Source organism: Shinella sp. G-2 (genome assembly GCF_050172695.1).
Taxonomy (GTDB): Bacteria; Pseudomonadota; Alphaproteobacteria; order Rhizobiales; family Rhizobiaceae; genus Shinella.
The window spans coordinates 1-91,515 of sequence record NZ_JBBEYH010000023.1; the positions used below are offsets into that span (position 1 = coordinate 1).

83 protein-coding genes, 1 tRNA gene and 1 pseudogene are annotated in these 91,515 nt (G+C 64.7%); 50 read left to right on the plus strand and 35 right to left on the minus strand.

Annotation, left to right across the window (positions count from 1 at the left end; translation table 11 throughout):
- The 6 genes from V8U06_RS23435 to V8U06_RS23460 all read left to right on the plus strand — a co-directional run.
- The coding region (locus V8U06_RS23435; RefSeq protein WP_427142739.1) for an electron transfer flavoprotein subunit alpha/FixB family protein at nt 1-532 on the plus strand (532 nt) is incomplete at its 5' end.
- Nucleotides 533-679: 147 nt separating this feature from the next.
- Nucleotides 680-1,552, plus strand: coding sequence for a 3-hydroxybutyryl-CoA dehydrogenase (locus tag V8U06_RS23440; RefSeq protein WP_226917576.1), 873 nt, complete (start codon nt 680-682; stop codon nt 1,550-1,552).
- A 139-nt stretch (nt 1,553-1,691) separates the two neighbouring features.
- Entirely contained in the window at nt 1,692-2,675 is a 984-nt protein-coding gene (locus tag V8U06_RS23445) for a sulfate ABC transporter substrate-binding protein (RefSeq protein ID WP_226917577.1), read from the plus strand.
- Nucleotides 2,676-2,751: 76 nt separating this feature from the next.
- Entirely contained in the window at nt 2,752-3,573 is an 822-nt protein-coding gene (gene cysT / locus V8U06_RS23450) for a sulfate ABC transporter permease subunit CysT (RefSeq protein ID WP_427142740.1), read from the plus strand.
- A gap of 3 nt (nt 3,574-3,576) precedes the next feature.
- Nucleotides 3,577-4,473, plus strand: coding sequence for a sulfate ABC transporter permease subunit CysW (gene cysW, locus V8U06_RS23455; RefSeq protein WP_427142741.1), 897 nt, complete (start codon nt 3,577-3,579; stop codon nt 4,471-4,473).
- The gene (locus V8U06_RS23460) at nt 4,470-5,492 is read left to right on the plus strand and encodes a sulfate/molybdate ABC transporter ATP-binding protein (RefSeq protein ID WP_427142742.1); all 1,023 of its coding nucleotides are present in this window, start codon (nt 4,470-4,472) and stop codon (nt 5,490-5,492) included. The genes cysW and V8U06_RS23460 overlap by 4 nt, the downstream gene beginning before the upstream one ends.
- A 4-nt stretch (nt 5,493-5,496) precedes the next feature.
- On the opposite strand, the gene tlpA is transcribed toward V8U06_RS23460, so the two are convergent.
- The gene (gene tlpA / locus V8U06_RS23465; protein ID WP_427142743.1) at nt 5,497-6,171 is read right to left on the minus strand and encodes a thiol:disulfide interchange protein TlpA; all 675 of its coding nucleotides are present in this window, start codon (nt 6,169-6,171) and stop codon (nt 5,497-5,499) included.
- A gap of 23 nt (nt 6,172-6,194) precedes the next feature.
- Between tlpA and argH the strand changes: the two genes are divergently transcribed.
- The 4 genes from argH (at nt 6,195) to V8U06_RS23485 (ending at nt 11,870) form a co-directional block, all read left to right on the plus strand.
- A complete protein-coding gene (gene argH, locus V8U06_RS23470; RefSeq protein ID WP_427142744.1) occupies nt 6,195-7,598 on the plus strand; it encodes an argininosuccinate lyase in 1,404 nt (467 codons plus the stop codon).
- A gap of 103 nt (nt 7,599-7,701) precedes the next feature.
- Entirely contained in the window at nt 7,702-7,887 is a 186-nt protein-coding gene (lptM, locus tag V8U06_RS23475; protein WP_226917583.1) for an LPS translocon maturation chaperone LptM, read from the plus strand.
- 12 nt (nt 7,888-7,899) lie between these two features.
- A complete protein-coding gene (gene lysA, locus V8U06_RS23480; protein WP_427142745.1) occupies nt 7,900-9,168 on the plus strand; it encodes a diaminopimelate decarboxylase in 1,269 nt (422 codons plus the stop codon).
- A gap of 89 nt (nt 9,169-9,257) precedes the next feature.
- Nucleotides 9,258-11,870, plus strand: coding sequence for a TIGR02302 family protein (locus tag V8U06_RS23485; RefSeq protein ID WP_427142746.1), 2,613 nt, complete (start codon nt 9,258-9,260; stop codon nt 11,868-11,870).
- Here V8U06_RS23485 and V8U06_RS23490 read toward each other — a convergent pair whose 3' ends face one another.
- From V8U06_RS23490 to V8U06_RS23500, 3 genes are all read right to left on the minus strand, one after another.
- Nucleotides 11,871-12,230, minus strand: a complete 360-nt coding sequence (locus tag V8U06_RS23490; protein ID WP_427142747.1) for a response regulator — start codon at nt 12,228-12,230, stop codon at nt 11,871-11,873.
- Nucleotides 12,231-12,329: 99 nt separating this feature from the next.
- A complete protein-coding gene (gene hpt / locus V8U06_RS23495; RefSeq protein WP_226917587.1) occupies nt 12,330-12,875 on the minus strand; it encodes a hypoxanthine phosphoribosyltransferase in 546 nt (181 codons plus the stop codon).
- A 49-nt stretch (nt 12,876-12,924) separates the two neighbouring features.
- The gene (locus V8U06_RS23500) at nt 12,925-13,599 is read right to left on the minus strand and encodes a hypothetical protein (protein ID WP_427142748.1); all 675 of its coding nucleotides are present in this window, start codon (nt 13,597-13,599) and stop codon (nt 12,925-12,927) included.
- Nucleotides 13,600-13,786: 187 nt separating this feature from the next.
- Here V8U06_RS23500 and ftsE point away from each other — a divergent pair, with 187 nt between their 5' ends.
- The 4 genes from ftsE (at nt 13,787) to V8U06_RS23520 (ending at nt 17,072) form a co-directional block, all read left to right on the plus strand.
- Nucleotides 13,787-14,446, plus strand: coding sequence for a cell division ATP-binding protein FtsE (gene ftsE / locus V8U06_RS23505; RefSeq protein WP_226917589.1), 660 nt, complete (start codon nt 13,787-13,789; stop codon nt 14,444-14,446).
- Nucleotides 14,439-15,446: a cell division protein FtsX gene (locus tag V8U06_RS23510; RefSeq protein WP_427142749.1), complete on the plus strand. Its 1,008-nt coding sequence runs from the start codon at nt 14,439-14,441 to the stop codon at nt 15,444-15,446. The genes ftsE and V8U06_RS23510 overlap by 8 nt, the downstream gene beginning before the upstream one ends.
- Before the next feature lie 79 nt (nt 15,447-15,525).
- On the plus strand, nt 15,526-16,221 hold the full coding sequence (locus V8U06_RS23515; protein ID WP_427142798.1) for a YdcF family protein: 696 nt from the start codon (nt 15,526-15,528) through the stop codon (nt 16,219-16,221).
- 62 nt (nt 16,222-16,283) lie between these two features.
- The gene (locus V8U06_RS23520) at nt 16,284-17,072 is read left to right on the plus strand and encodes a lysophospholipid acyltransferase family protein (protein WP_427142750.1); all 789 of its coding nucleotides are present in this window, start codon (nt 16,284-16,286) and stop codon (nt 17,070-17,072) included.
- Here V8U06_RS23520 and V8U06_RS23525 read toward each other — a convergent pair whose 3' ends face one another.
- Complete coding sequence (locus V8U06_RS23525; protein WP_427142751.1) at nt 17,073-17,624, minus strand: gamma-glutamylcyclotransferase; 552 nt, start codon at nt 17,622-17,624, stop codon at nt 17,073-17,075.
- Between the two features lie 183 nt (nt 17,625-17,807).
- Between V8U06_RS23525 and V8U06_RS23530 the strand changes: the two genes are divergently transcribed.
- Nucleotides 17,808-18,815 carry a DUF2125 domain-containing protein gene (locus V8U06_RS23530; RefSeq protein ID WP_427142752.1) on the plus strand — a complete coding sequence of 336 codons (1,008 nt, stop codon included), beginning with the start codon at nt 17,808-17,810 and terminating at the stop codon, nt 18,813-18,815.
- Here the strand turns inward: V8U06_RS23530 and V8U06_RS23535 are convergent, their stop codons facing one another.
- Both V8U06_RS23535 and V8U06_RS23540 read right to left on the minus strand, forming a co-directional pair.
- The gene (locus V8U06_RS23535; RefSeq protein ID WP_226917595.1) at nt 18,816-19,742 is read right to left on the minus strand and encodes a prephenate/arogenate dehydrogenase family protein; all 927 of its coding nucleotides are present in this window, start codon (nt 19,740-19,742) and stop codon (nt 18,816-18,818) included.
- A gap of 57 nt (nt 19,743-19,799) precedes the next feature.
- Complete coding sequence (locus tag V8U06_RS23540; protein WP_226917596.1) at nt 19,800-20,549, minus strand: class I SAM-dependent methyltransferase; 750 nt, start codon at nt 20,547-20,549, stop codon at nt 19,800-19,802.
- 91 nt (nt 20,550-20,640) lie between these two features.
- Here V8U06_RS23540 and gloB point away from each other — a divergent pair, with 91 nt between their 5' ends.
- Complete coding sequence (gloB, locus tag V8U06_RS23545) at nt 20,641-21,405, plus strand: hydroxyacylglutathione hydrolase (protein WP_427142753.1); 765 nt, start codon at nt 20,641-20,643, stop codon at nt 21,403-21,405.
- Between the two features lie 3 nt (nt 21,406-21,408).
- On the opposite strand, the gene yddG is transcribed toward gloB, so the two are convergent.
- Complete coding sequence (yddG, locus tag V8U06_RS23550; RefSeq protein WP_427142754.1) at nt 21,409-22,290, minus strand: aromatic amino acid exporter YddG; 882 nt, start codon at nt 22,288-22,290, stop codon at nt 21,409-21,411.
- Between the two features lie 33 nt (nt 22,291-22,323).
- Nucleotides 22,324-23,106 (minus strand): DUF3108 domain-containing protein, encoded by a 783-nt coding sequence (locus V8U06_RS23555; protein ID WP_427142799.1) that lies wholly within the window; start codon nt 23,104-23,106, stop codon nt 22,324-22,326.
- 249 nt (nt 23,107-23,355) lie between these two features.
- Here V8U06_RS23555 and rpmB point away from each other — a divergent pair, with 249 nt between their 5' ends.
- A complete protein-coding gene (gene rpmB / locus V8U06_RS23560; protein ID WP_064331573.1) occupies nt 23,356-23,646 on the plus strand; it encodes a 50S ribosomal protein L28 in 291 nt (96 codons plus the stop codon).
- Nucleotides 23,647-23,761: 115 nt separating this feature from the next.
- Entirely contained in the window at nt 23,762-24,400 is a 639-nt protein-coding gene (locus V8U06_RS23565) for a VUT family protein (RefSeq protein WP_427142755.1), read from the plus strand.
- Between the two features lie 31 nt (nt 24,401-24,431).
- Here the strand turns inward: V8U06_RS23565 and V8U06_RS23570 are convergent, their stop codons facing one another.
- The 4 genes from V8U06_RS23570 to V8U06_RS23585 form a co-directional block, all read right to left on the minus strand.
- On the minus strand, nt 24,432-25,361 hold the full coding sequence (locus V8U06_RS23570; protein WP_427142800.1) for an esterase-like activity of phytase family protein: 930 nt from the start codon (nt 25,359-25,361) through the stop codon (nt 24,432-24,434).
- Nucleotides 25,362-25,437: 76 nt separating this feature from the next.
- A complete protein-coding gene (cobT, locus tag V8U06_RS23575; protein WP_427142756.1) occupies nt 25,438-27,339 on the minus strand; it encodes a cobaltochelatase subunit CobT in 1,902 nt (633 codons plus the stop codon).
- A 16-nt stretch (nt 27,340-27,355) separates the two neighbouring features.
- Nucleotides 27,356-28,354, minus strand: coding sequence for a cobaltochelatase subunit CobS (gene cobS / locus V8U06_RS23580; protein ID WP_427142757.1), 999 nt, complete (start codon nt 28,352-28,354; stop codon nt 27,356-27,358).
- A gap of 62 nt (nt 28,355-28,416) precedes the next feature.
- A complete protein-coding gene (locus V8U06_RS23585) occupies nt 28,417-29,049 on the minus strand; it encodes a J domain-containing protein (RefSeq protein ID WP_427142758.1) in 633 nt (210 codons plus the stop codon).
- A 114-nt stretch (nt 29,050-29,163) separates the two neighbouring features.
- Between V8U06_RS23585 and V8U06_RS23590 the strand changes: the two genes are divergently transcribed.
- Entirely contained in the window at nt 29,164-29,445 is a 282-nt protein-coding gene (locus V8U06_RS23590; protein WP_427142759.1) for a BolA family protein, read from the plus strand.
- Here the strand turns inward: V8U06_RS23590 and V8U06_RS23595 are convergent, their stop codons facing one another.
- Genes V8U06_RS23595 through V8U06_RS23605 form a run of 3 tightly spaced genes read right to left on the minus strand, consistent with a single transcriptional unit; the run spans nt 29,446 to nt 32,086 of the window.
- Nucleotides 29,446-30,363 carry a transporter associated domain-containing protein gene (locus V8U06_RS23595; protein WP_427142760.1) on the minus strand — a complete coding sequence of 306 codons (918 nt, stop codon included), beginning with the start codon at nt 30,361-30,363 and terminating at the stop codon, nt 29,446-29,448.
- A complete protein-coding gene (gene aroB / locus V8U06_RS23600; RefSeq protein WP_427142761.1) occupies nt 30,360-31,493 on the minus strand; it encodes a 3-dehydroquinate synthase in 1,134 nt (377 codons plus the stop codon). Before aroB ends, V8U06_RS23595 begins: the two co-directional genes overlap by 4 nt.
- Entirely contained in the window at nt 31,490-32,086 is a 597-nt protein-coding gene (locus V8U06_RS23605) for a shikimate kinase (RefSeq protein WP_226917607.1), read from the minus strand. Before V8U06_RS23605 ends, aroB begins: the two co-directional genes overlap by 4 nt.
- A gap of 129 nt (nt 32,087-32,215) precedes the next feature.
- Here V8U06_RS23605 and V8U06_RS23610 point away from each other — a divergent pair, with 129 nt between their 5' ends.
- The 5 genes from V8U06_RS23610 (at nt 32,216) to V8U06_RS23630 (ending at nt 36,295) form a co-directional block, all read left to right on the plus strand.
- Nucleotides 32,216-32,365, plus strand: coding sequence for a hypothetical protein (locus tag V8U06_RS23610; protein WP_226917608.1), 150 nt, complete (start codon nt 32,216-32,218; stop codon nt 32,363-32,365).
- Nucleotides 32,362-33,309: a site-specific tyrosine recombinase XerD gene (gene xerD / locus V8U06_RS23615; protein ID WP_427142762.1), complete on the plus strand. Its 948-nt coding sequence runs from the start codon at nt 32,362-32,364 to the stop codon at nt 33,307-33,309. The genes V8U06_RS23610 and xerD overlap by 4 nt, the downstream gene beginning before the upstream one ends.
- 77 nt (nt 33,310-33,386) lie before the next feature.
- The gene (locus V8U06_RS23620; RefSeq protein WP_427142763.1) at nt 33,387-34,340 is read left to right on the plus strand and encodes an acetyl-CoA carboxylase carboxyltransferase subunit alpha; all 954 of its coding nucleotides are present in this window, start codon (nt 33,387-33,389) and stop codon (nt 34,338-34,340) included.
- Between the two features lie 201 nt (nt 34,341-34,541).
- Complete coding sequence (locus tag V8U06_RS23625; protein ID WP_427142764.1) at nt 34,542-36,056, plus strand: L,D-transpeptidase family protein; 1,515 nt, start codon at nt 34,542-34,544, stop codon at nt 36,054-36,056.
- Nucleotides 36,053-36,295 carry a sulfurtransferase TusA family protein gene (locus V8U06_RS23630; RefSeq protein ID WP_427142765.1) on the plus strand — a complete coding sequence of 81 codons (243 nt, stop codon included), beginning with the start codon at nt 36,053-36,055 and terminating at the stop codon, nt 36,293-36,295. Before V8U06_RS23625 ends, V8U06_RS23630 begins: the two co-directional genes overlap by 4 nt.
- Before the next feature lie 169 nt (nt 36,296-36,464).
- Here the strand turns inward: V8U06_RS23630 and V8U06_RS23635 are convergent, their stop codons facing one another.
- Entirely contained in the window at nt 36,465-37,655 is a 1,191-nt protein-coding gene (locus tag V8U06_RS23635; RefSeq protein WP_427142766.1) for a CobW family GTP-binding protein, read from the minus strand.
- 11 nt (nt 37,656-37,666) lie between these two features.
- Nucleotides 37,667-38,779 carry a D-alanyl-D-alanine carboxypeptidase family protein gene (locus V8U06_RS23640; RefSeq protein ID WP_427142767.1) on the minus strand — a complete coding sequence of 371 codons (1,113 nt, stop codon included), beginning with the start codon at nt 38,777-38,779 and terminating at the stop codon, nt 37,667-37,669.
- Nucleotides 38,780-38,910: 131 nt separating this feature from the next.
- On the opposite strand from V8U06_RS23640, the gene V8U06_RS23645 reads away from it, so the two are divergent.
- Nucleotides 38,911-40,071 (plus strand): M20 aminoacylase family protein, encoded by a 1,161-nt coding sequence (locus tag V8U06_RS23645; RefSeq protein WP_427142768.1) that lies wholly within the window; start codon nt 38,911-38,913, stop codon nt 40,069-40,071.
- A gap of 66 nt (nt 40,072-40,137) precedes the next feature.
- Here V8U06_RS23645 and V8U06_RS23650 read toward each other — a convergent pair whose 3' ends face one another.
- A complete protein-coding gene (locus tag V8U06_RS23650) occupies nt 40,138-40,392 on the minus strand; it encodes a hypothetical protein (protein ID WP_226917616.1) in 255 nt (84 codons plus the stop codon).
- 159 nt (nt 40,393-40,551) lie between these two features.
- Here V8U06_RS23650 and V8U06_RS23655 point away from each other — a divergent pair.
- Nucleotides 40,552-40,628 (plus strand) — tRNA-Arg (locus V8U06_RS23655).
- Nucleotides 40,629-40,639: 11 nt separating this feature from the next.
- Here the strand turns inward: V8U06_RS23655 and V8U06_RS23660 are convergent.
- Both V8U06_RS23660 and V8U06_RS23665 read right to left on the minus strand, forming a co-directional pair.
- Nucleotides 40,640-41,026, minus strand: a complete 387-nt coding sequence (locus tag V8U06_RS23660; RefSeq protein WP_427142769.1) for a CAP-Gly domain protein — start codon at nt 41,024-41,026, stop codon at nt 40,640-40,642.
- Between the two features lie 29 nt (nt 41,027-41,055).
- Nucleotides 41,056-41,772 (minus strand): META domain-containing protein, encoded by a 717-nt coding sequence (locus tag V8U06_RS23665; RefSeq protein WP_427142770.1) that lies wholly within the window; start codon nt 41,770-41,772, stop codon nt 41,056-41,058.
- 190 nt (nt 41,773-41,962) lie between these two features.
- On the opposite strand from V8U06_RS23665, the gene dxr reads away from it, so the two are divergent.
- Nucleotides 41,963-43,138 (plus strand): 1-deoxy-D-xylulose-5-phosphate reductoisomerase, encoded by a 1,176-nt coding sequence (gene dxr / locus V8U06_RS23670; RefSeq protein ID WP_427142771.1) that lies wholly within the window; start codon nt 41,963-41,965, stop codon nt 43,136-43,138.
- An 18-nt stretch (nt 43,139-43,156) separates the two neighbouring features.
- Here the strand turns inward: dxr and hemA are convergent, their stop codons facing one another.
- The 4 genes from hemA to V8U06_RS23690 form a co-directional block, all read right to left on the minus strand.
- Nucleotides 43,157-44,371 (minus strand): 5-aminolevulinate synthase, encoded by a 1,215-nt coding sequence (gene hemA, locus V8U06_RS23675; RefSeq protein WP_427142772.1) that lies wholly within the window; start codon nt 44,369-44,371, stop codon nt 43,157-43,159.
- Nucleotides 44,372-44,613: 242 nt separating this feature from the next.
- Complete coding sequence (locus tag V8U06_RS23680; RefSeq protein ID WP_427142773.1) at nt 44,614-45,411, minus strand: FAD binding domain-containing protein; 798 nt, start codon at nt 45,409-45,411, stop codon at nt 44,614-44,616.
- 12 nt (nt 45,412-45,423) lie between these two features.
- Nucleotides 45,424-47,775 (minus strand): xanthine dehydrogenase family protein molybdopterin-binding subunit, encoded by a 2,352-nt coding sequence (locus tag V8U06_RS23685; RefSeq protein ID WP_427142774.1) that lies wholly within the window; start codon nt 47,773-47,775, stop codon nt 45,424-45,426.
- A gap of 108 nt (nt 47,776-47,883) precedes the next feature.
- On the minus strand, nt 47,884-48,375 hold the full coding sequence (locus V8U06_RS23690; RefSeq protein WP_427142775.1) for a (2Fe-2S)-binding protein: 492 nt from the start codon (nt 48,373-48,375) through the stop codon (nt 47,884-47,886).
- A 479-nt stretch (nt 48,376-48,854) separates the two neighbouring features.
- Here V8U06_RS23690 and V8U06_RS23695 point away from each other — a divergent pair, with 479 nt between their 5' ends.
- The 5 genes and pseudogenes from V8U06_RS23695 (at nt 48,855) to V8U06_RS23715 (ending at nt 58,324) form a co-directional block, all read left to right on the plus strand.
- Nucleotides 48,855-49,118, plus strand: a complete 264-nt coding sequence (locus V8U06_RS23695) for a YMGG-like glycine zipper-containing protein (protein WP_226917624.1) — start codon at nt 48,855-48,857, stop codon at nt 49,116-49,118.
- A 264-nt stretch (nt 49,119-49,382) separates the two neighbouring features.
- Nucleotides 49,383-51,308 carry an autotransporter assembly complex protein TamA gene (locus tag V8U06_RS23700; RefSeq protein ID WP_427142776.1) on the plus strand — a complete coding sequence of 642 codons (1,926 nt, stop codon included), beginning with the start codon at nt 49,383-49,385 and terminating at the stop codon, nt 51,306-51,308.
- 2,597 nt (nt 51,309-53,905) lie between these two features.
- Nucleotides 53,906-55,579: pseudogene (locus V8U06_RS23705) on the plus strand (translocation/assembly module TamB domain-containing protein); the annotation flags it as partial.
- A 114-nt stretch (nt 55,580-55,693) separates the two neighbouring features.
- Nucleotides 55,694-56,170: a chemotaxis protein CheW gene (locus V8U06_RS23710; RefSeq protein WP_226917627.1), complete on the plus strand. Its 477-nt coding sequence runs from the start codon at nt 55,694-55,696 to the stop codon at nt 56,168-56,170.
- A gap of 387 nt (nt 56,171-56,557) precedes the next feature.
- The gene (locus tag V8U06_RS23715; RefSeq protein ID WP_427142777.1) at nt 56,558-58,324 is read left to right on the plus strand and encodes a methyl-accepting chemotaxis protein; all 1,767 of its coding nucleotides are present in this window, start codon (nt 56,558-56,560) and stop codon (nt 58,322-58,324) included.
- A 60-nt stretch (nt 58,325-58,384) separates the two neighbouring features.
- On the opposite strand, the gene V8U06_RS23720 is transcribed toward V8U06_RS23715, so the two are convergent.
- The 7 genes from V8U06_RS23720 to V8U06_RS23750 all read right to left on the minus strand — a co-directional run bounded on the left by V8U06_RS23720 (nt 58,385) and on the right by V8U06_RS23750 (nt 65,740).
- Complete coding sequence (locus tag V8U06_RS23720; protein WP_226917628.1) at nt 58,385-58,633, minus strand: formate dehydrogenase subunit delta; 249 nt, start codon at nt 58,631-58,633, stop codon at nt 58,385-58,387.
- Nucleotides 58,634-58,642: 9 nt separating this feature from the next.
- A complete protein-coding gene (fdhD, locus tag V8U06_RS23725) occupies nt 58,643-59,476 on the minus strand; it encodes a formate dehydrogenase accessory sulfurtransferase FdhD (RefSeq protein ID WP_427142778.1) in 834 nt (277 codons plus the stop codon).
- A gap of 9 nt (nt 59,477-59,485) precedes the next feature.
- On the minus strand, nt 59,486-62,365 hold the full coding sequence (gene fdhF, locus V8U06_RS23730; RefSeq protein ID WP_427142779.1) for a formate dehydrogenase subunit alpha: 2,880 nt from the start codon (nt 62,363-62,365) through the stop codon (nt 59,486-59,488).
- A 54-nt stretch (nt 62,366-62,419) separates the two neighbouring features.
- Nucleotides 62,420-62,635, minus strand: a complete 216-nt coding sequence (locus tag V8U06_RS23735) for a DUF4287 domain-containing protein (protein WP_427142780.1) — start codon at nt 62,633-62,635, stop codon at nt 62,420-62,422.
- Complete coding sequence (locus V8U06_RS23740) at nt 62,632-64,188, minus strand: formate dehydrogenase beta subunit (protein WP_427142781.1); 1,557 nt, start codon at nt 64,186-64,188, stop codon at nt 62,632-62,634. The genes V8U06_RS23735 and V8U06_RS23740 overlap by 4 nt, the downstream gene beginning before the upstream one ends.
- Nucleotides 64,185-64,664 carry a formate dehydrogenase subunit gamma gene (locus V8U06_RS23745; RefSeq protein ID WP_226917632.1) on the minus strand — a complete coding sequence of 160 codons (480 nt, stop codon included), beginning with the start codon at nt 64,662-64,664 and terminating at the stop codon, nt 64,185-64,187. Before V8U06_RS23745 ends, V8U06_RS23740 begins: the two co-directional genes overlap by 4 nt.
- Nucleotides 64,665-64,846: 182 nt before the next feature.
- Nucleotides 64,847-65,740 (minus strand): LysR family transcriptional regulator, encoded by an 894-nt coding sequence (locus tag V8U06_RS23750; protein ID WP_226917633.1) that lies wholly within the window; start codon nt 65,738-65,740, stop codon nt 64,847-64,849.
- Between the two features lie 124 nt (nt 65,741-65,864).
- Here V8U06_RS23750 and V8U06_RS23755 point away from each other — a divergent pair, with 124 nt between their 5' ends.
- The gene (locus tag V8U06_RS23755; protein WP_427142782.1) at nt 65,865-66,860 is read left to right on the plus strand and encodes an MDR family oxidoreductase; all 996 of its coding nucleotides are present in this window, start codon (nt 65,865-65,867) and stop codon (nt 66,858-66,860) included.
- 12 nt (nt 66,861-66,872) lie between these two features.
- Here the strand turns inward: V8U06_RS23755 and V8U06_RS23760 are convergent, their stop codons facing one another.
- Nucleotides 66,873-67,643: an SDR family NAD(P)-dependent oxidoreductase gene (locus V8U06_RS23760; RefSeq protein ID WP_427142783.1), complete on the minus strand. Its 771-nt coding sequence runs from the start codon at nt 67,641-67,643 to the stop codon at nt 66,873-66,875.
- Between the two features lie 137 nt (nt 67,644-67,780).
- Here V8U06_RS23760 and V8U06_RS23765 point away from each other — a divergent pair, with 137 nt between their 5' ends.
- From V8U06_RS23765 to V8U06_RS23805, 9 genes are all read left to right on the plus strand, one after another.
- Complete coding sequence (locus V8U06_RS23765) at nt 67,781-68,551, plus strand: DeoR/GlpR family DNA-binding transcription regulator (RefSeq protein ID WP_226917636.1); 771 nt, start codon at nt 67,781-67,783, stop codon at nt 68,549-68,551.
- Nucleotides 68,552-68,664: 113 nt separating this feature from the next.
- Complete coding sequence (gene glpD / locus V8U06_RS23770; RefSeq protein WP_427142784.1) at nt 68,665-70,182, plus strand: glycerol-3-phosphate dehydrogenase; 1,518 nt, start codon at nt 68,665-68,667, stop codon at nt 70,180-70,182.
- Nucleotides 70,183-70,224: 42 nt separating this feature from the next.
- Nucleotides 70,225-71,307, plus strand: a complete 1,083-nt coding sequence (locus V8U06_RS23775) for an ABC transporter ATP-binding protein (RefSeq protein WP_226917638.1) — start codon at nt 70,225-70,227, stop codon at nt 71,305-71,307.
- 10 nt (nt 71,308-71,317) lie between these two features.
- Complete coding sequence (locus V8U06_RS23780) at nt 71,318-72,388, plus strand: ABC transporter ATP-binding protein (protein ID WP_427142785.1); 1,071 nt, start codon at nt 71,318-71,320, stop codon at nt 72,386-72,388.
- A 2-nt stretch (nt 72,389-72,390) separates the two neighbouring features.
- Nucleotides 72,391-73,257, plus strand: coding sequence for a carbohydrate ABC transporter permease (locus V8U06_RS23785; protein WP_427142786.1), 867 nt, complete (start codon nt 72,391-72,393; stop codon nt 73,255-73,257).
- Between the two features lie 11 nt (nt 73,258-73,268).
- Nucleotides 73,269-74,144, plus strand: coding sequence for a carbohydrate ABC transporter permease (locus V8U06_RS23790; RefSeq protein WP_427142787.1), 876 nt, complete (start codon nt 73,269-73,271; stop codon nt 74,142-74,144).
- On the plus strand, nt 74,144-74,563 hold the full coding sequence (locus V8U06_RS23795; protein WP_427142788.1) for a DUF2160 domain-containing protein: 420 nt from the start codon (nt 74,144-74,146) through the stop codon (nt 74,561-74,563). Before V8U06_RS23790 ends, V8U06_RS23795 begins: the two co-directional genes overlap by 1 nt.
- A gap of 78 nt (nt 74,564-74,641) precedes the next feature.
- Nucleotides 74,642-76,363 (plus strand): ABC transporter substrate-binding protein, encoded by a 1,722-nt coding sequence (locus tag V8U06_RS23800; protein ID WP_427142789.1) that lies wholly within the window; start codon nt 74,642-74,644, stop codon nt 76,361-76,363.
- A gap of 153 nt (nt 76,364-76,516) precedes the next feature.
- Nucleotides 76,517-77,275: an SDR family oxidoreductase gene (locus V8U06_RS23805; RefSeq protein ID WP_427142790.1), complete on the plus strand. Its 759-nt coding sequence runs from the start codon at nt 76,517-76,519 to the stop codon at nt 77,273-77,275.
- Nucleotides 77,276-77,322: 47 nt separating this feature from the next.
- On the opposite strand, the gene V8U06_RS23810 is transcribed toward V8U06_RS23805, so the two are convergent.
- Complete coding sequence (locus V8U06_RS23810; protein WP_427142791.1) at nt 77,323-77,952, minus strand: TetR/AcrR family transcriptional regulator; 630 nt, start codon at nt 77,950-77,952, stop codon at nt 77,323-77,325.
- A gap of 105 nt (nt 77,953-78,057) precedes the next feature.
- Here V8U06_RS23810 and V8U06_RS23815 point away from each other — a divergent pair, with 105 nt between their 5' ends.
- The 8 genes from V8U06_RS23815 (at nt 78,058) to clpB (ending at nt 89,155) form a co-directional block, all read left to right on the plus strand.
- The gene (locus V8U06_RS23815) at nt 78,058-79,017 is read left to right on the plus strand and encodes an oxidoreductase (protein ID WP_427142801.1); all 960 of its coding nucleotides are present in this window, start codon (nt 78,058-78,060) and stop codon (nt 79,015-79,017) included.
- Nucleotides 79,014-79,586, plus strand: coding sequence for a class I SAM-dependent methyltransferase (locus V8U06_RS23820; RefSeq protein WP_427142792.1), 573 nt, complete (start codon nt 79,014-79,016; stop codon nt 79,584-79,586). Before V8U06_RS23815 ends, V8U06_RS23820 begins: the two co-directional genes overlap by 4 nt.
- A gap of 120 nt (nt 79,587-79,706) precedes the next feature.
- The gene (locus V8U06_RS23825) at nt 79,707-80,981 is read left to right on the plus strand and encodes an aspartate kinase (protein ID WP_226917647.1); all 1,275 of its coding nucleotides are present in this window, start codon (nt 79,707-79,709) and stop codon (nt 80,979-80,981) included.
- Between the two features lie 86 nt (nt 80,982-81,067).
- Nucleotides 81,068-83,335 carry a phosphoenolpyruvate--protein phosphotransferase gene (gene ptsP, locus V8U06_RS23830; RefSeq protein WP_226917648.1) on the plus strand — a complete coding sequence of 756 codons (2,268 nt, stop codon included), beginning with the start codon at nt 81,068-81,070 and terminating at the stop codon, nt 83,333-83,335.
- 21 nt (nt 83,336-83,356) lie between these two features.
- Nucleotides 83,357-84,439: a peptide chain release factor 1 gene (gene prfA, locus V8U06_RS23835; protein WP_427142793.1), complete on the plus strand. Its 1,083-nt coding sequence runs from the start codon at nt 83,357-83,359 to the stop codon at nt 84,437-84,439.
- Nucleotides 84,436-85,308 (plus strand): peptide chain release factor N(5)-glutamine methyltransferase, encoded by an 873-nt coding sequence (gene prmC / locus V8U06_RS23840; RefSeq protein WP_427142794.1) that lies wholly within the window; start codon nt 84,436-84,438, stop codon nt 85,306-85,308. The genes prfA and prmC overlap by 4 nt, the downstream gene beginning before the upstream one ends.
- A 330-nt stretch (nt 85,309-85,638) precedes the next feature.
- Nucleotides 85,639-86,295 (plus strand): DUF4167 domain-containing protein, encoded by a 657-nt coding sequence (locus V8U06_RS23845; RefSeq protein ID WP_427142795.1) that lies wholly within the window; start codon nt 85,639-85,641, stop codon nt 86,293-86,295.
- A 253-nt stretch (nt 86,296-86,548) separates the two neighbouring features.
- Entirely contained in the window at nt 86,549-89,155 is a 2,607-nt protein-coding gene (clpB, locus tag V8U06_RS23850) for an ATP-dependent chaperone ClpB (RefSeq protein ID WP_427142796.1), read from the plus strand.
- 93 nt (nt 89,156-89,248) lie between these two features.
- On the opposite strand, the gene V8U06_RS23855 is transcribed toward clpB, so the two are convergent.
- A complete protein-coding gene (locus tag V8U06_RS23855) occupies nt 89,249-91,204 on the minus strand; it encodes a M23 family metallopeptidase (RefSeq protein ID WP_427142797.1) in 1,956 nt (651 codons plus the stop codon).
- Nucleotides 91,205-91,515: the final 311 nt, after the last annotated feature.

The window sequence follows — 91,515 nt, forward strand, 5'->3', positions numbered from 1 at the left end:
CCAGACGGTTCAGTCGACCGATGCGAAGAAGGTGATCACCGTGCGCACGGCGTCCTTCGCCGCCGCCGGCGAGGGCGGCAGCGCCGCGGTCGAGACCATCCCGGCTGCAGCGAACCCGGGCCTTTCCAGCCACGTCAAGGATGCACTCTCCTCGTCCGACCGTCCGGAACTGACGTCTGCGAAGATCATCATCTCGGGCGGCCGTGCGCTCGGCTCTTCGGAGAAGTTCCAGGAGGTGATCCTTCCGGTCGCAGACAAGCTGGGTGCGGCCGTCGGCGCAAGCCGCGCTGCCGTCGATGCGGGCTATGCGCCGAACGACTGGCAGGTCGGGCAGACGGGCAAGGTGGTCGCACCGCAGCTCTACATCGCCTGCGGCATCTCGGGCGCCATCCAGCATCTTGCCGGCATGAAGGACTCGAAGGTCATCGTCGCCATCAACAAGGACGAGGAAGCGCCGATCTTCCAGGTCGCAGACTATGGCCTCGTCGGCGATCTCTTCGAGATCCTGCCGGAGCTCGAAAAGGCACTCTGATCCGGTTTCACGACCGGGCTTTGCGACGATGATTTCACTGGAAATATGCGTCGCGTCCCTTTATCACTTCACCGGGCCGGCTCGACCGGCCCGGTGTTTTTTTGCCTGCGCCGAGGGCGCGGACCGAATAACGAGGCGATAGGCGCTATGATCAAGAACGTCGGTATTGTGGGTGCAGGCCAGATGGGGTGCGGTATCGCGCATGTCGCGGCCATGGCTGGTTACAAGGTCCATATCTACGACCTGTCCGCCGAGCGCGCCGAAACCGGCCTGGCCACGATCAACGGCAACCTCGCCCGCCAGGTCTCCTCCGGCAAGATGAGCGACGAGGACCGCAAGAAGGCGCTCGCGCTGATCAAGGGGTCCTCCGACATCAACGACCTCTCCGATGCCGACCTCGTCATCGAGGCCGCCACCGAAGACGAGACCGTCAAGCGCAAGATCTATGGCCAGGTCTGTGCCGTGCTGAAGCCGGAAGCGATCCTCGCCACCAACACGTCCTCGCTGTCGATCACCCGCCTTGCCTCGGCCACCGACCGGCCGGAGCGCTTCATGGGCATCCACTTCATGAACCCGGTTCCGGTGATGAAGCTGGTCGAGCTCGTGCGCGGTATCGCCACCGAGGAAGAGACCTTCTCGGCCGCCAAGGAATTCGTCGCCAAGCTCGACAAGACGATCACGGTCGCGGAGGATTTCCCGGCCTTCATCGTCAACCGCATCCTGCTGCCGATGATCAACGAGGCGATCTATACGCTGTATGAAGGCGTCGGCTCGGTCGAGGCCATCGACACCGCCATGAAGCTCGGTGCAAATCATCCGATGGGCCCGCTGCAGCTGGCCGATTTCATCGGTCTCGATACCTGCCTTTCGATCATGCAGGTGCTGCATGACGGGCTCGCCGATTCCAAGTACCGCCCGTGCCCGCTGCTGGTGAAGTATGTCGAGGCGGGCTGGCTCGGCCGCAAGTCCGGCCGCGGCTTCTACGACTATCGCGGTGAGGTCCCGGTTCCGACCCGCTAAGCGGCGGAAGAATCCTGAACATTCCCCTTTGGGGGAAAAATGTTTCGCCTGTCATCGAAGCTATGACAGGCCATGCCTCGGATGCCCTTCGGCCCGCCGCTATTGTCTGCCCCGATTGTTCTTGCATTGGGGATTTCAGATGAAACGTTTGCTCCTTCTCGGCGTGGCCCTTCTCGGTCTCGCCGCTCCGCTCTCCGCCAACGCCGCAGACAAGCTGCTGAACGCCTCCTACGACGTGGCGCGCGAGCTTTTCGCTGCCGAGAACGAGGCCTTCGTGAAGGAGCATCCGGGCGTCAGCATCGACCAGTCGCATGGCGGCACCTCCAAGCAGGCCCGCGCCATCGTGGAAGGCCTTGAAGCGGATGTCGTGACCTTCAACCAGGTGACGGACATCGACTTCCTCGTGAAGAACGGCTTCGTCGCCGAAGGCTGGCAGCAGAAGTTCCCGAACAATGCCTCGCCGTTCTATTCCTTCCCGTCCTTCCTCGTTCGCGCCGGCAATCCGAAGAACATCAAGGACTGGTCCGACCTTGCCCGCGACGACGTGAAGGTCATCTTCCCCAATCCGAAGACCTCGGGCAATGCGCGCTACACCTATCTGGCCGCCACCGCCTATGCCAAGGAAGCCTTCAACAACGATCCGGCGAAGGTCGAGGAGTTCGTCACCAAGATCTTCGACAACGTGCCGGTCTTCGACACGGGTGGCCGCGCGGCGACGACGACCTTCGTCGAGCGCGAGATCGGCGATGTCATCATCACCTTCGAGGCGGAAACCAAGTCGATCGCCAAGCAGTATGGCGAAGACAAGTTCCAGAGCGTCGTGCCCTCGGTCTCGCTGCTGGCCGAATTCCCGGTCGCCATCGTCGACAAGGTGGCGGATGCCAAGGGCAGCCGGGACCTCGCAAAGTCCTATCTCGACTTCCTCTATGCGCCCGAAGGGCAGAAGATCGCCGCCGAGTTCGGCCACCGCGTCCATGACGAGAAGGTTGCCGCCGAATTCAAGGACCAGTTCCCGGCCATCCGCCTCGTGAATGTCGACGACGTCTTCGGCGGCTGGAAGAAGATCTCGGAAGAGCACTTCGCCGAAGGCGGCACGCTGGACAAGATCTACGGCAGCCGCTGATCCATCGATCTTCATCGTCAAGGGCAACCGGCGGGCGCAAAACCCGCCGGTTGTGGTATGAGAAAGGAAGCGCGTCTTGAGACGGCGTGTACTGCCCGGATTGCCGCTCGCGCTCGGCATCACCCTCGTTTACGTGGCCATCATCGTGGTGCTGCCGCTGGCCGCGCTCATCTTCAAGGCGGCGAGCCTCGGGCCGGCGGATTACTGGCGCATCGTCTCCTCCGACCGCGCCTTCGCGAGCTACCGCGTGACGGTGCTCTGTGCGCTGGCGGCGACGGTCTTCAACCTTCTCTTCGGCATGGCGCTCGCGTGGGTGCTGGTGCGATATCGTTTCCCCGGCCGGCGGCTCGTCGATGCGCTGGTGGACCTGCCCTTCGCCCTGCCGACCGCGGTTGCGGGCATCGCGCTCACCACGCTCTTCGCCACCAACGGCTGGTTCGGCGGCCCGCTTTCCCATCTCGGCATCAAGGTCGCCTATACGCCGCTCGGCATCATCGTCGCCATGAGCTTCACCAGCATTCCCTTCATCGTGCGCACGGTGCAGCCGGTGCTGGAAGAACTCGATCCGGCGCTGGAGGAGGCGGGGCAGACACTCGGGGCGAGCGATCTGTCCATCTTCGTCGGCGTCATCCTGCCGCTTCTGACGCCGGCGCTGCTTGCCGGCGTCTCGCTTTCCTTCGCGCGCAGCCTGGGCGAGTTCGGCGCCATCATCTTCATCGCCGGCAACCAGCCGTTCTCGACGGAGATCACCGCGTTGCTCGCCTTCATCCGGCTCGAGGAATACGACTATCCGGCCTCCGCCGCGATTGCCTCCGTCATGCTGCTGACGGCCTTCGTCATGCTGGCGTTCACCAATCTCATGCAGGCGCGCGCCCTGCGCTATACGGCGAGGGGCTGACCCATGACCCATCATGGCAAGGGCAAGCCGCCCCGCGTCGGTGACAACAGGATTTTCCGCCGGAGCCTGCTGGCCGTCGTGCTCCTGTTCGTCGCTCTGATGATCGTCGCGCCGCTCGCCGTCATCGCGGTCGAGGCCTTTTCGCGCGGCATTGCCTATTTCGGGGCATCCATCGCCGATCCGGATACGCGGCACGCCATCCTGCTGACTGTCGTCACGGCGCTGATCGCCGTGCCGATCAACACGGCCTTCGGCGTCGCTGCGGCCTGGGCGATCACCAAACACGATTTTCCGGGCAAGCGGCTGCTCACCGTCATCATCGAGATTCCCTTCTCGGTCTCGCCCATCGTGGCGGGCGTGTCCTATCTCTTCGTCTATGGCCTTCAGGGCCTCTTCGGCCATCTCCTGCAGACGGCGGAGATCAAGATCCTCTTCGCGCTGCCGGGTATCGTGCTCGCCAGCATGTTCGTCACCGCGCCCTTCGTGGCGCGTGAACTGATCCCGCTGATGCAGGCGCAGGGCCGTGATCTTGAGGAAGCAGCGACCTCGCTCGGGGCGAGCGGCTGGCGGACGTTCTTCTCCGTCACGCTGCCCAATATCAAATGGGCGATGCTCTATGGCGTGGTGCTCTGCAATTCGCGCGTCATGGGCGAATTCGGGGCGGTCTCGGTCGTCTCGGGCAATATTCGCGGCCAGACCAACACGCTGCCGCTGCATATCGAACTGCTCTATCACGATTACAACGCGGCCGGCTCCTTTGCCGCCGCATCCATTCTCGCGGGCCTTGCCATCGTCACGCTCGTCGCCAAGGTGGCGCTGGAGCGGCAGGGTGCGGGCCGCGTGCAGCGCCCCTCGGCCCTTGCGGGCGCAGACAGCATCACTCCGGAGGTCAAGCCGTGAAAATCCGTCTCGATAACGTGGTCAAGGAATTCGAGACCTTCCGCGCCGTGCACGGCGTCTCGCTCGATATCGAGAGCGGGGAGCTGGTCGCGCTGCTCGGCCCCTCCGGTTCCGGCAAGACGACGATCCTGCGCATGGTCGCGGGCCTCGAATATGCCGATGCGGGTGCGATCTATTTCGGCGAGGAGAACGCGACGGACATTCCGGTGCGCGACCGCGGCGTCGGCTTCGTCTTCCAGCACTATGCGCTCTTCCCGCATATGACGCTCGGCGAAAATATCGCCTTCGGCATGAAGGTCTCCAAGGTCAAGCGCACGCCGCAGGCGATCGAAGCGCGCGTCAGGGAACTGCTCGATCTCGTGCAGCTCGGCGGGTTGAAGGACCGCTTCCCCGGCCAGATCTCCGGTGGCCAGCGTCAGCGCGTGGCGCTTGCAAGGGCGCTTGCCGTCGATCCGCGCGTCCTCCTGCTCGACGAACCCTTCGGCGCGCTCGATGCCAATGTGCGGCGGGACCTGCGCCGCTGGCTGCGCAAGATCCATGACGAGCTCGGCATCACCACCCTCTTCGTCACGCACGACCAGGAAGAGGCGCTGGACCTTGCCGACCGCGTCGTCATCCTCAACAAGGGCCGGATCGTCCAGGAAGGCACGCCGGAAGCGGTCTGCCGTAATCCGGCCGATGCCTTCGTGATGAATTTCCTTGGCGACGCCAACCGGCTCGATGCGGATATCCGCGGCGGCAAGGCCTATGTCGAGGACGTCGCTTTCGAGGCGGAGGGCATGGCAGATGGCGGCGGGCAGATCCTCTTCCGTCCGGCCGACGTCACCTGGCGCGAGGATGGGCAAGGCATCGCCGCGAAGATCGTCCGCGTCATCGACCGGCCGGATTCGCGTCGCGTGCTGGCGCTGACCGGCAGCGGCCAGCCCATCGAGTTCGATACGGCGCCGGAATTCCCGCACCGCAAGGGCGAGGCAGGCTTCATCGAGATCCGCCGGCCGCGTGTCTACGCGGCGGCGTAAGACCTCAGCTCTTCGGCGCCGCCAGCGCTGCGTTGATGAGCGCCTTGGCGTCGTCGCTGTCCCAGGCGGCAGGCCCGTTCATGGCGGAGATCAGGCAGCCCTTGTCGTCCATCAGCAGCGTGACGGGCAGGCCGAAAGCGAGGCCTTCCTTCTTCAGCGTGTTGAAGACGCCCATCGAGGCATCGCGGTAGTAGCCGAGGTCGTGGACCTTGGTTTCATCGAGGAAGGCCTTCGGCTTCTCGTCGTCGCCGGTGTCGATGTTGATCGCCACGACCTCGAACTTTTCGCTGCCGAGATCCTTCTGAAGCGCGTTGAGCGCCGGCATTTCCTCGCGGCAGGGCACGCACCAGGTGGCCCAGAGATTGACCAGCAGCGTCTTGCCTGCAAAGTCCGCCATGGTCTTCTTCTTGCCGTCCGGGCCGTCGAAGACGAGGTCGGGCAGGGGGCGATGTTCGTCGACGGTGCGCATGGCGGCGACCTGACCCTTGGAGAAGGGGGTGATCGCGGCGGCTTTTTCCGCGGCCAGCGCGCAGGCGGCCGGATCGGCGGAGGCGACCGCGCCATTGCCAGACAGGCTTTCCTTCACGTATATCGCAGCACCACCGGCGAGAAGGCCGGCAAGCCCGGCAATGGCGACCAGCTTGCCCGCGGGCAGGCCGAGTTTCTTCTTCACTGACATTTCATTCTCCAGGATAGGCACCCATGGCAGACGGCACTTCCGAGACGAAATCCTCGAACCAGATGTGGGGCGGCCGTTTCGCCTCGGGACCGGATGCGATCATGGAGGAGATAAATGCCTCCATCGGCTTCGACAAGAAGCTTTACGCCCAGGACATCCGCGGCTCAAAGGCGCATGCGGAAATGCTCGCCCATCAGGGCATCATTTCGGCGGACGATAAGGAAAAGATCGTTCACGGTCTCGACACGATCCTGTCAGAGATCGAAAGCGGCGCCTTCGAGTTCTCGCGCAAGCTGGAAGACATCCACATGAACGTGGAAGCCCGACTGGCGACGCTGATCGGCCCCGCCGCCGGACGCCTGCACACCGCCCGCTCGCGCAACGACCAGGTGGCACTCGACTTCCGCCTCTGGGTTAAGGAAGAGCTGCAGAAGACCGAGAGGATGCTGACCGGCCTCATCGCCGCCTTCCTCGACCGCGCGGAAGAGCACGCCGAGACCGTGATGCCCGGCTTCACCCACCTTCAGACCGCGCAGCCCGTGACCTTCGGTCACCATTGCATGGCCTATGTGGAAATGTTCGGCCGCGACCGCCAGCGCGTACGCCACGCCATCGAGCATCTCGACGAAAGCCCCATCGGCGCGGCCGCGCTTGCCGGCACAGGCTATGCCATCGACCGCCACATGACGGCCAAGGCCCTCGGCTTCCGTGAGCCGACGCGCAACTCCATCGACACCGTGTCCGACCGCGACTTCGCGCTGGAATTCCTCTCCATCGCCGCCATCGCGTCGGTCCATCTGTCGCGTCTTGCCGAAGAGATCGTCATCTGGTCGACGCCGCAGTTCGGCTTCATCCGCCTGTCGGACGCCTTCTCGACCGGCTCCTCCATCATGCCGCAGAAGAAGAACCCCGATGCCGCCGAACTGGTGCGCGCCAAGACGGGCCGCATCAACGGCTCGCTGATCGCGCTCTTGACGGTCATGAAGGGCCTGCCGCTCGCCTATTCCAAGGACATGCAGGAAGACAAGGAACAGGTCTTCGACGCCGCCGAGAGCCTGGAGCTCGCCATCGCCGCGATGACCGGCATGGTGCGCGACATGACGATCCGCACCGACCGGATGAAGGCGGCGGCCGGTTCCGGCTATTCCACCGCGACGGACCTTGCCGACTGGCTGGTGCGCGAGGCGGGCCTGCCGTTCCGCGACGCTCACCATGTCACCGGCCGCGCCGTGGCGCTTGCCGAAAGCAAGGGTTGCGACCTTTCGGACCTGGCGCTGGACGACCTGCAGGCGATCCATGCCTCGATCACCGCCGACGTCTACAGCGTGCTGACGGTGGAGGCCTCGGTCGCCAGCCGCAAGAGCTATGGCGGCACCGCGCCGTCGGAAGTCAGGAAGCAGATCGCCTGGTGGCGGCAGCGAAACTGATCAGGACACTTGCAGGACTCATCGTTAGATTAAGGGTGCACAAGGGCGGGCGAATTCGCTAAGGATGATGCCCACCCGACACCGGCAATTCCAGGGAACGCTTATGACACGCATCGACATCGGCAGGCTGGCTCTCGTGCTTTGCCTTTCCGCGGCGGTTCTGACCGCCTGTGGCCGCAAGGGCGATCTCGACCTGCCGGGCGGCGGAAAGCCGGTTTACAAGACCATCAAGGGCAAGAAGGTCGAGCAGGTCGAAGACAAGCCCTTCATCCTTGATCCCCTTCTCTGACGGACAACGCGCGTGAACCATTTCGAGCATCGTGACGGCGTCCTCCATGCGGAGGATGTGCCGGTTCCGGAAATCGCCAAGGCGGTCGGTACCCCCTTCTACGTCTATTCGACGGCAACGCTGGAGCGGCACTACAAGGTGTTCTCCAAGGCCTTCGACGGCGTGGATGCGCTGGTGTGCTACGCCATGAAGGCGAATTCCAACCAGGCGGTGCTGCGCACGCTCGCCCGGCTCGGCGCGGGCATCGACGTGGTCTCGGAAGGCGAACTGCGCCGGGCGCTCGCCGCCGGCGTTCCCGCCTCGCGCATCATGTTCTCGGGCGTCGGCAAGACGCCGCGCGAGATGGACCTGGCGCTCGAAGCCGGCATCTACTGCTTCAACGTCGAATCCGAACCGGAGCTGGAGGTGCTGAATGCGCGCGCCGTGAAGGCCGGCAAGGTGGCGCACGTTTCCTTCCGCATCAATCCTGACGTCGATGCCCGCACCCATGCGAAGATTTCGACGGGCAAGAAGGAAAACAAGTTCGGCATCTCCTGGGAGCGCGCCCGCGCCGTCTATGCCCGCGCGGCCAGCCTGCCGGGCATCAAGGTGACCGGCATCGACATGCATATCGGTAGCCAGATCACCGAGCTGCAGCCTTTCGACGATGCCTTCCGGCTGCTGCGCGAGCTCGTCGAGACGCTGCGCGCCGACGGCCATGTCATCGACCACGTCGATGTCGGCGGCGGCCTCGGCATTCCCTACAAGACGGACAACGCGCCGCCGCCGTTGCCGGATGCCTATGCGGAGATCGTCAAGAACCAGCTCAAGGGGCTGAACTGCAAGATCGTCACGGAGCCCGGCCGCCTGATCGTCGGCAATGCCGGCATCCTCGTGACCGAAGTCATCTATGTGAAGGATGGCGGCGAGAAGACCTTCGTCATCGTCGATGCGGCGATGAACGACCTCATTCGCCCGACGCTCTACGAGGCCTGGCACGAGATCCAGCCGGTCGTCATTTCCGCCGCCAATGCGCCGCGCATCCGCGCCGATGTCGTCGGCCCGGTCTGCGAGACGGGCGACTATCTGGCGCAGGACCGCGAGATGGCGCAGCCGAAGCCCGGCGACCTCATCGCCGTCGGTTCGGCCGGCGCCTATGGCGCGGTACAGGCCGGCACCTACAACAGCCGCCTGCTGATTCCGGAGGTGCTGGTCAACGGGTCGCAGTTCCATGTCATCCGCCCCAGGCTCTCCTACGACGACCTGATCGGGCTCGATTCCATGCCGGACTGGCTCGCCTGACCCGTTCACGATTTTGCGCGTGCCCTCGTCTTCGCCACAAAGCATGTTATCTTCCGGGCAAGGCAACGAGCGGCGAAGAGCGATGAACCATGGCGATTGAAACGCAGCGCAAGGGGGACGTGCCCGGCAATTCGCTGGCGCGCCGGCTTGCGGGCAAGCGCCTCGCCGCGCGGATCGTCCTTTTCCTCGAGGCTCTGGCGCCGCGCCTGCTGCCGATTCTTCTGCTGGTGGCGGGGTTCCTGGCGCTCACCTGGTTCGGCTATTTCCGCCATGTGCCGGCCTGGCTGCATATCGCGACGCTGGCCGCCTTCGCCCTCGGTCTCATCGGTCTTCTCCTGCGCCTTCGCGGCATGGCGTGGCCCTCGCTCGACAGCGCGGACCGCATGCTGGAGGCGCGCAATGCGCTCGCCCATCAGGCGATCCGCGTGCAGGACGACCGACCGGCGGCGGGCGATGCCTTTGCCGAAGCGCTCTGGCGCGAACACCAGGCCCGCATGGCGCGCCAGATCGGGGCCTTGAGAACCGGCGCGCCCGAACCCGATATCGCCCGGCATGACCGTCACGCGTTGCGCGCCGTCCCGGTGCTGCTCCTCGCCATCGCCTTTGCCTTCTCCTATTCCAACCGCGCCGGCATGCTGGCCGATATCGTCTCCCTGCGGACGCCAGCCGAGGCGGCGGCGGATGTGCGCATCGACGCCTGGGTGACGCCGCCTGCACACACGGCGCGCGCACCCGTCTTCCTCACCGGCAACGGGCAGGGCGAGCCCGCCGAAGCGGCGAGGGGCGAGATCCGCATTCCGCAATTCAGCGAACTCACGGTGCGCGTGACCGGCGGCAGCGGCGACGAAAAGGTCAGCTATCAGGCGGCCGGCGAAAGCGCGGCCGTCGCCATCCGTCCCGAGGAGGAAAAGCCGAAGGACGAGAAGGCCGAAGCGGCGAAAAGCGCGGCGAAAGTCCCTGCCACGGGGGTCACCGGCGCCAAGACCATGCGCTACAAGATTTTGAAGGACGGTATTCTGACGGTCGATGGCCGTACCTGGACCTTCTCCGTCATTCCCGATCGCGTACCGGAAATCGCCTTCGACGGCATTCCGAAGCCGACGGTCGCATCCGCACTGGAGATTTCGTTCCTCGCCAAGGACGACTACGGGCTTCAGGAAGCCCATGCCGAGATCGTGCCTGTCGATACGCCGAAGGACGCCCGCCCGCTCTATCCGCTGCCGGAATACAGGCTCGACCTGCCGCGCCGCGCCGCGCGCGAGGCCAAGGGCACGACGAGCCGTAACCTGTCCGAACATCCGCTCTCCGGCAAGCGCGTGAAGATCACGCTCGTCGCGACGGATGCGGCGGGACAGGAAGGGCGCAGCCAGCCCGTGGAAATGGTGCTGCCGGCCCGCGCCTTCTTCGAGCCGCTGGCCGGCGCCGTCGCCGAGCAGCGGCAGGTTTTCGCGCTCGACGCGAACCAGTTGCCCTATGCCATCGCGCTCAACGAGGCGCTGACGATCCGGCCGGAGGAGACGATCCCCAATCTCACGCATTTCCTGCTGCTGCAGTCGGCCAATGCGCGCATGAAGCTCTCCCGCACGGAGGACCAGATGCGCGAGACGGCGGATTACCTCTGGGAGATCGCGCTCGGCATCGAGGATGGCAACCTGTCGCTTGCCGATCGCCGCCTGCGCGAGGCGCAGAAGGCGCTGTCCGAGGCGCTGGAACGCAATGCCTCCGATGAGGAAATTGCCAAGCTGATGAAGGAACTGCGGGACGCGATGCAGGCCTATATGGAGGAGCTTGCCCGGCAGGCCGCCAAGAACGGCCAGATGCAGCAGAATGCCCAGCAGCAGGGCCAGATCCTGCGTCAGCAGGACTTGCAGCGCATGATGGACCAGATCGAGAATCTGGCGCGGTCCGGCGCACGGGATCAGGCGCAGCAGATGCTGTCCGATCTCCAGCGCATGATGAACAACCTGCAGGCCGGCCGTCCGCAGCAGGGACAAGGCCAACAGAACGACGCCATGCGCCAGCAGATGGACAAGCTCGGCGCACTGGTGCAGCAGCAGCAGAAGCTGATGGAAGAGACGTTCAAGCTCGACCAGGCGCTGCGCGACCGCCAGCAGCGCGGCGACCCCATGCCGGGCGAAGAGGGCGAGCCGCAGCCGGGCGACGACGGCGCCGGCCAGCAGCAGACCGATCAGATGACCGCCGATCAGCTCCGCGATGCGTTGAAGAAGCTGCAGGAGCAGCAGGACGGCATCGGCAAGCAGCTCGGCGAGTTGCAGGAAGCGCTGAAGGGTATGGGCCTCGAGCCCGGTGAAGGGTTTGGCCAGGCCGGCCGCGAGATGAAGGGCGCCTCCGAGGCCCTCGGCGAGGGGCAGGGCGAATCGGCCGTCGGCAGCCAGGGCCGCGCGCTGGAGGCGCTGCGTCAGGGCGCGCAGAACATGATGAGCCAGATGCAGGCGATGGGCCAGGGTCAGGGGCCGGGCGAAGGCATGCCACAGGCGGGCCGCAACGGGCGCGATCCGCTCGGCCGCGAGCGCACCGTCAACGGCCAGGGACCGGATTTCGGCGGGCCGACGAAGATCCCGGAAGAGATCGACATCCAGCGGGCGCGGGAAATTCTCGACGAGATCAGGCGCCGGCTCGGCACGGGCGCCGCGCCGGGGCTGGAGCGGGATTATCTCGAACGGCTGCTCGGGATTCGTTGATCAGGCGGCGAGCGCCTGCGCGACGGCGCGGCGGATATCCGGCAGGCTGAAGGGTTTGCTGACGACGTCGATGATCTTCGAGGCAAGGTCGTCGGCCCGCTCGCGCTGGTCGGCATAGCCGGTCATCAGCAGGATTTTCAGCGCGGGATGGGCGGCGGCGGCCTTGTGGGCAAGCTCGATGCCATCCATGACCGGCATGCGGATATCGGAGAGCAACAGATCGAAGCCGCCGTCCGTCAAGGCATCGAGCCCGGCGGCGCCATCCGGCGCCTCGACGGTTTCATGGCCATCCAGCCTGAGGGCGCGTGCGACGAAGATGCGGAGCGAATCCTCGTCCTCGGTGATCAGAATCTTCGCCATGGGGTATCCCTATCCGGTTGTCCGCCCTTGAAAAGACCAGACTTTCCTTGTCGATCCGTAAACGGCCGATGGGGGAATTTGGAGGGGAACCCGATATGCCTATTCCGCGTCGCCCGTGACGACGCCGACAAAGGGCAGCTCGCGGAAGGCATAGGCGACGTCCATGCCGTAGCCGACGACGAAATGGTCCGGGCATTCGAAGCCGACATAATCGGCCTCGAGGTCCGTCTTGCGCTTCTCGCGCTTGTCGAGCAGCACGGCGATGGTGACGTTGCGCGCGCCGCGCGCATACATCAGCTCCTTGGCATAGCTGAGGGTACGGCCGGATTCAAGAATGTCGTCGATCAGCAGGATGTCGCGGCCATGCACGTCACTGTCGATGTCCTTGATGACCTTGACGCCCTGCGAGACCGTGCCGGCGCCATAGCTCGACAGGGTGATGAACTCGACTTCCGGCGCAAGCCCCGCCGCGTGCAGGGCGCGCGTCAGGTCGGCGGCGAAGATGAAGGAGCCCTTGAGAACGGCGATGACGAGCAGGTCCTGCGTCGGGCCGGCCGCGATCTGGGCCGCCAGCTCCTCGTTGCGCTGGGCGATCTGCCCGGCATCGTAGAGCGTTTCGATCTTCTTTCCGCGGACAATCTGCATCGCGAGGCGGCTCCCTGATGGCGAGGAACAAAGGAGCCGATTAGCACAGTCAGTTGGCGCGCGCACCCTCGCGGACAAAGGAAACCGAGACTTTCGGCACTTTTCCGCCGCCATGGGGGATGTGCAAGGCGAAGTGTTCGCTGCCGCCGGGGGCGAGCGTCGCGGCATCCAGCGCGACACGGCGCTGGAGCATGGCGCCCGTGCCTTCGACGCGGATTTCCAGCGGCGGCAGGGTTTGGGTATCGCCGCCCCTGTTGTCGACCTTGCCGTAGACGGAGAGCACCTTCATGCCGTTGCGGTCGCTGAGCGCGGCGGTGACATCCGATACCTGCAGCACATCGCGCGACGTGTCGGCGGCAAAAGCCTCCCGCAGCGCCGAAAGACCGCCAGCATAGGCGAAGACGAAGAGGAACGCGCCCGCGACGAGACCGGCAAAGGCGCGGCCGGGAAGGCATTGCAGGCCGCGCTCGAAGAGCCGGGCACCGGCAGCCGCGAGGCGGAACAGCGGATGCTGCGAAAGCGGGCGCGCCCTAGCGGAGCCGGCAGGGCGACGGTTGTCGTTGGAGGTGCGGGCCGTGCCGCTGCGAATCACCACGAAATCGGCGTCGACCGTTTCGAGACGGGCCGGGAAGGGGCGGGCGTGTTTCTGCGCCGGGGCCTTCGGCTCCGGCGGCAGAAGGTCGATGCTGCCTTTCGCCTGCTGTTTCGCTTTGAAGGCGTTCATCGCGAACTCCTCGCTTGCCGGCTTTCGCGCAAAATCATCGGCGAAAAGTCGGGCATTGAATGAAATCCTTACGAAACGTAAACCATACTGGTTAATGCTTCGGAAACCCGACCGTGAAAGAGCCGCTTTCCTATGCGACGTCAGCCGCGGTGCCCTCGGGTGCCCGTCTCTAGAACCGGATTGACCATTGATTCACTTCGAGAATGTCGGACTGCGCTACGGGATGGGGCCGGAGATCCTCCGTGATCTCACCTTCGATATTCCGCGCCGATCCTTCCAGTTCCTGACGGGGCCGTCCGGCGCCGGCAAGACGACGCTGCTGCGCCTCCTGTTCCTGTCGCTCCAGCCGACGCGCGGCATCATCCGCACCTTCGACCGGGAGATATCGACGATCCCGCGCGATGAACTGCCCATGCTGCGTCGGCGCATCGGCATCGTCTTTCAGGATTTCCGCCTGCTCGACCATCTGACGACCTATGAGAATGTCGCCCTGCCGCTGCGTGTGCGCGGCAAGGAAGAATCGAGCTATCGCGCCGACGTGCTCGAGCTGCTGAAATGGGTCGGGCTCGGCGAGCGCATCAATGTATTGCCGCCGGTGCTGTCGGGCGGGGAGAAGCAGCGCGCGGCCATCGCCCGCGCCCTCATCGACCGGCCGGAACTGCTTCTGGCGGACGAGCCGACAGGCAATGTCGATCCGCCGATGGCGCGCCGGCTGCTCAGCCTGTTCCTGGAGCTCAACCGGCTCGGCACCGCCGTGGTGATCGCCACGCACGACCTGTCGCTGATGGACCAGGTGGAGGCGCGGCGCATGATCCTCTCGCAGGGGCGGCTCGATATCTATGACTGACGCGCCCCGCGATACCGCCGAAAATGCCGCGGCCGCCCGCCGGCCGGAAATGCGCGTGCGCCCGACGGCGCCCATCGTGCCGCAGGCGAATGTCTCCGGCCGCGCGCTGATGTTCGTCATCGCCATCATGGCGTTTCTCGCCTGCCTCACCTTCGGCGCCGTCAGTATGGTGCGGGCGACTGCGGCGAGCTGGCAGAGCCAGATCTCCCGTGAGATCACCATCCAGATCAAGCCGGACGACGATCTCGACATGGAGAAGGCGCTGACGGATGCGCGCGACCTCGCGCTCACCTTCGCCGGCACGCGCGACGGCACCATCGTCGACAAGACGGCGACGGCGCGCCTCCTCGAACCCTGGCTTGGCGAGGGGCTGAACATCGACGAACTGCCGGTGCCGCGCCTCGTCATCGTCACCATCGACGAGCAGAGCCCACCGGACTTTACCGCCATGCGCGCGGCGCTGGCGGAGAAAATCCCACAGGCCTTCCTCGACGACCATCGCACCTGGGTCGACCGGCTCGTCGCCATGGCTCGTACCACCGCCTTCATCGGCACGGGCGTGCTGGTGCTCGTCTTTTCCGCGATGGTGCTGACGGTGGTCTTCGCGACGCGCGGTGCGCTTTCCGGCAACAGGCACATCGTCGAGGTGCTGCATTTCGTCGGCGCCGAGGCGAGCTTCGTCGCCTCCGAGTTCCAGAAGCATTTTCTGCTGATCAGCCTGAAGGGCTCCTTTGCCGGCGGGTTCCTGGCGGCGCTGTTCTTCGCCATTGCCGGCTTCTGGCAGGGCCGTGCCATCGCGACGCCCCAGAGCGACCAGGCGACAGCCCTTTTCGGCACCTTTTCCATGGGGCTGACGGGCTATCTCGGCATTGCCGCCACCATCGTCGTCATCGCGCTTTTGACGACGCTGACGGCGCGTTTCACCGTGATGCGGACGATCCATGAAATCGACCTTATCCGATCCGATCCGTCGCGCACCGACCAGCTGCCCGACCCATGACACGGGCGGGGTGGGCCATTGCCGTAAAACGGACTATCCGTTGCCGCAATCGGGTTCTAAGGACGGAATCATGAGCGCGATGGAACGGGCGAAAGCGGTGCTGCCGGAAGGCAGCCGGCCGCGTGAAGGGCGATGGCGCCGCATGCGGCCCGTCCGGCGCTTCGTGCGCGTTCTCCTGGCGCTTATCCTCATCGCCGCCTTTGCCGGCTTCGTCGGCTTCCTGCAATTCGCCGAGACGGTGGCGGAGATGGAGGCGCCGCGCGATCCGAAGGCCGACGCCATCGTCGTCCTGACCGGTGGTTACCAGCGCATCGACCGCGCCATAGGCCTGCTCAAGAAGGGGGCCGGCGGGCGGCTGCTGATCTCGGGCGTCAACCCCACGACCAGCGGCAACCAGATCCGCAAGCTCACGCAAAGCTCCTCCGCGCTCTTCGAGTGCTGCGTCGACATGGGCTACGAGGCCGTCGATACGATCGGCAACGCCAACGAAACGGCGCGCTGGATCAGCGATCACCAGTTCCGCCGCGTGCTCGTCGTCACCAACAATTACCACATGCCGCGCAGCCTGCTGGAATTGAAGGTCAGCGATCCCCAGACCGACTTCATCGCCTATCCGGTCGTCAATTCGGACCTGAGGAACGGCAACTGGCTGCACCAGCCCGATGTCATGAAGGCCATGCTGTCGGAATATCTCAAATATTGCCTCGCGCGCGTGCGCGCTTTCGCCGGCGCACGCACCTGGTCCGGCCTTCGCGGCGACATGAGCGGCGGCTGAGGAGTTTCGCAGCGCGACAATATCGTGTAGGGCGAAAGAACGTTCCGCTGACAGGCTGCCCGATGATCGTTCTCCGCTCCATTCTCTTCAATGCCGTCTTCTACCTGAACCTCATCGCGCAGATGATCGTGTTCACGCCGGTCTACTTCCTGCTGCCACGCAAGAAGGCCTATGCGATCCCCAAGAACTGGGCGCGCAGCAACCATTGGCTCTTCGAGAAGATCGTCGGCGCGACCTTCGAGATCGAGGGGCTGGAGAACATTCCCAAGGGCGGCTACATCTTCGCGCCGAAGCACCAGTCCTTCTGGGACGCCTATGCGCTGCTGCCCTGGCTGGACGATCCGCTCTATATTCTCAAGCGCGAGCTGACCTGGATCCCGCTCTTCGGCTGGTACATCAAGAAGCAGCGCATGGTTCCGGTCAACCGCAGTGCGCGCGGCAAGGTCATGGCGGCCGTCATGCAGCGCACCAAGGCGGAGATGGATACCGGCCGCCAGCTGATCATCTATCCCGAGGGTACGCGCCGTCCGCCGGGCGCGCCGCCGGAATACAAATACGGCATCGCCCGTCTCTACCGCGATCTTTCGGCGCCGGTCGTGCCCGTCGTGATGCATCCGGGTCTGTTCTGGCCGCGGCGCAAGTTCATCCGCCAGCCCGGCCATTTCAAGGTGCGCATCCTGCCGGCGATTGCGCCCGGCATGGAGCCCGATGCCTTCCTCGCCCACCTCATCGATGTGATGGAAACGGCGAGCGACAAGCTGCTGGTCGAGACGGTGGAGGCCAATCCGCATCTTGAGCTGCCGCCGACGGCGCGTCAGCGACTGGCCGAATTGAAAGGCCGTGCTGCCTGATCAGACCGGGGTGTGGGCGTGGAGGCTTTCTGCCCTGCGCCCCACATCCTCCAGCCAATGGTCGCGGATGCCCATTTCGCGCAGATGCGTCAGCGTGTTGCGCACATAGTCCATGTTATGGCCGGACTTGCCGATGGCGGAGCTGACCGTCACGGCGGCCTCGTCGACCGAAAGCGCACCGGCATATTGGTGGTGGGCACGGTCGATGATGTAGGCGAGCGCCGTGACGCGGCCGCCCTTGCCGAGCGTGGCGGGCAGGCTGCGCTCCTTGTAGACATGGGTCACCAGCTCGCGCTCGCGCAGATAATCGACCACCGCGTCCCGATTTCCCGGTGCGATGCGGAAGGCGACGCCGCGGCAGGAGCCGCCGCGGTCGAGGCCCAGCACGAGACCCGGCTTTTCCTCGGTGCCGCGATGAACCCAGGAGCGCACGCAGAGCGAACGGCGGAAGCCGAAAAGCCGGGCGGGCTGCCGCTCCTCGAACTCGAAGCCCGGATTCCACATCAGCGATCCGTAGCCAAAGACCCAGAATTCGTTCATATCCACCGTCACCGGGCCCATCTCCCCAAAAGCCGCCGCAATTGCCGGCTTTGTCGCAAGTCCGTTCCAGCAGAAGCGCGAAGCGGTTTTGCGGCCGGACTTGCATAAAGGCAAACAGATAAAGCGTTTTTGCGATTCGGTGAAAAGCGGAATTGCGTCTGCGGGCCTATCTGCCCGCCACCATTGGAGAACACTATGGCATCCTCAAGCCAGACCGGCGCTTCCGGGGTCTCGCGTAAATACGTCCGGCTCGCCGTCGCCGTGGTTCTCGCCATCGCACTCTATACGGGCGGGTGGTTCTATGCGGCAAGCTGGCTCAAGGACCGGCTGACGCAGGAACTGGCGGCCTCGGGGCAGGGCCTGCATTCGGCCTCCTGCGGCAATCTCGATGTGCGCGGCTTCCCGTTCCGCATCGGCGTCTTCTGCGATTCGCTCGCCATCGACGACCATCCCTCGGGCCTTTCGGCGACCTTCGGCGCGCTGCGCTCGGCCGCGCAGGTCTATCGTCCCGGTCATGCCGTCATCGAGCTCGACGGGCCGGCGCAGCTGCGCGTGACGCCGGATCTCGTCTTCGACGTGGACTGGGACCTGCTGCGCGCCAGTGCCGTCGCCTGGACGGACGGGCTCGACCGCGCGTCGGTCGCCTATGACGGGTTGAAGGGCAAGCTCAACGTGCCCTCGCAGGCGCTTTCCATCGGCATCGCCGCCACCCATGGCGAAAAGCACATCCGCCGGTCCGGCGAGGCGCTCGACGTGGCGGCATCGCTCGACGCGCTTGCGCTCGATGTCGGCGGAAAGGTGCTGCCGCCCGTCAATGTCGCAGCCGATCTGACGATTGCCGATGCCGCCCGCTGGCTTTCCAGCGAAGGCCCGCCGCCGACCCTGCCGCTCGGCACGAGCGCGGAATTGCGCAGCCTGTCGGTCGATCTCGGCGAGGGCAGGACGATGCGCCTTTCCGGTCCGGTGCGGGTGGGTGAGGACGGCTACGTCTCGGGCGCGCTCGACCTCACCATCGACGGCATCACCGCGTGGCGGGACCGTATTTCCGAGGTGTTCCCGGATGCGGCGGAGACGGTGCAGAAGGTCGCCGGTGCGATCAAGGGCCTGTCGGGTGGCAAGGAGCGAGCGGTCGTGAAGCTCACCGTACAGCAGGGCACGGTCTATCTCGGCCTCTTCCCGATCGGCGAAATCCCGCCCTTCTGATCAATCCTTCTTGTCGACCGGGCGGCCGAAGTTCGGCGCGGACGTATCCTGGCCGGCATGGATGATCGAGCGGCGGATGGCGCGGGTGCGGGTGAAGAGATCGAAGAGTTTTTCGCCGTCGCCCCAGCGGATGGCGCGCTGGAGATAGGCAAGGTCCTCGGAAAAGCGCGCCAGCATCTCGAGGATCGCGTCCTTGTTGTGCAGGCACACGTCGCGCCACATGGTCGGGTCCGAGGCGGCAAGGCGGGTGAAATCGCGGAAGCCGGAGGCGGAATATTTGATGACTTCCGATTCCGTCACCGTCTCCAGGTCGTCGGCGGTGCCGACGATGTTGTAGGCGATGATGTGCGGCAGGTGCGAGACGATGGCCAGCACCTTGTCGTGGTGTTCCGTGTCCATCTCGTCGACCTTGGAGCCGAGCGCCTCCCAGAAGGCAGCGAGCTTGCGCTTGGCGTCCTTGTCGGTGCCGTGCACGGGCGTGAGAATGCACCAGCGGCCCTCGAAGAGTTCGGCGAAACCGGCGTCGGGGCCGGAATGCTCGGTGCCGGCCAGCGGGTGGCCGGGAATGAAATGCACGGTCTTCGGCATGTGCGGCAGCATCTGCGCGACGACCGAGGCCTTGGTGGAGCCAACATCGGTGACGATGGCGCCGGGTTTCAGGTGCGGGGCGATCTCTTCCGCGACCTTGCCCGAGGCGCCGACGGGCACCGAGACGATGACGAGGTCGGCATCTTCCACCGCCTTGCCGGCGTCGCGGACATAGTCGGTTCCAAGTTCCAGTTCCCGCGCGCGGTCCAGTGTCTCCTGGCTGCGGCTGGAAATGGTGACGGTCTTGGCAAGGCTCTTGGCCTTGACGGCACGGGCGATGGAGGAGCCGATGAGGCCGATGCCGATCAGCGCGATCTTGTCGAAATGTCCGTCCGTCATGTCCGTTCCCCTGCGTTCGTCCCGCTCTAGCGGGCGGCCCGGCATTTGTCGAGAGGATCAGCGCCGGGCGCGGTCGCGGGTGGTCGGCACGCCCTGCGGGGCGAGCACCGGCACGAAGACGCGGCGCGAGGCGCGCGCGGCGACGGGCAGGCCCTGGTAGAGCCGTTTCTGGGCCTCGACGACGATGACGCCGGAGAACATCGGCCAGAGCGTGCGCCCCAGCCGCTCGAACGCACCACGCAGCTTCTGCACGCTGCGCAGCTTGGAGGGCGGGAAGAACAGCGCCTCGGCGCTGGCGCCGGGTGTGAAGTTCGTCGCGCGCAGGAGCGCGGTCAACTGGCCGCGCGAATAGGGGCGGCCGGAGCCGAAGGGCGTATGCTCCATGCGCGCCCAGACGCCGCGCCGGTTCGGCACGACGATGACGAGCCGGCCGCCGGGCGCCAGGACCCGCCAGAGTTCCTTCATCGTCTCGCGCGGATTTTCGGCGAATTCCAGCGAATGCACCATCAGCACCCGGTCCACCGAGGCGTCGGGCAGGGGCAGTTCCTCGTCGAAGATCAGGGCCGTGGAGGAGAGTTCGCTCGGCGGCCAGTTCACCGCGCCCTGGCCCGCGGGCATGAAGGCAAAGGTGCGCTCGGTATCCGTGCGGAAGCGGTCGAGATAGGGCACGGCATAGCCGAGCCCGACAAGCCGCTCGTCCGGCAGGCGCGCCCAGAGCGAAGCGAGCGCCATGGAGATGGACTGATCGGCGAGGCGGCCGAGCGGGGAATGATAGAATTCGCGGAGGTCGACGATATCGGCATGCATGGCATGAATGTGCGCGATGGCCCGGTGGACTTCAAGACCGATTGCCTTACATTCGCCCCCGAATGCCCGACTGACATGACGAGGATGCCCCATGAGCCCGCTGGAAATCGACCTCTTTGCCTGCCGCAGCGACAATTTCGGGGTGCTGCTGCACGACCCGGTGAGGGGTCTCACGGCCAGCATCGATGCGCCGGAGGAAAAGCCGATCCTCGATGCGCTCGCCCGCCGGGGCTGGACGCTCAGCCATATCTTCACCACCCATCATCACCACGATCACATCGAGGCGAACCTCGCACTGAAGACGCGGTTCGGGGCCGATATCACCGGGCCGGCGCGGGAATCCATCCCCGGCATCGACCGCAAGGTGGACGGCGGCGACAGTTTCGATTTCGCCGGGCGACGGGTCGAGGTGATTTCGACGCCGGGCCATACGCTGGGACATATCTGCTTCCACCTGCCGGAGGAAAAGCTGCTCTTTGCCGCCGATACGCTCTTTGCGCTCGGCTGCGGCCGGCTTTTCGAGGGGACGCCCGCGCAGATGTGGCAGTCGCTGCAAAAGCTCGCTGCCCTGCCGGACGAGACGACCGTCTATTTCGGCCACGAATACACGCTGTCCAATGCGCGCTTCGCAAGGACGGTGGACCCCGACAATGCAGCCCTTCTCGACCGCGTCGCGGGGATCGAGGACGTGCGGGCGAAGGGCGGCTTCACCGCGCCGACGACCATCGGGCTGGAAAAGGCGACCAACCCGTTCCTGCGCGCGGCCGATCCGGCCATCCGCCGTCATCTCGGCATGGAACGCGCGAGCGATTCCGAGGTCTTCGCGGAAATCCGGGCGCGAAAGGATCGCTTCTGAGCGTCAGGCTGCGGCAGGCGCACGCTTGCGCAAGATCATGTCCTTGGCGGCAAGCACCGCGCCGCCCGTGACCAGCAGGCAGGCGAGTGCGATGCTCCAGGACGGTTCGGCGAAGCCGGAGAGGATGAGCACGAGCGTCGAGAGCAGCGGCGCGGCATAGCTTGCCGCGCCGAGGATCTGGATGTCGCCGTTCTTCACGCCGAAATCCCAGACATAGAAGGCGGCGCCGACCGGCAGCAGGCCGAGGCCGGCGACGGCGAGCCATTCAAGGCTCGTCTGCGGCCAGACGGTGGTTTCCAGCATCAGGTGGCAGACAAGCGACAGGATAGCCGTCGCAAGGCAGAAGCCCGTCACCACATCCGTCGAGACGGCCTCGAAGCTGCGCGTCGCCAGCGAGTAGCCGGCCCAGGTGAAGGCGCAGAGGAAGGCCGCGCCGTAGCCGAGGAGATAGGCGCTGTCGAAGGCGACGCCATTGCGGCCGACGATCAGGGCCGTGCCGCCAAGGCCCAGCAGCGTGCCGACCACGTGGTTCCATTTCAGCGTCTCGCCCGGCAGCAGCGCCGAGCCGGTGACGATGAGCAGCGGCCAGAGATAGGCGATCAGGCTCGCCTCGACGGCCGGCGCATTGCGCAAAGCCGTGAAGTAGAGGAAGTGGTAGCCGAAGAGGCCGAGAATGCCGGTGATCCAGACCTTTGCCGGCTGCTTCAGGAGACGCGCGCGCTCCGGACGGGCGATCAGCACGGCAATGCCGGGCAGGCTGCCGATCAGGAAGCAGATGGCGGAGAGCTGGAAGGGCGGCATCTTGCCGGAGGCGGCGGTGAAGAGCGCCAGCAGCGCCCACATGAGGATCGCCGTAAAGCCGATAAGGGTCGCACGCGTCTTCAAGGTCGTCGCTCCGGTCTGCCGACCGGGGACGCGTCAACCGCCGAAGCGCGTGGCCGAGACGGTGACAGGGCCGAGCTTGGTCGGAATCTGCACATAGACCGGAGCATATACATTCGCCCCTTCGGCCTTGGCAAACCAGATTTCCATCGTCTTCAGCCTGCGCAGATATTCCACGTCGTCACGACCCTTCCTGTAGCCGGACTTCGGAACGAAGCGGATGCCGCAGACGACGGCCTCGCCCTGGAAGCCCTTGGTCGTGAAGGGCTTGGTGCCCTTGGAGGTCAGGCGGAGATCGAGGCGGGACTCGCCGTCGAAGATCGGCAGCGTCTTGGGGCAGACGCGGCTGCCGGCGGGAATGATGAGGCCGGAGATCGGATCAAGCACCGAACGCATGTCGGCATTGGAGACGGGCACCCAGTTGTCCGGCTTCTTGCGCGCCGGCACCATGCTGGAATGCACGACATTGCCGTTGCGGAAGGTGACGTCGATGGCCCGGCCGCGCTTGCCGCTGCGATAGGTCACGGAATAGGAGGTGGCGCGCAGCCTGTCGCGGCTGACGATGCCGGAAACGTTGGTCGTGCCGCGCGTGCTGGCGAAGATGTCGGCAAGGCCGGCCGAATGCAGGCTGCCGGAAATGGAGTAGCGGTTGCCGTTGAATTCCGAGCGGAAGCTGGCGGTCGCGACCGGCAGGCCGGAAAGGCGGATGCTGTAATCCGTGCGGTGCTGGATCTCGGCGGACGAAAGCGTGCCCGCGCTTGCGACAAGCGCGAGCGATGCGACAGCACCGGCAATCAAACCCCGTCCGTTCATCTTCACGACTCTCATGGAGACGCTCCGCTAGCCTGCCATTGCGGCGATTCTACGCCGTGGAAAATTCGAGATTGTCCTGCTATTGCCTGCAAATCATGACGTTTGGCAACTGAATTCCCGCTGAACGGCAGGTTTGGCTTGACGCCGCCGACGAGTGTGACTATAGAACCGCGACTTTCCTAAAAGGCCAGACGGACTGCGGCCGGTTTCGGTACCGGAAACGTATTGTCCTGAACTAAGAAAAATAGGTGTACCATGTCCCGTAGTTGCGAATTGACCGGCAAGGGCGTCCAGTCGGGCAACAATGTGAGCCACGCAAACAACAAGACGAAGCGCAAGTTCCTTCCGAACCTGTGCAATGTCACGCTGATTTCCGACGCCCTCGGCCAGCGTTTCCGTCTTCGCGTTTCCGCTGCTGCTCTTCGTTCCGTCGAGCACCGCGGTGGCCTCGATGCCTTCCTCCTGAAGGCTGAAGAGAACGAACTGTCGATGCGCGCTCGTCTGCTGCGTCGCCAGATCGCCAAGAAGACCGCAGCAGCTGCCTGATTTCAGGCTTTAAGCTGAAGCATTTTCATTGAGGCTTGACCGGGACTCCGGGCAGGCCTCAATGCTGTGCGTACATTGTTGAACTCCAACTGGTGGCATCACCCAGGATAAAAAAATGCTGACGAACCGCGTTACCCTTTTCTATGTCCTCCTAATGACGGCCGTGGTCGTCGCCTCCAACGTGCTGGTGCAGTATCCGCTTTCGGGCGAGCTGTTCGGCATCGCGCTTGGCGATCTCCTCACCTATGGTGCCTTCACCTATCCCGTCGCCTTCCTCATCACCGACCTTACCAACCGCCAGTTCGGCCCGCGCGTTGCGCGCCGCGTCGTGGCGGCCGGTTTCCTCGTGGCGGTGGTCATCTCCTTCGCATTGTCCACGCCGCGGATCGCCATCGCTTCCGGTTCGGCATTCCTTGCCGGCCAGCTGCTCGACATCTCGGTGTTCAACCGGCTTCGCCGGCAGAGCTGGTGGCGCGCGCCGTTGATCGCGTCGCTGATCGGCTCGGTGCTCGACACGATGATCTTCTTCTCCTTCGCCTTCGCGCCCGCCTTCTCGGTCTTCGGTCCGAACGATGCCTTCGCCATCGAATGGGCGCCGGTGCTCGGCGTCTTGACCACGGAAGCGCCGCGCTGGATCTCCTGGGCGCTCGGCGACTTCTGCGTGAAGGTGATGGTCGGCATCGTCATGCTGCTGCCCTACGGCGCGCTGATGAGCAAGCTGAAGCCCATGCCTGATGTCGAGAAGCTGGCCTGATTGAAAGAGCCGTCCACCCTGGTGGACGGCTTTATTTCAGACGGAATTCCAGCATCAGATTGCGCTGAAGGATGGAATGGTTGTCGTCGGAAACGACGATGATGCGGATGTCGTTTTCTCCCATCACCACCACGTCCAGACCTTCCATATTGTCGATCTGGTGGCTGAGATCGGTGTCGATCAGCACTTCACCGTCGACGGTCGCGCCGGGACGGATCGTGTCGCCGGCGATACGGCGAATGCGCATGCCGACGCCATCCGACAGACGATAGCGGCGCTCCAGCAGCAGGAGATCGCCGTTGGGCAGGAAGGCGCCGTCGGTGATGTCCCAGGGATCGGCGCGCTTGACGGCGAAGAGGCCCTTGCGCGGCCCTTCCAGTACCGCGGCGAAGACATTGCCATCGGCGTTGAGGCTGCGCTCCGTCACGGCCACGGGCGTCACGCCGAGCGGTCCCGTCGCCGGCGACATGGCAAGCGTCTCCATGCCGCGGTTCATGCGCATTTCACCGGGATCAAAGGGGAAGGGCAGGCGCCGCTTGGGCTTCGCCTCCATGAAACCCGGATCGGGATAGACGTCGATACGGTGGAACACCTCGAAGCTGACGAGGGCTTCGCCCGGGCGCAGCGCAAGGCCCTCGGCATCCATCTTGAACTTGATATTCTCGTCCTGTCCGTCCCGGTCGAACATCGAGCGGACCTTGACGTCCGCAAGGCCGCTCAGCCGTCCTTCCGTATCCCGCTCGATGCGGCCGGTCAGCCAGTGACCGGTGTCGAGCACGGCGACGAAACTCTGCCGGTCCTCACGGAAACGGATCGCGGACACGGCGCCGAGCAGGGCATTACCGGAGGCATAGGTGATGCCGCCGAGGAATTCGAGCTTGCCGAAATCGTGCTGGTCGGAGCCGGAGACGAATTGCGAGAAAGCGCGATTGGTGACCGGCACGTCGGCGATTTCGGCCATGGCCGGTCGGACGAGCGGCAGGGCCAGCAGCGCGGACAGCGCGAGGACGCAAAGCCCTCGCGCCAGAGGCGCCGGTTCAGCCCGCACGGCGTCGGCCGGCGGGGCGGCGGGCGGTGGATTCGTCGGCGAAGAGCGAGGCAAGCTGCTCGGTCATGGCGCCGGCCAGTTCGTCCGCATCGACGATGGTGACGGCGCGGCGATAGTAGCGCGTCACGTCATGGCCGATGCCGATGGCCAGGAGCTCGACCGGCGAGCGCGTCTCGATCTGCTCGATGACGGCGCGCAGGTGCCGTTCCAGATAGTTGCCGGGGTTCACCGAAAGCGTCGAGTCGTCGACCGGCGCACCGTCCGAGATCATCATCAGGATGCGGCGCTGTTCGGGACGGGCGAGCAGGCGGTCATGCGCCCAGATCAGCGCTTCGCCGTCGATGTTTTCCTTCAGGAGACCTTCGCGCATCATCAGGCCGAGATTGCGCCGGGCGCGCCGCCACGGGGCGTCTGCGCCCTTGTAGATGATGTGGCGCAGGTCGTTGAGGCGGCCGGGGGACTGCGGCTTGCCACTGGCGAGCCACTTCTCGCGCGACTGGCCACCCTTCCACGCCTTGGTGGTGAAGCCGAGGATTTCCACCTTCACGCCGCAGCGCTCCAGCGTGCGGGCAAGAATGTCGGCGCAGGTGGCGGCGACGGTGATCGGCCGGCCGCGCATGGAGCCGGAATTGTCGATCAGCAGCGTCACCACCGTATCGCGGAAGGTGGTGTCCTTCTCGCGCTTGAAGGAGAGCGGCTGCATCGGATCGATGATGATGCGCTGCAGGCGCGCGCTGTCGAGATATCCCTCTTCGAGGTCGAACTCCCAGGCGCGGTTCTGCTGCGCCATCAGGCGGCGCTGCAGGCGGTTGGCCAGGCGGCCGACGGCGCCCTGCAGGTGGGCGAGCTGCTTGTCGAGGAAGGCGCGCAGCCGGTCCAGCTCCGCCTCGTCGCACAGTTCTTCCGCGGTGATGGTCTCGTCGAATTCCTGCGTGAAGACGGCGTAGTCGACCTTCTCGTTGAAATCGGAGAAGGGCTGGTTGGGGCGGCGGACCTCGCCGGGCTTCTCCGTCTCGTCGCCGTCGTCCTCGACGAGGTCGTCGTCGGAGATTTCCGCGCCGTCCATCTCGCCTTCGTCCATCTGCTCGTCGGACGTCTCGTTCTCGTCGGCGGGGGCGGAATCGTCCCCGGCGTCTTCCTGGCTGTTGTTTTCTTCCTGCTCGTCGCTGCGCGGCTGGTTCTCGTCCTCGGGCGTTTCCGAATCGTCCGGCTCGGTCTCGTCCTCGCCGTATTGCTCGGCGACGTTCATGGAGGCGAGCATGTTGCGCACGACGCGCGAGAAGGCCTGCTGGTCGTTGATGGCGGCCGAAAGGCCCTCCATGTCCCCGCCGGCCTTGTCTTCGATGAAATCGCGCCAGAGATCGAGCACCTGGCCTGCGGATGCCGGCGGGGCCTGCCCGGTCAGCTTCTCGCGCACGATGAGCGCCACGGCCTCTTCGAGCGGCGCATCGGCCTGACGGGTGATCGCGCCGAAATTCGCCTTGGCGTATTTCTCGGTCAGCATGGTGGTGAGGTTCTGCGCCATGCCCTGCATGCGGTTGGAGCCGATCGCCTCGACGCGCGCCTGTTCGACGGCGTCGAAGATCGCCCGGGCGTCCGCGCCCTGCGGCGACATGGTCGCGTGGATGCGGGCGTCGTGGCAGGCCTTGCGCAGCGCCATCGAATCGCCAAGGCCGCGGGTGATCGCGACTTCGGCCGGCGAGGGACGCTTGGACAGTTCCGGCAGGCGGATGCGTTCGCCGGTCATGCCGGGGCGCTCGTTGGCGAAGGAAACCTCCACCTCCGCGTCGCCCGAGACCGCGCGCACGCAGCCCGTCACCGCGCGGCGGAACGGTTCCATGTCGACCACGCCGCCGGGCCTCGGCTTGGAATTGTCTCCGCGAGCTGCCATGCGCTTCACCTTGCCGTCAGGCAGTCGCTTCCAGGACGATATTGGCGGCGCTTTCCTTCAGCTCCACGCCGAAGGCGCGCTGGTAAAGCTCGGCCACCAGCGTGCGCTCGAGTTCGTCGCACTTGTTGAGGAAGGTCACGCGGAAGGCAAAGGCGACATCGCCGAAGATTTCCGCATTTTCCGCCCAGGTGATGACCGTACGCGGGCTCATCACGGTCGAAAGGTCACCGTTGATGAAGGCGGCGCGGGTGAGATCGGCCACGCGCACCATGCGCGAGATCGTCTCGCGGCCGTCCTTGCCGGAGGCAAGGCGCTTCACCTTGGCGGCGACGATGTTCACTTCGTTGTCGTGCGGCAGGTAGTTCAGCGTGGTGACGATCGACCAGCGGTCCATCTGCGCCTGGTTGATCTGCTGCGTGCCGTGATAGAGGCCGGTCGTGTCGCCGAGGCCGACCGTGTTGGCGGTGGCGAACAGGCGGAAGGCGGGATGCGGGCGGATGACGCGGCTCTGGTCGAGCAGGGTCAGGCGGCCGGAGGATTCCAGCACGCGCTGGATGACGAACATCACGTCCGGGCGGCCGGCATCGTATTCGTCGAAGACGAGTGCGACATTGTGCTGGTAGGCCCAGGGCAGGATGCCGTCCTTGAATTCGGTGACCTGCAGGCCGTCCTTGACGACGATGGCGTCCTTGCCGACGAGGTCGATACGGCTGACATGGCTGTCGAGGTTGACGCGCACGCAGGGCCAGTTGAGGCGGGCGGCGACCTGTTCGATGTGGGTCGACTTGCCGGTGCCGTGATAGCCGGAGACCATGACGCGGCGGTTGTGGGCGAAGCCTGCAAGGATGGCGAGCGTCGTTTCGCGGTCGAACAGGTAGTCCGGGTCGAGATCCGGAACATAGGCGTCCGCCTTGGAATAGGCCGGGACCCGCAGGTCCGTATCAATGCCGAAAACCTCCCGAACGGATACCGTGGTATCGGGGAGGTTGGAAATATCGAGATCCATCTTGCTCATCACGTCTCCGCGGCAGCCGCCACCCGCGCGCCCGCCCAATATCCTGTTGTCCGGCGTCTGCTCTAGCAGAAGCCGGCCTGCTTTAACAATTGATATGCTTGGATGACCGCGCGAAAACGCTCTTCCGAGCCTCTATCTCCGCCATTTGCATCCGGGTGATGCTTTTTGACAAGCGTTTTGTAGGCGGTCTTGATGTCCTCGGTCGTGGCATTGGCAGAGAGACCGAGCGTATCGAAGGCTTTTGCCTCGAGGGTTTTCAGCTTTCGCGCGCGCGGCTCCATGCGCGGGCCGCGTCCCTTGCCCTGCTCGAAGAAGCCGAAGGGATCGCGGATGCGCTGATTTGCCCCGGCCGTGCCGGAGCGGGCGCTGCCCTGGGTCGGGCCGTTCTTGGCGGCCTTGTTGACGCCGATCGTCCAGGTCGGGCGGTGGCCGGTGATGGCCTCCTTCTGATAGCGGGCGATCTCGTTGTCGGAGAGGCCGGAGAAGTAGTTGTAGCCCTTGTTGTATTCCTTGACGTGCTCGAAGCAGAACATGAAATACTGCCCTTCGGCATTGCGGCCGACGGGCGCGCGATGCACGGCATTTTCCTCGCAGCCATCCCACTGACAGGTCGGCGCGGAGCGTTCGGGACGCTCCACGCGCCGCTTCGTGCGGATGCGGTCGAAGTATTTGGAATCGAGTTTCATGGCGCACATTATGGGGTTGCGGAGGGCCCGCAACAAGAATTGACAAAGCGGATTGTTGCTGGCTTTGTGGGACCCTTTTCCTGCGTCGCGGCCAGGTCTTTCCCGGTCGCTGAAGAGGCCGCAATGTCCATGAAATCCTCCATCGCCGGTAAGCTCGATACCGCCTTTGCGCCCGAGCGCCTCGAGGTCATCAACGAGAGCCACCTGCATGCCGGCCATCAGCCGGGTTATGACGGGGAGGGCGAGACGCATCTGCGCGTGCGCATCGTTTCGGCCGCCTTTGCCGGCATGAGCCGGGTGGCGCGGCATCGGGCGATCAACGATCTGGTGAAGGCGGAATTCGATGCCGGGCTGCATGCGCTTGCCGTCGAGGCGGCTGCGCCGGGCGAACCGACGCGCTGGTGATCAGCCGGCCCGCGGTTCCGGCTCCACGGGGCGGATGCGCAGTTTTGTGATGCGGTTCTTCACCCGCTTCATGACGATGAAGCGTTTGCCATGGAAGGTGAAGGCTTGGCGCTCCTCGGGGATCGATTTGGATTCGTGAATGACGAGGCCGGCGATGGTCGTCGCCTCCTCGTCCGGCAGGCTCCAGTTGAAAGCGCGGTTGAGGTCGCGGATCGAGACGCTGCCGTCGACGACGAGCGAGCCGTCCGCTTCCTGCCGCACGCCCTGCACGTCGACCGCCTTCTCGTCGGAGATGTCGCCGACGATTTCCTTCAGGATGTCCTGAAGCGTCACGAGGCCCTGCACCTCGCCATATTCGTCCACCACGGTCGCGAAATGTTCCTTGCGGCGCAGAAAGGCGGCAAGCTGTTCCTTCAGCGTCGTCGTATCAGGCACGAACCACGGCTTCTGCGCCACCTTGGTGATATCGAGGTTCTTCGGCTCGATGCCGGGTTCGGCCAGCGCGCGCAGCAGATCCTTGGCATGGACCACGCCGACGATGTTGTCGACCGAGCCGGCCCAGAGCGGCATGCGCGTATAGGGGCTTTCCAGCACGGCCTTGACGACTTCCTCCGGCGGATCGCCGGCATTGAGCGCCCGCATGGTCGTGCGGTGGATCATGATGTCGGAAACCTCGAGGGCATCGAGGTCGAGCCCGTTGCCGATCCGGTCCCGCTCGGGCTTCACGGCCGCGCCGTCGCGGGGCGGCTGGCCCGGCCGGCGCTCGGCCTCCGCCTCGCGGATGTCCCGGTGCGCGCGCCACCGCGCGGCGATCGACGCTCGCCAGCCGAAGGCGAGGGCGAGAACGGCGACGCCGAGCGCGAAAAATATCCAGGTCCAGATGTGCGGAGCGAGCGCGGCGGGCGTTTCGCTGTTCATTTCGGCAGCTTTTCCTTGAGGAAAGCGATGACCTCGGATTGCGGTACGTCGTCGGCGACGAAGGACTGGCCGACGCCCCGGGTCAGGATGAAGGTCAGTTTGCCGGCCTTGACCTTCTTGTCCTGCGCGATGGCGTCCATCAGCACCTCCGCCGGCGGCAGGCCGCCCGGAATCTGATCCATGGAGGTCGGAAGGCCGACCTCGCGCAGATGCGCCTCTACGCGCTTGCCATCGTCTGGGCTGCAAAGGTTCAGGCGGGTGGAGAACTGATGGGCGAGCGTCATGCCGATGGCGACGCCCTCGCCGTGCACGAGGCGGGCGCTGTCGTAATGCGTGGCCGCCTCCAGCGCATGGCCGAAGGTGTGGCCGAGATTGAGCAGGGCGCGTTGGCCGTTCTCGCGCTCGTCGGCAGCCACGACGTCGGCCTTCGCCTGACAACTCGTGGCGATGGCCTCGATGCGCGCGTCGCCGCCGGCAAAGACGTCGCGCCAGTTCGTCTCCAGCCAGGCGAAGAAGTCCGGCTTGTCGATAAGGCCGTATTTGGCGACTTCGGCATAGCCGGCGCGGAACTCGCGGAGGGAGAGGGTGTCGAGCACGTCCGTGTCGGCGAGCACGAGGTCGGGCTGGTGGAAGACGCCGATGAGGTTCTTGCCGTGAGCCGAATTGATGCCGGTCTTGCCGCCGACGGAAGAATCGACCTGCGCCAGCAGCGAGGTCGGCACCTGGATGAAGCGCGAGCCGCGGCGCACGATGCCGGCGGCAAAGCCGGTGAGGTCGCCGATGACGCCCCCGCCGAGCGCCACCACCGCGTCGTTGCGCTCGATACGGGCCGCGAGCACGCTGTCGCAGGCGCTGATCAGGTGCTCGAAGCTCTTGGTCTTCTCGCCGGCCGGCAGCACCAGAGAGACGGCGTCGATGCCTTCTGCTCCAAGGGCGCTCATGAAGCCGTCGAGATAGAGCGGGGCGACATGCGCGTCCGTGATGACGGCGATCTTGCGGCCCTTGAGGCGGCTGGCGATCTCGCGGCCGGCGGCAGCGATGAGGCCGGGGCCGATCAGGATGTCGTAGGAGCGGTCGCCGAGGTCGACCCGCACGGTGCGGCGGGCAGTGGCACTGGCAGTCATGGTCATCTCGTCGGGTTTCTCGGGCCGGCGGCGGTGATCGCGGCGAGCACCTCCTCCACCATGGTTTCCTTTTTCACGTCGCGCGACATCACGGTCAGATCGGCTTCCGCGTAGATCGGGTAACGGGCATTCATGAGGTTTTCGAGCGTCTGGCGCGGATTTTCCGTCTTCAGCAGCGGGCGCGTGTCGCGCTTGTTGACGCGCTCCCAGAGCACGTCGAGATCGGCGTTCAGCCAGACAGTGAGGCCGCCGCGCCGGATGTGCTTGCGTGTGTTCTCGTTGATATAGGCCCCGCCGCCGGTCGAGACGACGCGCGGGCCGGAGCGGAGCAGGCGCTTGATGACACGGGTTTCGAGCGCCCGGAACTCCGCCTCGCCATAGGCGGCGAAGAGGTCGGTGATGGACATGCGCGAGACGCGCTCGATCTCGTGGTCGGAATCGATGAAGGGAATGCCGAGCGCCTGCGCGGTCATGCGCCCGATCGCCGATTTGCCGGCACCCATGAGGCCGATCAGCACGAGGTTGCGCTTGCCAAGCGCTGCTCGGGCCTGTTCGGCGAGCGTGGGGGCGGGAGGGGCCTGGTCGGTCGGCTCGATCATTCGCATTTCCGGGGTTTCGTCCCTTTCCGTATCGATAAAGCGCGGGAAGCGTCAAGCCTGCCGCGCCGTCCATCCCTTGCGCTCGATGGATGGCGAGGCGATATAAAGGGCATCGTCCCGGAGAGCGCCATGCCCACCCTGTTCCGATTCCTGTTCTTCTGCGCCGTGATCGCCGGGTCGATCTACGGCACGATGGTGGCGCTGGTGACCTTCGTGCAGCCGACGGAGCGCGAGGTGACGATCCGCATTCCCTCCGAACGGGTCAACCCGCAGCCATGAGGGATCCATCCGCCCTAAAGGTCGAGTCCTTTCTCGAAATGATGAGCGCCGAGCGCGGCGCGGCGACGAACACGCTGCAATCCTACGAGCGGGACCTGGAGGATGCGCAGTCCTTTCTCAACGAGCGCGGCATACGCCTGACTGAAGCGACGCCGGACGACCTGCGCGCCTATCTCGGTCATCTCGCCCGGCAGGGTTTTGCCGCCTCCTCGCAGGCACGGCGGCTTTCGGCGCTGCGGCAGTTCTTCAAGTTTCTCTATGGCGAGGGCCTGCGTGGCGACGATCCCACCGGCATTCTCGATGCGCCGAAGAAGGGTCGCGCCCTGCCCAAGACGCTGAGCGTCGACGATGTGACGCGTCTCATCGCGCGGGCGGAGGCCGAGGCGGCCGAGCCCGGCGGCAACCTCCTCCTCAAGCGGCGCATGCATGCGCTCGTCGAACTGCTCTATGCGACGGGCATGCGCGTGAGCGAGCTCGTTTCTCTGCCGGCGAGTGTGCTGGCACAGACCGGGCGGTTCCTCGTGGTCAAAGGCAAGGGCAACAAGGAGCGCATGGTGCCGCTGTCGCGCGCCGCCGTTGTCGCGCTCACGGCCTATGGCGAGGCGCTGGCGGCCGAGATGGGCGAGGATCCCGCGACGGGGGCCTTCCTCTTTCCTGCGCAGAGCAAGGAAGGGTACCTGCCGCGCCAGGTTTTTGCACGCGACCTGAAGGCACTGGCCGGGCGGGCGGGGATCCGGGCCGCGACGCTTTCGCCGCACGTCCTTCGCCATGCTTTCGCCAGCCATCTCCTGCAGAACGGGGCGGACCTGCGCGCAGTGCAGGAACTGCTGGGCCATCAGGACATTTCGACGACACAAATCTATACGCATGTGCTGGAAGAACGGCTGCATCAGCTCGTTCAAACCCATCACCCCCTTGCCAAACAGGCAAAAAAACCGGATTAGGACCCTTCGCCCGCGACTGGCCTCCCTGGCTGACGGCCGTCTGGCGTGGTTTGAGCAAACGATCGGAAACGCATCTCATGCACAACTACCTCGATTTCGAAAAGCCCATCTCGGATCTGGAAGGCAAGATCCACGAGCTGCGCAAGCTCGCCGAAGAAGATGAGAGCGTCGACACGACGGACGAGGTCGGACGGCTGGAAATCCGCGCCCGCGAGGCGATGGCGGACATCTATTCCAAGCTGACGCCCTGGCAGAAGACGCAGGTCGCGCGCCACCCGCAGCGCCCGCATTTCGTCGATTACGCCAGCCAGCTTTTCGAGGAATTCACCCCGCTTGCCGGCGACCGCAAGTTCGCCGAGGACGAGGCCATCCAGGCCGGCCTCGGCCGCTTCCGCGGCGAGGCCGTCGCCATCATCGGCCAGGAAAAGGGCAACGACACCAAGTCGCGCCTCAAGCACAATTTCGGCAGCGCCCGGCCGGAAGGCTACCGCAAGGCGATCCGCGTCATGGAAATGGCCGACCGTTTCGGCCTGCCCGTCATCACGCTGATCGACACGGCCGGCGCTTATCCCGGCATCGGCGCGGAAGAGCGCGGCCAGGCGGAAGCCATCGCCCGTTCCACGGAAATGTGCCTCAACATCCGCGTGCCGATCGTCTCGATCGTGCTCGGCGAAGGCGGCTCGGGCGGCGCGATCGCGATCGCCACGGGCGACCGCGTCTACATGCTGGAGCATGCCATCTACAGCGTGATCTCGCCGGAAGGCGCCGCCTCGATCCTCTGGCGCGATTCTACCCGCGCCAAGGAAGCGGCGAGCAACATGAAGATCACCGCAGAGGACCTGAAGGCCTTCGGCATCATCGACGGCATTATCCAGGAGCCGGTCGGCGGTGCGCACCGCGATCCGGCCGCCGTGATCGGCCGTGCGGGCGACGTCATCGCCGCGGCGTTGAAGGATCTCGGCGCCAAGCCCGGCGACCAGCTTCGCAAGGAGCGCCGCCAGCGCTACCTCAATATCGGTCGCCAGCTCTGACAGGCGGCTTTTGGCGGCGCGTGACGCCGCCAATGCCCAATCTCGGCCACAATCCTTGTGTCTGAACAGGTGCGGTCTTCCGGCGACCTCGCGAAAGAATTTCCGGTTAAGAATTTATGAAGTATAAGCCGGTTACGACTGCGCGTCCCGCCCCGCCGGCGCGACGGCTCGCGATCTGACGATTGTTCACGGACTTCTGGAATGCGCCTGACTGTTCTTGCCGCCGTATCGCTTCTTGCTGTGGCAGCCGCCGGCTGCACGAACGAGACGCTCGACTCCTTCGACAAGGTCGATGTCGACCTGAAGAAGGTCTCGAGCAAGACAAGCTATCAGCTGTCGTCCTCCGTCATCGGCAAGCTTGCATCGATGAACATCGACCGCTCCTCGCCGATGATGCTGCGCATCTTCAAGGAAGAGGGGCGGCTGGAGCTTTGGAAGGCCGACCGCGCGAACCGCTTCCAATTGGTGCGCAACTACAAGATCTGCGCCTGGTCCGGCAAGCTCGGCCCGAAGACGAAGGAAGGCGACCGTCAGGCGCCGGAAGGCTTCTATCCGCTCGCGCGCGCCAACCTGAACCCGAATTCGAGCTATTACCTGGCGATCAATACGGGCTTCCCGAACAATTATGACCGCGCCAACAAGGCAAGCGGCACGCATCTGATGATCCACGGCGCCTGTTCGTCGTCGGGCTGCTACTCGATGACCGACGAGCAGATGGTGGAGATCTTCGCCTTCGCGCGCGACGCCTTCGACGGCGGCCAGAAGACGATCCAGCTCCAGGCCTTCCCCTTCCGCATGACCGCGGAGAACATGGCGCGCCACCGCGACAATCCGAATATCGAATTCTGGAAGATGCTGAAGGTCGGCTACGACCATTTCGAGCTGACGAAGCGTCCGCCCGAGGTCAATGTCTGCGAGAAGAAGTATGTCTTCAACCAGCAGGCCGACAAGCCTTTCACGCCGGCCGGCGCCTGCCCGGCGATGACGACACCGGCGGCGCTGGACGTCGCGCTGTCGAGCTACAACAAGACCTATGCCGCGGCCTATGCCAAGGCGATGAGCAAGTATGAAGGCACTGTCTGGGTGGAGCCGTCCGAAGCCCAGCGCAAGGCCATCGTTGCCGATCAGCGCAAGGGCCGGGAACTCGCCTATGCGCCGACGGGCAATTCGCTCGACGCCGGCAAGCTGATGACCGAACGCGAGATCGAGGCGCAGAAGCGTAAGGTCGAAGAGGCCGAACAGCGCAAGATCGAGGCCGCCGAGCGCGCCAAGCAGGCGGAAGAACAGGCCAAGCTCGACGCCGAGCAGCAGAAGATCAAGGAAGCGCAGGATTTTGCCGCCGACGTCGCCGCCGAAAAGGCGGAGAAGCGGGCGCGCGGCGAAGGCGCCCTGCCGGTGCCGGAAGAAAACCCCGGTGTCGCCGTTGTCGAGACGCCGGAAAAGAAGCCTTTCTGGAAACTCTGGGCTGCCAAGGACACCGAGCCGCGCAAGGCGGAGCCGGCGGCCGGCGTGACAGAGGGCACGGAGCAGGCAACGCTCGATGCCGGTCAGCCGGTGCGCAAGGAGGCAAAGGCGGCGACCGCCGAGGCCTCCGCCCAGACGATGGAAAAGCCGGTGGATGGCGGAACCGTCCTGCCTGTGCCGGAAGCAAATCCAGATAGCCAGGTCGTCGAGCAGACCCAGAAAAAGCCGTTCTGGAAGTTCTGGCAGAAATGACGACCGCTTTTTCCGAAGCCGAGGTCTATGACCTGCGCGGGCTGAAATGCCCGTTGCCGGTGATGAAGGCGCGCAAGCGCCTTTCCACCATGGCGGCCGGCGCCAGCCTCTGGGTCGAGACCACCGATCCCCTTGCGGTCATCGACATTCCCCATTTCTGCCATGAGGACGGCCACGCGCTCGAAGCGAGCGAGCGCGTCGAGGCAGGACACCGCTTCCTGATCCGCAAGAAAGCCTGATCTTCAGAGCAATTCCGGTTTGTCGGTCCAACCGGCGCCGAAGCGATGCCGCGTCGGCCGGATAGCCCCTAGAGTTTGTCAGGGAAAAGTGGGAACCGGTTTTCCCGAAAAGACAAACGAAAACAAAAGAATTTAGAGCATGTCTGGTTCAATCTGAACCTGACAAACTCTAGAACTTGAAACCCGGTACGGCTAGCGGGTTGTCGGCAAGGGCCGCGCGGTCCGGGCGGTCGATCTTCGGCGTGCCGGTGAAGGCGTCGAAGAGGTCGCGCACGAAGGCCTCCGGCAGGTCCTTGGTGATGAGCACCAGCCGCGTGCGGCGATCTTCGGGGTCCGGCCAGGCGGGAAGGCGCTCTGGCGGGTGGAAGACGCTCTGCACGCCGTGCAGCACCAGCGGCCGCTCGGGATTGCTCGACATCTGCACGATGCCCTTCATGCGCAGCAGCTTCTCTCCATGTGCCGAGCGCAGGAGATCGATGAACATATCCAGCGCCATCGGATCGACGGGACGGTCATGCACGATGCTGAAGGAGCGGATCGTCGCGTCGTGGCGCGTGACGTCATGGGCGTGCGCGTGGCCATGATGGTCGTGATCGTGGTGATGATGGTCATGCCCATGACCATGCCCATGCCCGTGCCCGTGACCATGATCGTGCCCGTGACCATGGTCGTGTTGGTGATCGTGCGCTCCCTCGTGCAGCCAGCGGCGCACGTCGGCGGTCTTGCTGCCGGGATCGTAGAGGCCGTTCGAGAGAAGGGCCGAACCGGCAAGGCCGGGGGCATCGACATCCGAAACGCTGGCGCGCGGATTGAGCGCGGCGATCTCGCGCGTCACCGCCTCCAGGGCCGCGGCGTCGGCGAGCGAAGCCTTGCTGATCAGGACGCGATCGGCGACAGCGACCTGCTTGACGGCTTCGGGGTGGTTGGCAAGCGTCGAGAGACCGTTGACGGCATCGACCACGGTGATGACGCCATCCAGGCTGAAGGAATGGGCCAGCACCGGATTGCCCATCACCGCCTGCAGCACGGGCGCGGGATCGGCAAGGCCGGTCGTTTCGATCACCACGCGCTTCAGCGGCTGGATCTTGCCGGACTGCATGCGGTCCATCAGGTCGGCGAGCGTATCGACCAGCTCGCCGCGGATCGTGCAGCAGAGGCACCCGTCGGACAGTTCAATGATGCCGTCGCCGGACTGTTCGACCAGCAGGTGGTCGATGCCCACCTCGCCGAACTCGTTGATGATGACGGCCGTGTCCGTCAGCGTCGGATCCTTCAGGAGCCGGTTGAGCAGGGTCGTCTTGCCCGCGCCCAGAAATCCGGTCAGCACGGAAACCGGCACGCGCCGCTCGGCGAGGGTCATGGCTTTTCCTGTCAGAATGTGGGCCGCGGGATCGGGATCGGCACGTTGGCGATGTCGCCCATGTCGCCGGCCGCGACCTTGTCGTCGCCGGCGGTCTTGGCCGCATCGCCGCCGAGAAGGCCGGCATAGACCAGCTTCAGCGGGCGGTTCAGCTCATGGATATAGGGAGACGCGAGCTTTTGACGCCCGGCCTCGTCGCGGCCCTCGCTGCGCACCTTGGCGGCATGCTTCGAGCAGATGTCTTCCGAGATATCGGCGACGATGTCGCGCGTCTCGCCATAGGGGCGAAGCTGGCCGAGCTTCGTGCCGGTGCCGCCCCGCATGGTCAGGCCCTTTTCCAGCATGCCGGCGGAAATGTCCGCCCGCGCGCCAAGGCTGTCGGAGCCGAGAACGACGGAAACGACGCTGCGGCCGTTGCGGGTGGCCGAAGAAACCTGGTTGAAGCCGGAGGCGCAGATGAAGCCCGTCTTCATGCCGTCCGCGCCGTCGAAGCGGCCGATCAGCATGTTGAAGTTGGGATACTGCTTCTTGCCGGTGGTGAAGCCTTCCAGCGCGAAATAGGGCGCATATTGCGGGAACTCGCGCTTCAGCGTCACGGCGAGCACGGCAAGGTCGCGCGCCGTCGTGTACTGGCCCTTGCCGGGCAGGCCATGCGGATTGATGAAATGCGAGGAGCTCATGCCGATGCGGGCGGCTTCCGCATTCATGCGGTTCACGAAGCCCTGCTCGGAACCGCCGACCGATTCGGCGATGGCGACGGCCACGTCATTGGCCGACTTGACGAGGACGATCTTCAGCGCGCTGTCGAGTGTCATCTTCTGGCCGGGCTTGAAGTACATCTTGCTCGGCGGTTCGGCGGCGGCGTTCTTGGTCATGATGACCGGGCTTTCCAGCGTCAGTTCGCCGGCCTTGATGGCGCGAAACACCGTATACGCCGTCATCAGCTTGGTCAGGGAGGCGGGATACCAGCGCTGGAATGCATCCTCGTGCTCGATGACCTGCAGCGTGTTGATGTCCACCAGCATGCGCGGGTTGGCCGCAGCGCCATTGGCCGTCAGGCTGGCCGTGAGCAACAGGGCGGAGCCCAAAAACCATGCGCTCCGGCGCGTCGTTCGTCCGTTCATCTGCAAGGGTCTGTCCTCGAAATCGGGAGTTGTCTCGAACCGTCGCCCTATTTAACCTATATGGCACCGTGATGGCAAAGCCATCGAACAGCGATGGCCAAATTTCCGGCCGAAATGACAGGACGTGTTGCATGCCCATTCTCAACCGCGCCGCCGAACTGCAGGACGAAATCGCCGGATGGCGCCGGCAGCTGCACCGGGAACCGGAGCTGCTTTTCGCCGTGGAAAAGACGGCGGCGTTCGTGGCGGAGAAGCTGCGCGAGTTCGGCGTCGACGAGGTGGTGACGGGTATCGGCCGCACGGGCGTCGTCGGGCTCATCCGCGGCAAGGACGAGGGGCGCACCATCGGCCTTCGCGCCGACATGGACGCGCTGCCGATCGAGGAGACGAGCGGCAAGCCCTGGGCGTCCATCACCAAGGGCAAGATGCATGCCTGCGGCCATGACGGCCATACGGCCATGCTGCTCGGTGCGGCGAAGTATCTCACCGAAACGCGCAATTTTTCGGGCAATGTCGCCGTCATCTTCCAGCCGGCCGAAGAGGGCGGCGGCGGCGGCAACGAGATGGTCAAGGACGGCATGATGGAACGCTTCGGCATTGCCGAGGTCTACGGCATGCACAATCTGCCCGGCCTGCCGGTCGGGTCCTTCGGCACGCGACCCGGCCCGATCATGGCGGCGACCGATGAATTCAACATCACCGTCAGGGGGCGCGGCGGACATGCGGCCTTGCCGCACAAGACGATCGATCCCATTGTCATCGGCGCGCAGGTCGTCACAGCGCTGCAGACCATCGTCTCGCGCGTTGCCGACCCCATCGCCTCGCTCGTCGTGTCCGTCACCAAGTTCAATGCGGGCTTTGCCCACAATGTCATCCCCGAGGAAGCAAAGCTTGCCGGTACGGTGCGCACGCTGAGCCCCGACATGCGCGAGGAGGCCGAGGCCCGCATCCGCCAGATTTGCGCCGGTCTTGCCAGCGCCCATGGCGCCGAGATCACGGTGACCTATCACCGCAACTATCCCGTTACGGTCAACCATGCGGACGAGACCGGCCATGCCGTGTCCGTCGCGCGTGGGATATCGGGCGCGACGGCGGTCGATGACGCGCTCAATCCGATGATGGGCGGCGAGGATTTTTCCTACATGCTGCAGTCGCGGCCCGGCGCCTTTATCTTCCTCGGCAATGGCGATACGGCGGGGCTGCACCACCCGGCCTACGATTTCAACGACGAGGCCATTCCCCATGGGGTGACCTACTGGGTGAAGCTGGCCGAAAGCCGCCTCGCCGCCTGACAAAAAGAGCCCGGCTGCAGGGACGAACAGCCGGGCAAGTCGGGGAGGATCGAGGGGACGAAACGGTCAGTTGCAGATGCGGACCTTCTTGATGACCACGTTGCCCCACTTGTCGTGGAACTTCTTCTTCTTCCAGAAGCAGTCATAGCCGTAGTCGTCGTCATAGAAGGTCACGTTGGCGCTGTGGCCCCAGCCGTGATGACCATGGCCCCAGCCATTGCCGAAGCCGAAACCGATGGAAAAGTCGCCAGCCTTGGACGGAGCGGCGAAGGAAAGCGCTGCGACGGTTGCAACGACAGCGGAAAGCACGATCTTGCGCATGAGACATTCTCCTCTGGGTTCTCTTGGATGGAGCCATCTCCATCCCATGAACCGAATGTCTCATGATCCCGCCCGCCGGGCTGTTCCTCAGGGAACGCGGCTGCAAGGTCCGAAAACCACTTGGCTTCACGCCCCGGCTTTTGTATGGGTGCAGTCAGTGGTCCCGTAGCTCAGCAGGATAGAGCACCAGATTCCTAATCTGGGGGTCCCGCGTTCGAATCGCGGCGGGATCACCACTTCCTGAAAATCAGACGTCCTCCGTCTCGCGCTCCGGCGTGACGACGCGCGGCTTGGTGCGCACGGACGGCAGGATCGACGGCTGCTTCGTGACGACCTTCTTCGGCGTCGGGGCCTTGAGGCCGAGCATGGAGCGGATACGGTCGGAGACGAGGGGGCGGAAGCGGCTGGCGCGGAAGGGCATGTCGACGGCGCCGTAGCCTTCCGGTCCGTCGTCCTGGCCGCGGTAGAGTTCCATCAGCTTGATGCCGTAGAAGTCGCCGTCGACATAGTGGCGGTAGTGGCCGGTCCAGCGCACGGTATAGATCTGGCCCTTGCGGATGCCCTGGTCGATGGAGACGTTCTTGAAGCGGTCGTTGATGCAGACGACCTTCTGGCCGACCTGGAACGTTGGCATTGGCGTCTCCCCTTTCTCGGTCCCTTCCGTCAGCCGGTCTTGCGGCAGTTGACGCCGGGGGCGTTCTCGCCCTTCATCAGGTCGTAAAGCGTCGCTTCGTCGCCCTTGGTCCACCATTCGTATTTGCCGCCGGCATATTTGGCGCCGGAGGCCGCCATGACGTTGGCGGCGATGACCGTCTCTTCGCCGATGCGCAGGACCGCCAGAGAATTGGCGCCGACATTGATATATTCGACGACGACGCGCTGCTCGGAGTCGCACTGGTAGTTCAGCGTCTCGCGTACCACGCTCTGCTCGGGCCCCGGCAGGCGGATGACGACGTCGGTGTTGTTCTTCAGGCCGGCGAGACGGATCGCCGGCGCGCCTTCCTTGCCCGTCAGGTGCAGGATGCCGTTTTCGAGCTTCCAGGACGTGACCGTGCCGAGCGCGTCGAAGAACTTCTGTTCCTGGTCCATGATGGCGGGCGCGCACATCTTGCGCGTCGCGGCGGCCGGCGCGAAGGCGATGTTGCCGTTCTGCACCTTCAGCTTGCCACGATAGGTGTTGCAGCCGCCATTGCCGCCATAGGAGCCGTCCGGCTTGATCTCCAGCGTCGTCTGCAGATCGTCGATGACGCCATTGCCGCCGATGTCCTCGGCAAGCCATGTGCCGCCCAGCCCGCCCGGGACCGGCTCGTCGGCATAGGCCGGAGCCGCCGCCCAGAGGGCGAGGCAGGCAAGGGTCCATACTCTCAGGCGTCGGTACACAGATTTCTCCAATCGCGTCGGGGCGGAAGACCGCTTTGCGGGGACGTTATGGCCGTCCGGGCGAAAAGGTCAAGCCAAGGGTTCCAGAAGAGGCCCCCGGCCTCCGCTTTACAGCATTTCGACGACTTGTTGCAGGCGTCTTTCGCCTGTAGAGCCTTGGGCGGATAACAAGAAAACCGCGGACAACATCATGGCTCCCGACGCTCGGCAAAAGCGCCGTATCACCATTCTCGGCTCGACAGGCTCCATCGGCACCAGCACGCTCGACGTGGTACGCCAGCTCGGCGGACGTGAGCGTTACGAGGTGCTGGCGCTGACCGGCAACGGTAATGTCGACCTGCTCGCCGCGCAGGCGAAGGATTGCGGCGCGCGCCTGGCCGTGACGGCGGACGAGAGCCGCTACGGCGCGCTGAAGGAAGCGCTTGCCGGCAGCGGCATTGAAGCGGCAGCGGGACGCGCCGCGCTGCTGGAGGCCGCGTCTGACGAAGCGGACTGGGTGATGGCGGCAATCGTCGGCACGGCCGGTCTTGCGCCGACGCTGGCCGCCGCGAAGAAGGGCGCCGATATCGCGCTTGCCAACAAGGAATGCCTTGTCTCCGCCGGCGATCTCTTCGTTCAGGCGGTGGCCGAAGGCGGCGGACGGCTGATCCCCGTCGACAGCGAACACAGCGCGATCTTCCAGGCGCTGGAGGACGACCAGCGCCATGCCGTCGAACGCATCGTGCTGACGGCGTCCGGCGGGCCGTTCCGCACCTGGAGCCGCGAGCAGATGGCCGGCGTGACGGCGGATATCGCGCGCGCTCATCCCAACTGGTCGATGGGGCTGAAGATTTCCATCGGCAGCGCCTCAATGTTCAACAAGGCGCTGGAGATGATCGAGGCCAAGCACCTCTTCGACGTGCGGCCGGAGCAGATCGAGGTGGTGGTACACCCGCAGTCGATCATCCATTCCATGGTCGGCTATGTCGACGGTTCGGTGCTGGCGCAGCTCGGCGCACCGGATATGCGCACGGCCATCGGCTATGCGCTGACCTATCCCGAGCGCTCGCCGCTCAATGTCGACCGGCTGGATTTTGCAAAACTTTCGCGGCTCGATTTCGAGGCGCCCGACGAGGCGCGTTTCCCGGCGCTGCGGCTCGCCCGCACGGCGCTGACGCGCGGCGGCTTGCAGGGCGCGGTGATGAATGCGGCGGAGGAGGTGGCGTTCCACGCCTTCGTCGCCGGGCGCATCGGTTTCCTCGAAATGGCCGACATCGCCGAAGCGGTCATGGACCGGCTCACGCATCTGCCGCCGGCCACTTCCATGGACGATGTGTTCGCCGCAGACGAAGAAGCCCGGCGGGTGGCCGCCGGGCTTGTCGGATAATCGTTCCGTTTCGCCGTATCAGGCCACGGCGCGGGCCAGTGCACAGCGCGACCAGAGCGAATGCAGCGCGCCGACCAGATTGTCGATATCGGCATCGGTGTGCAGCGGCGTCGGCGTGATGCGCAGGCGCTCGGTCTTCTTCGGCACGGTCGGGTAGTTGATCGGCTGGACGTAGATGCCGAAATTGTCGAGCAGCAGGTCCGAGATCCATTTGCACTTGGCGGCATCGCCCACCATGACCGGCACGATGTGGCTCGGGTTCGGCATGTGCGGAATGCCGTTGCGGTCGAGCAGCGAGCGGAGACGGCGCACGCGCTCCTGATGCGCGAAGCGCTCGACCTGGCTTTCCTTGAGGTGACGGATCGCGGCGCAGGCGCCGGCGGCAATGGCCGGCGGCAGCGAGGTGGTGAAGATGAAGCCGGAGGCGAAGGAGCGCACGAAGTCGCAAAGCGCGGTCGAGCCGGCGATATAGCCGCCCATGACGCCAAAGGCCTTGCCGAGCGTGCCCTCGATGAGGGTGAGGCGGTGCATCAGGCCTTCGCGCTCGGCGATACCGCCGCCGCGCGGGCCGTACATGCCGACGGCATGCACTTCGTCGAGATAGGTCATCGCGCCGTACTTGTCGGCGAGATCGCAGATTTCCTTGATGGGGGCGATGTCGCCGTCCATCGAGTAGACCGATTCAAAGGCGATCATCTTCGGCGCCTTCGGATCGGCGGCAGCGAGCTTGGCTTCGAGGTCCTTGAGATCGTTGTGCTTCCAGATCACGCGCTCGCACTTGGAGTGGCGAATGCCCTCGATCATCGAAGCGTGGTTCCCGGCATCGGAGAAACAGATGATGCCGGGGATCCTGGAACAGAGCGTACCGAGCGCGGCCCAGTTGGACACGTAACCCGAGGTGAAGAGCAGCGCGGATTCCTTGCCGTGCAGGTCGGCGAGTTCGCGCTCGAGCAGGACGTGATGGTGATTGGTGCCGGAGATGTTGCGGGTGCCGCCGGCACCGGCGCCACACTGGTCGATGGCGCGCTTCATCGCCTCGGTGACGACGGGGTGCTGGCCCATGCCGAGATAGTCGTTCGAGCACCAGACCGTGACGTCCTGGACCCCATTCGCCGTGTGGCGGGTCGCCTTCGGGAAGTTGCCCTTCTGGCGTTCCAGGTCGGCGAAAACGCGGTAGCGGCCTTCCTGATGCAGGCCATCCAGTTCGTTCTTGAAGTAGGTCTCGAAGTCCATCCAGAGTCTCCGGTCCGGGACAATCCGGACGTCATCGTCAGTTGGCGGTCGTTCAATCGGCTATATCAGGCGTCGTTTCGCTGCAACGGCATGTGCTGCGGCAAATCGGCGCCACCTTTGAACCATTCCAAGGTACATTAGCCCGCACAAGGCCATTCCCTATTGATCCGTGTCAAGTCTGCACGAAAAAAGGACGGCCTCAACCGCCCTTTTAATCGAACAGTTTCAACTTTTTCGAGGGGTCAGGCGGCGGCCACCGCGCGCTTGGCCATGACCTTCACCAGATTCGCCCGATACTCCGCGCTGCCATGCAGATCGGAAAGCAGGTCCGCGGCGTCGACAGTGACGCCGGACGTTGCCTCCGGCGACCAGTTTCCGGCAAGCGCGGCTTCCAGCCCGGCATGGCGGAAGACACCGTTGGAGCCGGCGCCCGTGACGGCCACCCGCACCCCGCCATCGCCTGCCTTCGCCACGAAGACGCCGGCCATGGCATAGCGCGAGGCCGGGTTGGGGAACTTGGCATAGGCGGCTTTGGCCGGTGCGTCGAAGGTCACGGCGACGACGATTTCGCCCTCCTCCAGCGCCGTCTCGAAGAGGCCGGTGAAGAAGGCGTCGGCGGGGATTTCGCGCGTGTTGGTGACGATGGTGGCTCCCAGCGCCAGCATGGCGGAGGGGTAGTCGGCGGCCGGATCGTTGTTGGCGATGGAGCCGCCGATCGTTCCCATGTGGCGCACATGCGGGTCACCGATATGGGAGGCAAGGTGGCAGATCGCCGGGCAGGCCGCCTTCAGCTCCGCCGAGGTAGAGACCTCGTAGTGCGTCGTGCCTGCGCCGATGCGCACCCGGCTGCCGCTGACGGAAATGCCCTTCAGTTCCGCGACGTGGCGCAGGTCCACGAGATCGGCGGGTGCGGCCAGCCGCTGCTTCATGGTCGGGATCAGTGTCATGCCGCCGGAGACGTATTTCGCTTCGTCGGAGGACGAGAGCAGCCTGACGGCATCGGCCAGCGAGGATGCGCGGTGATAGTTGGTTGCGTACATGGCGTCCTCCCGTCAATTGGCTGCTTGCCGTGCCGCCGCCCAGACCTTCTGGGGCGTTGCCGGCATGGTGAGATCGTTGTTGCCGATGGCGTCGGTGATGGCGTTCATCAGTGCCGGCGGCGAGCCGATGGCGCCCGCCTCGCCGCAGCCCTTGATGCCGAGCGGATTGTTCGGGCAGGGCGTGATCTGGTGCGAGACCTGGAAGGAGGGCAGATCGTCGGCGCGCGGCATGGTGTAATCCATGTAGCTTGCCGTCAGCAGCTGCCCTGTATCGGGATCGTAGTGCACGCCTTCCAGCAGCGCCTGGCCGATGCCCTGCGCGATGCCGCCATGCACCTGGCCCTCGACGATCATCGGATTGATGATATTGCCGAAGTCGTCGGCGGCAACGAACTGGACGATCTTCGTCTTGCCGGTTTCCGGATCGACTTCGACCTCGCAGATGTAGCAGCCGGCCGGGAAGGTGAAGTTGGCCGGGTCGTAGAAGGCGCCTTCCTTGAGGCCGGGCTCCATGCCGGAGGGCAGGTTGTGCGCGGTATAGGCGGCGAGCGCCATCTGGAACCAGGGGACCGACTTGTCGGTGCCGGCCACCTTCAAGGCGCCGTTCTCGATGACGATGTCGCTCTCGTCGGCTTCCATCAGGTGGGCGGCGATCTTCTTGGCTTTCGCCTCCACCTTGTCGAGCGCCTTGACGACGGCCGACATGCCGACCGCGCCGGAGCGCGAGCCGTAGGTGCCCATGCCCATCTGCACCTTGTCCGTATCGCCATGCACGATGGAGACGCTGTCGATGGGCACGCCGAAGCGGTCGGCGACGAGCTGGGCGAAGGTCGTCTCGTGGCCCTGGCCATGGCTGTGCGAGCCGGTCAGAACCTCGATGGTGCCGACGGCATTGACGCGCACTTCCGCCGATTCCCAGAGGCCGACGCCGGCACCCAGCGAGCCGACGGCGGCCGAGGGGGCGATGCCGCAGGCTTCGATGTAGCAGCTCATGCCGATGCCGCGCTTCATGCCGCGGCCTGCGGCCTCCGCCTTGCGGGCGGCAAAGCCGTTCCAGTCGGCCGCCGCCATGGCGGCTTCCAGCGAGGCTTCGTAGTCGCCCGCGTCATAGTTCATGATGACGGGCGTCTGGTGCGGGAAGGAGCGGATGAAGTTGATGCGGCGAAGCTCTGCCGGCGAGAGACCGAGTTCGCGCGCCGCCGTCTCCATGGTGCGTTCCAGAAGATAGGTCGCTTCCGGCCGGCCGGCGCCGCGATAGGCATCGACCGCGACGGTGTTGGTATAGACCGCCCGCACATTGGCGTGGATGGCCGGGAAATTGTACTGGCCGGACAGCAGCGTCGCATAGAGATAGGTCGGCACCGCCGAGGAGAAGAGCGACATGTAGGCGCCGAAATTGGCGATGGTGTCGACCTTCAGGGCCGTGACGCGGTGGTCGGCATCGAACGCCATCTTGACAGTCGAGACATGGTCGCGGCCATGGGCGTCGGTCAGGAAGGCTTCGGTGCGGTCGCTCGTCCATTTCACCGGCACGCCGGTACGCCTGGAGGCCCAGAGACAGACGATCTCTTCCGGATAGATGTAGATCTTCGAGCCGAAGCCGCCGCCGACATCCGGCGCGATGACGCGCAGTTTGTTTTCCGGCGCGACATTGTAGAAGGCGCTCATGACGAGGCGGGCAACATGCGGGTTCTGGCTCGTCGTGTAGCAGGTGTAGTGGTCCTCGGCCGAATCGTAGATGCCGAGCGCGGCGCGCGGCTCCATCGGGTTCGGCGCGAGGCGGTTGTTGACGATCTTCATCTCCGTCACGTGGGCGGCATTGGCGATGGCGGCGTCGACCGCGGCGCTGTCGCCGATCTCCCAGTCGTAGATGAGATTGCCGGGGGCTTCCGGGTGCAGTTGCGGCTGGCCGGCCTCGAGCGCCTTCACCGCGTCGGTGACGGCGGGCAGCACCTCGTAGTCGACGACGACGGCCTCGGCCGCATCGCGGGCCTCGCCCAGGCTGTCGGCCACCACCACGGCAACGGCATCGCCGACGTAACGCACGGTGTCATGCGCGATCGGCCGCCAGGCGCCCATCTTCATCGGCGAACCGTCCTTGGAATGGATCATCCAGCCGCAGATCAGGTTGCCGATGCCGTCGTCCAGCATCTGCTTGCCGTTGAGCACGCCGATCACGCCCGGCATATCCTCGGCCGCCGACGTGTCGATGCTCTTGATCTTCGCATGGGCGTGCGGGGAACGCACGAATGCGGCGTAACGCATGCCCGGTACGGACATGTCGTCCGTGTAGCGGCCCTGACCCATGAGGAACCGCTTGTCTTCCTTGCGCGCGACGCGCGCGCCGATGCCTTCGACACCCATCTTCATCTCCTCCAGAGAATGGAGGCAACAGGCACCCGCCACAGGCGTTCAGGGGAGCAGCGTAATGTGCAACGGCCGCCCGCCTGGCTGATGCCGATCGCCCATGCCTTATTCCGCAGCCTGCTTGCCTGCCGCGCCCATGTCTTCGGCAGCGGCGAGGATGGCTTTGACGATGTTATGGTAGCCGGTGCATCGACAGATATTGCCTTCGAGGTTCTCGCGAACCGTCGTCTCGTCGAGCTTGGCGCCGTAGCGGTTGATCATGTCGACGGCCGTCATCACCATGCCGGGCGTGCAGAAGCCGCATTGCAGTCCGTGATTGGCCTTGAAGGCGGCCTGCACGGGATGCAGCTCGCCATTGGCGGCAAGACCCTCGATGGTGAGGATTTCCGACCCGGCGGCCTGGGCCGCCAGGATGGAACAGCTCTTCACCGCCTTGCCGTCCATATGCACGACGCAGGCCCCGCATTGCGACGTATCGCAGCCGACATGGGTTCCGGTGAGACTGAGCTGGTCGCGCAGGAAGTGCACGAGCAGGGTGCGGTCCTCGCAATCCTTGCTCACTTTCCTGCCATTGACGGTCATTGCCACTTTCGCCATTCGTTCCTCCCTGGCGGTTTGCCTGCCGCTGGGCGTGATCGATCCGACGGTAGATGCAGCGGGCGTCCTCGCGACGCGGGCTGGGGATCAATCGACACCAGCATTTCTTGTTCGCATGCATTTCAAGTCCGGCGCATGGCCTTTCGGCAATGCCGGTTGCGAGAGCGGTCCTCCGCCGCCTGCGCAACCCCAACAGTCATATCATTTGACTTTTTCCGGCGGCGATCAACCGGTACTTTCAGCCCCGTGCGAAATTTCTCGTGACCGGCATGGCGGCGGCGCATGCAAACGAAGAAGAAACGCTATTTATTCGCGCCGCAAAAAAATAGTTTATTGCCATGGACTTCCCTGATGCTGGCGATATTTTCAATCTCGGACAGACCTGACCGTCGTTGACGGCCCCGGTATGTTACCTGAGTAGAAGGGGATAGTGCGGACCCGGCAAACGCGGCCGCCGCTCAACTTTGGAGAACATCTTCATGAAGAAAGTCATTGCGCTCGTCCTGGTCGGCCTTGCAGCCGCCAGCTGCACGCAGACGGAAAAGGGTGCGGGCATCGGCGCCGTCTCCGGCGCGATCATCGGTGGCGCGGTCACCGGCAACGTTCGTGGCGCGGCTGTCGGCGCGGCCATCGGTGGCATCTCCGGCGCGGTCATCGGCAGCGTCGCCGAGCAGCCCGGCCAGTGCTACTACCGCGACCGCTACGGCCGCCGCTACATCGACCGTTGCCCGTCCGGTTACTGATAGCCGGCACTGCAACCTATGCGAAGCCCCGGATAGTCTCCGGGGCTTTTGCTTTTGTGCTCCGGGCATAAAATGCCCTTCGGTGCTTCAAATCTGCCGCGTCTGCATGTAAAACCGCCGTTAACATTACGGAAAACCTAACGCGTTAGGGTCTTTTCCTGCCTGAAAGCTCCGGATGGATCGGAGCGCCTGAAGTCTGTGTCGGAAGCTGCCGGTCTGCCGTTTGCCCCGCACCTCAAGGAGAAAGGCGACGGATAGCTGCGGATGCGGGATAAAGTGAACCGGCCGGAAAAGAGTTTTGCGTTTCTGAAGGCTGGCACCGCCCTTGCGGTCGCCGCTGCGCTGGCCTGTGGTCCCCTCACTGCCAAACCTGCCTCGGCCTTCGAGATCTTCGGCATGAAGTTCTTCGAGGACAAGGAGGAAACCACCGCCGTCATCGATCCCGTCACCTATACGCTGACGCTCGATCCGGGCACGGATGACGACGATCTCGTCGAGGCGATCGAAAATACCGCGCGGCTGAAGCAGGACGAGGACAAACCCGTCTCCGGCGATCTCGGCCTCGTCATCAAGGCCCGCGACGACCGCGACCGCATCCTTGCCGCGCTCTACGAGAACGCCCGTTACGGCGCGGTGGTGAATGTCTCGATCAACGGACAGGATCTCGATTCGCTGCCGCCCAACCCCGAATTCAACCAGAACGGCCCGGTTCCGGTGACAATCAGCGTCCAGCCGGGGCCTGTCTTCACCTTCGGCGAGGTCGCCTTCTCCGGCGACGCCGAGGGGCGCAACCCGGCGGACTATGGGCTGGTGCCCGGCGCGCGGGCCGATTCCACCCTCATCCTGAAGGCCGGCGAGAAAGTCGTCGTCGATCTCAAGGCCGAAGGACGGCCGCTCGCCAGGTTGACGGACCGCAACGCCACCGCCGACCACAAGACGCAGACCGTCGACGTGGTGATCGCCGCCGAGGGCGGACCGGTCGCGCCTGTCGGCGAGGTCGGCGTTACCGGCACCAAGACGGTCGATCCGGTCTTCGTGCAGCGTTATTCGCGCATCAATGCCGGCCAGCCCTATTCGCCGGAGGCCCTCAACAAGGCGGCCGAGCGGCTGCGCACGCTCGGCGTCTTCTCCAGCGTCACCATCCGCGAGGCCGGCAAGCTGGCGCCGGACGGTTCGCTGCCGATGACCATCGAGGTTTCCGAGGGCAAACATCGCTACTTCGGCGTCGGCGCGCAGGTTTCCAACACGGACGGTCTTGGCCTGCAGGGCTATTGGGGTCACCGCAACCTCTTCGGCCAGGCAGAATCGCTGCGTGTCGAAGGCGCGATCAACCGCATCGGCGAGGCGAACGATCTCGGCGAACTCGACTATTCGAGCGCCATCCTGTTTTCCAAGCCCGGCGCCTTTGGTCCGGCGACCACCTTCAATGCCAGCGTGAAGGCGTCCATCGTCGATCCGGACGCCTACAAGGCCTTCACGATCACCGGCGCGGCGGGCGTCAGCGTCGAGCTTTCCGACCAGGACACCGTGAGCGGCGGCGCCGAATTGATGTGGAGCAATGTCGAAGACGCCTTCGGCAAGAACAAGTATCTGACGGCCAGCATTCCGATCGAGTATGTGCGCGATACCCGCGACAACAAGCTCAACCCGACCGAAGGCTATCGCTTCATGATCAATGCGAAGCCGAGCTACGAGAATTATCGTGGCACCTTCTTCTCCAGCTTCGAGGGCGCGATCACCGGTTACCAGGCGCTCGGGGCGGAGGATCGTTTCGTGCTGGCCGGCAAGCTGGCCGCGGGCACGATCATCGGCGGCGACCAGCTTTCCGACATTCCGGCGACGCGCCGCTTCTTCCTCGGCGGCGGCGGCACGGTGCGTGGCTACAGCTACCAGCAGATCTCGCCGCGCAATGGCGCACAGCAGCTTCTCGGCGGACGTTCCTATGTGGCGGCCTCCGCGGAGGCGCGCATCGGCATCACCGAGACGATCGGCCTCGTGCCCTTCATCGACGTGGGCACGGTTTCGACCGACGAAGTGCCCGACTTCAAGGATATCAGGGCGGGCGCCGGCATCGGCGTTCGCTACGCAACGCCGTTCGGTCCGCTCCGGCTCGATGTCGCCGTGCCGCTGAACAAATATCCCGGTGGCGCCTCCTTCGGGGTCTATGCCGGCATCGGCCAGTCCTTCTGACTGTCGCCCCAATTTTCAGCTAGGCTCTTGATCCGTCGCGCGATTGGGATTCTAGACGTTGAGGAGCGATTCCGCGCTCCCGCACGCGAAATGGATGAAGCATGAACAGGCTGTCCCGAATTCTCCGCGCCACGCTCCGCTATCTCGGTTACGGCCTTGCCGTCCTGATCGTTTTGATGGTTGCGATGCTGGGGTTCGTCGGCTTCACCGATACCGGCGCGCGGATGGCGGTTTCCTATGCGCAGAAGGTCGCGGCGGCGAGCGGGCAGGTGATCGCCATCAGCGAACCATCGGGCCTGCTGACGGGCAAGCTGCGTGCGAAGACCATCACGCTCGGCGACGAAACAGGCACCTATGCGGAGATCCGGGACCTTGCCATCGACTGGTCGCCGCTCCGGCTTCTCGCCTTCAGCTTCGAGGCGGACCGGGTTTCGGCCTCCTCCATCTCGCTGACGCGCCTGCCGAAATCCAAGCCCGACGCGGAAGCGTCCGACAAGCCGTTCACCCTGCCGGTGGAAGTGCATGTCAACTCGCTCGCCATCCCCGAGCTTTTCGTATCAGGCGCGGTCGCCGGGCGTGACCAGCGCCTCGTCGTCTCGGGCCGGGGCGATGCGACGGCCGAAAGCGTCGCGGTCAAGCTCTCGGCCTCTGAAAAGGCGCGGCCCGATGCGCGTGTTGCCGCCGATATCGTCTTCAATCCCGCCGAGAACGTGCTTCGCCTCGAAGCCGACGTCGCCGAGCCCAAGGGCGGCGTGCTGGCCGGGCTGCTCAAGCTGCCGAACGATCCGGCCGTCGCGATCCGCCTGACCGGCGACGGTCCGCTTTCGCAGTGGAAGGGCCGTCTTTCCGCCGCGCTCGACGGCACCGAAATGCTGCGGGTCGACGGCCGTCACGACCTCGCGACGAGCGGCCTGCATACCCTCACGCTGAAGGGGGGCGGAACGTTCGATGCGCTGATGCCGCCGCAACTGCGCCCGCTCTTTGCCGGCGAGACCGGCATCGACGTGATCGCGGCCTTCGACGGCACGGACATGCTGCGCATCGAAAAGGGCGCGATCGCGACGGGCGCGATGACGCTCGCCGCATCCGGCACCGTCAGCGCCAGCGGCACGAACGACCTCGACGTGAAGCTCGCCGGCAAGGACGGTCCGATCGACTTCCGCTGGCCGCTGGCCGAAGGCGATGCCCGCGTGCTCATCGACGGCGCGGATATCGCGTTGACGGGGCAGGCAAAGGCGGCAGCGCTGGAAGCCCATGTCTCGGTGGCAGCCGCGGATCTGCCCGCCGGCCGTATCGAGGCGATCCGCCTGACGGCGACGAGCGATGCCTTCAACGTGGCTGATCGGTCCGGCCGGATCGATGCGACGCTCGAAACCGGCCTGACGGCCTTCACCAACCCGGATGTCGACCGTGCGGTGAAGGGACCGGCGAAGCTCGTTGCGACGCTGAACGTCTCGCCGGGCGAAATCGCCTTCGATCCCGCGACGCTGGAAAGCGCCAGCATCGGCGGTACGCTTTCGGGCCGCTATGGGCTGGAAAGCCGGGAGGCGGATGTCAATTTCCGCCTGTTCGCGCTGCCCGCCGTCCTGCCGCCTGCAATGGCGGGCAAGTTCGACACTACCGTCGCCACGGAAGGGCGCCTTAAACTGGCAAGCGACGGCGGGCTTCAGGTCTCCGGTCTTCAGGTGAAGTCCGGCACGCTGGAAGCGGCGGGCGATGTCTCGCTCGGCAAGGGCAATCTGGAAGCCGCACTCACCGGCAAGGTCCTCAACCTCGGCAAGCTGCTCGCCGATGCGGCGGGCGAAGCCGCGTTCGAGCTCTCGGCGACCGGTCCCGTCGAGGGGTTAGATGTCTCGGGCAAGATCACGTCGAGCGGCGCGACCCTTTCCGGCCGCACGCTGAGCGACCTCGTCGTGACGCTGAAGGGCAAGGCCGTTGCCGACAGCCCTTCCGGCGAACTGACGGCGACGGGCGCGCTCGACGGACAGGCGATCAACGTGCGGTCCAGCATCACGTCGGAAGGCGGGCGGATCTCCGTGCCGGTGCTGGAGGCGGAGATCGGCTCCAACACGTTGAAGGGGTCGCTGGCGCTGGCGCGGAACTTCATGCCAGACGGCACGATCCGTTTCGACTTTCCCGATCTCGGCCTGCTCGCCGCCATGGCGGGCCAGAAGGCGGCCGGCGATCTTTCGGGGCAGATCGAGTTTGCAACGACCAACGGCAAGACGTCGGCCAGCGTGCAGGCATCCGGCTCCGGCATTCGCCGCGATGCGGTGAACATCGTCAAACCCGTCGTCGACCTTGCCATTGCCGATCTCGCGACGGCGGCGATTACGGGCACGGTGCGCGCCGAGCGCGTCGCCTCGGGTGACAACCGGCTCGATGCCCTGAGGCTCGACTTTTCGCGTGAGGGACAGGCGACGAGCTTTGACGTGACCGGCCGTCTCGACGGCGCGCCGCTGGTGACGAAGGGCAAGGTGCTGCAGCGCGACGGTGGTCTCGATATCGCCCTTCAGGCCGTGGAGGCGGCGCCGAGGCGCATTGCGCTGAAGCTGGCCAAGCCGACGACCATCGGCGTCGCCAATGGCATCGCGACGCTGGATGGCCTGACCATCCAGGCGGGACGCGGTTCCGTGGCGGTTTCCGGCAAGGCGGGCGAGGCGCTCGACCTGTCGCTCCGCCTCAACGCCGTGCCGGCGGCGCTGATCAACAATTTCGCCGCCACGCTGGGGGCGGAAGGCACGATCGGCGGGACGGTGACGGTCAAGGGCAAGGCGGCAGCGCCGGTCGTCGGCTATGCGCTCGACTGGAGCGGCGCGGTGACCAGCCAGACGCGGGGCGCGGGCGTCGGCGCGCTCGACATCAATGCCAAGGGCGAATTCGCCAACAACCAGGTGCGGCTGGATACGGTTCTCTCGGGCGCGGGCGGCCTTTCCTTCCGTGGGGGTGGCACGGTCGGCATCGGCGGGGCGACGCCGCTCGGGCTGAAGTTCAACGGCACGGTGCCGTTCGGCCTGTTGCAGGGCCAGCTTTCCGCGCAGGGCTTCGTCCTCACCGGCAATGCCAATGTCGATCTGTCCATCGGCGGTACGGCGGGGGCACCCTCCGTCACCGGCAGCATCACGGCGGGCGGTGCGCGCCTTGTCGACGTGCGGCGCAATCTCGCGGTGGAGAATCTCACCATCCGCGTCAACATGGACGGGCGGCAGGCGGTGATCGAGACCGTCTCGGGCAAGTTGGCGAGCGGCGGGCAGCTTTCGGCGAGCGGCACGGTCGGCATCGATCCGGCAAGCGGGTTCCCTGTGGACGTGGCGATCAAGCTCGGCAACGTCACCTATGTCGACGGCACGCTGGTGACGGCCAATGTGACGGGCGACCTGACGCTGAAGGGGCCTGTGGCAGGCCTTTCCCTCGGCGGCAAGGTGCATATCAACAAGGCGAACATCACTCTCCCGCAGAAACTGCCGGCCTCGCTTTCCGAGATCGACATCAAGCACCGCAACGCCCCGGCCGACGTCAAGCGCATGACGGCCGATGTGCAACGGCAGCAGGGCGGCGGGGGCGGCGGGCGCGGTATCGCGCTCGATCTGACCATCACCTCGCCCGGCCAGCTCTTCGTGCGTGGCCGCGGCATCAATGCGGAAATGGGCGGCGACCTCACCATCACCGGAACCTCCGCATCGCCCATCGTGTCCGGCGGCTTCGAGCTGGAGCGCGGGCGCATGGAAATCCTGACCCGGCGCCTCGATTTCACCAGCGCCCATATCGGCTTTGCCGGCGGCCTCGTGCCGACCGTCAATCTCGTGGCGGCCAGCACCGCGGGCACCACGGAAATCACCGTGACGGTTGCCGGCCTTGCCAACAATCCGACCGTCACCTTTGCCTCCTCGCCCTCGTTGCCGCAGGACGAGATCCTCGCCCAGCTCATCTTCAACCGCTCGATGTCGAACCTTTCGGCGGTGCAGATCGCCCAGCTTGCCTCGGCCGCCAGCCAGCTTGCCGGCGGCAGCTCGACGGGCCTGCTCGACAGCCTGCGCAGCAAGCTCGGCGTCGACGATCTCGACATCACCACGGACGCGGAGGGCCGCGCTGCCGTCTCCGCCGGCAAGTACCTGAACGAGCGGACCTATATCGAATTGAAGCAGGATCCCGAAACGAACGGCGCGAAAGCCGTGATCAACCTCGATGTCGGCCGCGGCCTGAAGCTGCGCGGCGAGGCCGGCAGCGGAGGCAGCGCCGGCGGGGGTATCTTCTACGAGAAGGAATATTGAGGGGGGAGCCGGCCTTTTCCGCTTTTCGGCCGCCGAGCGGTCCGGCGTTTGAAAGATTTTAACCAGGACGTGCATAGGATCGACCCGAGACGCAGACCAACTGGGAAGACCCTGATGACCTCCATCAAGACCACCGGCTTTGCCGGCGATACGCTCGAAATCATCGCATTTCGCCTGCACGATCAGGAATTCTGCGTGAAGACGACCACGATCCGCGAAATCCGCGGCTGGGCGCCGTCCACGCCGATCCCGCATTCTCCGCCTGACGTCATCGGCGTGATGAACCTGCGTGGCACGGTCATCCCGATCATCGACCTCGCCCACAAGCTCGGCATGAAGAGCACGGAAGCCAACGAGCGCAGCGCCATCGTGGTCGCCGAAGTGCACAGCATGGTCGTCGGTCTCGTCGTCGATCGCGTGTCCGATATCCTCACCATCCGCAGCGAGCAGATCCAGCCGGTGCCGGAAGTGACGACCTCCTTCGACAAGGCCTATGCCGAGGGCATCATCGCCCATGAGAACGGCATGATCTGCTTCCTGAACCTCTCGCGCATGTTCAAAGAGCGCGACATGGAAGACATGGCGGCCTGATCGCCTCCTTCCGACCGCTGAACCATGGAGCCGCCGTGCGAAAGCACGGCGGTTTTTTGTTGCCTGCGGTTGATTACAACCAATGGGTGATGTCCCGGGTGTGCTGCCAAAAGGCCACCTCCCGTTACGTAAGGCATTTAACTCCGTAAGTTGTTGTTATATAAGAAATCTAAAATCTCACCCTTTGATTTTCATCAATTCTTAAGCCTGACTCGCCATTTTGGATTGTATCCGCGGACTTTGATGAAGAAACGCTAAAGCACGCGATGATTGAAATTCAAAGGCTGGACGATGGTCCGTGCGCGGACCGTGCGTCAGCGTCAACAATCGACGACCGCCACGCCGGCAATCACCCGAGAGCGTGGCCGTCGCACAAAGGGACAGGTCATGCTTTCATTTGCGAAATCCATGGATGCAGGCCATATCATCGATGCGCTGTCGCGCTCGCAGGCCGTGATCCAGTTCGATCTTACCGGCAATATTCTGACCGCCAACGAAAACTTCTGCCGCGCGCTCGGCTACGAATTGAAGGACATCGTCGGCAAGCATCACCGCATCTTCTGCGACGCCACCTATGGGGCGAGCGAGGAATACCGCCAGTTCTGGGCGCGACTCGGGCGTGGGGAATACGATTCCTCCAGCTACAAGCGCCTGCGCAAGGACGGCGGCGAGATCTGGATCCAGGCGTCGTACAATCCCGTCTTTCGTGGCGGTAAGCCCTACAAGGTCGTTAAGTTTGCGACCGACATCACCCAGGCCAAGATGCAGGCGACGGAAGACGCCGCCAAGCTCGACGCGATTTCCCGCTCCCAGGCGGTGATCGAGTTCACGCCGGCAGGCGAGATCATCCATGCCAACGAGAATTTCTGTGCGGCCCTCGGCTACGATCTCTCGGAGATTCGCGGCAAACACCACCGCATGTTCTGCGACCAGGCCTATGTGCAGACACAAGCCTATGCGGATTTCTGGAAGGCCCTCGCAGAGGGCCGTTTCATTTCCAACGAGTTCGTGCGCTACGGCAAGGGCGGCAGGGAAATCTGGATCCAGGCGGCCTATAACCCGATCCGCGATATCAATGGCCGGGTCTACAAGGTGGTGAAATTCGCGACCGACGTGACGGAGCGCATGTCGGCGATCAACGCGCTGGGCGGCGCGCTGAAGGCGCTGGCGGAAGGCGACCTCACGCAGAATCTCGGCACCGCCTTCGTTCCGTCGATGGAAATGGTGCGCAAGGATTTCAACGAGGCCGTTGCCGGCCTGCATGAGGCCATGCGCACGGTCGAGACCAATGCCAATGCCATTGCCTCGGGTGCGCAGCAAATCCGCTCGGCGGCGGACGACCTTGCCAAGCGCACCGAGCAGCAGGCGGCGTCCGTCGAAGAAACTGCGGCGGCGCTCGACGAGATCACGACGACGGTCGCCGATTCGAGCCGCCGCGCCGACGAGGCCGGTACGCTGGTCGCCAAGACCCGCACGGGAGCGGAGAAATCCGGCGAGGTCGTCAAGAAGGCCATTGGCGCCATGGGGCAGATCGAGCAGTCCTCGCGCGAGATCTCCAACATCATCGGCGTCATCGACGACATCGCCTTCCAGACCAACCTTCTGGCGCTGAACGCCGGCGTGGAAGCCGCCCGCGCGGGCGAGGCCGGCAAGGGCTTTGCCGTCGTGGCGCAGGAGGTGCGGGAACTGGCGCAGCGCTCGGCAAGCGCCGCCAAGGACATCAAGGCGCTCATCACCACATCCGGCGAGCAGGTGAAGAGCGGCGTGTCGCTGGTCGACGAGACGGGGCGGGCCCTTCAGGAAATCCTCGGCCAGGTGCAGGAGGTGCATACCAATGTCGCGGCCATCGTCGAGGCCTCGCGCGAGCAATCGACCGGCCTTCGCGAGATCAACCAGTCGGTCAACGCGATGGACCAGGCGACGCAGCAGAATGCCGCGATGGTAGAGGAAAGCACGGCGGCAAGCCATGCCATGGCGCGCGAGGCCGATGCGCTGCATGCACTCATCCGCCGCTTCCGGCTCGCCGGTAATGCGCAGCCCGCCCAGCGGGCGCCCGCGCCCGCCAATGTCGCACAGCTTCATGCCGTGGCCCGCAGCATGCGGTCGTCGCGCGGCTCCACAGCGCCGGCAGCAGAGAACTGGGAAGAGTTCTGAGCGCAGCGCCATGGCATGAAAACGGCCGGCAGCAATGCCGGCCGTTGGCATTTCAAGGGATCAGCGCGCCGCAGCGGGCACTTCCGCCGGCGGCGGGCGGTGGATCAGCGGCACGGCCGCCAGAACCAGCGCGTCCAGCCCCTCGCCGTCGTGGTTGTCGACGATGTCGAAAAGCTGCCGGCGCATGCGCGGTTCCCAGAACTTGTTGATGTGCGTCGCCACGCCGCCGGGGCCTTCATTGGCAGGCTGCGAGTGGAAGAAGGTGGCGATCTGGTTCGCCATTCTGACGAGCTTGTTGCCTTCGGACATGGCTGTCTCCTAACCGTTGCCGGCCCTTCTTTCGGGGCCGGAGACGATGCGTTCCGCACCGGTGAAAATCTCGAATTCCTCGCCGCGCACCAGCGCGATCAGCGTCATGCCGGCCTCCTGCGCGGTGCGGATGGCAAGCGCCGTCGGCGCTGAAATGGCGATGATGAAAGGACTGCCGATGACGGCGGTCTTCTGCACCATCTCGACGGAAACGCGGCTCGTCACGACCACCGCTCCCGCGCAGCCCGCATGGCCCGCGCGCCGCGCCGCGCCGACGAGCTTGTCCAGCGCATTGTGCCGCCCGACATCCTCGCGCACGGCGACGAGGCCCGTGCCCGGCACATAGAAACCGGCGCCATGCACGGCGCGCGTCGCCATGTGAAGGGGCTGCTGCCCGTTCAGCAGGCGCACGGCCTCGACCACCTCGTCTTCGCTCAATGTAAGCGATGACGAACGAACGGATGGCGTCACGCGGACGGCTTGCTCTATGGACTCGATGCCGCAGAGACCGCATCCGACCGGACCGGCCATGTGGCGGCGACGGGCGGTCAGCGCATCGTTCTGCATGTCGGCAAGGCGGATTTGCAGGTCAATGCCCTTGTCTTCCTGCAGAATGTCGATGGTCTCGATCTCGGCGGGATCGCCGATGATGCCTTCCGTCAGGCTGAAGCCGACGGCGAAATCCTCGAGATCGGCGGGGGTCGCCATCATCACGGCATGGGTGGAGCCGGCATAGGAGAAGGCGACCGGGGTTTCCTCGGGTACGAAGCGCTCGCCATCCGCGAGCCGCCCGCTGCGGCGGGCGGTCTCAGGGACCTTGATCGATGTCGCGAAATCCGGCACCCGAAAATCCTACTCTGCCGCCTCCAGCTTGCCGGCGATGCGGCGCGACCGCTTCGACAGCTCGTCATATTCGACCTGCCAGTCGGACGGGCCGTTGGAGGGCGAGATCTGCACTGCCGTCACCTTGTATTCCGGGCAGTTCGTCGCCCAGTCGGAGAAGTCGGTGGTGATGACGTTCGCCTGGGTCAGCGGGTGATGGAAGGTCGTGTAGACGACGCCCGGCGCGACGCGGTCGGTAATGAGCGCGCGCAGCGTCGTCTCGCCGGCGCGGCTGCCGAGGCGTACCCAGTCGCCGTCGCGGATGCCGCGGTTCTGCGCATCGTGCGGATGGATTTCCAGCCGATCCTCCTCATGCCAGACGACATTGTCGGTGCGGCGGGTCTGGGCGCCGACATTGTACTGGCTGAGAATGCGGCCGGTGGTGAGCAGCAGCGGGAAGCGCGGCCCGGTCTTCTCGTCGGTCGCGACATATTCCGTTCGGATGAACTTGCCCTTGCCGCGCACGAAGCCGTCCGTGTGCATGATTGGCGAGCCGAGCGGATGCTGTTCGTTGCAGGGCCACTGCACCGAGCCGACCTTGTCCAGATAGTCGTAGGAGACGAGGGCGAAGCTCGGGGTCGTCGCTGCGATCTCGTCCATGATCTCGGACGGGTGATTGTAGTTCCAGTCGAGGCCCATGGCCTTGGCGAGATTCTGGGTGACTTCCCAATCGCCATAGCCGTTCTTCGGGGTCATGACGCGGCGTACGCGGTTGATGCGGCGCTCGGCATTCGTAAAGGTGCCGTCCTTCTCGAGGAAGGTCGAGCCCGGCAGGAAGACGTGGGCATAGTTCGCGGTCTCGTTGAGGAACAGGTCCTGCACGACGACGCATTCCATGGCGGCAAGGCCGGCGGAAACGTGTTTGGTATCCGGGTCGGACTGGAGAATGTCCTCGCCCTGGATGTAGAGACCCATGAAGGAGCCTTCGACGGCGGCGTCCAGCATGTTGTTGATGCGCAGGCCCGGCTCGTTGTTGAGCGTCACGCCCCAGAGCTTCTCGAAAATTTCGCGCGTGGCGTCATCCGAGATGTGGCGGTAGCCCGGCAGTTCATGCGGGAAGGAGCCCATGTCGCACGAGCCCTGCACATTGTTCTGGCCGCGCAGCGGGTTCACGCCAACGCCCTCGCGGCCGATATTGCCGGTCGCCATGGCGAGGTTGGCGATGGCCATGACGGTCGTCGAGCCCTGGCTGTGCTCGGTGACGCCGAGGCCGTAATAGATCGAGCCGTTGCCGCCAGTGGCGAAGAGGCGGGCCGCGCCGCGCAGCGCTTCTGCCGGCACGCCGGTCAGGGCTTCCGTCTCTTCCGGGCTGTGGCGCGGTTCGGCGACGAAGCCGGCCCAGTCCTCGAATTCCGACCAGTCGCAGCGTTCGCGGATGAACTTTTCGTCGAAGAGGCCTTCCGTCACGATGACATGGGCAAGGGCGGTGACGACGGCGACGTTCGTGCCCGGCCGCAGCGGCAGGTGATAGGACGCCTTGACGTGCGGCGAGGAGACGAGGTCGATGCGGCGCGGATCGATGACGATGAGCTTTGCGCCCTGGCGCAGGCGCTTCTTGAGGCGCGAGCCGAAGACGGGATGGGCATCGGTGGGGTTGGCGCCGATGATGATGACGACGTCGGTATGTTCGACGCTGTCGAAATCCTGCGTGCCGGCGGAGGTGCCGAAGGCCTGGCCGAGGCCGTAGCCGGTCGGCGAATGGCAGACGCGGGCGCAGGTATCGACATTGTTGTTGCCGAAGCCGGCGCGGATGAGCTTCTGGACGAGATAGGTTTCCTCGTTCGTGCAGCGGGACGAGGTGATGCCGCCGACGGAATCACGACCGTACTGATACTGGATGCGGCGGAACTCGGCGGCGACATGGGCATAGGCCTCTTCCCAGGTCACTTCCCGCCACGGATCGGATATCTTCTCGCGGATCATCGGATTGAGGATGCGCTCGCGGTGGGTCGAGTAGCCATAGGCGAAGCGGCCCTTGACGCAGGAGTGACCGCGGTTCGCCTGCCCGTCCTTCCACGGCACCATGCGCACCAGTTCCTCGCCGCGCATTTCCGCCTTGAAGGAGCAGCCGACGCCGCAATAGGCGCAGGTGGTGACGACGGAGTGTTCCGGCTGGCCGATCTCGATGACCGACTTTTCGGTGAGCGTCGCCGTCGGGCAGGCCTGCACGCAGGCCCCGCAGGAAACGCATTCCGAATCGAGGAAATGTTCATGCATGCCGGGAGAAACGCGGCTGTCGAAGCCACGGCCCTCGATGGTCAGTGCGAAGGTGCCCTGCACCTCTTCGCAGGCGCGCACGCAGCGCGAGCAGACGATGCACTTGGAGGGGTCGTAGGTGAAATAGGGGTTCGATTCGTCCTTCGGCATCCAGCGGGCATTGGTTTCGCCGTTGTTGCGGGCCTTGACGTGGTTGTCGCCCTCATAGCCGTAGCGCACATCGCGCAGGCCCACGGCGCCGGCCATGTCCTGCAGTTCGCAGTCGCCGTTCGCCGCGCAGGTCAGGCAATCGAGCGGATGGTCGGAGATATAGAGCTCCATCACGCCCTTGCGGATGTCCTTCAGGCGGCCGGTCTGGGTATGCACGACGAGGCCGGACGCGACCGGCGTGGTGCAGGAGGCGGGCGTACCGTTGCGGCCCTCGATCTCGACGAGACAGAGGCGGCAGGAGCCGAAGGCGTCGACCATGTCGGTGGCGCAGAGCTTCGGCACCTGGATGCCGGCCTCCATGGAGGCGCGCATGATGGACGTGCCCTCGGGGACGGTGATCTCGTTCCCGTCTATGGTGAGCGTCACCATCTTTTCCGAACGGGAGGCAGGCGTGCCGAAGTCGATTTCAGGAACGAGGGGCATGGGAACCTCCAAGGCAATTCTGCGCCGCTGACAGCGGCGACTTGGGTTCAATTCTCAGGCTTTCGTCTCGGCGAGCGTCGCCGCGACGAGCGCGTTGGCATGGCCATGGCCGAGACCGTGCGTTTCCTTGAGGAACGCGACGATCTGCATATGCGCCTTGCCATCCTGCGTGCGGATGATGTCTTTCCAGTGCTCTATCGGCTGACCGTAGGTCTTCTCGATGGACGGGAAGTAGGATGCCGGTCCCTTGACCTTTTCCGTCTCGCTCATTCCGCGGCCTCCGCAATCGGCGCCGGGGAAAAGTCTTCCGGGAAATGCGTCATGGCGCTCATGACCGGATAGGGCGTGAAACCGCCGAGAGCGCAGAGCGAGCCGAACTTCATCGTGTTGCAGAGGTCGGTCAGCAATTCGCGGTTCTTCTCCGGTTCGATGCCCCGGGCGATCTTGTCGGCCGTCTCGACGCCACGCGTCGAGCCGATGCGGCAGGGCGTGCACTTGCCGCAGCTTTCGACGGCGCAGAACTCCATGGCGAAGCGCGCCTGTTTCAGCATGTCGACGGTGTCGTCGAAGACGGTGATGCCGGCATGGCCGATAAGGCCGTCTTTGGCGGCGAAGGCCTCGTAGTCGAACGGCGTGTCGAACAGCGCGCGCGGGAAATAGGCGCCGAGCGGGCCGCCGACCTGCACGGCGCGGACCGGGCGGCCGGAGGCCGTGCCGCCGCCGATGTCATCGACGATCTCGCCGAGCGTCAGGCCGAAGGCGGTCTCGTAAAGACCGCCATGCCTGACATTGCCGGCGATCTGGATGGGGATCGTGCCGCGCGAGCGGCCCATGCCGAAGTCGCGGTAATAGTCCGCGCCCTTGTCCATGACGACAGGCACGGAGGCGAGCGAGATGACGTTGTTGACGACGGTCGGGCGGCCGAGGAAGCCTTGCAGGGCCGGCAGCGGCGGCTTGGCGCGCACGACGCCGCGCTTGCCTTCGAGGCTGTTGAGCAGCGCGGTTTCCTCGCCGCAGACATAGGCGCCCGCGCCGGTGCGGATTTCCATGTCGAAGGCCTTGCCGGAGCCGAGCACGGACGGGCCGAGCACCCCGGCGGCACGCGCGACCTCGACGGCCTCGGTCATGATGGCGATGGCGTGCGGATATTCCGAGCGGGTGTAGACGTAGCCCTTGGTGGCGCCCGTCGCGAGGCCGGCGATCGCCATGCCTTCGATCAGCACGAAGGGGTCGCCCTCCATGATCATGCGGTCGGCGAAGGTGCCGCTGTCGCCTTCGTCGGCATTGCAGACGATGTATTTCTGCGGGCCCGGGGCGTCGAGCACGGTCTTCCACTTGATGCCCGTCGGGAAGCCCGCGCCGCCGCGGCCGCGCAGGCCGCTGTCGGTGACCTGCTTGACGACATCGGCCGGAGCCATGGCGATGGCCGTTTCGAGGCCCTTCAGGCCGCCATGGGCCTTGTAGTCTTCCAGCGAGACGGGATCGATGACGCCGCAGCGGGCGAAGGTGAGGCGGGTCTGGTTCTTGAGGAACGGAATGTCTTCCGTTGCCCCAAGACAGAGCGCATGGCTCTTGCCGTCCAGAAGGCCGGCATCGAGCAGGCCCGCAATGTCGGACGGTTTTACCGGACCATAGGCGATGCGGCCGTCGGCGGTCTCGACCTCGACCAGCGGTTCCAGCCAGTGCATGCCGCGCGAACCGTTGCGCACGATGGTGATATCGAGCTTGCGGGCATCGGCTTCGGCAGCAAGTGCCCTGGCGACGCGATCGGCGCCGAGGGCGAGTGCGGCGGCATCGCGGGGAATGTAGATGCGTGCGGTCATCGGCGTGCCTCCGCAATGAGTTCCTGCGCAAGGTCGGCATCGATCCGTCCATGCACCTCGCCGTCGAACATGGCGGCAGGGGCGCAGGAACAGAGGCCGAGACAGTAGACGGGTTCGAGCGTCACGGCACCATCCAGCGTCGTCTGGTGGAAATCGATGCCGAGCAATGTCTTGATGCGCTCGGCGACCGCGTCCCCGCCCATCGACTGGCAGGCCTCGGCGCGACAGAGCTTCAGCACATGGCGCCCGGTGGGGTGGTCGCGGTAGTCGTGGTAGAAGGAAACGACACCGTGCACTTCGGCGCGCGACAGGTTCAGTTCGCGCGCGATGACCGGCAGGCTTTCCTGCGGCACATAGCCGAATTCGGCCTGGATTTCGTGCAGGATGGGAAGAAGCGGCCCTTCGAGCCCCTTCAGCGCGGCGACGATGGCCAGCGTTCTTGCTCCGACATCGCTGCCGGTGACGTGCACGTTCATGGTCAGGCCTCCCAACCGACGCGAATGAACCGCAGGGAGATCAAGGGTTCCGGCGCGCCGATGCGATTGAAATTCCTCGGCGAAGACCGAACCCTTCCGACCTCCGCGACTATTCTAGCAGCTTCTCAGGTGGGAGACGACGGGTCAATAAAGCAGTCTCGTCGGGCAATAGAAAATTTCTATCAATCCATTCCCCGCTCGGCCAGGATGCGGGCTTCATGCAACAGGGCGGAGACCAGAGGCGTGAATGGTTCGCGGTGCGTGGCGACGAGGCCGACCGTGTGTTTCGGATTGGGCTCGACGAGAGAAACTATACTCAATTCCTCATGAAATCCGAAGGATCGGGCGACATTGCTGGGCATGATGCTGCTCCAGCGTCCCGTACGCACGTGGGAAAGCAGCACGATCATCGAGTTGGATTCGAGCGAGGGCTGGATGGTGATGCCGGCATCGGTGAAGTGGCGGTTGATGATACGGCGGTTCTGCATATCGGCGGTCAATAGGCAAAGCCTAACACTGCCGGCCTCCTGCCAGGTCACGCTTTCGCGATCTGAAAAAGGCCCGCCCTTGGCGGTGATGAGACAGTAGTGCTCATGCAGCAGCGGCACGCTCGTCACACGCCCGAGCGGCTCATTCTCCAGATAGGTGAGGCCCGCGTCGATCTCGAGATTTTCGAGGAGGCCGAGGATCTTGATCGAGGTGGTCGAGACGATGGAAAAGGTGACGTCGGGGTGTTTTTCCTGGAACGGGCCGGTGATGCGCGGCACCATGGCGAGCGTCGTCGGAATGGCGGCGAGGCGGATATGGCCGGAAAGGCCCCTGCGCGCTGCGCGCATCTCCTCGCGCATGGTGCGCGTGTCGCCGACAATGCGGCGCGCCCATTCCAGCACGCGCTGGCCCTCCGGCGTCAGACCCTGAAAGCGGGAGCCGCGCACGACGAGCATCACGCCGAGCTGGTCCTCCAGCTGACGGATCGCCGCCGAAAGCGTCGGCTGCGAGATGCCGAGCTCTTCGGCCGCCCGCGCGAAGTGCTTCTCGCGGGCAAGGGCGATGAAATATTCCAGCTTGTCGATCATGCGGTCGTGCCTCCACGCTCTTGATACAAAAGAACAGTAGCGGCACCAATGCCCCGCGCCCTATATCTGGCACGGCAAGGGATCACGCGATGCGGGACCCCCCAGGGATCACGAGGAGGACGTCATGACGTTTCAGGCATTGCTGGTCGAGAAGGGGACGGATGGCGCGGTTACGGCCACCATCCAGGAACTCGGGGATGAGCGGCTTCCCGATGGGGACGTCACCGTCGCGGTCGAATATTCGACGCTCAACTACAAGGACGGGCTTTGCGTCAACGGCAAGGGTGGCCTGGTGCGCACGTTCCCGCATGTGCCCGGTGTCGATTTTGCCGGCACGGTCGAAACATCAGAGGATCCGCGCTACCGGCCGGGCGACCGGGTGGTGCTGACCGGCTGGCGGGTCGGCGAGGTCTGGTGGGGCGGGTATGCGACGCGCGCCAGGGTGAAGGCCGACTGGCTGGTGCCGCTGCCGGAGACGATCTCGACCCGGCAGGCCATGGCGATCGGCACGGCGGGGCTCACCTCGATGATGTCGGTCATCGCGTTGGAAAAGGCGGGGCTTTCGCCGCTGAAGGGCGAGGTGCTGGTGACGGGGGCTGCCGGCGGCGTCGGCTCGGTCGGCGTCGCGCTGCTGGCGCGGCTCGGCTACTCCGTCGCGGCCGTCACGGGGCGGCCGGAAACGGCGGACTACCTGAAGGGGCTTGGGGCGGAAACGATCATCGACCGGTCGGAGCTTGCCGAAGCCAACAGCAGGCCGCTTGAGTCCGAACGCTGGGCCGGGGCCATCGATGCGGTTGGCGGCGACATGCTGGCGCGTGTGCTCAAGCAGATGAAATATGACGGCGCCGTCGCTTCGGTCGGGCTTGCTGCTGGCGCCGTCGTACCGTCCTTCACGGTCATTCCGTTCCTGCTGCGCGGCGTCAGCCTGCTCGGCATCGATTCGGTCATGCGGCCCTATGACCAGCGCGTCGACGCATGGAGCCGCATCGCCTCCGACCTGCCGATGGACAAGCTGGAGGCCATGGTGGTCGAGCACCGGCTTTCCGACCTGCCGGACCTGGCGAACCGGATTCTCGAAGGCAAGGTGAAGGGGCGCGTCGTCGTCGACGTCAACGCCTGAAGCCGGAGGCGGTCAGCAGATGAGCTGGCCGCCGTTGACCTCGATCACCTGGCCGGTGATGTAGCCGGAAAGGGCATTGGAGGCGAGGAAGAGATAGGCGGGAGCGCAGTCTTCCGCCGTGCCGAGGCGCTGCAGCGGAATGGTCTTGCGGGTCGCTTCCAGCTTGTCGGCGGTCGAGTAGCGCGCGTGAAAATCGGTGGTGATGGTGCCCGGCGACACGCAGTTGACGCGGATGCCCTCCGGCGCGAGCTCGCGGGCGAGGCCCTTGGAATAGGTGGAGACGAAGGCCTTGGTGGCCGAATAGACCGCCGAGCCGGGGCTGCCGCCCGTCAGGGCCGAGATCGAGACGGTGTTGACGATGGCTGCATGCGGTGCACGGCGAAGCGCGCGCAGCAGGCCGCGCGTCACCTCCACGACGGAACTCTGGTTGAGACGCACGATGGTTTCGTACTGCTCGTCGGTCAGATCGGCGGCCGGGAAGCGACCCACCATGGTGCCGGCATTGTTGATCAGCACGTCGACATGCGGAAAGAGGCTGTCCACCCGCTGCAGCAGCGCGCCGATGCCGCCTTCCTCCAGGAAATCCGAATAGACGATATGGGCGCGGGCGTCGGCCACGGCGTTTTCGAGGAAGTCGGGCAGGGGGCCGGTCGCCGCGCGCCCGCCATGCAGCAGTACATGGGCGCCGCAATCGAGGAACTGCCGGGCGATCTCCAGCCCGATGCCGCGCCCTGCGCCCGTCACGACGACATTGGCGCCCTTGAACAAGGCTGGATGAAACATGGTCTGTCCTCCCCGGTCATCGGCCGTCCGCCCAGTATCACAAAAACTGGGGCACTCTCCAAGAAGGCGGAACGGATCAATTGATGTGCTTTCGTTTTTGCATATGATGAAAGAAAACGAAAGCAGTGGAGGCGCTTATGTTTCTGACCGGTCGACAGGCGGAGATCGTGGATCTCGCCAAAGCCGAGGGCCGCGTGCTCGTGGAGGACCTCGCATCGCGCTTCTCCGTGACGCCGCAGACCATCCGCAAGGACCTCAACGATCTCTGCGACAACAAGGTCCTGACGCGCATTCACGGCGGGGCGCTGTTCCCGAGCGGCAACGAAAACGTGAAATACGAGGCGCGCCGTTCCATCGCCGCGCCGGAAAAGCAGGCGATCGGCCGGGCCGCCGCCGCGATGATTCCCGACAATTCCTCGCTCTTCATCAATATCGGCACCACGACGGAGGCCGTCGGCGAGGCGCTGCTCGAACATAAAGAGCTGATGGTTATCACCAATAACATCAACGTCGCCAACCGCTTGCGCGTCTATCCCTCCATCGAGGTGGTGATTGCCGGCGGCGTGGTGCGTGGGGCGGACGGGGGCATCGTCGGCGAGGCGGCGGTCGATTTCATCCGGCAGTTCAAGGTGGATTACGCCGTCATCGGCGTTTCGGCCATCGATGAGGACGGCGCCCTGCTCGACTTCGACTATCGGGAAGTGAAGGTGGCGCAGGCGATCATTGCGAATGCGCGCCATGTCATTCTGGTTTCGGATTCGACGAAATTCGAACGGACCGCGCCTGTCCGCATCGGCCACCTTTCGCAGGTCCACACTTTCATCACGGACAGCTGTCCTTTCGAGGGCATTCGCAGCATTTGCCAGGAGCATGACGTGCGTCTCGTCGAGACGGCGACGCAGGCCTGAAACCGGAAACGGCATTTCTTCTCGCATTCGTTTGACATTCGGAATGTTTTCGTTTTAACTCCCTCTGCTTTCGCAACTGCGCAAAATTGTGCAATGCGAAATGGGAGGGGAACTTGGACGGCGACGTGATCCGCGATATTTTCGTCATCGGTGGCGGCATCAACGGCTGCGGCATTGCGCGCGATGCAGCGGGCCGCGGCTATTCGGTCGTGCTTGCCGAAATGAAGGATTTCGCTTCGGGCACGTCTTCCGCTTCCACCAAGCTCATTCACGGCGGCCTGCGTTATCTCGAGCACTATGAATTCCGCCTCGTGCGCGAGGCGTTGATGGAGCGCGAAGTGCTCTGGGCGATGGCGCCGCACGTCATCTGGCCGATGCGCTTCGTGCTGCCCTTCCAGAAGGGCGGCCTGCGCCCGGCCTGGCTCATCCGCCTCGGCCTTTTCCTTTACGACTATATCGGCGGTCGCAAGCTGCTGCCGGCGACCGCGACGCTGGATCTTGCCAAGGACCCGGCCGGCGGGCCGCTGAAGAAGCTCTTCCGCAAGGCCTTCGAATATTCCGACGGCTGGGTGGACGATGCGCGTCTCGTGGTGCTGAACGCCCGCGACGCCGCCGACCGGGGTGCGGATATCCGCACCGGCACGAAGGTGGTCACCGCCCGCCGCGAAAACGGCCACTGGACCGTCGAGACCGAGAATGTCGAGACCGGCGCCCGCGAGACGGTGCGCGCCCGCATGCTGGTCAATGCCGCCGGTCCCTGGGTGGACAAGGTTCTCTCGGCGGCTTTCGGCCGCAACGACGTGCACAATGTTCGTCTCGTGCAAGGCAGCCATATCGTCGTGAAGAAGAAATTCTCCGATCCGCGCGCCTATTTCTTCCAGAACCCGGACGGACGCATCATGTTCGCCATCCCCTATCAGGAAGAGTTCACGCTGATCGGCACGACGGACCGGGATTACGAAGGCGATCCCCGGGATGTCCGCATCAGTGACACGGAAATCGATTATCTTTGCGCCTCGGCCAGCGAGTATTTTGCCGAGCCGGTGAAGCGCGACGACATCGTCTGGACCTATTCCGGCGTGCGCCCGCTCTTCGACGACGGCGCCAGCAAGGCGCAGGAAGCGACGCGCGACTACGTGCTGAAGGTCGAGGGCGGCGATGGTCAGGCGCCGCTGCTCAACATTTTCGGCGGCAAGCTCACCACCTACCGGCGGCTGGCGGAATCGGCGCTGGAGAAGATCGGTGAGGCGATCGGCGCCAAGGGCGACCGCTGGACCGCGACGTCCCGCCTGCCGGGCGGCGATTTCAAGGTCGACGGTTTCGACGCCGAGGTGAAGGCGCTTGGTCTGCGCTTTCCCTTTCTCGCCCCGACCCATGCCCGCCGGCTCGTTCGGCTCTATGGCACGCGGGCGGCCGCGATGCTCGACGGTGCGACGACGGTCGGCGATCTTGGCCGGCATTTCGGCAGCGACCTTTTCGAACGCGAGGTGCGCTGGCTGATGAAGGAAGAATGGGCCCGGCACGCCGAAGACGTGCTGTGGCGGCGGACCAAACGAGGATTGCACCTGACGGCCGCGGAAGCGGCTGCGCTGGAAGACTACATGGCGGCTGCGCAGGCGGCGCCCCACTAGCACACCCTGATCCGGTGGCTGGGAGGAACGACGGAGATAGGAATGCTGGAACTGAGAAACATCACGAAGGTGGCGGGGGCGGACACGCATATCCACCCGACGAATCTCGTGCTCGAGCGCGGCTCGCTCAACGTGCTGCTCGGCCCGACGCTGTCGGGCAAGACCTCGCTGATGCGCCTGATGGCGGGCCTCGACAAGCCGACGGCGGGCTCTGTCTGGTTCGACGGCAAGGATGTGACGGGCGTGCGCGTGCAGGACCGCGGCGTCGCCATGGTCTACCAGCAGTTCATCAACTATCCGGCGCTGACGGTCTACGAGAACATCGCCTCGCCGATGCGCATCAAGGGCGCGGACAGCGCGACCATCGACCGCGAGGTGCGCAAGGCCGCGGATCTTCTGAAGCTGACGCCCTATCTCGACCGCACGCCGCTCAACCTGTCCGGCGGCCAGCAGCAGCGCACGGCGCTTGCCCGCGCCATCGTCAAGAATGCCAGCCTCGTGCTGCTCGACGAACCGCTCGCCAACCTCGACTACAAGCTGCGCGAGGAACTGCGCCTCGAACTGCCGAAGATCTTCGCCGCGTCCGGCGCGATCTTCGTCTATGCGACGACCGAGCCGTCAGAGGCGCTGCTTCTCGGCGGCAACACGGCGACGCTTTCCGAGGGCCGCATCACGCAGTTCGACCGCACCATCGACGTCTATCGCCGTCCGAACGATCTCCTGACCGCGCGCACCTTCGCCGATCCGCCGCTGAACACGGTGCAGGTCGTCAAGACGGGCGGCTATTTCGAGATCGCCGGCAAGCCGGCGCTGCCGGTGCCGGCGCATCTGGCCGGCGTGCCGGATGGCGCCTGCACCATCGCCTTCCATCCGCACCACCTGTCGCTGACCAGCCAGACGCCGGCCTCGGCCAGTCTCCAGGCGCGCACCGCGATTTCGGAAATCGCGGGGTCGGAAAGCTTCATCCATATCGAATTCGAGGGCAGCCGCTGGGTCATGCTCTCGCCGGGCATCCACGACATCGAGCCGGATGCGGTCATCACCGTGCATGTCGATACGCGCCATCTGATGGCCTTCGGCGCGGACGGCAAGGCGATCGCCGCACCCGCGGCCGCGGCGGCCTGAGGAGGACACCATGGCACGCATCAATCTCGATCACATCCGCCATGCCTACGGCGAAAAGCCGAAGTCGGAAGCGGACTATGCGCTGAAGGAAGTCCACCACGAGTGGAACGACGGCGGCGCCTATGCGCTGCTCGGCCCCTCGGGCTGCGGCAAGACCACGCTGCTCAACATCATCTCGGGCCTGCTGCAGCCGTCCGAAGGCCGCATCCTGTTCGACGGCAAGGACGTGACCTACCTGTCGACGCAGGAGCGCAACATCGCGCAGGTCTTCCAGTTCCCGGTCATCTACGACACGATGACGGTTTACGACAATCTCGCCTTCCCGTTGCGCAACCGCGGCGTGGCCGAGCCGGAAGTCGACCGCCGTGTCCGTGAAATCCTCGAGATGATCGACCTTGCCGGCTGGGCGAAGAAGACGGCGCGTGGCCTCACCGCCGACCAGAAGCAGAAGATCTCGCTCGGCCGCGGCCTCGTGCGCAACGACGTCAACGCCATTCTCTTCGACGAACCGCTGACCGTCATCGACCCGCACATGAAGTGGGTGCTGCGCTCGCAGCTCAAGAAGCTGCACCGCCAGTTCGGTTTCACCATGGTCTATGTCACGCATGACCAGACCGAGGCGCTGACCTTCGCCGACAAGGTCGTCGTCATGTATGACGGCCAGATCGTGCAGATCGGTACGCCGGCCGAGCTGTTCGAGAAGCCGCGCCACACCTTCGTCGGCTATTTCATCGGCTCACCGGGCATGAACGTGCTGCCGGCCGCCATCGACGGCAGCAGCGTCAAGATCGGTGAACAGACGCTGACGCTCGACTACAAACCCGCCGTTGCTGTCGGGGCCAAGACGGAACTCGGCATCCGGCCGGAATTCATCACGCTGTCCCGCGAGGGCATGCCGGTCTCGATCAGCAAGGTCGAGGATACCGGCCGCCAGAAGATCGTGCGCGCCGAATTCGCCGGCAAGCCGATTGCCATCGTCGTGCCGGAAGACGGGGAAATCCCCGCCGATCCGCGCGTGACCTTCGATCCCGCCGCCATCAACATCTACGCCGATAGCTGGCGTGTCGGCAGGGAGGGCTGACGATGAACAAGACCTGGAACAACAAGGCCTGGTTCATGGTCCTGCCTGTCCTTCTGCTCGTCGCCTTCTCGGCGGTGATCCCGCTGATGACGGTGGTGAACTATTCAGTGCAGGATACGTTCGGCAACAACCAGTTCTTCTGGAACGGTGTCGGCTGGTTCTCGGACGTATTGGAATCCGACCGCTTCTGGGAAGCGCTCGGCCGCAACCTGCTCTTCTCCATCATCATCCTGGCGATCGAGATTCCGCTTGGCATCCTGATTGCGCTCAACATGCCCAAGAAGGGCCTCGGCGTACCGGTCTGCCTCGTCCTGATGGCGCTGCCGCTGCTCATTCCGTGGAACGTCGTCGGCACCATCTGGCAGGTCTTCGGCCGCGTCGACATCGGCCTGCTCGGCCGCGTGCTCGATGGGCTCGGCTTCGACTACAATTATGTCAACGACGTCTTCGATGCCTGGGCGACGCTCATCGTCATGGACGTCTGGCACTGGACGAGCCTTGTCGTGCTGCTGTGCTATGCCGGTCTCGTCTCGATCCCGGAGGCCTATTACCAGGCCGCCAAGATCGACGGCGCCTCGCGCTGGGCCGTGTTCCGCTACATCCAGCTGCCGAAGATGAAGCGCGTCCTGCTCATCGCCTTCCTGCTGCGTTTCATGGACAGCTTCATGATCTATACCGAGCCCTTCGTCGTCACCGGCGGCGGTCCGGGCAACTCGACCACGTTCCTTTCGATCGACCTCGTCAAGATGGCGATCGGCCAGTTCGACCTTGGCCCGGCCGCGGCCATGTCCATCATCTATTTCCTGATCATCCTGCTGCTGTCGTGGATCTTCTACACGGTCATGACCAGCAGCGACGAGCAGGCGTGAGGGAGGAGGCCATGACCTCACAGGCAACCACCGCAACCACCCTCCAGACGGGCGTCGCCAGCAATGCCGGCGCAAGGGCGGCGCGCAAGCGCAGCCTCTCCTGGATCGTACCCACCCTCTACATCGTCTTCCTGATGCTGCCGATCTACTGGCTCGTCAACATGAGCTTCAAGACGAACCAGGAGATCACCGGCGTCTTCTCGCTGTGGCCGCAGCAGCCGACGCTGCGGAACTATGCCGTCATCTTCACCGATCCGGCCTGGTATTCCGGCTATATCAACTCGATCCTCTATGTGGTGCTCAACACGATCATCTCGATCTCCGTGGCACTGCCGGCGGCCTACGCCTTCTCGCGCTACCGCTTCCTCGGCGACAAGCACCTGTTCTTCTGGCTGCTCACCAACCGCATGGCGCCGCCCGCCGTCTTCGCGCTGCCGTTCTTCCAGCTCTATTCGGCCTTCGGCCTGATCGACACGCATATCGCCGTCGCCATCGCGCATTGCCTGTTCAACGTGCCGCTCGCCGTCTGGATTCTCGAAGGCTTCATGTCGGGCGTGCCGAAGGAGATCGACGAGACCGCCTATATCGACGGCTATTCGTTCCCGAAGTTCTTCGCCAAGATCTTCGTGCCGCTGATCGCCTCCGGCATCGGTGTCGCCGCCTTCTTCTGCTTCATGTTCTCCTGGGTCGAACTTCTGATCGCCCGCACGCTGACGACGACGGACGCAAAGCCCATCGCCGCCACGATGACGCGCACGGTTTCGGCCTCCGGCATGGACTGGGGCGTGCTTGCCGCCGCCGGCGTGCTGACCATCATCCCCGGCGCGCTCGTGATCTATTTTGTCCGCAACTACATCGCCAAGGGCTTCGCCCTGGGGAGGGTCTGATGGCTGCCGTCGCCAATCGCAACAATCGCTGGCCGGTCGCGCTGGCCGCCGTCATCGTCGTCTATGCCGTCATCGCCGGGCTTCTCGTCATGGCGCTTCCCGTCAAGGACGGCGCGCGCGACTGGTTCGCCTCGCTCATCCCGGGCGGCTGGATGGCCTGGTCGTTCCCGACGGCCATGTTTTTCCTGACGATCTTCCTGCTGATCGCGCTGATGGCGGTCTGGGAATATGCCCGGCCGGGCGGCGCTCCGCGCGTCGGGATCCTGCGTTTCGAGACGACCCGCGGCGACCGGCTCTTCGTGTCGCTGCTCGGCTCGGCGTTCATTCATCTCGCATGGCTGGGACTGGTCGGTCCCAACCTGTGGTGGGCTCTTGCCTTGTCCGTGGTCTACGCCATCGGCGTTTTCCGCTTCGTCTAGGCAAAGGAAATGGAGGCCCCGGGGAGAATTTAAGGGACCTTCGCACATGCAATCGCAAAACCCCAAGGGAGGATCGAAATGCGAAAGCAACTTCTGACGACGACGGCAGTCCTGCTGCTGGCGTTCACCGGTTCCGCATTCGCGGACATGGATGCTGCCAAGAAGTTCCTGGATTCGGAGGTCGGCGACATGTCGGCGCTGGACCGCGCCAGCCAGGAAAAGGAAATGCAGTGGTTCGTCGACGCCGCCAAGCCGTTCGCCGGCATGGAAATCAAGGTCGTTTCGGAAACCATCACGACGCATGAATATGAATCGAAGGTCCTCGCTCCGGCCTTCACGGCGATCACCGGCATCAAGATCACGCACGACCTGATCGGCGAAGGCGACGTCATCGAGAAGCTCCAGACGCAGATGCAGTCGGGCGAGAACATCTACGACGCCTATGTCAACGACTCGGACCTCATCGGCACCCACTGGCGCTACCAGCAGGCTCGTTCGCTGACCGACTTCATGGCCAATGAAGGCAAGGACGTCACCAACCCGGATCTCGATCTCAAGGACTTCATCGGCACGTCCTTCACGACGGCGCCGGATGGCAAGCTCTACCAGCTTCCCGACCAGCAGTTCGCGAACCTCTACTGGTTCCGCTACGACTGGTTCAACGACGAGAAGAACAAGGCGGACTTCAAGGCGAAGTACGGCTACGACCTCGGCGTTCCCGTCAACTGGTCCGCTTACGAGGATATCGCCGAGTTCTTCACCGGCCGCGAGATCGACGGCAAGAAGGTCTATGGCCACATGGACTACGGCAAGAAGGACCCGTCGCTCGGCTGGCGCTTCACCGACGCCTGGCTGTCGATGGCCGGCAACGGCGACAAGGGCATTCCGAACGGTCTGCCGGTCGACGAATGGGGCATCAAGGTCAATGAGAAGTCGCAACCGGTCGGCTCGTGCGTTGCCCGTGGCGGCGACACCAATGGCCCGGCAGCCGTCTACTCGATCGAGAAATACCTGCAGTGGCTGAAGGCCTACGCTCCGGCCTCCGCCGGTGGCATGACCTTCTCCGAATCCGGCCCGGTTCCGTCTCAGGGCGAGATCGCCCAGCAGATGTTCACCTATACGGCGTTCACCGCCGACTTCGTGAAGGAAGGCCTGCCGGTCGTGAATGCGGACGGTACGCCGAAGTGGCGCTTCGCCCCCTCGCCGCATGGCGTCTACTGGAAGGACGGCATGAAGCTCGGCTACCAGGACGTGGGTTCCTGGACGCTGATGAAGTCCACCCCGGATGACCGCGCCAAGGCCGCTTGGCTCTATGCGCAGTTCGTGACGTCCAAGACCATCGACGTGAAGAAGAGCCATGTCGGCCTCACCTTCATTCGCCAGTCCACGCTCGACCACAAGTCCTTCACGGACCGTGCGCCGAAGCTTGGCGGTCTGGTCGAGTTCTACCGTTCGCCGGCCCGCATTCAGTGGTCGCCGACCGGCACGAACATTCCGGACTATCCGAAGCTGGCCCAGCTGTGGTGGCAGGCGATCGGCGATGCGTCGTCGGGTGCCAAGAGCGCACAGGAAGCCATGGACTCGCTCTGCGCCGAGCAGGAGAAGGTGCTTGAGCGTCTGGAACGCGCCGGCGTTCAGGGCGATATGGGCCCGAAGCTCGCCGAAGAGCACGATCTCGAATACTGGAACAAGGATGCCGTTTCCAAGGGCAACCTCGCTCCGCAGCTCAAGATCGAGAACGAGAAGGAAAAGCCGCTCACCGTCAATTACGACGAACTCGTCAAGAGCTGGCAGAAGTAATGCAAGCCGGCCGCGGGTGGCTTCCACCCGCGGCCGTTTCTTCATCCGATCCCCTTTGCCCGCGTGCCGAAAGGCAGGCGGGCCTTTTCATTTCAGCCCGTTTGCGCCTATGTCGCAGCTCTATAGACGACATGCTGCGAAGAGGACGCCGGAATGCCTGGATTGCAGGAGCGGATCGCCGTTATCACGGGGGCCGGCCGAGGACTTGGAGCGGCGCTTGCGGTGTCCTTGGCCGAGGCCAAGTGCAATCTCGTCCTGTGTGGCCGCAACCCGGGAGCGCTCGAACGCGTTGCCGAGGCGGTGTTCCAGAGGGTCGGCCGGCGTCCGGTCTGTATTGCGGTCGATCTCGCCGACAGTGGAAGCGTGCAGCATGCCGTCGAAGCGATTAGCCGTTTACACGGCCATGTCGATCTTCTGGTGAACAACGGCGCAATGTGGCTGGAAGCGCGTGACGAGCCCTATACGGCGGAAGAGGTGCTTGGCGTCGTCAACTCAGCCGTCACCGGAACCTATCTGTTCACGCAGGGGCTTTTGCCGATGCTGCGGCAGTCCAATCATCCGGACATCGTGACCATCGGGTCGACCAGCGGCCTGCCCAATGCGCCCCTCGACAATGTCGCCGTGCCTTTCTACGCCGCAAAGCGCGCTCAGGCGGCCATCGCGGATGGACTGCAGCAAATGCTTTCGGGAACGCCGGTACGCTCGATCGCGATCCATCCGCCCAATCTCGATGACATCCAGCCGGGAGAGCCGGAATGGGACGCGGTGGCAGGGCGAGCAAAAGGAACGCGCGGCACCAATCGGGACGTGGTGGAGGCTGTGCTTTTCGCTGTTACACGCCCGCGCCACATCACCCTTTCCATCGTGATGGATACGGCTGATGGCGGGCGCTTTCCTCCCGGGGGTGGCTGATCAGAGGTCAGGACAACAAAGCAGAGATCGCTCCGGGATTTTTCGTTTCAGCCGAGCTTCTTCACCCAGAGCGTATCGATGATCGCGGGGAAGAGGGTCTCCAGCATGTCCGCGTCGCTGCCGCAGCTCTCGATGCGGGCGAGCTTCTTGTCGAGCGTCAGATGGGCGAAGCCGTGCGCCGTCGACCAGATGCCGATCAGCATGGCGTTGCCTTCCGCATCGAGTTCGCTGCGATCGGGCTGGCCGCGAATGGCAAGCACCGTGCGTTCCAGGGCGTCCCAGGCGGCGCTCGTCGTTTCTTCCAGCACCGGTGCGTCTTCGAGCAGCATGTCGTGGCGGAACATCAGGTGGAAGCGGCCGGGAAAATCGACGGCGAAGCGGACATAGGCAAGGCCCTGCGCCTTGAGGCGTTCGGCCGGCGTGCCGGCTTTGCCGGCGTCGATCAGTCGCCGGGCGAGTTCCGCATAGCCGAGCGCCGCGACCTCGGTGAGGAGCCCTGCCGCCCCCCCGAAGTGATGCGAGGGGGCTGCCGGCGAAACGCCGGCCCGGCGGGCAGCCTCGCGCAGTGTGAAACCTTCGAGGCCGCGTTCGGCGAGAAGTTCGTCGGCCGCGCGGATCAGCGCTCCGCGCAAATCACCATGGTGGTAGCCGCGTTCGGCAGTTTTTTTCTCGTTCATCGCAGGCCTCGCAGAGATGTCATCTTTACAGTGTAAAGATTGTGCGGTAGCACGATATGAACACTGTTCAGATTTGGTGGAGGTATCATAATGCGCGCAGGCCACATGGCAACCGCCGAGGGCATTGGGGAGGACAGGCCCTGGACGGTATCGGCGATGCCAAACCAGACGGGGCGCTTCTGCATCGTCACGGGCGCCAATAGCGGGCTGGGCTTTCTGACCGCCCGGGAACTTGCTAGAAAAGGAGCGCGGGTCATGATGACCGCGCGGGACGAGGGCAGGGGGCACATGGCGCTGGCGCGCATTCGAGCCGAGCTTCCCGATGCCGCAGTCGAGCTGCGCAGGCTCGACCTGGCGGACCTCGACGATGTCGCCGCCTTTGCGGGGACATTGCTTGCGGGAGGACATCCCCTCGACCTCCTCATCAACAATGCCGGGGTGATGATGCCGCCGCGCGGATTGACGCGTCAGGGGCATGAAACCCAGTTCGGCGTCAACCACCTCGCGCATTTCGCCCTGACGCTGCGCCTGCTGCCGCTTCTTTCGGGCGCCCCCGGCGCGCGGGTGGTGACGGTGAGTTCCGAGCTGCATCGGCGTGGCCGCATCCGGTTCGACGATCTGACGGGCGAGAAGGGATACGGGCGGCTCGCCTTCTATGCGCAGTCGAAGCTCGCCAACGTGCTTTTCGGCCTTGAACTCGACCGCCGACTGAAGGCTGCGCGCCTTCCTGTCATGAGCCTGCTCGCGCACCCCGGCTATTCCGACACCAATCTCCAGACCAGCGCGACGTCCGGCCTGTTGCGCGTCTTCATGCGCATCGGCAATCGCTACCTCGCGCAGAACGCCGAGCGGGGCGTGCTGAACCAGCTTTATGCCGCAACCGTGGACAATGTGGCGGGTGGCGACTTCATCGGCCCGGATGGCTTTCGCGAGATGCGCGGGTCTCCCGCACGGGTGCACCCGCTGCCGGCGGCGACCGATCCGGCGCTGGCCGCCAGACTCTGGCATCTCTCGGAAACCCTCACCGGCCTCACTTTCCCCTCCAGCGCGGAGCGCATGCCATGACTGCCGTGACGATGGATGCCTATCACTTCTTCCGCGCCTGGATGCGCGATCCCCTGCGCGTCGCCTCGATCACGCCTTCCGGCAAGGCGCTCGCCGATCTCATCGTGCGCGAGATCGGTCCGGAAACCGGCAGGGTCATCGAACTTGGACCGGGAACGGGTGTCTTCACGCGGGCGCTGCTGCGCCGCGGGGTGGCGGAAGAGGATATCCTCCTCGTGGAGAAGGGGGCGGAGTTCGCCGCGATCCTCCAGCAGCGCTTCCCCAAGGCGATGATCGCCTGCACGGATGCGGCGCGCATCACACGCTTCTGTGCCGAGCCTGCGGGCGCGGCGATCAGCGGCCTGCCCCTGCTTTCGATACGGCCGGAGAAGGTTTACGCTATTCTTGCCGGGACCTTCGCGCGCCTCGGGGAGGATGCGGCGCTCTACCAGTTTACCTATGGCCTTCGCTGCCCGGTGCCGCGCCCCGTGCTCGAGCGGCTCGGCCTGTCGGCCGTCCGGGTCGGCGGTACGCTTCGCAACGTGCCGCCCGCCTTCGTCTACCGCATCGCCTGCAAGCGCCCGGCCTGACCGTACCGATTGGTACACTTTCGGGATTCCATGCATTGCGCAGCGCGGGGTCTTCCGCTAAGAGACCCCGCGGTTTCCCCCGCGCGCTCGCGCGAACATCGAATATAGCGGTACACACACATGGCACGCATCGTGATGAAATTCGGCGGAACGTCCGTCGCTGACCTCGACCGTATCCACAATGTCGCCCGCCATGTGAAACGCGAGGTCGATGCCGGCCACGAGGTCGCCGTCGTCGTTTCGGCCATGTCCGGCAAGACGAACGAACTCGTCGCCTGGGTGCAGAACATGCCGAAGGTGACGGGCGCCAACTCGCCCTTCTACGATGCGCGCGAATACGACGCGATCGTTGCCTCGGGTGAACTCGTCACCGCCGGCCTTCTCGCGATCGCCCTGCAGTCGATGGATATCAACGCCCGCTCCTGGCAGGGTTGGCAGATCCCGATCCGCACCGACAACGCGCATGGCGCCGCCCGCATTCTCGATATCGAGGGCGACGAGATCGTCCGCCGCATGGGCGAGGGGCAGGTCGCGGTCGTCGCCGGCTTCCAGGGGCTTGGCCCGGACAACCGCGTCGCCACGCTCGGCCGCGGCGGCTCCGATACGTCGGCCGTCGCCATCGCCGCTGCCGTCAAGGCCGACCGCTGCGATATCTACACGGATGTCGACGGCGTCTACACGACCGATCCGCGCATCGAGCCCAAGGCTCGCCGCCTGAAGAAGATCGCCTTCGAGGAAATGCTCGAAATGGCCTCGCTCGGCGCCAAGGTTCTCCAGGTCCGCTCGGTGGAGCTTGCCATGGTGCATAAGGTGCGTACCTTCGTGCGTTCGTCTTTCGAGGATCCCGATGCGCCGGGCATGGGCGATCTTCTGAACCCGCCCGGTACGCTGATTTGTGATGAGGATGAGATCGTGGAACAGGAAGTCGTAACCGGCATCGCCTATGCCAAGGATGAAGCGCAGATCTCGCTCCGCCGCGTCGCCGACCGGCCGGGCGTTTCGGCTGCGATCTTCGGCCCGCTGGCCGAGGCTCATATCAATGTCGACATGATCGTCCAGAACATTTCCGAGGACGGCTCGAAGACCGACATGACCTTCACCGTTCCCTCCGGCGACATGGAGAAGGCGATCAAGGTTCTCGAAGGCGCCAAGGAAAAGGTCGGTTTCGACGTCATCCAGCACGAGACGGGTCTCGTGAAGGTCTCCGTCATCGGCATCGGCATGCGCAGCCACGCCGGCGTTGCCGCCTCCGCCTTCCGCGCGCTTGCCGAGAAGGGCATCAACATCAAGGCCATCACCACCTCCGAGATCAAGATTTCCATCCTGATCGACGGCCCCTATGCCGAACTCGCCGTTCGGACTTTGCATTCCGTCTACGGTCTCGATAAGAAGTAAGAACCGGCCGACTCGGCGCCGATCTTATGATCGCCGGCGCAGGCAAGCGCCGGTGAGGTAACGTCATTTTCGGGAGACGCCACGCGATGAGAGATCTCTCCGCGGGTCCGCGCGTTCTTCTCAAGCGGCTGCGCGAACTGATGGCGGAGCCGCTCGAGCCGCAGGAGCGCCTTGACCAGATCGTGCGCCAGATCGCGCAGAACATGGTCGCGGAAGTGTGTTCCGTCTACGTGCTGCGTTCCGACGGCATTCTCGAACTCTATGCGACCGAAGGCCTCAATCCCGGCGCCGTTCACCTTGCCCAGCTCAAGATGGGCCAGGGCCTTGTCGGCACCATCGCGGCTTCCGCGCGACCGCTGAACCTTTCCGATGCCCAGTCGCACCCCGCCTTCACCTACCTGCCGGAAACGGGCGAGGAGATCTACCACTCCTTCCTCGGCGTTCCTATCTTGCGTACCGGCAGGGCGCTCGGCGTGCTTGTCGTGCAGAACAGGGCGAGCCGCACCTACCGCGAGGACGAGGTAGAGGCGCTCGAAACGACGGCGATGGTGATTGCGGAAATGGTGGCGACAGGCGAGCTGAAGAAGCTCACCAAGCCCGGCCTCGAGCTCGACCTTTCCCGTCCTGTCGCCATCGAGGGCGCGAGTTTCGGCGAAGGCATCGGCCTCGGTTATGTCGTGCTGCACGAGCCACGCATCGTCGTCACGAACCTGCTCAACGAGGATTCCGAGCACGAACTCGGCCGCCTTGCCGAGGCGCTGGGGTCGCTGCGCATCTCCATCGACGACATGCTGTCGCGTCGCGAAGTGTCGATGGAGGGCGAGCATCGCGAGGTGCTGGAAACCTATCGCATGTTCGCGCATGACCGCGGCTGGGTGCGCAAGCTCGAAGAGGCGATCCGCAACGGCCTGACGGCGGAAGCGGCGGTCGAGCGGGTGCAGAGCGAGACCAAGGCGCGCATGATCCGCCTGACGGACCCGTATCTGCGCGAACGCATGCACGATTTCGACGACCTGGCGAACCGGCTGCTGCGCCAGCTTACCGGCTATGGCGCGAAGCTTTCGGCGAGCAGCTTCCCGAACGATGCCATCGTCGTGGCGCGTGCCATGGGCGCGGCCGAACTGCTTGACTATCCGCGCCAGAACGTGCGCGGTCTCGTGCTGGAAGAGGGCGCGGTGACGAGCCATGTGGTGATCGTCGCGCGCGCCATGGGCATTCCGATCGTCGGCCAGGCGGCCGGCGCGGTGGCGCTAGCCGAAAACGGCGATCCCATCATCATCGATGGGGACGACGGCCGGGTACACCTTCGGCCGCTGCCCGATCTCCAGCGTTCCTATGAGGAAAAGGTGCGCTTCCGCGCCCGCCGGCAGGAACAGTACCGGGCGTTGCGCGCCGTCGAGCCGCTGACGAAGGACGGGCGCGAGATCAATCTGCAGATGAATGCCGGTCTTCTGGTCGACCTGCCGCATCTCAACGAATCGGGCGCATCGGGCATCGGCCTCTTCCGCACCGAACTCCAGTTCATGATCGCCTCGACCATGCCGAAGGCGGAGGAGCAGGAAGCCTTTTACCGCAACGTGCTGAAACATGCCGGCGGGCGTCCCGTCACCTTCCGCACGCTCGACATCGGCGGCGATAAGGTCGTGCCCTATTTCCGTGCGGCGGAAGAAGAGAACCCGGCGCTCGGCTGGCGCGCCATCCGTCTGTCGCTCGACCGGCCGGGCCTGCTGCGCACCCAGCTGCGCGCCATGCTGCGCGCGGCGGCCGGCAACGATCTCAGGCTGATGCTGCCGATGGTGACGGAGGTTTCCGAACTCCGGGAGGTCCGCGACCTTCTCCAGAAGGAAATCCAGCGCCAGTCCAAGCTCGGCGAGCAATTGCCGAAGAAGCTGCAGTTCGGTGCGATGCTGGAAGTGCCGGCCCTGCTCTGGCAGCTCGACGAGTTGATGGCCGAGGTCGATTTCGTTTCTGTCGGTTCGAACGATCTTTTCCAGTTCGCCATGGCTGTCGACCGCGGCAATGCCCGTGTCTCCGACCGTTTCGATACGCTTGGCCGCCCGTTCCTGCGCATCCTGCGCGACATCGTGCGCGCCGGTGAACGCAACGAGACCTCCGTGACGCTGTGCGGCGAGATGGCCAGCAAGCCGATCTCCGCCATGGCGCTGCTCGGCATCGGCTTCCGTTCGGTGTCCATGTCGCCGGCCGCGATCGGCCCGGTGAAGTCCATGTTGCTGTCGCTCGATGCCGGCAAGCTCGAATCGCTGCTGATGCCGGCGCTCGACGATTTGAAGCCGACGGCCTCCATCCGCCAGATTCTCACCGACTTTGCGGCCGAGAACGGCATTCCGCTTTAAAGACCTGACTGGAGTTGAACGGTGGCGAAGCTTCCCGTTGAAAAGATGCGCGAACTCGAACGCCGTTTCGGCGAGATCGAGGCACGCATGTCGGCGGGGCCGGATTCGGAGACCTATGTGCGTCTCGCCTCGGAATATTCCGAGCTGCAGCCCGTCGTCACCAAGGTGCGCGAATACGAGAAGGTCAATGGCGAGATCGCCGACCTCGACGCGCTGCTCGCCGACAAGTCGACCGACCGCGAGATGCGCGATCTTGCGGAAATGGAGCTGCCCGACCTGAAGGAGCGCCTCGAAGGCCTCGAAAAGGAGATGCAGATCCTGCTTCTGCCGAAGGACGCCGCCGACGAGAAGAGCGCGATCCTCGAAATCCGCGCGGGTACGGGCGGGTCCGAAGCCGCGCTTTTTGCCGGTGACCTGTTCCGCATGTACGAGCGCTATGCGGCCGCCCATGGCTGGAAGGTGGAGGTCATCTCGTCGAGCGAGGGCGAAGCGGGCGGTTTCAAGGAAATCATCGCGACGATCACCGGCCGCGGGGTCTTTGCGAAGCTGAAGTTCGAATCGGGCGTGCACCGGGTCCAGCGCGTGCCGGAAACGGAGGCGAGCGGTCGCATTCATACGTCGGCGGCGACGGTTGCCGTGCTGCCGGAAGCCGAAGAGATCGACATCGAAATCCGCGCCGACGATATCCGCATCGACACGATGCGGTCCTCGGGCGCGGGCGGCCAGCACGTCAACACGACCGACTCGGCCGTGCGCATCACGCATCTGCCGACCGGCCTCGTCGTGACCAGTTCGGAAAAATCCCAGCACCAGAACCGCGCCAAGGCGATGCAGATCCTGCGCTCGCGCCTCTACGACATGGAGCGCCAGCGCGCTGACAGCGAACGCTCCGCCGACCGCAAGAGCCAGGTCGGTTCCGGCGACCGCTCGGAGCGCATCCGGACCTACAATTTCCCGCAGGGGCGTGTCACCGATCACCGGATCAACCTGACGCTCTACAAGCTCGACCGCATGATGATCGGCGAGATCGACGAAGTCGTCGATGCGCTGCTGGCCGATTACCAGGCCGGCCAGCTGGCCCAACTCGGCGAACAGGGCCGATGAGCAACGTGACGCTCGCCGAGGCGCTGGCCACGGCGCGGCGACGGCTTGCCGAGGCGGGCATTGGCGAGCCGGCACAGGATGCGCGGCTGTTGATCTCGGGCCTTCTGGCGCTTTCCTCCACGGCCTTCGTGACGGATGGGCGCCGGTCGCTTGCCGATGACGAGGTGATGGCAATCGACGCGGCGGTGGCGCGCCGGATTGAGCGCGAGCCGGTGCACCGCATTCTCGGCCACCGGGCCTTTTCGCGGCTGGATCTCGTGCTTTCCCCGGATACGCTGGAGCCGCGACCGGATACGGAAGTTCTCGTCGACATGCTGGTGCCGCATGCGCAACGGATCCTGACGGAACGGGGAAACTGCCGCATTCTCGATCTCGGCACGGGGACGGGGGCGATCTGCCTCGCCTTGCTCGATCTGGTGCCGGGCGCCACGGGGGTCGGCGCCGATCTTTCGGCAGGCGCCCTTGAAACGGCGATGCGCAATGCCCAGTTAAACGGGGTCGCGGACCGTTTCGAAGCGGTCGAGAGCGACTGGTTTGCAGCCGTGACCGGCGTTTTCGACATCATCGTGTCAAATCCGCCCTATATCGTCCGTTCCGTGGTCGGAACGCTGGACGAGGATGTCCGGCTTTACGATCCGATCCTGGCGCTGGATGGCGGCGATGATGGGCTCGATGCCTACAGGGCCATTGCGGCCGGGGCGGGCGACAGACTTCGGGACAATGGCCTGGTGGCCTACGAAATCGGCTTCGATCAGAAGGATCAGGTCACCGCGATCATGCGGGAAAACGGTTTTGCCCGAACTGACGCTGTAAAGGACTTCGGCGGCAACGACCGTGCGCTTCTCTTTTCAAAAGCAATGGCTGTGTAGATTTCGCTGCGGCAGTGCAGCAAATTCCGCAACCGCAAAGAAAAGGCTTGGAATTGTGAAGGAAGCGGGATAGTTTGCGGCCACGCACTGGGCAAGAGGTCATGACAAAAGGCTTTGCTCCTGTCTGACCCGATCGCGAGGATAGCTCTCTCGAAGAGTTGCTAGGGTTGAAGACTGCCCTGTGCGGGTACCTGTTAATTTGGCGTCTTACGGCGACAGGACCACCGACCGGCGTGGTTTGCCCGCGGGTAAGGATGCTTGATCTGGTGTGTCCCGATCAGGCGTGCAGACACATGAATCATCATACACGATACGTTAGGTGAGTGACATATGAGGCCAGGACAGCAAAACAAGCGCGGCCGCGGGCGTAATAACAACAACAATAACAACAATAACAACAACAATAACCACCAACGCAAGGGCGGCAATCCCCTGACGCGGACCTACGACAGCTCGGGTCCGGACGTGAAGATCAGGGGTACGGCCCAGCACATCGCCGAAAAGTATTCCGCGCTCGCTCGGGACGCCCAGAGCGCCGGCGACCGCGTGATGGCGGAAAACTATCTGCAGCATGCCGAGCACTATAACCGCATCATTGCCGCCGCCCAGGCGCAGATGCAGGACCGCTTCCCGCGGGAAGACCGCTCCGACAATGCAGACCGCAACGACTACAATGACCGCGACGGTTTCGACCGCGATCAGGACGAGATCGATTCGACGCCCGTCGACGAACCGGCTCCGGTTGCTGCTGCTCCCGCCGTCGTGGCTGCCGAACCCGTCGTCGACGGTTCCGGTCCGCAGCCCGTGATCGAAGGTACGCCGGCCGAAGTCGCGCTCGAAGAGGAAGGCACGGCCTCCGGCCGCGCGCCGCGTCGCCGCAACGCCGCCCGTCCGCGCCGTCCGCGCCGGGGCGAAGGCCAGGCAGCCGGTGACGACGCTCAGCCGGCCGATGGCGATGCGCCGGCCCTGGAAGCCGCTTCCGAGTAAGCGCATCCATGGAAGACCTTGCGGAACCCGGCTTCGTGCCGGGTTCTTGCGTTTCGGCAAGCCCGTTCAAAAATGTTTGGGGTGCGCCGGGCGCTCTCTTTAATTCCGAAAACGTCTCCACCATATTCGCTTCAAGCGGTTGACCGGTCGAAGGCCGGGACCCCGCAGGCATGAAGGTTCGCCTTTACGGGAGCCTTATCCTGAATCGTCGACCGGCGCCTCGAAGGGCCGGCCGAGTTATGGAGGCAGATTGATGAATATTGAAAAATACTCCGAGCGCGTTCGCGGTTTCCTGCAATCCGCCCAGACGAAGGCGCTGGCGGACGGACATCCGCAATTCACGCCCGAGCACGTTCTGAAAGTGCTGCTCGACGACGAGCAGGGCATGGCCACGTCGCTGATCGAGCGGGCCGGCGGCAACGCGCGTGACGCGCGGATCGCCAATGACGCCGCTCTTGCCAAGCTGCCGAAGGTTTCCGGCGGTAACGGGCAGGTCTATCTTTCCCAGCCGCTCGCCAAGGTTTTTGCCACGGCGGAAGAGGCTGCCAAGAAGGCCGGCGACAGCTTCGTCACCGTCGAGCGTCTGCTGCTGGCGCTGGCCATCGAAAAGTCCGCGGCATCGGCCGACATCCTGGCCAAGGCCGGTGTGACGCCTGCTGCGCTCAACCAGGTCATCAACGACATTCGCAAGGGCCGCACCGCCGACACGGCGAGTGCGGAGCAGGGCTTCGATTCGCTGAAGAAATTCGCCCGTGACCTCACGGCCGACGCGCGCGAAGGCCGTCTCGACCCGGTCATCGGCCGCGACGACGAAATCCGCCGCACCATCCAGGTCCTCTCGCGCCGCACGAAGAACAATCCCGTGCTCATCGGCGAGCCCGGCGTCGGCAAGACCGCCATCGCCGAAGGCCTCGCGCTGCGCATCGTCAATGGCGATGTGCCGGAGAGCCTGAAGGAAAAGAAGCTGATGGCGCTCGACATGGGCGCGCTGATCGCCGGTGCGAAATATCGCGGTGAGTTCGAGGAACGCCTGAAGGCCGTGCTGGCCGAAGTGCAGGCGGAAGACGGCGAGATCATCCTCTTCATCGACGAGATGCACACGCTGGTCGGCGCCGGCAAGGCGGATGGGGCGATGGACGCCTCCAACCTGCTGAAGCCCGCACTTGCCCGTGGCGAACTGCACTGCGTCGGCGCGACCACGCTCGACGAGTATCGCAAGCATGTCGAAAAGGATGCCGCGCTTGCCCGCCGGTTCCAGCCCGTCATGGTGGACGAGCCGACCGTCGAGGACACGATCTCGATCCTGCGCGGCCTCAAGGAAAAGTACGAGCAGCACCACAAGGTCCGGATTTCCGACTCGGCCCTGGTCGCCGCCGCGACGCTTTCCAACCGCTACATCACGGATCGTTTCCTGCCGGACAAGGCCATCGACCTGATGGACGAAGCGGCCTCGCGTCTGCGCATGCAGGTCGATTCCAAGCCGGAAGAGCTCGACGAACTCGACCGCCGCATCATCCAGCTCAAGATCGAGCGCGAGGCCCTGAAGAAGGAGACCGACCGCTCGTCGCAGGATCGCCTCGAAAAGCTCGAGATCGATCTTGCCGCGCTGGAAGAGCAAGCCTCTGCGCTCACCGCGCGCTGGCAGGCGGAAAAGTCCAAGCTCGGCCGCGCCGCCGATCTCAAGCGTCAGCTCGACGAGCTGCGCAACGAGCTTGCCATTGCCCAGCGCAAGGGCGAGTTCCAGCGTGCCGGCGAATTGGCCTATGGCATCATCCCCAAGCTCGAAAAGGAGCTGGAAGAGGCCGAAGGCAGCGATGCCAGCGACGTCGATCCGATGGTGCAGGAGGTCGTGACCGCCGACAACATCGCCCATGTGGTCTCCCGCTGGACGGGTATTCCCGTGGACAGGATGCTGGAAGGCGAACGCGACAAGCTGCTGCGCATGGAAGACGAGCTCGGCAAATGGGTCGTCGGGCAGGGGGATGCCGTTCAGGCCGTTTCCCGCGCCGTTCGCCGTGCCCGCGCCGGCCTGCAGGATCCGAACCGGCCGATCGGCTCGTTCATCTTCCTCGGACCCACCGGCGTCGGCAAGACGGAGCTGACCAAGGCGCTCGCCCGCTTCCTCTTCGACGACGAGACGGCGATCCAGCGCATGGACATGTCGGAATACATGGAGAAGCACTCCGTGGCCCGGCTGATCGGTGCGCCTCCCGGCTATGTCGGCTATGAGGAGGGTGGTGCTCTGACGGAATCCGTTCGCCGCCGGCCCTATCAGGTCGTGCTGTTCGACGAAATCGAGAAGGCGCATCCGGATGTCTTCAACGTCCTGCTGCAGGTCCTCGATGATGGTCGCCTGACCGACGGCCAGGGTCGTACCGTGGACTTCCGCAACACGATGATCATCATGACGTCGAACCTCGGCGCCGAATATCTGACGGCGCTCGGCGAGAACGAGGACAGCGATACGGTTCGCGACCAGGTCATGGATGTCGTCAAGATGGCATTCCGGCCGGAGTTCCTGAACCGTGTCGACGAGATCATCCTGTTCCACCGCCTGCGGCGGTCGGAAATGGGGGCGATCGTCGATATCCAGCTGGAGCGCCTGCGCAAGCTGCTGACCGACCGCAAGATCGTGCTCGATCTCGATGACGACGCGGTGCACTGGCTGGCCGAGAAGGGCTACGATCCGGTCTATGGTGCACGCCCCCTCAAGCGGGCGATCCAGAAGCACCTTCAGGATCCGCTGGCCGAGAAGATTCTCGGCGGCGATATCGCGGATGGATCGATCGTCAAGGTGACCGCCGGTTCCGACCGGCTGCTCTTCTCGTCGCGCAACGGCGCGGTCAGCAAGGCCGCCTGAGGCGATCGACGGTTACAGGAAAAGCAAAGCGCGGGTCCCGGCCCGCGCTTTTTGCATTTTCGATGACGCGGCGAAAAGCGCCGGCAAAGGCGGTCAGTGCGTTTCCGCCACTTCCGTCGAGCCGTCGCCGCGACCGAGCAGGTCGTCGATGCGCTTGCGCTCGGTCTCGAACTGGGCAAGGGCCTTGCCCTCCAGCGACTTGCCGCCGGGCAGACGGATTTTCAGGGCATCGACCTTGTTGCCGTTGACGATCAGCTCGTAGTGCAGGTGCGGGCCGGTCGAAAGGCCGGTCGTGCCGACAAAGCCGATCACCTGGCCCTGTCGCACCTTCGCTCCGACCTTGACGCCCTTGGCGATGGCGCTCTGGTGATTGTAGGACGAGACATAGCCGTTGGCATGGCGGATCAGGGTCTGGTTGCCATAGCCGCCCGAATCCCAGCCGGCCTTTTCGACCACGCCGTTGCCGGCCGCGATGATCGGCGTGCCGCGCGGGGCCGCCCAGTCGACGCCGGTGTGCATGCGCGAAAAACCGAGGATCGGGTGGCGGCGCATGCCGAAGCCGGAGCGGAACACCCCGTTCGGCACGGGATTGCGCAGCAGGAACTGCCGGATGCTCTTGCCGTCCTCGTCGTAGTAGTCGACCGATTCGTCGTCCGGATTCTGGAAGCGGTAGACCCGGGTTTCCGTGTCGCCGAACTTGGCGTCGAGGAAGAGGATTTCCGAATCCTCCGTCGCCGTGCCGTTCTGGTCCGTGACGGAGAAGAAGGCTTCAAGGGAATCGGTCGGGCGAAGCTGTGCCTGGAAATCGACATTGCTGGCGAGGATGCGAATGACCTCGCTCGTCATGTCCTGTCCCATGCCATAGGACAGCGCCGCGCGGTATATGCCGTCATAGACCCGCGGCAGATCGCGCCCGGCGATGATCGTCGGCCGGTCGTCGTTGTCGAAGGCGGTTGCAACCGCATCGAGCACCGGCGGTTCGGCGCCTTCGACGAAGCGTCCGCTGTCGTCGAGCGCTGCCGTCACCACATGGCGGCCGCGCGAATAGACGCTGGCGCGCACGATGTTCGCTTCCTTGCCCTTCTGGGAAATGCAGATGCGCAGCACGTCGCCCTCGGCGAGTTCCTTGCTGCCGAGCTGATGCTCCAGATAGGTGGAAAGGTCTTCGGCCTGGGCCTTGGTATAGCCCGCCGTCGTCATGACCTCGCCGATATCGGCCGCGCGCCGCACGGGGATCACGTCATCGGCATATTCGGTGTCGTCGGGTGTCAGCGTGTCGAAGGTCGATACGCTCATATTCTCTTCCACGATGCGGGCCGTCAGGCCGAGCAGGTCGAGATCGGAGGATTCCGAGGCGAAGCGCTGCGGGTCGACATAATAGAGGGAGGCGACCTGCGTGCTGCCGTCCGTCAGCACCGAACCATTGGTGCGCACATTCTCCTCGACCTCTTCGATCGACATCTGGTCGGCATAGTCGAGCGCCGATCCGCCGGTCGGGAAGGCGTCCGTCTGCAGCGCCACTTCCGATTCGACGTCGGAGCCGTAGATCGTGCCCATGCGCGAGGCGGGCGCGGCATCCTTGCCGTTGGTCGAAAAGATCGAGAGCGGATCGAAGCGCGGATAGTCCTCGTTCGTCGCGTGGTTGGCCGCGAGCGCCATCTTCACATGGGCGAAGGGTTGCCGGCGCACCACTTCCTTCTGGCCGTCATGGATCATGGTGGAGATTTCCATGATCTTCTTGTCGGCGGGCTTGGCGACGATGGCGGGCTCCAGCACGCGTTCGCCGCGCTTGGCTGTTTCGCCCGTCTTGCTGGTCTGGCTCGGGGTTCCGAGCGCCGCGAAGGCTTCGGCGGGAATGGCGAGCTGCTGGCGACCGTCAAGGGCGGCGAAAAGCGCGACGCCCATAAGAATGGAGGAGGTAATGCCGGTGAGGAAGGTGCCGGACAGCCAGCGAAGCGAGATTTCCCGCCGGTCAGGCGCCTTGCGCCCGTCGGCCAGGATCGGCGGTTCGTTGCCGAGGGATCGGATCATGTTCCGGTCGGTGGTCATGCCGATTGCGCTTCGCCCTGTGCCGTCTGTTTGTTGTCAGCGCGGGAAGATGCACGCAGGAGGGCCCGCGAGTCAAATCACGCTCGTTCTTCCTCTCTCTAAGAGGGGCGGAATGTGAAAATCTGAGGGCAATCGGCGTCTTTTGAGGGTGGACTGGCCCGTAAGGCCCGGAAATCCAGTATCTTTTGCGGGGAAATGAAAGCGAAACGCGGATTTCCGAAGAAATTTTCAAAAAAGTGTCACAGGGCTGTTGACGGGTAAAAATGTTGGGCCTATAACGCCGCTCATCGAACGAGAGCGGCGGCGCTTCT

Excerpts from the sequence above, each read along its gene's own strand:
- clpB (WP_427142796.1), top strand. The coding sequence starts at position 86,549 with ATGAATATTGAAAAATACTCCGAGCGCGTTCGCGGTTTCCTGCAATCC.
- hpt (WP_226917587.1), bottom strand. The coding sequence starts at position 12,875 with ATGCAGATTGTCCGCGGAAAGAAGATCGAAACGCTCTACGATGCCGGG.
- V8U06_RS23750 (WP_226917633.1), bottom strand. The coding sequence starts at position 65,740 with ATGATCGACAAGCTGGAATATTTCATCGCCCTTGCCCGCGAGAAGCAC.
- V8U06_RS23485 (WP_427142746.1), top strand. The coding sequence starts at position 9,258 with ATGGCGATTGAAACGCAGCGCAAGGGGGACGTGCCCGGCAATTCGCTG.
- V8U06_RS23760 (WP_427142783.1), bottom strand. The coding sequence starts at position 67,643 with ATGTTTCATCCAGCCTTGTTCAAGGGCGCCAATGTCGTCGTGACGGGC.
- V8U06_RS23605 (WP_226917607.1), bottom strand. The coding sequence starts at position 32,086 with ATGATCGAGCCGACCGACCAGGCCCCTCCCGCCCCCACGCTCGCCGAA.
- V8U06_RS23515 (WP_427142798.1), top strand. The coding sequence starts at position 15,526 with ATGGAACGGGCGAAAGCGGTGCTGCCGGAAGGCAGCCGGCCGCGTGAA.
- V8U06_RS23585 (WP_427142758.1), bottom strand. The coding sequence starts at position 29,049 with ATGTGCGCCATGAAACTCGATTCCAAATACTTCGACCGCATCCGCACG.
- V8U06_RS23795 (WP_427142788.1), top strand. The coding sequence starts at position 74,144 with ATGGCTGCCGTCGCCAATCGCAACAATCGCTGGCCGGTCGCGCTGGCC.
- V8U06_RS23690 (WP_427142775.1), bottom strand. The coding sequence starts at position 48,375 with ATGGCGAAAGTGGCAATGACCGTCAATGGCAGGAAAGTGAGCAAGGAT.
- V8U06_RS23635 (WP_427142766.1), bottom strand. The coding sequence starts at position 37,655 with ATGACCCTCGCCGAGCGGCGCGTGCCGGTTTCCGTGCTGACCGGATTT.
- V8U06_RS23645 (WP_427142768.1), top strand. The coding sequence starts at position 38,911 with ATGCCCATTCTCAACCGCGCCGCCGAACTGCAGGACGAAATCGCCGGA.
- V8U06_RS23640 (WP_427142767.1), bottom strand. The coding sequence starts at position 38,779 with ATGAACGGACGAACGACGCGCCGGAGCGCATGGTTTTTGGGCTCCGCC.
- V8U06_RS23855 (WP_427142797.1), bottom strand. The coding sequence starts at position 91,204 with ATGACCACCGACCGGAACATGATCCGATCCCTCGGCAACGAACCGCCG.
- V8U06_RS23590 (WP_427142759.1), top strand. The coding sequence starts at position 29,164 with ATGTCCATGAAATCCTCCATCGCCGGTAAGCTCGATACCGCCTTTGCG.
- V8U06_RS23630 (WP_427142765.1), top strand. The coding sequence starts at position 36,053 with ATGACGACCGCTTTTTCCGAAGCCGAGGTCTATGACCTGCGCGGGCTG.
- V8U06_RS23540 (WP_226917596.1), bottom strand. The coding sequence starts at position 20,549 with ATGCATGCCGATATCGTCGACCTCCGCGAATTCTATCATTCCCCGCTC.
- V8U06_RS23805 (WP_427142790.1), top strand. The coding sequence starts at position 76,517 with ATGCCTGGATTGCAGGAGCGGATCGCCGTTATCACGGGGGCCGGCCGA.
- V8U06_RS23620 (WP_427142763.1), top strand. The coding sequence starts at position 33,387 with ATGCACAACTACCTCGATTTCGAAAAGCCCATCTCGGATCTGGAAGGC.
- V8U06_RS23565 (WP_427142755.1), top strand. The coding sequence starts at position 23,762 with ATGCTGACGAACCGCGTTACCCTTTTCTATGTCCTCCTAATGACGGCC.
- cysW (WP_427142741.1), top strand. The coding sequence starts at position 3,577 with ATGACCCATCATGGCAAGGGCAAGCCGCCCCGCGTCGGTGACAACAGG.
- V8U06_RS23610 (WP_226917608.1), top strand. The coding sequence starts at position 32,216 with ATGCCCACCCTGTTCCGATTCCTGTTCTTCTGCGCCGTGATCGCCGGG.
- V8U06_RS23625 (WP_427142764.1), top strand. The coding sequence starts at position 34,542 with ATGCGCCTGACTGTTCTTGCCGCCGTATCGCTTCTTGCTGTGGCAGCC.
- V8U06_RS23530 (WP_427142752.1), top strand. The coding sequence starts at position 17,808 with ATGGCATCCTCAAGCCAGACCGGCGCTTCCGGGGTCTCGCGTAAATAC.
- V8U06_RS23765 (WP_226917636.1), top strand. The coding sequence starts at position 67,781 with ATGTTTCTGACCGGTCGACAGGCGGAGATCGTGGATCTCGCCAAAGCC.
- V8U06_RS23825 (WP_226917647.1), top strand. The coding sequence starts at position 79,707 with ATGGCACGCATCGTGATGAAATTCGGCGGAACGTCCGTCGCTGACCTC.
- V8U06_RS23595 (WP_427142760.1), bottom strand. The coding sequence starts at position 30,363 with ATGAACAGCGAAACGCCCGCCGCGCTCGCTCCGCACATCTGGACCTGG.
- V8U06_RS23780 (WP_427142785.1), top strand. The coding sequence starts at position 71,318 with ATGGCACGCATCAATCTCGATCACATCCGCCATGCCTACGGCGAAAAG.
- V8U06_RS23660 (WP_427142769.1), bottom strand. The coding sequence starts at position 41,026 with ATGCCAACGTTCCAGGTCGGCCAGAAGGTCGTCTGCATCAACGACCGC.
- aroB (WP_427142761.1), bottom strand. The coding sequence starts at position 31,493 with ATGACCATGACTGCCAGTGCCACTGCCCGCCGCACCGTGCGGGTCGAC.
- tlpA (WP_427142743.1), bottom strand. The coding sequence starts at position 6,171 with ATGTCAGTGAAGAAGAAACTCGGCCTGCCCGCGGGCAAGCTGGTCGCC.
- lptM (WP_226917583.1), top strand. The coding sequence starts at position 7,702 with ATGACACGCATCGACATCGGCAGGCTGGCTCTCGTGCTTTGCCTTTCC.
- V8U06_RS23445 (WP_226917577.1), top strand. The coding sequence starts at position 1,692 with ATGAAACGTTTGCTCCTTCTCGGCGTGGCCCTTCTCGGTCTCGCCGCT.
- V8U06_RS23650 (WP_226917616.1), bottom strand. The coding sequence starts at position 40,392 with ATGCGCAAGATCGTGCTTTCCGCTGTCGTTGCAACCGTCGCAGCGCTT.
- V8U06_RS23745 (WP_226917632.1), bottom strand. The coding sequence starts at position 64,664 with ATGAACGTGCACGTCACCGGCAGCGATGTCGGAGCAAGAACGCTGGCC.
- V8U06_RS23845 (WP_427142795.1), top strand. The coding sequence starts at position 85,639 with ATGAGGCCAGGACAGCAAAACAAGCGCGGCCGCGGGCGTAATAACAAC.
- hemA (WP_427142772.1), bottom strand. The coding sequence starts at position 44,371 with ATGGACTTCGAGACCTACTTCAAGAACGAACTGGATGGCCTGCATCAG.
- xerD (WP_427142762.1), top strand. The coding sequence starts at position 32,362 with ATGAGGGATCCATCCGCCCTAAAGGTCGAGTCCTTTCTCGAAATGATG.
- V8U06_RS23685 (WP_427142774.1), bottom strand. The coding sequence starts at position 47,775 with ATGGGTGTCGAAGGCATCGGCGCGCGCGTCGCGCGCAAGGAAGACAAG.
- V8U06_RS23535 (WP_226917595.1), bottom strand. The coding sequence starts at position 19,742 with ATGACGGACGGACATTTCGACAAGATCGCGCTGATCGGCATCGGCCTC.
- rpmB (WP_064331573.1), top strand. The coding sequence starts at position 23,356 with ATGTCCCGTAGTTGCGAATTGACCGGCAAGGGCGTCCAGTCGGGCAAC.
- V8U06_RS23500 (WP_427142748.1), bottom strand. The coding sequence starts at position 13,599 with ATGAACGCCTTCAAAGCGAAACAGCAGGCGAAAGGCAGCATCGACCTT.
- V8U06_RS23695 (WP_226917624.1), top strand. The coding sequence starts at position 48,855 with ATGAAGAAAGTCATTGCGCTCGTCCTGGTCGGCCTTGCAGCCGCCAGC.
- prmC (WP_427142794.1), top strand. The coding sequence starts at position 84,436 with ATGAGCAACGTGACGCTCGCCGAGGCGCTGGCCACGGCGCGGCGACGG.
- cobS (WP_427142757.1), bottom strand. The coding sequence starts at position 28,354 with ATGAGCAAGATGGATCTCGATATTTCCAACCTCCCCGATACCACGGTA.
- V8U06_RS23740 (WP_427142781.1), bottom strand. The coding sequence starts at position 64,188 with ATGACCGCACGCATCTACATTCCCCGCGATGCCGCCGCACTCGCCCTC.
- V8U06_RS23775 (WP_226917638.1), top strand. The coding sequence starts at position 70,225 with ATGCTGGAACTGAGAAACATCACGAAGGTGGCGGGGGCGGACACGCAT.
- dxr (WP_427142771.1), top strand. The coding sequence starts at position 41,963 with ATGGCTCCCGACGCTCGGCAAAAGCGCCGTATCACCATTCTCGGCTCG.
- cobT (WP_427142756.1), bottom strand. The coding sequence starts at position 27,339 with ATGGCAGCTCGCGGAGACAATTCCAAGCCGAGGCCCGGCGGCGTGGTC.
- V8U06_RS23680 (WP_427142773.1), bottom strand. The coding sequence starts at position 45,411 with ATGTACGCAACCAACTATCACCGCGCATCCTCGCTGGCCGATGCCGTC.
- gloB (WP_427142753.1), top strand. The coding sequence starts at position 20,641 with ATGAGCCCGCTGGAAATCGACCTCTTTGCCTGCCGCAGCGACAATTTC.
- V8U06_RS23440 (WP_226917576.1), top strand. The coding sequence starts at position 680 with ATGATCAAGAACGTCGGTATTGTGGGTGCAGGCCAGATGGGGTGCGGT.
- fdhF (WP_427142779.1), bottom strand. The coding sequence starts at position 62,365 with ATGCCCCTCGTTCCTGAAATCGACTTCGGCACGCCTGCCTCCCGTTCG.
- V8U06_RS23800 (WP_427142789.1), top strand. The coding sequence starts at position 74,642 with ATGCGAAAGCAACTTCTGACGACGACGGCAGTCCTGCTGCTGGCGTTC.
- ptsP (WP_226917648.1), top strand. The coding sequence starts at position 81,068 with ATGAGAGATCTCTCCGCGGGTCCGCGCGTTCTTCTCAAGCGGCTGCGC.
- V8U06_RS23510 (WP_427142749.1), top strand. The coding sequence starts at position 14,439 with ATGACTGACGCGCCCCGCGATACCGCCGAAAATGCCGCGGCCGCCCGC.
- V8U06_RS23735 (WP_427142780.1), bottom strand. The coding sequence starts at position 62,635 with ATGAGCGAGACGGAAAAGGTCAAGGGACCGGCATCCTACTTCCCGTCC.
- argH (WP_427142744.1), top strand. The coding sequence starts at position 6,195 with ATGGCAGACGGCACTTCCGAGACGAAATCCTCGAACCAGATGTGGGGC.
- V8U06_RS23490 (WP_427142747.1), bottom strand. The coding sequence starts at position 12,230 with ATGGCGAAGATTCTGATCACCGAGGACGAGGATTCGCTCCGCATCTTC.
- V8U06_RS23785 (WP_427142786.1), top strand. The coding sequence starts at position 72,391 with ATGAACAAGACCTGGAACAACAAGGCCTGGTTCATGGTCCTGCCTGTC.
- V8U06_RS23810 (WP_427142791.1), bottom strand. The coding sequence starts at position 77,952 with ATGAACGAGAAAAAAACTGCCGAACGCGGCTACCACCATGGTGATTTG.
- V8U06_RS23815 (WP_427142801.1), top strand. The coding sequence starts at position 78,058 with ATGGCAACCGCCGAGGGCATTGGGGAGGACAGGCCCTGGACGGTATCG.
- V8U06_RS23790 (WP_427142787.1), top strand. The coding sequence starts at position 73,269 with ATGACCTCACAGGCAACCACCGCAACCACCCTCCAGACGGGCGTCGCC.
- V8U06_RS23570 (WP_427142800.1), bottom strand. The coding sequence starts at position 25,361 with ATGGCCGAAATCGCCGACGTGCCGGTCACCAATCGCGCTTTCTCGCAA.
- V8U06_RS23715 (WP_427142777.1), top strand. The coding sequence starts at position 56,558 with ATGCTTTCATTTGCGAAATCCATGGATGCAGGCCATATCATCGATGCG.
- V8U06_RS23710 (WP_226917627.1), top strand. The coding sequence starts at position 55,694 with ATGACCTCCATCAAGACCACCGGCTTTGCCGGCGATACGCTCGAAATC.
- V8U06_RS23700 (WP_427142776.1), top strand. The coding sequence starts at position 49,383 with ATGCGGGATAAAGTGAACCGGCCGGAAAAGAGTTTTGCGTTTCTGAAG.
- V8U06_RS23755 (WP_427142782.1), top strand. The coding sequence starts at position 65,865 with ATGACGTTTCAGGCATTGCTGGTCGAGAAGGGGACGGATGGCGCGGTT.
- V8U06_RS23720 (WP_226917628.1), bottom strand. The coding sequence starts at position 58,633 with ATGTCCGAAGGCAACAAGCTCGTCAGAATGGCGAACCAGATCGCCACC.
- V8U06_RS23820 (WP_427142792.1), top strand. The coding sequence starts at position 79,014 with ATGACTGCCGTGACGATGGATGCCTATCACTTCTTCCGCGCCTGGATG.
- V8U06_RS23520 (WP_427142750.1), top strand. The coding sequence starts at position 16,284 with ATGATCGTTCTCCGCTCCATTCTCTTCAATGCCGTCTTCTACCTGAAC.